The following is a 113,249-nucleotide window of genomic DNA, read 5'->3' on the forward strand; positions in this document are numbered from 1 at the left end:
CGGTCTGCTGGTGGACGACGCGATGATCACCGTGGAAATGATGGTTACGCGCCTGGAAATGGGCGAGAGCAAGGAGCAGGCGGCGACGTTCGCCTACACCTCGACGGCATTCCCGATGCTCACCGGTACGCTGGTGACCGTCGCCGGTTTCGTGCCCATTGGTCTCAACGCCAGTTCGGCGGGTGAATATACGTTCACGCTGTTTGCGGTGATTGCCGTGGCGATGATCGTCTCGTGGGTGGTGGCGGTGTTCTTCGCACCAGTGATTGGCGTGCACATCCTCAGCGACAAGGTGAAGGCCCACGATGCCGAGCCGGGTCGCGTCGGTCGCGCCTTCAACGGTGGTCTGTTGTGGGCCATGCGCAATCGTTGGTGGGCGATCGGCGTCACCGTGCTGTTGTTCGTGCTGGCGGTGTTCTGCATGCGTTTCGTGCAGAACCAGTTCTTCCCCGCTTCCGACCGCCCGGAAATTCTGGTCGACCTGAACCTGCCGCAAAACGCCTCGATCGACGAAACCCGCAAGGCGGTGGACAAGCTCGAAGCGACGCTCAAGGGCGACCCGGACATCGTGCGCTGGAGCACTTACATCGGTCAGGGGGCGATCCGTTTCTACCTGCCGCTGGACCAACAGTTGCAGAACCCGTACTACGCGCAACTGGTGATCGTCAGCAAGGATTTCGAAGCCCGCGAGGCACTCAGCCAGCGCTTGCGTGAGCGCCTGCACAAAGACTTCGTCGGCATCGGCAGCTACGTGCAGGCTCTGGAAATGGGCCCGCCGGTGGGGCGTCCGATTCAGTATCGAGTCAGCGGCAAAGACGTCGATCAGGTGCGCAAACACGCCATCGATCTGGCCACCGAACTGGACAAGAACCCGCACATCGGCGAGATCATTTACGACTGGAACGAGCCCGGCAAAGTCCTGCGCATCGACATCGCCCAAGACAAGGCGCGGCAACTGGGACTGTCGTCAGAAGATGTGGCCAACCTGATGAACAGCATTGTCAGCGGCTCACCGTTGACCCAGGTCGATGACGATATCTACCTGATCAACGTGGTCGGTCGCGCCGTGGATTCCGAGCGCGGTACCCCGGAAACCCTGCAGAACCTGCAGATCGTCACGCCGAGCGGCACCTCGATTCCGCTGCTGGCGTTCGCCACCGTGCGCTATGAACTGGAACAACCGCTGGTCTGGCGTCGCGACCGCTTGCCGACCATTACCATCAAGGCCTCGGTGCGCGACGAGATTCAGCCGACCGATCTGGTGAAACTGCTCAAGCCGTCGATCGATGCTTTTGCCTCGAAAATGCCGGTCGGCTACAAGGTCGCCACCGGTGGCACGGTCGAGGAAAGCGGCAAGGCCCAAGGGCCGATTGCCAAGGTGTTGCCGCTGATGCTGTTCCTCATGGCGACGTTCCTGATGATTCAGTTGCACAGCGTGCAGAAGATGTTCCTGGTCGCCAGTGTGGCGCCGCTGGGGTTGATAGGCGTGGTCCTGGCGCTGGTGCCGACCGGCACGCCGATGGGCTTCGTGGCGATCCTGGGGATTCTCGCGCTGATCGGCATCATCATCCGCAACTCGGTGATTCTGGTGACGCAGATCGATGAGTTCGAGCAGAAAGGCTATGCGCCGTGGGACGCGGTGGTCGAAGCCACCGAACACCGGCGCCGACCGATCCTGCTGACCGCAGCGGCAGCGAGCATGGGCATGATCCCGATCGCCCGCGAAGTTTTCTGGGGACCGATGGCCTACGCAATGATCGGCGGGATTGTCGTGGCGACGCTGCTGACGCTGCTGTTCCTGCCGGCGCTGTATGTGGCCTGGTACAAGATTCGCGAGCCTGAAAAAGAATCTTCCTGAAGCAAAAGCAAAAGATCGCAGCCTTCGGCAGCGCCTACAGGGAAACGCATTCCAACGTAGGAGCTGCCGAAGGCTGCGATCTTTTGATCTTCAATCAACTCGACGCCACACGCTCGCCAGCCACGGCTGCTGTTCGCGCGGCAAGCCCGCAGGCCGGTAATAATGCTCCAGCTCGACAAACCCCGCCGCCGTCAGCAACCCGCGCCAGGCCTCGAGATCGTGATACGAGCCGTAGCGCGGCCCGTTCCAGCCCTCTTGGTTGTCGCCACGCGGATTGGAACTGAACAGCACGCCACCCGGTTTCAAGGTGCCGTGCAGTTGCCGTAGCACTTGCGGCAACACCTGCAGCGGCACATGAAACAGCACGGCGTTGGCGAAAATGCCGTCGAAGCGCTCGGCCGGCAGATCAAGCTTGAGAAAGTCCTGCTGCCAGACTTCGCAACCGCTGTCCTCGCGGGCCATGCGCGCGAATTCCTGTGAGCCATCAAGGCCGATCGCGACGTGGCCCATGCGCGTGAAGGTTTGCAAATCCCGCCCCGGCCCGCAGCCGAAATCGAGAATCGTGAAAGGTGCTTCACCGTGAATGTGGCGCAGCAAGGCCTCGATGTTCTGGCTTACATCGTGGTCACGAGTGCCTTCACGGAAATCCTCGGCCACCGAGTTGTAGTGACCAAGGGTGGTGGCGGTGATCTGTTCGAGGTCGCTGGGCGTTTGCTTCATGATCGATGCTGTATTGGCGGCGTGAGGGCGGACTATAAGCCTTTTCACCGGCAAAAAAACGCCGCCTGCGCTGGGGCCAGTGCAGGCGGCAATGGGTGCCAGGCTTCAGTGCTGCTTCGCTCCCAGACAATCGATCGAGCGGTCCATCATCGCCTTGGCCATTTCCAGCAGATGCCAGACCGAAAACACCATGGCCCGATCCGCGCCCCCGAGCTGGTCACCGCATTGATGGACGGTCACCGAGGCGCAGCGCAGTAGATCGGCAACATACAGTTGGGCGTCCTCCAGCGTCACATCTTCGCTGATGCTGTAGACGCGTTTCTGTCCCGCCAACGTGACCTGATTGCCGGCCAGATGTGAGTCGACGGCGCGGCACAGTGCAGAGCGATCCTTGAGCAAATCCTCGGTGAACCGCTTGCTTGAGGTAAGGCTGAGTGGCGGATCGGCAAGATTTTTTTCCATGGGTAAACTCCTGACTTCAAGTGGGAGCCAACCATTTCGCGACTAAACGAGCAGGACGGCGGCTGCACGCGGATCAGTCGCCGGCCGGACAACTGAATCCAGTCACCGCAAAACAGTGACGACCGGAGATTAGCTACAGGATATTTCGGGTACAAGCGGGCAAAATATTCTAGGAATCGTCCTGCAAACCTCCGTGGTTCGGGCTGGCGAAACTACAAAAGTGGTGTAGGAAGCATCTGATTTTTGCGAAGGGCGTTGCCTAAGATATCGCGATCACAAGGGCCTGATTGATGGCCACCTGCCGCCATCGACCTTAGCGCTTATTCAGTCCTCGCGCCAGCCTGTCTGAATGACCGCATGGGTGCGCAAACCTGAATGCAACTGGTAGTTCTTACAGTATCGGGATGGAGAAAACTGGTTCAGTCTCAGCGTATAGACATCAGGGACTCGCGTAGCCGTGAATACCCGCCATGACACCACCACTCCGACCTTGTCGGTCATTGACCCGCGCGCACTGGTGGTTCGCAGCGTTGCCTATTGCCGACACCCGGATAAAGCCGACATCGAATCGCGCATCACCCGGCAGATCTTTGATGAGGCGGGGCGTCAGGTAGCGTCGTGGGATCCGCGTTTGTACGGCGTTGCGCCCAAGCCGAATCTGGCCACACTCTACGCATTGAGCGGTCAAGACTTACTCGCAGACAGCGTCGACGCCGGTTGGCAGGTGCGGCTGTTGAATGAAGCGGGCTCGATGTGTTCTGGCTGGGATGCGCGGGGCAGTCAGAGTCACCGCCAATACGACGATCTGCTGCGACCGCTAGCCCTCACCGAGCAGGCGCACGACGGGCAGCCTCGCGTGGTCGAGCGCTGGACCTATGCAAAAGCCACCGATGATCACGCACAGCACAACCAGTGCGGTCGACCAATCCGCCACGACGACCCGGCCGGCAATCGGCATTTCGATGGCTACGGCCTCGGTGGCGCAGTGGTGGTGGAGTCGCGACGCTTTTTGATCGAGCTCGAGACGCCTGACTGGCCGCTCGAACCCGACCGGCGGGATGACTATCTCGAGGAAACAACCTACGTCACCCGGCAGACTTTCACTCCAACCGGCGAGTTGCAGCATCACACCGACGCGGTAGGCAACCTTCGGACCCAGCATTACAACATCGCCGGGCAAGCTTGCGCGACCAGGCTGTTGCAGGCCGGCGAGGGCAGGCAGCCGAAGTGCCTGGTCAGCGCGATTCGCTACAACGCGCAGGGTCAGATCGAAAGCGAAACGGCCGGCAATGGCGTCATCGCCCGCGCCGAATACAGTCGCGATGACGGTCGGTTGCTGAGACTGCTCGCCAGTGTCGGCACGCATCCTCCGTTGCAGGATCTGAATTACGTCTACGATCCGGTGGGCAACGTCATCAGCCTGGAAGATAAAACCCAAGCCGTGTCCTGGCTCAACAATCAGCGCATCGATCCGGTCAGTCGGTATCGCTACGACAGCCTTTATCAACTGGTCGAGGCCAGCGGCTGGGAAGTCAGCCAGCCCAGTCATGGCCCGGCCTTGCCGGAGCTGCTGCCAACGCCGCTGGATCCTAATCAACGGCGCAACTACACGCAGAAATTCGACTACGACGCAGCGGGCAACCTGATCACTCGCCAGCATAGCGGTGCGCCGGGTTTTTCGATGTACACCTCCCATCGCAGCAACCGAAGCCTGACGCAGCGCGACGATGGTTCCTTGCCCGGAGAAGCGGAGATAGCGCTGGGATTTGATGCGGCGGGTAATCAGTTGGAGTTGCAACGTGGTCAGGCCATGTGCTGGAACGTACGCAATGAGTTGAGCCGGGTTGTGTTGCTGAAACGTCCGAATGAAAGCGATGACTACGAGTGTTATGGCTACGACGAGCCGGGCCATCGGTTGCGTAAAACGACTGTCAGCCAAGCGTCCGGTCAGAAGCTGACGGTAGAACTTCGTTATCTGCCGGGGCTTGAGATTCATCGCGAAGTCGATGGTGTCGAGCGACATGTCTTCAGTGTCGACACCGGGCGCAATCAGGTACGACTGCTGCACTGGCCAAGCGGGGTGGAAAGCGACCAACTGCGTTACAGCCTCAATGATCATCTTGGTTCCAGCACGCTGGAATTGGATGATGGTGCGGGGATTTTGACTCAGGAGCACTATTACCCGTTTGGTGGCACGGCGTGCTGGGCGGGTAAGAATTCATTGGCGGTGAAAAACAAAACGATTCGCTACTCAGGCAAAGAGCGGGATGCGACCGGTCTTTACTATTATGGATATCGTTATTACGCGCCGTGGTTACAACGCTGGACAAGTCCCGATCCTGGCCGAGATATCGATGGAATCAATCTTTACGCAATGCTAGGAAATAGTCCGCTGATTTTCGTTGATGAACAGGGGACGATCAGAGGTTTGAGTAGCGTTTTGAGCGGCGAAAGTGACGCGGAACATGCGCGCAGGGCCCATTTCAAATTGCATTTGCTCCCCAGCATCATGGCTAGAAAGGACACGGATAAGAGTTCTGCCATTGGCAAAATTAAAAAGCTGGCGCGCATCCAGAGCGATGTGGCTGCGGATGAATTGCTGGAAGCCGCTGTTGATGTCATATCCAGGGCGAAACTGACTTTCAATATCAATCCGGAAAGCATCCCTGATCTAGAAGGTGATGGCCTCATGAATATGTGGCATCAAGGGGTTAAACCGGGTTTTGCAACGGAGATCCGGGATGGTTTCGAAATGGGCATGTTTGACTATGCTCATTCCCCTTCCAGAATAATAAAAGAGTATGGCTCGCTAGATCATCCGAAATTCAATGGGGATTTCAGGCCTGTTTATGGGGCTTTGAAACTCTCTTCCGGTCTGGCCAGCGCGGGTGGCGCTTCAGCCTATGGGGCTGCTGCCTTCCATCTGAAAGATGAGTCACGTAAATATATGACGTTGACCGGAGTCGACAGCTTTGATCTGAAGCCTTCAATCAATAATCTGGCTTCATTTGGAAATCTGTATCCAGTGTTTCACCAAATGCAATCCAAAACGTGGCAAGTATTGACAAGGATTATGTCGGGTGTCGAAACGGGTCTGGCTTCGCCTGATGAGTATGTGGAGTGGCAATCTCATAACAGCGTGAAGTGGAAAGACATGACGAGTCTGATTTTTCAGACAAGAGAAAACATGGAAAACACGCTTGATCAGGGAAATACCCGGGCTTTTCTGAAAAAAAATTCGATTACTCCAGGTTATGTCGGGTGAACACTCACAGTAGCGCCACCAGTTCGCATCCGATGGTGGGCGCTGGCGTCCCAGCCATCGGAAGCAAAGAGTCTGCTTCACCGCTTGTTCAACCCCCGAGCCAACCGATCCCCACCTAACTGAATCACCGCCACCAGCGCCACTAGCAGGACGATCACCGTCAACATGATCTGGCTGTCGAAGCGCTGATAACCGTAGCGGTAAGCGATATCCCCCAGCCCACCAGCACCAATTGCCCCAGCCATGGCCGACGAATTGATCATCGTCACCAGCGTGATGGTGAAACCGCCGACAATCCCCGGCAGCGCCTCGGGCAGCAGCACATGCCAGACGATATGCCAGCGCCGGCAACCCATGGCCTGCGCGGCTTCGATCAGACCATGATCGACCTCGCGCAGACTCACTTCGGCGATCCGTGCGAAGAAGGGCGTTGCGGCGATTGTCAGCGGCACCACAGCGGCCCACACGCCATAGGTGGTGCCGACGATCAGGCGGGTGAACGGAATCAGCGCAACCATCAGAATCAGGAACGGGATCGAGCGGAACAGATTGACGAAGGCGCCCAGCGCACGGTTCAACAGCGGCGCCTCATAGATCCCGCCCTTGTCACTGGTGACCAGAATCACCGCCATGGGAATCCCCGCCAGCAGCGCGATCAGCGACGACACGCCGACCATCAGGAAAGTGTCGATAAAACCCTGCAGCAAGCGATCAAACCACATAGCCCAATACCTCCACTCGTTGCGCCCATTGCCCGGCGCGTTCGCGCAATTGCCCGGCGCTGAACGCCGAGCCGCTGACGGCCAGCAACAGCTGCCCCAGTGCGTGACCCTGAATCCTTTCCACGCCGCCCTGAAGCAGCTTCACTTGGCCACCCAACGCCGCAAACAACGCGGCCAGATCCGGCTCATCAGCGGCACTGCCGGTGAACTGCAAACGCAACACCACCGCTGCATCAGAAGCCGTGGATTGCGCCTGCAAACGGCTTTGCAATTCTTCCGGCAAGGCGTGTTGCAGCGGCGCGAGCAAGGTCTGGCTGACCTCGTGCTGCGGATTGCCGAACACTTGCCACACCGGGCCTTGCTCGACCGCATGGCCATGCTCAAGCACGACGACGCGATCGCAGATGTCGCGGATCACTGCCATTTCGTGAGTGATCAGCACAATGGTCAGGCCGAGGCGTTTGTTGATCTCGCGCAACAGTCCGAGGATAGACTGAGTGGTCTCCGGATCGAGTGCCGATGTCGCTTCATCGCAGAGCAGAATGTCCGGGTCATGCACCAGCGCGCGGGCGATGCCGACACGCTGCTTCTGCCCGCCGGAGAGTTGTGCCGGGTAGGCCTTGTGCTTGCTTTGCAGGCCGACCAGTTCGAGCAGTTCGCGCACCTTGTTGTCGCGCTGTTCCTTCGGCACGCCGGCGACTTTCAGTGGCAACTCGACGTTCTGCCAGACGGTCTTGGCCGACATCAGATTGAAGTGCTGGAAGATCATGCCGATACGCCGGCGCAGAGCGACGAGACGGTCTTCATCGAACTCGCCGATATCGACCTGATCGATCAGCACGCGTCCTGAAGTCGGCTGTTCCAGGCGATTGATCGTGCGGATCAGCGACGACTTGCCGGCGCCGCTGCGGCCGATGATGCCGAACACTTCACCACGCTGAATCGCCAGGTCGATGCCCTGCAAGGCCGCGACCGGTCCTTGCCGGCCGTTGTAGGTTTTGCCCACGCCAATAAAGCGTACGTGGGCGCGATTCAACTCGGGGTGCAGCTCGGTTTTTTCAGCATTGTGTGGCTCTGGAAGCTCCAGTCGCCGTTGGATCGCTGCGGTCATGTTCAGCTTTCCCAGCCGGCCTGATAGAGCTTGCCGTGGGCCTTGTCCAGTGCCGCGCGAACGGCCGGCGAATGCTGATAGATGTCGACGAACTTGATCAGGCGCGGGTCGGTTTTGCTCTTCGGCTGGATGACGAACTGGATCACGTATTCCTTGTGATCGAGACCGTCGAACAGCAGTGCCGAGCCGGCATCGAAGGTCTTCGCCAAGCGGATATAGGCTGGATAACCCTGGACCAGATCGGCGTCGTCATACGCGCGCACCAGTTGCACGGCTTCGACCTGAAGGATCCTGATCTTCTTCGGATTGGCGACGATGTCGTCTTCGGTGGCTTTGTAGCCGACGCCCGGTTTCAGGGTGATCAACCCGGCCTTGGCGAGCAATTGCAAACCGCGTCCGCTGTTGATCGGGTCGTTGGCGATGGCGACGCTGGCGCCTTCGGGCAGCTCATCGAAGCTTTTGTATCGCTTCGAATACAGACCGACGTTGTTAATGATCCCAGGAGCGAATGGCACCAGATCGAAGCCGGACGCGGCTTTGGCGTTTTCCAGGAACGGAATGTGCTGGAAGTAATTCACATCGATGTCGCCAGCGGCGAGGCTGACGTTGGGCGCGATCCAGTCGGTGAATTCCACCAGCTCGACTTTCAGGCCTTGTTTGGAAGCTTCCTCGACGGCGGCTTCCAGCGGGATGGCAAAAGCGGCGGTGGTGCCGATTTTCAGCGGCGCATCCGCAGCGAATACCGCCGAGCTGAACAGGCCGAAGGCCAGAGCCAGTGCTTTGACTGGGTGGGACAGGGTTTTCTTGGTCATGATGAGTTTTCCAGTCAGTGCATAAGATTTGTGGTGCCTGTTGTGGCCTCATCGCTGGCAAGCCAGCTCCCACAGGTTTTGTGTGCGCCGCAGACCCTTGTGGGAGCTGGCTTGCCAGCGATGCTTTTAGCGTCGGTACGAAGAGCCGGCATGTTGCTCAGGCAACTGCGCCTCACCGTGAAACAACTTCTCGCGTAAGGTCCCGCCCTCATACGCAGTCTTGTACGAGCCGCGCCGCTGCAGCTCGGGAATCACCAGTTCGATGAAATCGACATAGCTTTCCGGGGTGACGATGCGGGTCAGGTTGAAGCCGTCCAGACCGGTCTCGGCGATCCACGATTCGAGTTCATCCGCCACCTGCTCGGGCGAGCCGACCACGGTGATGTAACGACCACCGAGGGCGTGCTGGTCGAGCAATTTGCGCCGGGTCCAGTCGTTGTTCTGCAGGTTTTTCGTCGCCGACTGAATCGCGTTGCTCTTCACGTACTGGATCGGCTCGTCGATGTCGTACTGGGCAAAGTCGATGCCGGTGGACGCGGAAAAATGCGCCACGCCGGCCTCGGCGCTGGCGTAGCTCTGATACTCGGCATGCTTGGCCCACGCCGCTTCTTCGGTGGCGCCGACGATCACATTGAGGCCCATGAACACCTTGATGTCTTGAGGATTGCGCCCGGCTTCGACCGCGCTGGCACGGACCTTGTCGACCTGCACTTTGGTCGATGGTTTGTTCTGGCCGCTGATGAATACGCACTCGGCATGACGCCCGGCGAAGAGCAAGCCGCGATCGGAGCTGCCGGCTTGGAACAATACCGGCGTGCGCTGCGGTGACGGCTCGCAGAGGTGATAACCCTCGACCTGATAGAACTCGCCCTTGTGCTCGACCTTGTGCACTTTTTCCGGATTGGCGTAGATACGCTCCTCGCGGTCGTTGAGCACCGCGCCGTTCTCCCAACTGCCTTCCCAGAGCTTGTACAACACCTGCAGATACTCTTCGGCCTGGTCGTAGCGGCGGTCATGTTCGACCTGTTCGCGCAGGCCCATGGCTTTGGCGGCGCTGTCCAGATAACCGGTGACGATGTTCCAGCCGACCCGGCCGCGACTCAAATGATCGAGCGTCGACATGCGTCGGGCGAACAGATATGGCGGCTCGTAAGTGAGATTGGCGGTCAGGCCGAAGCCGAGGTTTCTGGTGACGGCTGTCATCGCTGAAACCAGTAGCAGCGGATCGTTGACCGGCAACTGGATCGACTCTTTCAGCGTGACGTCCACCGAGTTCTGGTAGACGTCGTAGACGCCGACGATGTCAGCGATGAACAAACCATCGAACAATCCACGCTCAAGCAACTGCGCCAGTTCGGTCCAGTATTCGATCGTGTTGTAGCGGGTCGAAGTGTCGCGCGGATGCGTCCACATGCCGTGATTGATATGGCCGACGCAGTTCATGTTGAACGCATTGAGCAGGATCTTCTTTTTCGCGGCGGCCATTAGATGGTCCCCCGCAGCGGCGGCTTTTCATCGTTGAGGTAATAATTGCCTACCGCGTGATACTTCCAGCGCACCGGGTCATGCAGCGTGTGTACGCGCGCGTTGCGCCAGTGGCGGTCGAGGCCGTGTTCGCTGAGGGTCGCCTGGCTGCCAGCCAGTTCGAACAAGGTGCTGCCAGCGGCGAGGGAAATTTCCGTGCTGATCGCCCGCGCTTCGGCAACCGCGATCGATGCGGCGGCTACGGTTTCGGCGTTGGTTTCGGCTTGCGCGGCATCGAGGATTTCGCCGGCACGTTCGAGCAAGGCTTCGGTGGCGTGCAACCGAATGCTCAAGTGGCCGAAGCTCTTCAATGTGAGTGGATCTTCGGTGGCCTTGTCGTTGCCGGAATCGATCCACGGACGGGTCTTGCTGCGCACGAAATGCAAGGCATCTTCGAAAGCGGCGCGGGCGATGCCGGTGTCGATGGCGGCGTGGAGAATCTGCGCCAGCGGGCCGACCGTGGTCGGGCGCTCGAAAGCGCTCTGGAACGGCAGCACATCTTCGGCCGCTACATAGACATCTTCGAACACCACCGAGCCGCTGCCAGTGGTGCGCTGGCCGAAGCCGCTCCAGTCGTCGATCACCGTCAGGCCCTTGCTCTCGCGCGGGACGAAGGCCAGTTGCTGTACGCCGTTTTCATCGACCACCGACGTCGGAATGCGCTGCGCGTAAATCGCCCCGGTCGAGTAGAACTTGCGACCGTTGATGCGATAACCAGCGCCGTCGCGTTCGAGGCTGGTGACGCGGTCGTGAGCGGTTTTGGTGCCCAGTTCTGCCAGCGCATTGCCGAAGCGTTGACCGGCGAGGACCTCGGCGTAAAGACGTTGTTTCTGTTCATCGCTGCCATTCACGCGCAGCACTTCCAGTGCGTAGAAATGGTTCTGCGGAATTTGCCCGAGTGAACCGTCGGCCTGCGCAATCAGGGCGATGACTTTGGCCAGGGTGACGTTGGAAACACCTGCGCCGCCATATTCCTTCGGCACGCTGATGCCCCACAGGCCGGAGCGGGAAAACACTTCCAGTTCTGCCAATGGCAGGCGGCGTTCGCGGTCGCGCAGGGCGCTGTCGCGTTTGAAATCTTCGGCCAGGTCGCTGGCGACGATCAGGGCTTGCTCATCGCTGGTGATGAGCGCGACGTGATGGGAAAGCGTCATAGGGGGTTCTCCAGATGACTGGTCGTCTCAGATCCAGGAATGGCGAGCCGGCAAAGTGCCGTTCAGGCGATAGGCGCCGACTGCGTGATATTTCCAGCGCACCGGGTCGTGCAGGGTGTGCACGCGGGCGTTGCGCCAGTGGCGGTCGAGGTTGAATTCGGCGAGGGTCGCGCGGCTGCCGGCCAGTTCGAAGAGCTTTTCGCTGGCCAGCAGCGAGATCTCGGTGGTCAGTACTTTTGCTTCAGCCACGGCGATCGAAGCGCGAGCAGCGGACTCAGCAGTGAGTGGCGCCGCGTGAACCTGATCAAGCACTTGTCCGGCCTTGCGCAGCAGCGCTTCGGCGGCGTGCAGTTCGATTTTCAGTTTGCCGATATCGGCGATCACGTAGAGGTCATCGCTGGCGCGCTCGACCTTGGCGTCGATCCATGGCCGCGCGCGGCTTTTGACGAAGTCGATGGCGTCGTCGATAGCACCGCGTGCGATGCCGGCGTCGATGGCCGCTTGAATCAGCTGCGACACTGCCCCTTGGGTGTTCGGCTTGTCGTTGATCTTCCAGTTGTCGATGACCAGGCTCGACTCGACGCGCACGTTGTTCAGCAGGATCGTGCCGCTGGCGGTGGTGCGCTGGCCGAAACCCGACCAGTCATCGACGATGCGCAAACCTGGCGTGCCGCGACGGACGAAGGCCAGCACTTGCTTGCCGTCATCGTTGAGCGCTTTCACCGCGACCCAGTGGGCGAACAGGGCGCCGGTGGAGTAGAACTTCTGGCCGTTGATCACGTAGTCGTCGCCATCTGCACTGATTCGCGCCTTCAGTTCCAAGGTATTTTTCGTGCCGCGTTCCGGGCCGGCATTGCCGATGCGCCAACCTTCCAGAACACTCTGGAACAGCTGCTTTTTCTGCGCTTGGGTAGCGGTGCCGAGCACCAGATGGATGATGCCGAACTGGTTTTGCGGAATCTGTCCGAGCGCCGGGTCGGCGGCAGAAATGATCGCGAATACTTCAGCCAATGTGACGAAGGAAACCTGCGGGCCACCGTATTCGCGCGGGATGGCAATGCTGCCCAGACCGCTGCGGGTGAACTGTTCGATTTCCGACCATGGCAGCTTGCGCTGACGGTCGCGTTTGGCCGCCTGCACGCGGGCGGCCTGCGCCAGCTCGTGGGCGGCCTTGATGGCTTGAGCGTCGTTGCGCAGTACTTGCGCGGGCAACAACAGTGGGGCGATGTCCAGATCGGACTGCAGATTCGCATCTGCCAGACTGGACATCAGTGCCGCTCCCTGGCTGCACGCAATGCCCTGGCGATCTGCACTGGGGTGATTGTGTTCCGGACCATACCTACCTCACATTTCATGAAAAACGCCGCGAAGGGCGGCGATTGAAAGAATGTCCGGTGGTCCGGTGCATATACCCTAAGCGTGTATAAAAATTAAATAAACTAACTTTTAGGAATATACATATAAGGGTGGAATGTTCGTGTTGGTTAACGAGGTTCAGGTGAGAGATAACTGACCTCCCACCCCTGAGCAGGTCTCACTTGGTACGTGATTCAGCAGCCTTGAATTCGGGCTTCAGCGGGACTTTCACGTACGGATTCACGCAACCGATTTTCAACGTGCGCGGCGGTGCCCAGCGCGAGTTGTTACCGACCCGGTCGAGGATGCAGTACGTCACGTCCAGTCGCAGGTCTTCGCCCGCTTCGACAATGACCGCCGGTGGCACCCAGACCTGAATCGGCAGCCCGACGTCGGCCGCAGTGAGCGCCGCCAGATCCATGCGCACATCGCCCCAGCGCAATGTGATGGCGTCGTCTTCGGCCATGTTCAGATAAGGCTCGATAGTCAGCGGCACGCCGCGTTTGATCTGGCTGGGGTTGACGCCCTGGCGGCGAATCGCTTCGGGGATGATCACCGGTGCCAGTTGCTGGTTTTCATCTTCGCAGTGCGCAGCGGGCTGGCCACCCGGGCAATCGAGTTTGACCTGTATCCGCGTCGTTGCCGAAAGCGCGGGGCCCTGGCCGACCTGCATCACGCGGTAGTGAATGCGCGCGGTGCCATTGGCAATGAAACTCTCCGGCACCCGCAGGCTGACCGACTCGCCCACATCGGCCGCGCTGAGGACTTTCGAAGCGACATAACATTTGTTCCAGAACAGTTCGATCAGATCGCCATCGTCCATGCCGCAGTAGGGCGGCACGTCGATGAGCAGGTGAGCTGCCGTTGCCAGGTTGATGCCGGTTTTTTGTGCGCATGCCAGCGTTGGCGCTGCAAGTTCGGGTGTGTGCGAAGTGCGGGTCATCGGTTTCTCTCCTTGAAGTCTTGCAGCGAAATCCGTTTCTGGAAAACAAAAAAGGCGCGAATCAACTGGCAATAAAAGCGACAAGTATTTGCTCGGTATTAGTGCGGGTTGTTTGAACTAATGGGCGCCGGTTGCCGACTAGATAAAAGTCTGCGGAGAGGGGTGTCAATAGAGGGGATTAGTTAATGCGTAAATTACAAGTTAATCAGAAAGCTCCTACGTCATCGAGGCACTAAGCCTAGGCGTAAGCGCGAAATCAGCTACAGATAAACAGCGGTTTCGCGGCGTTTTGTGCGGGTTCGTTCACCGGCAAACGTGTGGAAATATGACGAGTCGAGAACGTGCGTCATCGTTGCGCAATGTATATCTGCGCGCACAAGTAATAAATATTTAGAAGAATGAAATGCCGGGGGAGGGATAACTTCCGTCCGTGGAAGTTGAGGGCTGTGGCAGAGAAAGTTCTCAGGCGTGATTCAGAAACTTGCTGAGAAACTGTTTGGTGCGTTCTTCTTTCGGGTTGGCAAACAGTGCCTTGGCTTCACCTTGTTCAACAATTACGCCCTTGTCGAAAAACACCACGCGATTGGCCACGTCACGGGCAAAACCCATTTCATGGGTGACAATCACCATGGTGCGATTTTCTTCGGCAAGACCGCGGATGGTCGCCAGCACTTCGCCGACCAGTTCCGGGTCGAGGGCGGAGGTCGGTTCGTCGAACAGAATGACTTCCGGCTCCATCGCCAGCGCCCGGGCGATTGCCACGCGCTGTTGCTGGCCACCGGAAAGCCGGCGCGGATACGCGTCCTCCTTGCCGGCAAGCCCCACTTTGGTCAGCAGCTTTTTACCCAGAGCAACTGCCTGGTCGCGCGGCATCTTCTTGACCACGATCGGGCCTTCGATGACGTTTTCCAAAGCGGTGCGATGGGGGAACAGGTTGAAGTTCTGGAACACGAAGCCGACGTGCTGGCGCAGGTTGCGCACCAGACTTTGCTGCTGGTTCAGCGGACGGCTGGTATCGATTTCGATATCGCCGACCTTGATCCGGCCGCTGGTGGGTTCTTCGAGGAAATTCAGGCAGCGCAGGAACGTCGTTTTCCCCGAACCACTGGGACCGATGATCGCGACGACTTCGCCTTCCTTTACCTCAAGGTCGATGCCGTTGAGCACGACCTGTCCCTTGAATTGCTTGGTCAGTTTTTCCACGACAATCATCGCGTCAGGACTCCTGGTCGTGCCGATTGACCCGCTCTTCCAACTTGTTCTGCAAGTGCGAAAGCACCGTGGCCAGAATCCAGTAGATCAGCGCGGCGGCAAGATACATGGTGAAGACTTCAAAAGTCCGGGCGGTAATCAGCTGCGCCTGACGGAACAGCTCCGGCACCTGAATGGTCGCGGCCAGCGCCGTGTCCTTGACCAGCGAAATGAAGCTGTTGCCCAGCGGCGGCAATGCCGTGCGCATCGCTTGCGGCAGGATGGCCCGGCGCAGGGTCTGCGCGCGGGTCATGCCGATACTCGCAGCGGCTTCCCACTGACCGCGTTCGATCGAACCGATCGCGGCACGGAGGATTTCACAGGCGTAGGCGGCCATGTTCAGCGAGAAACCGATCAGCGCTGCTGGCAGCGGATCAAGCTCCATGCCCAGTTGCGGCAAGCCGTAATAGATCACGAACAGCTGCACCAGCAACGGCGTGCCGCGAAAGAACGACACGTAGATGCGGGCCAGCCAGCTGACCGATTTGAAGCGCGACAGGCGCATCAGCGCGAGGCCGAAGCCCAGCAGCAGACCGAAGAACATCCCGCCGAGGCTGAGGACTACCGTGTAGTACGCGCCCTTCAACAGAAAGGGCGCGGAATCCAGCGCGAGTTGGAAAGCCTCTTCCATTATTTAGTGACGTCTGCGTTGAAGTATTTCTTCGACAGTTTCTCAAGAGTGCCGTCAGCACGCAGTTCGTCGAGCGCCTTGTTCACCGCAGCCAGCAGTTCAGGCTCGCCTTTGCGCAGGGCGATACCGGATTCCTGACGCGAGAAGGCCTCACCGGCAGCTACGGTTTTCGGGGCTTTCTTGGCGTATTCGAGGGCAGCCAGACGGTCGATCAGGATGGCATCGGTACGACCGTTGTTGAGGTCGGCGAATTTGGTCGGATCATCATCGTATGTGCGCACGTCAGCACCCGGCACGTTGGCGCGAACCCACTGCTCGTAGTTGGTGCCCAGGCCGACACCGACTTTCTTGCCGGACAGGTCAGCGGCGGTCTTGATGTTCAGCGCCGACTCTTTGCTTTTCAGCACGAGGGCCTGGATGCCGGAGACGGTGTAGGGTTCGGAGAAGTCGTACTTCTTCTTGCGCTCGTCGGAGATGGTCACTTGGTTGACCACCAGATCCAGACGCTTGGATTCGAGTGCGGCGAGGATGCCATCCCATTTGGTCGGCTGAATCTTGGCCTTGACGCCGAGCTTTTGCGCCAGCGCTTCGGACAGCTCCACTTCAAAACCCGACAGCTTGCCGTTCTCGTCGACGTAGCTGAACGGTGGGTAAGTGCCTTCCAGGCCGACGTTCAGAACGCCCTTGTCCTTGATCTGTTGCAACTGCTCACCGGCCACTGCCTGACCGATCAGGCCGGCGCTGAGCGCAAGACCCAGCGAACCGACCAGCAGAGTGCGACGTAGTGCGGAAAAATTCATGACAAGCCCCTGTGTTTTCTTATGGAAGACGCTTAAGGAATGTAGGCAAATTGGTGATCTGGACGACAGCGCTATCCTGCCTTAAAGCAGCTTAAGCGTCTCGCCCGAAATTCGCCTGCGGCGAGACTATAAGATGTCTGTTTTAGACTTGAAAATACTTAATACTAAAATTGTTATTCATTTCAGGAATATGCGTGACTGCTTGAAGATCGCAGCCTTCGGCAGCTGCTGCAGGTGATCTCATGTAGATACTCTGTTCACGGTCAAGCTTTTTGGGTGTGTTTATCGCTAAAAAGCTTGGCTGTACTGAAGTCTTCGCCTGCCCGCATGCAGGCCCATAGTCCGGTCAGGTATTTGCGCATGACTGCGACGATAGCCTGCATCTTCCTCTTTCCTCGAGCCACCAAGGCTTCGTAAAACGCTTTAACGTTCGGGTCGCAACGTATGGCGGTCAGCGCAGGCATGTACATCGCTGATCGCAAATAGGCATTGCCGCCCTTACTTATCCGGCCGGGTTTATCAATGCTGGTGCCTGATTGCGTGAGTCGGACATCGAGTCCGGCATGGCGGCTGACCTGCGCTGACTTGAGCGTTACCGGTAAGGTCGTCAGTTCAGCCAGCGCCGCAAATACTGAGATCTCACCCATGCCAGGGGCGGCGATCATGTGGGCGAACTGGGCGCTCAACGTTGGGCAGTTGTCGATCAATGCACGACCCGCTAGTCGGAAACGCTCGATTCGTTTGTCAAAGGCGTTGATGGCTTCTTCTTCGTCTTCAATCAGCATCAGAAGAGTTGTTTGAGTGGCTTTTAGTGCATGCAGCTCGTTTTTGGCGCGGGTGCGATGACCCGTCAAACGATTGATGTGGCGACCGATAGCGCGTAGCTCAAGCTGTATTGAAGTGGGCGGCGTCCACAACCTTGGGCTCATGCGTTCGCCGTACTCAGCTAATAACTGGGCATCGATTGCGTCCGTTTTGCTGTTTTTCAGCATCAGCTTTGCAAAGTTGTGAAAACTCTTCGGATTGATAACCGAGACTGGCAAACCCGCCGCAGCGAGCTCCATGGCCAAGTCCAGGTAGTAGATTCCGGTGGCTTCCATCACCACAGATATAGGCTTGAGCTCAAGTAACTTGCCGACAGCAGCTTTGCGCCCCGCCGGTGTCTGGTCGATATTGCACTGACCTGCAAAACGGCCGCCATTGCGCCAGCCCATCGCTGTAGTGCGAGATCCCACATCCAAACCGACGTGCATGTTCATGCTTTCAACTCCAAGAGAACTGAGTTAAAAATGCTTCCTGGTTCCCCTGACCTCGAACTTCATGCCACTGCAACCTTGTAATGCGAAGTCCGACTCGTCGGCTTCTCGATACTCTTCGTGGTGGGCAATGAGGCGGGGGGACCTCTCTACATACAAGGTCAGGAGCAAGTCCTGCCTTAAGGAGCGATCGGTCTCCCCCAGAAACACATCTTCGTATGTCGCACCAGCGAGCTTAGATCTCATTCATGCTGGTGTGTGGGGAACATACAAGGAGCTGCCGAAGGCTGCGATTTCTTGATCTGCTCTTACAGAAAATCCTTGTAGGCAAACAACGCTGGCGCGCCCCCGGTGTGCAGGAAGATGACCGGGCCGTCATCGAATCGCTGCCGGCCAATCCCGTCTAACAGGCCGGCCATGGCCTTGCCGGTGTACACCGGGTCAAGCAACAGACCTTCCTGAGCCGCTAACAGTTTCACCGCCGCCAAAGTCCCGGCATTCGGTTCGCCATAACGTGGGCCGAAATATTCGTCCCACAGCTCGACCTTGAAGCTGGCCGGCAACTCGACGCCCAGCAGCTCTGCCGTGCGTTCGGCCAACCCCTGCACCTTCGGGCGCTGATCTTCTTCACTGCGCGAAACGGTCACGCCAATCACCGGCAGTTGCGGCAGCGCCTCACTCAGCGCCAGTCCGAGGCCGCTGTGAGTACCGGCGCTGCCCGAAGCCAGCAGCACTGCGGCGAAATCGAGGCCGCTGTCTTTGATCTGCTCAGCCAGCTCCAGCCCGGCGCGCACATAACCCAGAGCACCAAGGGCGTTGGAGCCGCCGATCGGCACCAGATACGGCTTCTTGCCGTTGCTGCGCAGGCGCACGGCGAGGGCGGCCAGTTGTTCGTCGGCATTGTCGAGGTTGTCGACCAGCTCGACTTTGGTGTCGAAAAGATCCAGCAGTAAGCGGTTGCCGTTGCCGGTGTAATTTCCGTCATCAGTGCCGAGCGGGTTTTCCAGCAGCGCCACACAACCGAGGCCGAGTTTCGCGGCCAGCGCGGCGGTCTGGCGCACGTGGTTCGATTGCAACGCACCGGCCGTGATCAGCGTGTCAGCACCTTGCGCGAGCGCGTCGGCGGCCAGGTATTCGAGTTTGCGCAGCTTGTTGCCGCCCATCGCCAGCGGCGTCAGGTCATCGCGCTTGATGTACACCTCGCGACCAAGCCAAGTGGACAGGCGTTCGAGTTTTTCCAGCGGCGTGGGGTGGCTCAGCAGTTCGAGACGGGGGAAGCGTTGCAGCTGTTGTTTGATCATGAGTCCGTACTGGCGCAGAAGAATGAAAGGACTATAGGCACGCGATTTTGCCCGGGCAACCGCCAATCGCTTATAGCCAAATGGACTGAGGCCAGCACTATCGGTTCTTAATTCGTCGGCAAAGGCATGCCGTAAAGTAGGCGCCGTTGACGCGGCCAGACAGTCCGGCCGCCCGTGAGGAGTCTTTACCGTGAGCGAGCGTTCCAGCCATTGGCAATTGCAGACCATCGTCAGCCAGCTGCGCAGCGCGCGGGATCAGTGGCGCGCACAGAATGGCCGGGCTTCAGGGGAGCAGGGCGGCCGCGAATTGCCATCGCGAGCGGCGATGGCGGAAATCCTCGAGGCGCTGTGTGGCGCGCTGTTCCCGATGCGTCTGGGGCCGGTCGATCTGCGTGAAGAAAGTGAAGACTTCTACGTCGGCCACACGCTTGATGTAGCGCTCAATGCATTGCTGGCGCAGACGCGCCTGGAGCTGCGTTACGTTGCCCGCCACAGCGCGCAGGACGACAGTGAAGTCGAGACCCGCGCCATTCAGATCGTGCAGGATTTTGCCCTCGCATTGCCGGGTTTGCGCACGCTGCTCGACACCGACGTGCTGGCGGCCTACCACGGCGACCCGGCGGCGCGCAGCGTTGATGAAGTGCTGCTGTGCTATCCGGGCATTCTTGCGGTGATTCACCATCGCCTGGCGCACCATTTATACCGTGCCGGACTGCCACTGCTGGCGCGGATCAGCGCGGAAATCGCGCACTCGGCGACGGGCATCGATATCCACCCGGGCGCGCAGATCGGCCGCAGTTTCTTTATCGATCACGGCACAGGCGTAGTGATTGGCGAAACCGCGATCATTGGCGAACGGGTGCGCATTTATCAGGCGGTGACTTTGGGTGCCAAGCGCTTTCCGGCGGATGAGGACGGCCAGTTGCAGAAGGGCCACCCGCGCCACCCGATCGTTGAGGATGACGTTGTGATTTATGCCGGGGCGACGATTCTCGGACGGATCACCATCGGCAAGGGCTCGACCATTGGCGGCAACGTCTGGCTGACGCGCAGTGTGCCGGCGGGGGCGAATCTGACGCAGGCAAATCTGCAGCATGATGACGGGACGCAGAAGTAGGCCGTGGAATCCTTTTCCCCTCACCAGCCCTCTCCCGGAGGGAGAGGGGGCCGACCGAGGTGTTTTGCGTCATACATCGACCTGAAATACCGGGTCGATTATGGATTCGGCACGGTTTCCACAGGTTGGCGCACATTCTGAACATCCCCCAATCAGTCCCCTCTCCCTCTGGGAGAGGGTTAGGGTGAGGGGCTTTTGATTCTTGCTTGGCGCAGTGAACGAATCTCACAAAACCCGCGTCATAAACCTCCTCGGGCGCTGTAGGAAACCTACCGCCCAGCCCTGCGATTAGTCCTTACCGCCCCATTCATGTTTAACTTGAACGTTCATTCAAGTTAAACCGGTGGTTCGCTGCCCGCTCACAACAGGAGGCTTGCCTTTGCTGAGTCCGATCATTTCAGCCACGTTTCAACCCTTCGAGGTGCACCTTTCATGAGTGCATCGTCTACCCCCGCCAGCGGTCTGGTGCGCATGAATCCGCCGGTGTTCTACTTCGCCGCGACGGTCATTCTGCTGTTTGGTCTTGTCGTCATCGCCATCCCCGAGCAGGCCGGCGCCTGGTTGCTGGAAGCGCAAAACTGGGCGGCCAACACGGTCGGCTGGTACTACATGCTCGCGATGACCCTGTATCTGGTCTTCGTGGTGGTCACCGCCTTATCCGGCTACGGCAAGATAAAACTCGGTGCCGACCACGACGAACCCGAATTCAGTTACCTGTCCTGGGCCGGCATGCTGTTCGCCGCCGGGATCAGCATCACGCTGTTTTTCTTCTGCGTCTCCGAACCGCTGACCCACATGCTCCAGCCACCGCAAGGCGACGCGGGCACGGCGGATGCGGCACGCCAGGCGATGCAGATCCTGTTCCTGCATTGGGGCCTGCATGGCTGGGGCGTGTTTGCCTTCGTCGGCATGGCACTGGCCTATTTCGCCTATCGGCACAACCTGCCGCTGGCCCTGCGTTCGGCGCTGTATCCGCTGATCGGCAAACGCATCAACGGCCCGATCGGCTATGCGGTGGACGGCTTCGGCATCATCGCCACGGTGTTCGGTCTTGGTGCCGACATGGGCTTCGGCGTGCTGCATCTGAACTCCGGGCTGGACTACCTGTTCGGCATCGCCCACACGCAGTGGATTCAGGTCGGCCTGATCACGCTGATGATGGGTGCGGCGATCATTGTGGCCGTCTCCGGCGTCGACAAAGGCGTGCGGGTGATGTCGGACATCAACATGCTGCTGGCCTGCGGGCTGCTGCTGTTCGTATTGTTTGCCGGGCCGACTCAGCACCTGCTCAACACCCTGATCCAGAACGTCGGCGACTACCTCGGCGCTTTGCCGATGAAGAGCTTTGACCTCTACGCCTACGACAAACCGAGCGACTGGCTGGGCGGCTGGACCGTGTTCTACTGGGCCTGGTGGATCGCATGGTCGCCGTTCGTGGGCCTGTTCATCGCGCGGATTTCCCGTGGCCGCACCATCCGTGAATTCGTCTTCGGCGTGCTGTTGATTCCGCTCGGTTTCACCTTGGCGTGGATGTCGATCTTCGGCAACAGCGCCCTGGATCAAGTGCTCAATCATGGCATGAGTGCGCTGGGCATGTCGGCCATCGACAATCCGTCGATGAGCATTTATCTGCTGCTGGAAACCTATCCGTGGAGCAAGACTGTCATCGCCGTGACGGTGTTCATCAGCTTCGTGTTCTTCGTGACGTCTGCGGATTCCGGCACCGTGGTGCTCTCCACCCTGTCGGCGAAAGGCGGCAACCCGGATGAAGACGGGCCGAAATGGCTGCGGGTGTTCTGGGGTGCGATGACCGCGCTGATCACCAGCGCACTGCTGTTTTCCGGCAGCATCGACGCGTTGAAGTCGGCGGTGGTGCTGACCTCATTGCCGTTCTCGTTGATTCTGCTGCTGATGATGTGGGGCCTGCACAAGGCGTTCTATCTGGAGTCGCAGAAGCAGATCGCGCAGCTGCATTCGCTGGCGCCGGTCTCCGGTTCGCGGCGTGGCACCGGTGGCTGGCGTCAGCGCCTGAGTCAGGCCGTGCACTTCCCGTCCCGCGACGAGGTGTACCGCTTCATGGAAAGCACGGTGCGTCCGGCGATTGAGGAAGTGACCGCCGTGTTCGTCGAAAAAGGCCTGCACGTGGTTACCCAGCCGGATCCGGCGCATGACAACGTCAGCCTGGAAATCGGTCATGGCGAGCAGCATCCGTTCATCTATCAGGTGCAGATGCGCGGCTACTTCACGCCATCGTTCGCGCGCGGCGGCATGGGTTCCAAGCAACTCAACAATCGCCGCTACTACCGCGCCGAAGTGCACTTGAGCGAGGGCAGTCAGGACTACGATCTGGTCGGCTACACCAAAGAGCAGATCATCAACGACATCCTCGACCAGTACGAACGGCACATGCAGTTCCTGCATCTGGTGCGTTGATCCAGCGGCTGAGCGCCGAGAGGTTTTTACGCCTCGGCGCTCAGCACCATGAACAACACCATCGCCGCCACCGGCACGCCAAACACCGCACTGCCCATCGCAATCTTGGGCCCCGCCGTTGATCCGTCCATCTGTAATGATCACGAAACAGACTATTATTTATCCAAGTGTGTATGGTGTGTATCGCTGCGCGCTTTGTGCCCTAGAGTTGTAGCTGTTGCTGTAGATAAGGGCGAAGGACATGCGAAGTCGGGAAATGATCAGGATGATCGAGGACGATGGTTGGTACCTGGTCGCGGTAAAAGGCAGTCACCACCAGTACAAGCATTCGTCCAAGCAGGGAAGGGTGACGATCAAGCACCCTGATTCGGATCTGCCCAAGGGTACGATCAACAGCATTTTGAAACAGGCGGGTTTGAAATGAGGCCCGTATTCGAAGACGAAACGCCCATCACGGACTTGCCAGAGGAAGGGTTCACCTTTATGAAATTCCCGGTCGTTCTGCACAAGGATGCCGACTCGGACTACGGCGTGATCATTCCGGACGTACCGGGGTGTTATTCCGCAGGCGCCACGGTAGCCGAAGCTTTCGAAAACACGCAGGAAGCGCTGGCGCTGCACTACGAGGGGCTGGTCGCCGATGGCGCCCCACTGCCGCAAGTGCGCGACATTGATGCTCATCTTGATAACCCGGATTACGCGGGCGGTATCTGGGGCGTGGTCGACTTTGACATCACGCCTTACTTCGGCAAATCAGTGCGCTTCAATGCCACATTGCCCGAGCAGTTGCTGGAACGTATTGACCAGACCGTCCGGCGAGACCGGCGCTACCGTTCCCGCTCCGGATTTCTGGCGGCGGCTGCGCTGCGCGAATTGTCGGTATGACAGAAATTCTGTGGGAGCGATCCTGCTCACTCTCGCAGTCAGGAGCTTTCGCGCTCGATCACTTGGCATCGCAGCAGGTTCAGCCGTTGCACTGCTTCGTTGGGCAGTACGCCAAGGCTTTCCAGCACTCGCGTTGCCGCCAGCACGCCAATCTCCAGCGCTGGCGGTTTGATCGTGCTCAGACTGGGCAATAACATCTCGGCAAACGGGTAATCACCGAAGCCGAGCACGGCGCAGTCTGCGGGGATTTTGATACCCGCGCGTTGTCCGGCGAGGAGGCCGCCGGCGGCGAGATTGTCGTTGGCGAAGATGATCGCGTCGGGGCGTGGTGAGGCGTTCATCAGGGCGTCCATCGCTTGCTTGCCGGCCTCGAACGGTGCGCGGTCGGCGTCCGGGGCGAAGATCCATGGCTCACGTCCTGCTTCACGCACAGTGGCGGCATAACCATCGCGGCGCTCCAGTGCACTGAAGTCGCCCGGCGCACTGTTCTGTACGAAAGCAATGCGTTGATAGCCTTTGTCCAGCAGATGCCTTGCCGCTGTCACGCCCACTTCGAAATGCGAAAAGCCAATCTGCATCGGCCCGCGTTCCGGCTGGTAATCCCAGGTTTCGATCACTGGAATATCCGCCTCGGCGAGCATTTTCTCGGTGCCTGCGCTGTGAAAGTGGCTGGTCAGCACCAGCGCTGCCGGCGACCAACCGAGAAACGCGCGCACGGCATTTTCTTCCTGCTTGATATCGAAATAACTCGACGCCAGCAACAGTTGATAACCGTGACGGCTAAGGGTGTCGCTGAAGCCCTGGATCGTGTTGGCAAAAATCGGCCCGGAGATGTTCGGAATGACCATGCCGACGATTTTCCCCCGCGCCGAGGCCAGACCACCCGCCACCAGATTCGGCACATAACCGAGCTCGGCAACCACCGCTGCAATACGCTCGCGCCGCTCGGGCGAAACCTGTTCGGGCTGATTGAAATACCGCGACACGGTAATCGCCGACACCCCGGCCGCACGCGCCACGGCATTCAACGTTACACGGCCGGCGCCACGACGTTTACGCGGTTTTTCAACGTTCAAGACTCGATCCTTTCTAAAAACCAAATCGCATATAAAAGTAATTTTTCAGTATTGGACGCTCTATTCGCCGATGGCCAATATTGCCGATGTTAGCGCTAACAAGGCGCGTTGTCTGCTACTCGCTCGAGCGAATGCCCAAGACAGATTCAGGCGCTGTCGTCGCAGAACGGCAGCGGTTCAGGGCCATTTTCGAGCGAACACCTATGCGTAATTTTCCTGGGGCATTACACACACTGACGCAGTCGATACACGCGGCGGGCTGGATTTTCACCGGGCTGGCGGCGCTGCCGCTGCCCATGGCGTTTGCCGCTGACAGCAGCGATCAGGAACCGACGCTGAAATCCGTCACGGTGACCGCGACTCGCCGCGAAGAGTCCCTGCAGAAAGTGCCGGTGGCGGTTTCCGTGCTCGACGGCGAACAGCTCGAACGCGATAACCGCAATAGCTTGGCGAGCATCGTTCAGCAAGTGCCGTCGCTGAATTTCCGTACCGGCGCCTCGAACAAGGACACCTCGTTATTCGTGCGCGGCGTCGGCACGATTTCCACCTCGCCCGGCGTCGAGCCGACCGTGGCGACAGTGATCGACGGCGTGGTGTACGCGCGGCCCGGTCAGGCCACGCTGGATCTGCTCGATCTGGAGCGCGTCGAAGTGTTGCGTGGCCCACAAGGCACGCTGTTCGGCAAGAACGCCTCGGCCGGTGTACTCAACATCTCCAGCAAGGCACCGACCGCCGAAACACACGGCTATATCGATCAGGCGTTCTACAGCGGCAACGAAAGCCGCAGCCGTTTCGGCCTTGGCGGCAGTCTGATTCCGGACACGCTGAAGGGCTCGATCAGCACCTTGTTCGGCACGTACGACGGTAACATCGACAATCAACACAACGGCCACGAGGTCAACGGTTACAACCACCGCGGTGTGCGCGGCAAACTCGAATTCACCCCGAACGACGACATTACTTTCACCCTGATCGCGGACTACATGCAGTCCCACGACGACGCGCCCAATGGTGTCGTCAGCCAAGCGCTGACGCCGGCCTTCGCCAACGCGCTGAGTCCGGTGAGCGCGAGCAGCCACAACCGCGACATCAACACCGACACCCGCTCTCACATCGAGGACATCAACAAAGGCCTGTCCGGCCAGCTCGACTGGCAACTGGGCGATTACACGCTGACATCGATCACCGCATGGCGCGGCTGGGACAATACCCAGTATCAGGATGGTGATCGCCTCGGCACCGTGACGGCGGCGTTCCCCGGCACGGCAGATAAAGGCGATCTGGCCTTCGACCAGTATTCGCAAGAGCTGCGTCTGGCCTCACCGAAGGGCGAGTTTCTCGAGTACGTCGGCGGCCTGTTCTACATGCACGGCAAGGACGACGAGACCTATCAGCGCACCCTCACGACCACCACACGCACCGACCGTGGCGTTGCCGATTACAGCACCACCAGCGACAGCTACGCGGTGTTTGGTGAGAGCACGCTGAACTTCACTTCGAACTTTCGCGGCATCGCCGGTCTGCGCTATACCCACGATGATCTGAAATACGATCACCGTCGCGTTTCAACATCAGCGACCACCGTCAGCGGCATTCAACCGGCGACCAGTAGCTCTGGCTCGGTGGACGAGGACGGCTGGTCCGGTCGCCTCGGTCTGCAATATGACCTGAGCGATACCGTTACCAGTTACCTGACCTATTCGCGCGGTTACAAAGGCCCGGCGTACAACGTGTTTTTCAACATGCAGCCGCGCGACACCGAAGCGCTGAAACCGGAGACCTCCAACACCTGGGAAGTGGGGATCAAAGCCACCTCCTGGAACAACCGCCTGACCACCAACCTGGCGATCTTCCACAGCGAGTACGACAACTATCAGGCGAACTTTTTCGACACCGTCGCCGGGCAGGTGGTGACGCGTTTGATCAACGCCGGCAGCGTCACCAGTGAAGGCATCGAACTCGATTACGCCCTGCAAGCCACCCAGCAACTGAAGTTCTCCGGCTCACTGGCCTACACCCGCGCACGCATCGACGAATTCGCCTGCCCGGCCGGCGCGGCGGCGTCGTGCAACGTCAACGGCAAACCATTGCCGTTCAGCCCGGACTGGAAAAGCTACGTGCGCGCCGACTACACAATTCCGCTGGACAACGGTCTCGATATCGAACTGGGCACTGACTACAGCTGGCAGAGCGAAGTGCAATACGACATCAGCCAGAACCCCGATACCAAACAGGGCGCCTACGGGCTGTGGAACGCCAGCGTCGCCTTGGCCGATTACAGCAATGGCTGGCGTGTCGCCCTGCTCGGCAAGAACCTCGCCGACAAATCCTATTCGTCATTGCTGGCCAGTGGCGGCAGCTACATCTATCGCGCCGTGCCACGGGATGACGAGCGCTATTTCGGCGTGCAACTGCGCAAGGATTTCTGAGATGAGCAGACAGATGAAACTCGGTGCGTTTTTCATGGCCACCGGGCATCACGTAGCGGCCTGGCGGCACCCGGACGTGCCGGCGGATGCTGGGCTGGATTTCGCCCATTACAAACGTCTGGCGCAGATCGCCGAAGCGGCAAAGTTCGATGCGCTGTTTGTCGCCGACAGCGTCGCCGCACCGACCGAAAACATCGCCAGCCGCATGGCGCGCTCCGATCACTTCGAGCCGCTGACCTTGCTCTCGGCACTGAGCGCGGTGACCGAGCACATCGGCCTGATCGCCACGGCCACCACCAGTTACAACGAGCCATACCACGTCGCGCGCAAGTTCGCTTCGCTCGATCATTTGTCGGGCGGACGGGCGGGATGGAATCTGGTGACTTCGGACAATGCGGCCGAGGCGCTGAATTTCGGCCGCGACGCACACATCGGCCACGCCGAACGCTACAGCCGCGCCCGTGAGTTTCATCAGGTGGTCACCGGGCTCTGGGACAGTTGGGAAGACGATGCCTTCCACCGCGACAAGGCCAGCGGCGCCTATTACCACCCGCAGAAGCTGCACGTGCTCGATCATGTCGGTGAACATTTCCGGGTCAAAGGCCCGCTGAACGTCGCGCGCTCGCCGCAGGGGCAACCGGTGATCGTCCAGGCCGGTTCTTCCGAAGCCGGGCGCGAACTGGCGGCGCAAACGGCGGAAGTGGTGTTCACCGCGCAGACTTCGCTGGCCGCCGCACAGGCGTTTTACACTGATATCAAGGGACGCTTGGCCAAGTTCGGGCGCAGCACCGATTCGCTGAAAATCATGCCCGGTGTGTTCGTGGTGGTCGCTGCTACCGAAGCTGAAGCGCAGGAAAAGTTTGAAACGTTTCAGCAATTGGTCGAACCGGAGGTGGGCGTCGCGCTGCTTGGGCGTATGCTGGGCAACTTCGATTTATCGAAGTACCCGCTGGACGGGCCGCTGCCGCCATTGCCGCTGACTGACAGCGGTCAGCAGAGCCGACAGAAATTGCTGACCGAGCTGGCCGGGCGGGAGAGCCTGACCCTCGCCGAGCTTGGTCGCAGGATCGCTGGCGGGCGGGGGCATCACAGCCTGGTCGGCACGCCGGCACAGATTGCCGATTGCCTGCAGGAGTGGTTCGAACAAGGCGCGGCGGACGGCTTCAATGTGCTGGTGCCGCACCTGCCGGGCGGGCTGGAAGATTTCGCCAATGGCGTGGTGCCGGAACTGCAACGGCGTGGCTTGTTCAGAACTGAATATGAAGGCCGCACGCTGCGGCAGAACCTGGGGCTGGTTCGACCTGCAAATCGCTTTGCATGATTGATGGGGCTTTTGTGGCGAGGGGATTCATCCCCGTTCGGCTGCGAAGCAGTCGTAAAACCAGCGCATTCGGTACACCAGATTCGCCGAGGTTTCAGGTTTTGGGGCGGCTTCGCCATCCATCGGGGATAAATCCCCTCGCCACAAAGGTGTCCGGTTGCAGATGACTAAAAGACAGACAAGAGAGGATTCGATGACTTACACCGCTGCCGAAAATCGCTACGACTCCATTCCCTACCGCCGCGTCGGCCGCAGCGGTCTGGTGCTGCCGGCCTTGTCGCTGGGCCTGTGGCACAACTTTGGCGACAGCACGCCGATCGAGACCCAGCGCGCCTTGCTGCGCACAGCGTTCGATCTGGGCATCAACCATTTCGATCTGGCCAACAACTACGGCCCGCCATACGGCAGCGCCGAGATCAATTTCGGTCGCCTGCTGCGCGAAGACTTCAAGCAGTATCGCGACGAGCTGATCATCTCGAGCAAGGCCGGTTGGGACATGTGGCCCGGCCCGTATGGTCAGGGCGGCGGTTCGCGCAAATACGTGCTGGCGAGCCTCGACCAGAGCCTGCAACGCCTCGGTCTGGACTATGTGGACATCTTCTATTCGCACCGCTTCGACCCGGACACCCCGCTGGAAGAAACCGCCAGCGCCCTTGCCACCGCCGTGCAGCAGGGCAAGGCGCTTTACATCGGCATCTCGTCCTACTCAGGGGTGAAGACCCGAGAAATGGCCGCGCTGCTGAAAGAGTGGAAAGTGCCGCTGCTGATTCATCAGCCGGCGTACAACCTGCTCAATCGCTGGGTGGAAAAGGATCTGCTCGATACCACCGATGAACTCGGTACGGGCGTCATCGCCTTCACGCCGCTGGCGCAGGGCTTGCTCACCGACAAATACCTCAACGGCGTGCCGGCCGATGCGCGAGTCAATCGCCCGGGCGGCGGCTCGCTGCAGGCTTCGCACTTGTCCGAGGCCAACATCGCTCACGTGCGAGCGTTGAACGAGATCGCCCAGCGTCGCGGCCAGAGCCTGGCGCAACTGGCACTGGCGTGGACCCTGCGTGATCCACGAGTGACCTCGGCACTGATCGGCGCGAGCCGGCCGGAGCAGATTGTCGAGAACGTTGGGGCGTTGAAGAATCTGAGCTTCAGTGCAGAAGAGCTGGCGGAGATTGACCGGTTTGCCCAGGAGGGCGGGATCAATCTTTGGGAGAAGCCTTCGACAGCCGAATAAGCCGCTGAGAGGATCGTTCCCACGCTCTGCGTGGGAATGCCGCCCGGGACGCTCTGCGTCCCATCTAAAGCCGAACGCGGAGCGTCCGTTGATGCATTCCCACGCGGAGCGAGGGAACGATCATCAGCTATCACTTGAAGAACGGCACATCCCCCAACACCGTCGCCCGCTGCATCACCCGCCGCGCCGGGCGGTAATCATCCACCGCGTAATGCTGCGTCACGCGGTTGTCCCAGAAGGCGATGTCGTCCTTCTGCCAGCGCCAGCGAATGGTGAATTCCGGCCGTGTCGCGTGGGCGAACAGAAACTTCAGAATCGCCTCGCTCTCGGTTTCCGACAATTCGTTGATCTTTGAGGTAAATCCTTCATTGACGAATAGCGAGCGCCGCCCGCTCACTGGGTGGGTGCGAATCACCGGGTGCGACAGCGGCGGATTCTTGCGCCGCGCTTCTTCCCACTGCGCCAGCGCCTCAGGCGTGTTGCCGTAGCGCTCGAGCGGAAACGAACGAGTGAAATCGTGGGTGGCGGTCAGACCTTCGAGCAGGGACTTCATTGGCTCCGACAACGCTTCATACGCAGCAATGCCGCTGGCCCACAATGTGTCGCCACCGAACTCCGGCAGCAACTTGGCGCTGAGCACTGCGCCCATCGCGGGCGTTGGCAGGAAGGTCACGTCGGTGTGCCAGATCGCGTTATCGCGCACGTCGGTGACGGCGGTGTCGAGGATCAGCACTTCCGGTTGTTCCGGCACGTTCGGGTAGATCGGATGAATGTGCAGGTCGCCGAAATAATGCGCGAAACGTGCCTGCTGTGCCGGCTCGATCGGCTGGTTGCGGAAGAACAGCACCTGATATTTGAGCAGCGCCTGTTCGATGACGTCGCGGTGTTCCAGGCTCAGCGGCTGGCTGATGTCGACGCCGTTGATCTGCGCACCGAGGGCCGAGCTTAACGGGGTGATGTTGAGGGTGCTCATGGTCGTTCTCTTCGAATTCGGAGTGTCATGCTTTTGTGGGAGCGAGCCTGCTCGCGAATGCAGAGTGTCAGGCGACAGTGCAGTGAATGATCTGACGCTTTCGCGAGCAGGCTCGCTCCCACAGGGGAATTTTCACAAGGCGATTTAGTGCGCCTGGCCGTGCCATGGCACCAGTCTGCGCTGCAATGCGCGCAGGCCCATTTCCATGGCGAAGGCGATCAGGGCGATGACCAGAATCCCCAGCACCACGACATCGGTGACCAGGAATTGCGCAGCCGACTGCACCATGAAGCCCAGGCCACTGGTGGCCGCGATCAGTTCAGCGGCGACCAGGGTCGACCAGCCAACCCCCAGGCCAATGCGCACGCCGGTGAGAATGTCCGGCAGTGCGCTGGGCAGAATCACATGGCGAATCAACTGCACGCGCGTTGCGCCCAACGACTGCGCCGCGCGCAGTTTTGCTGGATCAACCGTGCGCACACCCGTCGCGGTGGCAATGGCAATCGGCGCAAAAATCGCCAAGTAGATCAGCAGCACTTTCGACAACTCGCCAATGCCGCACCAGATCACGATCAGCGGCAGATACGCCAGCGGCGGGATCGGGCGGTAGAACTCGATCAGTGGATCGAGCACACCGCGAGCGATGCGGTTTGCACCAATGGCAATACCCACCGGCACGGCGGTGAGAATCGCAAAAGCGAGACCCAGGCCGATGCGGCTCAGGCTCGCGCCCAGGTGCTGCCACAGCGTCGAATCCATATATCCCGAGGTCGCCAGCAGCCAGCCTTTTTGCAGCACGGCAGAGGGCGGTGGCAAGAACAGCGGTTCGATCAACTCGGTAGCGGTCACCGCCCACCAGACCGCCAACAGGCCGAACAGGGTCAGCAGGCTGATCCAGCGAGTGCTGAGGCTGCGGCGCAGCGGGATGCTCACCGAAGGTGTTTTCACCGCCGCAGCGGAAACGTCGTAACTGCTCATGCGCGCTCCTGCCGGGGTACGGCGCTGCGTTGCGAGAAGACTTTGCTCAGTACATGCTCGCGGGTTTCGATAAAACGCGGATCGGATTTGATCGCGCGGGCCGACTCGCCAGCGGCGTAACGCTGACCGAAATCCAGCTGCAGGCGCTCGACGATCTGCCCCGGATTCGGTGCCAGCAGAATCAGGTCCGTGGCGAGGAACACCGCTTCTTCAATGTCGTGGGTAATCAGGAAAACCGGTTTGGCAGTGCGCTGCCAGACTTGCAGCAACAGCTCCTGCATCTGCTCGCGAGTGAACGCATCAAGCGCACCGAACGGCTCATCCATCAGCAGCACGCGCGGGTCGGCGGCGAGGGCGCGGGCGAGGCCGACGCGTTGTTTCTGGCCACCGGACAATTGCCAGATGCGCCGGTCTTCGAAGCCGGCAAGATCGACCAGCGCGAGCATTTCACGGGCGATTTTTTCCCGCTTGTCCTTGCCGACACCGGCCAGTTCGAGGCCGAAGGCGACGTTGGCCAGTACGTCCTGCCAAGGCAATAAAGCGTCGTCCTGAAACACCACGCCACGTTCGGCACTCGGGCCTTTGACCGGCACGCCGTCAAGGGTGATGCGCCCGGCACTCGGCTCGACGAAGCCGGCAATCAGGTTCAACAGCGAAGTCTTGCCACTGCCGGACGGGCCGAGGGCGACCAGCAATTGCTGCGGCCCCAGGGTCAGAGAAATATCCGCCAGCACCGGCTCCGGGCTGCCCGGGTACTGTGCGCTGATGCGCTCCAGCTGTAGCAAGGCCATCGCTGTACCTCCCGATCAGTTGGTGATGTATTTGGCGCTGACGTACGGCGCGTAGTCCGGCAGGACGGCTTCGACCTTGCCTTGCTCCTTGAGGAACGCGGCGGTGTCGGTGATGGCTTTGGTGGTCGGCGCGCCGAGGTCACTGACCTGATCCGCCGCCAATGGGTAGACGTTGCCCTGCAGCAGCAATGGGATGTCGCTGGCCTTGGCGCCGGAGAGTTTGACCAGTTTGTCGACGTTGCTCTGGTTGGCCAGCCAGGCCTGCGGATCCTTGCGGTAAGCGGCGTAGGCGTCGAGGGTGACCTTGGCGAATGCGGTGACGATTTCCGGGTGCTTCTCGGCGAAGTCCTTGCGCACGATCCACGCGTCGAAGGTCGGCGCGCCGAACTTGGCCAGTTCGCCGGAGGTGATCAGCACTGTGCCGTTTTCCTTGGCGACGCCCAGTGCCGGATCCCACACGTAAGTGGCGTCGATATCGCCGCGTTTCCACGCCGCGATGATGGCTGGCGGCGCGAGGTTGAGCACGGTGACTTTCGACGGGTCGATGTTCCAGTGCTTGAGCGCGGCGAGCAGGCTGTAGTGCCCGGTGGACACAAACGGCACGGCGATTTTCTTGCCGATCAGATCCTGCGGAGTCTTGATGCCGGAACCATCACGCGCGACCAGTGCTTCAGCGGCGCCGATCTGCGTGGCAATCAGGAAGGTTTCGACCGGCACTTTGCGGGTGATCGCGGCGGTCAACGGGCTCGAACCGAGATAGCCGATCTGCACATCGCCGGACGCGATGGCGGCAATGATGTCGGCACCGTTATCGAATTTGCGCCAGCTGATATCGGCCTTGGTGGCTTTCTCGTAGGCGCCGTCGGCCTGAGCGACCTTGGCCGGGTCGACGGTAGTCTGGTAGGCGACGGTGAGATCGGCCGCCTGGGCCAGGAAGCTTGCAGCGGCCAGCGAGGCGGCGGCGAGCAGGCGAAGCGGGAAATTCAGTTTCAAGTGAGAGCTCCAGATCAGGCGACCGAATGTCGGCATGAGTGGAGACTAAATGATCTAAGAATCGCGAAATAAATAACTTTTTCGAATGAGCTTATGAGCGGAAAAATCTAAGGATAGGAGAGGGTGTGGGGATTTCGGATGATTCGTTCGACGTCAGAACTTTGCCCCCTCACCCCAGCCCTCTCCCCCAAGGGGGCGAGGGGGAAAGGGAGCTGATCTTCATGCTTTTCAAGGCCTGAGTTCGGCCCGGTATTTCAGGTCGGTGTAGCTCGCAAGAACAACGCGGTCAGTCCCCTCTCCCTTTGGGAGAGGGTTAGGGTGAGGGGCTTTTAATTGCTGATGGCGAGGATGCTCGCCTGATACGCGCCAACAAACACATCGAAATCGCCAACCTCGTTCTGTTCAAGCTCGGTCTGCTGCGCCAGCGATGCGCGCGCCAGTTCTTCAAACTTCGCTTGCTCGTCAGCCGCCAAAGGCTCGCTGCGGAAGAACTCGGCGTGGGTCTGGCTCTGGCGCAGGGAGAACTGCGCAAAGCTTTCCTTGTGCTCAGCCATGGCCGCCAGCACCTGCGCCGATGGGGTCAGGGACGGGTCGTTGACCTTGGCCAGTTGCGCATCCAGCGCCTTGCTGTGGGCATCGCCGCCGACGCTCTGGTCGAGCATCGCCGCCAGCGGAGCAATCTGTTCCAGCAGTTCGGCCGCCCATTGCTTCATCTCGACCGGTTGACCGTCACGCTGCAATTGCAGGCCCGGACGGCGACCTTCCTTGACCACGCTGAGGAAGTTCGAGGTGGCGTTGCCGCACGAAGTGTTGGTCAGCAGCGGGCTGTCGTTCAGCGCGCAGTACAGCAGGAAGGCGTCGATGAAGCGCGATTCGGTGAGGTCGATGCCCATCGGCAGAAACGGGTTGATGTCCAGGCAGCGCACTTCGACGTACTGGATGCCGCGCGCCATCAGCGCCTGGATCGGCCGCTCGCCGGTGTAGGTCACGCGTTTCGGGCGGATGTTGGAGTAGTACTCGTTTTCGATCTGCAGGATGTTGGTGTTGAGCTGCACCCACTCGCCATCCTTGTGCGTGCCGACTTCCACGTATGGCGCGTAGGGCGTGGCCACGGCTTCGCGCAGGCTGTCGGTGTAGCTCGCCAGGTCGTTGTAGCACGGTGTCAGGCCGGCCTGGGCATTGCTCTGATAACCGAGATCGCTCATGCGCAGGCTGGTGGCGTACGGCAGATACAGCGTGTCCGGATCGAGCTGCTCGAGCTGATGCGAACGCCCGCGCAGGAAGCCGGCGTCCAGCGCCGGCGAGGCACCGAACAGGTACATCAGCAGCCAGCTGTAGCGACGGAAGTTGCGAATCAACGCGATGTAGGAAACCGATTGGAAATCGCGGTCGGTGCCGACGAAACCTTCGGCCTCGCGCAGCAATGGCCAGAGCTGTTCCGGCAGGGAAAAGTTGTAGTGAATCCCGGCGATGCATTGCATGGTCTTGCCGTAACGCAGGGCCAGGCCCTTGCGATAAACGTACTTGAGCTGACCGATGTTGGAGGTGCCGTAATAGGCGATCGGAATATCTTCCTCGGCCGGCAACGGGCACGGCATCGATGGACTCCACAGGTACTCGTTGCCGAGTTTGCTGTAGGCAAAACGATGAATCTTGTCCAGGCTCGCCAGCGTGTCGGCAGGATCCGGCAGGGCAGGCGTAATGAATTCCAGCAGCGACTCGGAGTAGTCGGTGGTGATCTGTTCGTTGGTCAGCGCGGAACCCAGGGCTTCGGGGTGCGGCGTTTGCGCCAGGCGACCTTCACTGGTCACGCGCAGGCATTCACGTTCGATACCGTGCAGGCACTGCTTGAGCAGAGAGAGGTTAGCGCGCTCGCCGAGCAGAGCCAGGCGGCGGTTGAGAAGTTCGCTCAATTTGGATTCCTTCACGCGTCAGTCGCCCCAATATGGGGGTGGGCAAGACGGTCTACAAGGGTGAAGTTGAAACTGGCGTTATCGCCTGGTTTTCTAGCCTGTCAGCCGCACACATGAACCCGTAGAAGCTGCCGAAGGCTGCGATCTTTTGATCTTGCTGTTGAAAAACAAAATCAAAAGATCGCAGCCTTCGGCAGCTCCCACAGGATTCGTTGCGCCGAAATTAACTCAAAATGATGAGCAACATCTACAGGACAGCGAAGGTGCCTTGCGCTTTTGCGACCAGTTTGTCGCCCTGCATCACCTCGGCTTCGACCACCAGCGTGCGCCGGCCCGGGTGGATCACCCGCGCCGTGCACAGCACCTCGCCGTCGGAAACGGCGCGGATGTAGTTGATCTTGCATTCGATGGTCGCACTCTGCTGATCGAAGCCATGGCTGCTGGAACAAGCCAGGCCCATGGCGATGTCGACCAGACTGAACAGCGCGCCGCCGTGCAGTTTGCCGCCGCGGTTGCGCAGATCGGGCTCAAGCGCCAGGGCGACTTGCGCTACCCCGGTTTCGAGACTGTGCAGGCGACAGCCCAACAGCTTGAAAAACGCGCTTTCGACGAGCCCGGCCGGCATTTCCATCAGCGTTTCTTCAACTGCTTGGCGTTGGCGAACAGCGAGGCCATCGCATTGTTCACCGGCGCGGCGGTGGCGGTTTCCTTGCGCGGCGCGTTGCCCGAAGACTGGCGCGGTGCCGAGCCCGGACGCGAGCCACGGGCGCCATCGATTTTCTCGCCGGGAGTGTCGCTCATGCGCATCGACAGACCGACGCGTTTGCGCGGGATATCGACTTCCATGACCTTCACTTTCACCACGTCACCGGCCTTGACCGCTTCGCGCGGGTCCTTGATGAACTTCTCCGACAGCGCCGAGATGTGCACCAGACCATCCTGATGCACGCCGATGTCGACGAATGCACCAAACGCCGTCACGTTGGTCACCACGCCTTCAAGGATCATCCCCAGTTGCAGATCCTTGAGGTCTTCGACGCCTTCCTGGAACTCGGCAGTCTTGAACTCCGGACGTGGATCGCGACCGGGTTTTTCCAGTTCTTGCAGGATGTCGGTGACGGTCGGCAGACCGAAGGTTTCGTCGGTGAATTTCTTCGGGTCCAGACGCTTGAGGAACGCGGCATCGCCGATCAGCGAGCGAATGTCGCGGTCGGTTTCAGCGGCAATGCGCTGCACCAGTGGATAGGCTTCCGGGTGCACCGCCGACGAATCCAGCGGGTTGTCGCCGTTCATCACGCGCAAGAAACCGGCGGCCTGTTCGAAGGTTTTCTCGCCCAGTCGCGCGACTTTCTTCAGCGCTGCACGGGTCTTGAACGCGCCGTGTTCGTCACGGTGAGCAACGATGTTCTGCGCCAGCGTCGCATTGAGGCCGGAAATCCGTGCCAGCAAGGCCACGGAGGCGGTGTTCACATCCACGCCCACGGCGTTCACGCAGTCCTCGACCACGGCGTCCAGACCGCGCGCCAGTTTCAGCTGCGAGACGTCGTGCTGGTACTGGCCGACGCCAATGGATTTCGGATCGATTTTCACCAGCTCGGCCAACGGATCCTGCAGGCGACGGGCGATCGACACGGCGCCACGGATCGACACATCGAGGTCCGGGAATTCCTTGGCCGCCAGTTCCGACGCCGAGTACACCGAGGCGCCGGCTTCGGAAACCATGACCTTGGTCATTTTCATAGCTGGATATTTTTTGATCAGCTCGATCGCCAGCTTGTCGGTCTCGCGGCTGGCAGTGCCGTTGCCGATGGCGATCAGGTCCACCGAATGCTTGGCGCATAGCGCGGCGAGGATGGCGATGGTCTGATCCCATTTGTTGTGCGGCACGTGCGGGTAAACCGTGGCGTGGTCGAGCAGCTTGCCGGTCGAATCGACCACGGCCACCTTGCAGCCGGTACGCAGGCCCGGGTCGAGGCCCAGCGTCGCGCGAGGGCCGGCCGGAGCGGCCAACAGCAGGTCGTGCAGATTGTGCGCGAAAACGTTGATCGCCTCGGTTTCGGCGCCATCGCGCAACTCGCCGAGCAGGTCGGTTTCCAGGTGGGTGTAGAGCTTGACCTTCCAGGTCCAGCGCACCACTTCACCGAGCCATTTGTCCGCCGGGCGGTTCTGGTTCTGGATGCCGAACTGCTGGCCGATCATGCCTTCGCACGGGTGCATCGTGCCGGGCAGCTCATCGCCGACTTTCAGCGCGGAGCTGAGAATGCCTTCGTTGCGGCCACGGAAAATCGCCAGGGCACGGTGCGATGGCATGCTCTTCAGAGGCTCGTCGTGTTCGAAGTAATCACGGAACTTGGCGCCTTCCTCTTCCTTGCCGGCGATGACGCGGGCACTGAGGATCGCTTCCTGTTTGAGGAAATTACGCAGCTTTTCCAGCAGGCTGGCGTCTTCGGCGAAGCGCTCCATGAGGATGTACTTGGCGCCTTCCAGCGCAGCCTTGACGTCGGCCACACCTTTTTCGGCATCGACGAAGCGTGCGGCTTCGGTTTCCGGCGACAGGTTCGGGTCGTTGAACAAGCCGTCGGCCAGTTCGCCGAGGCCGGCTTCGAGGGCGATCTGGCCCTTGGTGCGGCGCTTCTGCTTGTACGGCAGGTACAAGTCTTCGAGACGGGTTTTGGTGTCGGCGAGCTTGATGTCGCGTTCCAGGGCAGGGGTGAGCTTGCCTTGCTCTTCGATGCTGGCGAGGATGCTGATGCGCCGTTCGTCGAGTTCTCGCAGGTAGCGCAGGCGCTCTTCCAGATGACGCAACTGGGTGTCATCGAGGCTGCCGGTGACTTCTTTCCGGTAACGGGCGATGAAGGGGACGGTAGAACCTTCATCGAGTAGCGCGACGGCCGCTTCGACCTGTTGTGGGCGTACGCCGAGTTCCTCGGCGATGCGGCTGTTGATGCTGTCCATAAAACCACCTGACATAGTATGAAAGCAGGCTCGCAGGCACGCAGATAATGGCCTGGAGGCTGATTGAGCGGCTGGAAAATTGCCGCTGCCTGGATCAAGAAGCTGCCCATTGACCCGTGAAATCGAACAGTTACTGCACAGGGCCGGAAAAAATACCGGCCACTTACGGTAACGATTCAGACGTTGCCTGGCGCAAAACGCCGCGCATTATAACCAGCGTTCTGTCATTCGGGGGCGTTGCAGGCTGTAGGCATAAACCCCGGTTTTCTGGCAGTGAAGGAAAAATCTGCTAACAATGCACACGGTGCGTATAACGGCAGCTACGCCATAATGCGCGCCGAGCTAAAAGGAGCATCCAATGAGCAGCACTGCACAAACGGCTGAAGGCGAAAAAATTCTTATCGTTGATGACGATCCGGGGCTGAGCAGCCTGCTGGAGCGTTTCTTCGTCAGCAAGGGCTACCGTGCCCGTACCGTTCCGAACACCGAGCAGATGGATCGTCTGCTGGCGCGTGAAGTGTTCAATCTGGTCGTTCTCGACCTGATGCTGCCGGGCGAAGACGGCCTGACCGCGTGCCGCCGTCTGCGCAGCGCGAACAACCAGATTCCGATCATCATGCTCACCGCCAAGGGCGATGAGCTGAGCCGTATCAAGGGCCTTGAACTGGGCGCCGACGATTACCTGGCCAAGCCGTTCAACCCCGACGAGCTGATGGCTCGGGTCAAAGCGGTATTGCGCCGTCAGGCCGCACCGGTGCCGGGCGCACCGGGCAGTGAGGACGAAAACGTCACCTTCGGTGATTACGTGTTGTCGCTGGCGACCCGCGAGCTCAAGCGTGGCGATGAAGTGCACATGCTCACCACCGGTGAGTTCGCGGTACTCAAGGCGCTGGTGATGAACGCCCGTCAGCCGCTGACCCGCGACAAGCTGATGAACCTCGCCCGTGGCCGTGAATGGGATGCGCTGGAGCGTTCCATCGACGTGCAGATCTCGCGTCTGCGCCGCATGATCGAACCCGATCCGTCGAAACCGCGCTACATCCAGACTGTCTGGGGCGTGGGTTACGTGTTCGTACCGGATGGCACCGCCACCAAGTGATCGGTGATTTGTAGGAGCGGGTCTGCAAGGCTCTGGTCGCACGGCCATTGCCACAGACTCGCAATCCGCAATATGCGAGCATTGCTCGCTCCTGCAAGTGTGTAGCGGTTAAAGATGAAAACCCCCGTCTGGTTCCCCCAAAGTTTTTTCTCCCGCACCCTATGGCTGGTGCTGATCGTCGTGCTGTTTTCCAAGGCGCTGACCCTGGTTTATCTGTTGATGAACGAGGACGTGCTGGTGGATCGCCAATACAGCCATGGTGTCGCTCTGACGCTACGCGCCTATTGGGCCGCCGACGAAGAGAACCGCGCAAAAATTGCCGATGCCGCGACCCTGATTCGGGTGGTCGGCGCCGGTGTGCCGGAAGGCGAACAGCACTGGCCGTACAGCGAAATCTACCAACGTCAGATGCAGGCGGAACTGGGTGCCGACACCGAGGTGCGTTTGCGCATGCACTCGCCGCCGGCATTGTGGGTGAGGGCACCGAGCCTGGGCGATGGCTGGCTGAAAGTGCCGTTGTATCCGCACCCGCTGCGCGGCCAGAAGATCTGGAACGTGCTCGGCTGGTTCCTCGCCATCGGTCTGTTGTCGACAGCCTCCGCATGGATTTTCGTCAGCCAGCTCAACCAGCCGTTGAAGCGCCTGGTGTATGCCGCGCGGCAACTCGGCCAGGGTCGCAGCGTACGTCTGCCGATCAGTGATACGCCGAGCGAAATGACCGAGGTTTATCGCGCCTTCAACCAGATGGCCGAGGACGTCGAACAGGCCGGGCGTGAGCGCGAGCTGATGCTGGCGGGGGTTTCCCACGACTTGCGGACACCGCTGACGCGCTTGCGCCTGTCGCTGGAACTGATGGGCGATCACACCGACCTCACCGACGACATGGTCCGCGACATCGAAGACATGGACGCGATTCTCGACCAGTTCCTCGCGTTCATTCGCGACGGTCGTGACGAGTCGGTGGAAGAGGTCGACCTCAGCGATCTGGTGCGCGAAGTCGCCGCGCCGTATAACCAGAACGAAGAAAAAGTGCGTTTGCGCCTGGAACCGATCCAGCCATTCCCGCTGCGTCGCGTGTCGATGAAACGCCTGCTCAACAACCTGATCGGCAATGCGTTGAACCATGCCGGCACGGGTGTTGAAGTCGCGGCTTATGTGTCGGGAGATACCAGCGCGCCGTATGTGGTCCTTAGCGTTATGGACCGTGGCGCGGGTATTGACCCGTCCGAGCTTGAGGCGATCTTCAACCCGTTTACCCGAGGTGATCGGGCTCGCGGTGGTAAAGGCACCGGGCTGGGGCTGGCGATCGTGAAAAGGATTGCGGCGATGCATGGCGGCAATGTCGAATTGCGCAACCGGTCCGGGGGGGGGCTGGAAGCGCGGGTGAGATTGCCGTTGGGATTGATGTTGCCCCGAGATGCGGTGTAACGGCGGAAAAAAGATCGCAGCCTGCGGCAGCTCCTACACGAAATGCATTCCCCTGTAGGAGCTGCCGAAGGCTGCGATCTTTTGCTTTAGCCCTTGCCCTTGGTGCGGGTCATATTCGGCCCGCCATTCTTTTCCAGATGCTCGATGATGATTCCGGCGACATTCTTGCCAGTGGTGGTTTCGATGCCTTCCAGTCCCGGCGACGAGTTCACTTCCATCACCAGCGGACCGTGATTGGAGCGCAGGATATCCACGCCCGCCACCGCCAGGCCCATCACCTTGGCGGCGCGTAACGCGGTCATGCGTTCTTCCGGGGTGATCTTGATCAGGCTGGCGCTGCCGCCGCGATGCAGGTTGGAACGGAACTCGCCCGGTTTGGCCTGGCGCTTCATCGCCGCGATCACCTTGTCGCCGACCACGAAGCAGCGGATATCCGCGCCGCCGGCTTCCTTGATGTATTCCTGGACCATGATGTTCTGCTTGAGACCCATGAACGCTTCGATCACCGACTCTGCCGCCGTGGCTGTTTCGCACAGCACCACGCCGATGCCCTGGGTGCCTTCCAGTACCTTGATCACCAGCGGTGCACCGTTGACCATGGCGATCAGGTCGGGAATGTCGTCAGGCGAGTGGGCAAAACCGGTGACCGGCAAACCGATGCCGCGCCGCGACAGCAGCTGCAGCGAACGCAATTTGTCCCGCGAGCGGGCAATTGCCACCGACTCGTTGAGCGGGAATACGCCCATCATTTCGAACTGACGCAACACCGCGCAGCCGTAGAACGTCACCGATGCGCCGATCCGCGGGATCACCGCGTCAAAACCTTCCAGCGGTTTGCCGCGGTAATGGATCTGCGGCTTGTGGCTGGCAATGTTCATGTAGGCGCGCAAGGTGTCGATCACTACCATTTCATGCCCGCGCTCGATTCCGGCTTCGACCAGACGGCGGGTGGAATACAGACGCGGATTACGCGACAGCACAGCGATCTTCATGCAACACCTGTGGAGGAGGTAGATACCGGGAACACCGGCTTGTCTTGTACATATTTGATGCCCGGATTGACCACCAACTGGCCATCGATCAGGGCTTTGGAACCGAGCAGCAGGCGATAGCGCATGGACTTGCGGCAGGCCAGAGTGAACTCCACCGGCCAGACCCGATCACCCAAGGCCAGCGTGGTGCTGATCACATAGCGCACCTGCGCATGGCCGTTGGAGCTCTTGATGGTTTTGCGCGTGACCAGCGGCGCTTCGCAGCGCCGGTGACGCAACTGCACCACCGTGCCGAGATGCGCAGTGAAGCGCACCCATTTCTCGCCGTCGCGTTCGAACGGTTCGATATCGGTGGCGTGCAGGCTGGAGGTGCTGGCGCCGGTGTCGATTTTTGCGCGCAGGCCCGCAACTCCCAAACCCGGGAGCGCCACCCACTCGCGCAGACCGACAACGGTCAAATGATCAAATGTCTTCAAAGAAAAAACCAAGGGTTAACGCTTCCAGGCCCCGTCCGGCACCTGGGCCAACGCTTTGAATGCAGGTCTGGCGAACCAGTAGCCCTGCATCAGGAAAATTCCACAGTCCGCGAGGAAATCCCGTTCCCCGGCGCTTTCTATGCCTTCGGCAATGACTGTAACGTCCAACTCCGCACACATTGTGACAATCCCCCGAACGATCACCTGACGGACACGATCCTGGTCAACATCGCGGATCAGCGCCATGTCGAGTTTGATCAGGTCCGGTTGGAAATCAGCCAGCAGGTTGAGCCCCGAATAGCCGGCACCGAAATCGTCGATGGCGGTCTTGAAGCCGAATTCGCGGTATTCACGCAGAATATTGGTCAAATGGCGATAATTATCTACGTGCTCGATTTCCAGAGTTTCGAAAATCAGCCGATCGATCGGAAAGTTGTGTTTGCGTGCGGCCTCCAGTGTGCTGCGAATGCATAGCTCTGGACGGTAGACGGCGTTGGGTAAAAAGTTGATCGACAAGTGTGTCTGCATATTAAGGCTCGCTGCGCCTTCGATGGCGCGGGTCCGGCAGAGCTGGTCGAAACGGTAGCGGTTGTCTTCTGTAACCTGATTTAACACCGACAGTGCACCTTCCCCTGACACGCTTCGGACCAGCGCTTCGTGGGCAAATACCGATTGATCGCGCAGGTCGACAATCGGCTGGTAGGCGAAGGCAAAATCGAAATCCAGCGGTTCGCTTTGCTGGCAGCCCTGGCAACCGCCCCTGGGTGAGGTCAACGAAGTTGGAAATTTAGTCACGCGGTCACTCCAGGCCGGTCGGGCGGCGAAGATCACAGTCAATCTGGAGGGCCGAGTTCTTGCGCCCGACAGAAACGGTAGTACAGTTCCGACTACTGGCTGAGCGAGGAATTCATATGGGACAGAAGCAGGAGGAGGACGACAAGGTCCGTCTCGATAAATGGCTATGGGCGGCGCGCTTCTACAAGACCCGCGCCTTGGCCAAAGCAGCAATCGAAAGCGGCAAGGTGCATTGTCGTGGCGAGCGCTGCAAACCGGGCAAGGAGCCGCGCATTGGTGATGAGTTCGAGATTCGCACTGGCTTCGAAGTGCGCACGGTGAGGGTCGAGGCATTGTCGATCGTGCGGCGTGGCGCGCCCGAGGCGCAGACCTTGTATGCCGAGACCGAAGCGAGTATTGCCAAGCGTGAAGCAGCTGCGGCGATGCGCAAGGCGGGCTCGTTGGGCGTGAGCACCGATGGCAAGCCGAGCAAGAAACAGCGGCGGGATCTGTTCAAGTTTCGCGGTAGCAGCAACGAAGATTGAAACGTTGTGCCGGCCTCTTCGCGAGCAGGCTCGCTGCCACATTCGATCGAGTCGTCTGTGGCAGCGAGCCTGCTCGCGAATCGAGTACGACGCGGTATCAGGCGCTACGCACCACACTCATCCGCGACAGCATCGGCAGCTTGCCCAGCAACGCGAAAATCGGCGCGGTCAGCTTCAACCAGAGGTTCGACGCGTGATAGGCAAACGGCGTGTAGTAACCCCAGCCCAACGCCCACACCGCCAGCAGCACACCGCCGATGTAGTCGTCCTGACCCCAATGCGCGCCGGCCACCAGGCGCGGCAACATGAACAACACGGCCAGACCCCAGACCGTTAGAAATTGTCCGACGGTGCGGCTGAACACGCCCATGAACAACGCCCAGATCAACAACACCGAGGCATGATCACCGGGAAAACTCTGGCCCGAACGGTCCTTCAGCTCCCAGGTTTTTTCCAGATGCGGAAAGTAATCGCTGATGTGCACGGCGCCCTCAAGCACCATTGACGGGCTGCTGTGCTGCCAGCCCATGTGATCGGCGAATTTGGAAAACAGCGCGCGGATCACCACCATCAGCAGCAGGATCGAGAAAAAACCGAAGAACGCGCGACGCACGTCGATCGCCCTGAAAACCCAATCGCCCTTGATCAGCAGCGTCAGCAGAATCAGTCCGACGACGATGTCGAACGGGCGCAGACTTGCAATTGCCCAGATGTGGAGCCATATCGGGTTGCTGGCCAGCGGCGCATTCAACGAGCGGAACAGCCACTCGTCGAAAATCACACACAGCATCTGACCGGTAGGCCATAACCAGAAAGCCAGTAGCGCCAGCGGCACTACGTTACACAGAACCAGCCGGCCGAGGTTCCACCTTGATTGGAACAAACCCGGATTGTTCATAAAATGCCTCCCATGGCGAAAAAGCGCCGGCACCAAAAAAAGTGCCAGCAAGCGCAAATTTTCACGTTTTGTAACCATTTTGTCATCACATTCAGATACCCAGACCTATGACCGATCTAGCGGATACCGATTTCACTCAACGCTTCATCTTCGATGACAGCGACACTCGCGGCGAACTGGTAGCGCTGGAGCGCAGCTACGCCGAAGTCCTCGCCAAACACCCGTACCCGGAGCCGGTCGCGCAGTTGCTCGGCGAACTGATGGCGGCCGCGTCGTTACTGGTCGGCACGCTCAAGTTCGATGGCTTGCTGATTTTGCAGGCGCGTTCGGAAGGGCCGATTCCGCTGCTGATGATCGAGTGCTCCAGCGAGCGCGAAATCCGTGGCCTGGCGCGTTACGACGCCGAGCAGATCGCGGTTGACGCGACCCTTGCCGACTTGATGCCGAACGGCGTTCTGGCCCTGACCGTCGACCCGACTGTTGGCCAGCGCTATCAGGGCATTGTTGATCTTGACGGCGAGACACTGTCGGACTGTTTCACCAACTATTTCGTCATGTCGCAGCAGGTCGGCACCCGCTTCAAGCTCTTCGCCGACGGTCGTCGTGCCCGTGGCATGTTGCTGCAACAACTCCCCGCCGATCGCTTGAAAGACGAAGAGGACCGCGCCGCCAGCTGGCAGCATCTCACCGCGTTGGCCAGCACTCTGAGCGCCGATGAATTGCTCAGTCTCGACAACGAAACCGTGCTGCATCGCCTGTACCACGAAGAGCAGGTACGTCTGTTTGATGTGCAGCATCTGCGCTTCAGTTGCAGCTGCTCGCGGGAACGCTCCGGCAATGCGCTGGTCAGTCTTGGGCTGGAAGATGCGCTGGCGCTGGCCGCCGAGCAGGGCGGCAAAGTCGAGATCGATTGCCAGTTCTGCAATCAGCAGTACCTGTTTGACGCAGCCGATATTGCTCAATTGTTCGCTGGCGCGGGCGTCGATACGCCGTCAGATACCCGTCACTAAAACGGTTCAGCGCAGGTAAATTCACTGCGGAATGACGGAATATCGCCGTTACGACGGGAGGACCCTACTCTTTTTGGGCTTTTCTGGCATAATCCGGCCCACTTTTTTCGCGGTAGTAGTGCACGACTTTCTACTACAAAACGTTTGGAGCACACTCGGCCACTGGCCGACGGGGAACCTCATGACGCAAGCCAATAACGCCGTGTACACCGATCTGAGTGTTGATGATCTGGTAAAAGAAGCCCTGAATCGCGGTGAAGGCGAGCTTGCCGATACCGGCGCTCTGGTTGTTCGCACCGGTCACCGCACCGGCCGCTCGCCAGTCGACCGTTTCATCGTTGAAGAGCCTTCCACCCAGGCCGCTATTGCCTGGGGCCCGATCAACCGCAAGTTCCCGGCCGACAAGTTCGATGCCCTGTGGGCTCGCGTCGAGGCCTTCAACAACGCGCAAGAGCACTTCGTTTCCCACGTGCATGTAGGCGCGGCGGAAGATCACTACCTGGCCGTGAAAATGACCACACAGACTGCCTGGCAGAACCTGTTCGGTCGTTGCCTGTTCATCAACCCGGCCCAGTACAACCCGGCTGGCCGTGAAGAATGGCAAGTGCTCAACGTTGCCAACTTCGAGTGCGTGCCTGAGCGTGACGGCACCAACTCCGACGGTTGCGTGATCATCAATTTCGCGCAGAAGAAAGTGCTGATCGCTGGCATGCGTTACGCCGGCGAGATGAAGAAAGCCATGTTCTCGGTGCAGAACTTCCTGCTGCCGGCCGCTGACGTGCTGCCAATGCACTGCGCTGCCAACATCGGCGAAGACGGTGACGTGACCCTGTTCTTCGGTCTGTCGGGCACCGGTAAAACCACCCTGTCGGCCGACGAAAGCCGTTACCTGATCGGTGACGACGAACACGGCTGGGGCGAAGGCGTGGTGTTCAACATCGAAGGCGGTTGCTATGCCAAGTGCATCGACCTCTCCGAGAAGAACGAGCCGGTTATCTGGAAAGCCATCAAGCACGGCGCGGTGCTGGAAAACGTCGTCATCGACGATGCCAAGCACGCCGATTATGCCGATGTCAGCCTGACCCAGAACAGCCGCGCGGCGTATCCGCTGGAGCACGTTGCCAAGCGTTCCGAGAAGAACCTGGGTGGCGAGCCAAACGCGGTGATCTTCCTGACCTGCGACCTGACCGGCGTACTGCCGCCAGTGTCGATCCTCAACGAAGAGCAAGCGGCCTACCACTTCCTGTCCGGCTACACCGCACTGGTGGGTTCGACTGAAATGGGTTCGGGCAGCGGCATCAAGTCGACCTTCTCCACCTGCTTCGGCGCACCGTTCTTCCCGCGTCCGGCTGGCGAATACGCAGAACTGCTGATCAAGCGCATCCGCGGCTTCGGCTCCAAGGTCTACCTGGTCAACACCGGCTGGACCGGCGGCGGCTACGGCGTCGGCCAACGCTTCAACATCCCGACCACCCGCGCGGTGATCGCAGCGATCCAGAGCGGCGCTCTGATCGGTGCTGCCACCGAGCACCTGGACACCATCAACCTCGACGTGCCTCTGGCCGTACCAGGCGTCGACACCAACCTGCTCAACCCACGCAACACCTGGGCTGACAAGGCGGCGTACGACGAGGCAGCGAAAGCACTGGCCGGTCTGTTCATCGAGAACTTCAAGAAGTTCGAAGTGAGCGACGCGATCAAGGCGGCTGGGCCGAAGTTGTAAGTAGTAGTTTGCAGTGAATAAAAAACCGCCCTTTGGGGCGGTTTTTTCATGGGCGAAGATTTGGGTAAGCTCATCTCAACGGCGGTTCGTCACTTGCCATGTAGCAGTATTCATTCATTTTTGGCCTGATACGGCCAGAGTAATGCCACTCAACAGTACTGCAACATGATCCTCTAATTAAGGCCATTGCTGCCGTGCATGCATGACACGCAGCACTTCCACCCGGTCTTTTTTGATTGCGTAGACGATGACGTAGTTGGCGGCCGCAACGATTTCACGTGTTCCGAGGACCCTGCCCTTTCGGTACAAGGTTGGGCGCTGTCTTGCTATTTCCCCTTTTGATTCGAACATTTCATCGAGATCCGCAGCAGCGTCTGGGTTGTCCTGACCGATTCGGTCCATTATCCGGTCTCGGTCAGCAAGCGCTTCCGGGCGCCAGACCAACCTCATCAGCGCCCTCGTTGACGCAGGGCATCACGCTTGGCGGCGAATATTCGGCGAGCATCTTCATCGCTGATACTTGGCCTTGGATCATCGATGCTGATCTGCACCTGTCGCTTGAACCATTCCTCATAAGCGGCCGCTTCATGGGCTTGTTTCAACGCTTCAGAGCGATCAGGCCTGGCGTAGGTTTTCAGTTGCAGCGGGTCATAGCCGGAGGCATCCACGTTGAATTGGCTGATGCCCAAACCCTGCAGATAGGTCACAAGCGTCTCCAGCCTCTTGAACAGGCGCACCTGACCACTGCGTTGTGCTGTCAGCGCGCATTTGCGGCTGCCTTGCCGAATCTCGACCGACCAGCCTCCTGGTTTCGCGACGATAATTGTGCCGCTCACAGAACCGTTTTCGACCAAGCGAACGAGGGCGCTGTGATCGATGATTTCAGTGCTGGCCATAAATGCGAGCCCTTCGCTGAGTAATGGCTCCCATCGTACGCAATCAATAGTAGTTTGCAAATTTTGACTCCTGGTGCTGGACACGGCGTGTGCAGCGATGATGTTTCGTTTGTTACTTGGCCGGGGGCATCTGACTTGCAGCAGGTCCCAGCCGTCCTGTGTCAGTAGGTACAGGGCGTGGGTGATGTGGGTGTCGCTGCCAAAGCAGCGACACCCACGACTATAGGTTCGCACCACCCGCTCGCGATAGCCGACAGGGCATTGCGTGAAGTAGGAACGGGACGAACAATTCGCCAGACGTTGCTACCGATTTTTAAACGCTTTTCAACGCAAATGTTGGTAGCCAGAAATATCCAGCAGGCTTGTGGTCAGTCCTGTTGCCGGCCGGTAGATCGTGCCTTTGACTGCCGAGAACGGCACGCCTTTGCTGCCCAGCGAGACATAGCGCTCGCCTTTGTCCTGTTCGGTGAAATAGGTGTAGGACTGGCTGTGCATTTTCTTGTAGCGGGCTTCGTCGCTGACGATGGTGCCGGTGAAGCGCAGCAGGTCGGCATCGCTCAGGTTGAGCGTTTTGCTCAGTGGCACGCCCCAACGCTTGAGGCAGGTTTCCGCCAGATGGCGAACGATGCGGCCGGGCTCGATCAGCGCATTGAGGTCGCTGCTGTTGGTGGGATCGCCGCCGAGGGCCGTGGCGTTGCCGGCGAGGGTGGCGTGGCGACCGGCTATTGGATAGATCGAGGTTTTGGTGCCGGTAGCGGTTTGCGGGATCACGCAGCTGAAGCCTTTTGAGCGCTCGTCGCGGGCATAGAAGGCGATGTATTCCTTGACGTTGGATTGAAGTTTGACGCGGTTTTCCTGGAAGTTGCCGATGCCCGGGACTGGATCAATCGCAAATATATTCACCGGAATATGTTTGAGTGCAGCGTCCTGGAACATCGCATTGGCGAGCATGTGGCAACTGATACCGCCACGGCTCCAGCCGACCAGATTGACTCGCGCAGGAATAACGCCGTCCTTGCGGAAAGTCTTGATGATTTGTTCCTGCAACTTCTGTTGCGTGATACTGCGATCGCCATAGTTATACTGGCGCCAGAACCAGGAGCCCTCCACTTTTACATCTTCAATAGGAATGCCTGCGGCTTTCAGACGGTTATATTCTAACTCGGTCAGTTGTTTACGCTGCCAGTCGCATTTGCCTTTGATAATGTTCACAGCGTGCTGCACGTTTTCATCCCAGCCTTTGCCGAACAGGGTGCCGGAAAGGCCGTATTCAGAGGTCTTGGTGAACAGGTCGTCGGCTTGCAGATTGCCGCTGCCAGGGCCATCGACGACGATCCACTCGGCAAATTCGCGTCCGCTGTGGTGTGCAGCGAGCGTAGAAACGATTTCGCCGTCCCAGAAGCTTTTATGTTTGTCATCAAATTTGTTGGAGCCGGTGCCGCAGAAAAATATTGTTAAAGTTGTCATTTCGTTGCTCTTGCATATGTATAAGAGCAGTCAAGTTAGTTTTAGGTGGTGTAAAAAATAAAGGGCGCTGTTGTATCTGTGTTTGTAATGTGAAGTTTGTTATATATATGTAGCTGAGCTTTTCGAAAGTATGTCGAGGCGCTTCGATTGTTAAACGCTTGGTTTTCGCTTCCCATGTATCATTCAGTATTGATTCAACCCCGACCTTTTCTCGACTCGCTGCAATCGCCCGCTAGGCTTTGGGCATGGCAGCAGTCAAAGGAGTGACAGCAAATGCACCACACCCTGGAACAGGTTTTTGGTTATCCACAGTTTCGCCCCGGTCAGGAGGCCGCTGTCAGCGCGGTGCTGGCGGGGCGATCCGCGGCGGCGATCTTTCCCACCGGCTCCGGCAAATCGCTTTGCTACCAACTGCCGGCACTTTTACTGCCACACCTGACATTGGTGGTCTCGCCGTTGCTGGCGTTGATGCAGGATCAACTGGCGTTTCTCAAGTCCCGCGGCATCTCGGCAGGCAGTATCGATTCGGCGCAGAGCCGCGAGGATGCCAACGACGTCATGGCCCGTGCGCGTTCGGGCGAGCTGAAAATTCTGATGATCTCCGTCGAGCGCTTGAAGAACGAGCGCTTCCGCAATTTCCTGCAGCAGGTGCCGATCTCGTTGCTGGTGGTCGACGAGGCGCACTGCATTTCCGAATGGGGCCACAACTTTCGGCCGGACTATCTGAAACTGCCCGACTACCAGCGTCAGTTCAACATTCCGCAGGCTTTGCTGCTCACCGCCACGGCGACACCAAAAGTCATCGCCGACATGCAGGCCAAATTCGCCATCGCTCCGGACGATGTAGTGACCACTGGTTTCTATCGGCCCAACCTCAATTTGCTGGTCGAGCCTGTACGCGGTCAGGACAAACGCCGGCGTCTGGTCGAATGGATGACCGAGCGTCCTGGGCAACCGAGCATTGTCTATGTGACGTTGCAGAAGACCGCCGAGCACATCGCCGAGCATCTTCAACGCAACGGAATCCAGGCCGAGGCTTACCACGCCGGTTTGCCCCACGATCAGCGTGAAGACATTCAACGCCGCTTCATGGCCGGGCAGTCCAATTGCATTGTCGCCACCATTGCCTTCGGCATGGGCATCGACAAGAGCGACATCCGTAACGTCGTGCATTTCGATCTGCCCAAATCCATCGAAAACTACAGCCAGGAAATCGGCCGCGCCGGACGCGACGGACAGCCCTCCGACTGCCTGGTACTGGCCAACCGCGACAGCCTCAATGTGCTGGAAAACTTCGTCTACGGTGATACGCCCGAACGCGACGGGATTCATTATGTGCTCGAAGAGCTCAAAGCCTCAGTGCCGGACGGACAATGGGAGTTTCTGCTTGGGCCATTGGCGGATCAGAGCAATATTCGCTCGTTGCCATTGAAGACGTTGTTGGTGCAGCTGGAACTGCGCGGTCTGATCGCGCCGCGTTATGCCTATTACGCCGAGTATCGCTTCAAATATCTGCTCGAGCCGGAGGCATTGCTCCAGCGCTTCGAAGGCGAGCGCAGGGATTTCGTTGCGGCGATCATCAGGACGTCCACACGAGCACGCACCTGGGCCACAGTAGATTTCGAGGCGATGTTTTCGCAGTATTCCGCCGAGCGCAATCGCGTGGTGACAGCACTTGATTACTTCCAGGAAAAAGGCTGGGTCGAGCTTGAAAGCAAGCAAATGACCGAGGTTTACAGCCTGCTGCAAAGTGATTTTGCCAGCGACGCCCTGAGCGCTGAGCTGCACGAGTACTTCACTCGTCACGAAGAGACTGAAGTGGCGCGAATTCACGCCATGCTTGAGGTGTTCGCCACCGAACGCTGCCTGGGTTATCGCCTGGCCGAGTATTTCGGTGATCACAATGCCCCCGAGCGTTGTGGCCATTGTTCGGTATGTCACGGCCAGATCGCGCGGTTGCCGGAGCCGCCGCCATTGCCGCCGCTTGTGGATAAAAACTTCGCGCAGTTGTGTGGTGAATTTATCCACAGGCATGAGCAGCAAACAGGGCGTATTCCATCGGCCGAACGTCTGACGCGGTTTCTGTGCGGAATCAGCGTGCCGTTGTTCACCAAACTCAAGGCGCGGGCGATACCGGGTTTTGCTGCGTTGGAAGAATACCCCTACGCGCAGGTCCGCGAGTGGGCGCAAGAGCACCTTTGACCCCTGTAGGAGCTGCCGAAGGCCGCGATCTTTTGATGTTGATTTTTTCAAGATCAAAAGATCGCAGCCTTCGGCAGCTCCTACTTCAAGTGTCATCAAGGCAGAGCCTCCATCCATCCGCTGAATGTCGATCATCACGCTAATAAACTTCAAAAACCGCCGTTGCCTGACTAAGGTTGGAATCTGTCTTCGGGCCACCCACAAGAGAACAACATGAGCCAGACATCCTTCGAAATCCAGCAAGCTGCGGTGATCGGTGCGGGCACCATGGGCCGTGGCATCGTCATGTGCTTGGCCAATGCTGGCGTGAGCGTGCAGTGGGTGGACAACAATCCACAGATGCTTGAGCAGGCGCTGACGACGGTCGCCGAAACTTATGCACACAACGTGCGTCAGGGCCGCATCGATCAGGCCGAAGCGGATGCGCGAATGGCTCGCGTATCAGCAGCGGCGGATTACGCATCGATTCGCAATGTCGATCTGGTGATCGAAGCGGTGTACGAAAACCTTGAACTGAAGCAGAAGATCTTTCGCGAGCTGGATGGCTTGCTCAAGCCCGAGGCTTTGCTGGCGAGCAACACCTCGGCGCTGGACATCGACGCCATCGCGGCTGCGACCCGGCGCCCGGAACAGGTGCTGGGTCTGCATTTCTTCAGCCCCGCGCACATCATGAAATTGCTGGAAATCGTGCGCGGTGCGCAGACCTCGCCAGCGGCACTCGAGGCAGCGTTGTCGCTTGGCAAGCGCATGGGCAAGGTCAGTGTGGTGTCGGGCAACTGCCACGGTTTTATCGGCAACCGCATGCTGCATCCGTATGTACTGGAAGCGCGCAAGATGCTTCTCGAAGGCGCTTATCCACAGCAGGTGGATACCGCGCTGCAAGGCTTCGGCTTCGCCATGGGGCCGTTTCGCATGTACGACGTGGTTGGCATCGATCTGGAATGGCGTGCTCGGGAGCTAGCTGGCAAGGGGCAGGATGCGCCCGAAGTTCAGGTGGATAACCGCCTGTGTGAGATGGGCCGGTTCGGGCAAAAGTCCGGTAACGGTTATTACCATTATGAGCCGGGCAGTCGCCAGGCCGAGCATGATCCCGAGGTCGATGCATTGGTACTGCGGGTCAGCGAAGATCTGGGTTTCCAGCGTCGCGACATCGGTCCCGAAGAAATCGTTGAGCGCTGTTTGCTGGCTCTGGTCAACGAAGGCGCGAAGATTTTGCAGGAAGGCATTGCCGGCTCGGCCCATGACATCGATCTGGTGTACTTGAACGGCTATGGTTTTCCAGCGGATAAGGGTGGGCCTATGGCCTGGGCGGATCAGCAGGGGCTGGCGGATATTCATCAGCGCTTGCTGGCGCTGGAGACACGCCAGGGCGATCAGTGGAAGCCGGCGCGGTTGATTGGCGAACTGGCGGCGCAGGGGAAGGGGTTTGCTGATCGTTGACACCAGTCGGCTGTGCTGACGCCTTCGCGAGCGGGCTCGCTCCCACAGGTAAAGTGTTCGTCATCACGATCAAATTCAATTAAGAGAATGCGAGAACCCTGCATGAATCAACGCTGCGACTACCCCCACTTCCAGCCCATCACCACACGCTGGCACGACAACGACGCCTACGGTCACGTCAACAACGTTACCTACTACAGCTTCTTCGACACGGCGGTGAATACCTACCTGATTCAGGTCGGTGGCCTGGATATTCATGACGGCGAAGTGGTGGGATTCGTGGTCAGTTCCGCCTGCGATTACTTTGCCTCGATCGCTTTCCCCGATCTGATCGAGATCGGACTGCGGGTCGGCAAGCTGGGCAACAGTTCGGTGCAATATGAATTGGCTGTGTTCAAGGTCGGCGAAAGCGAGGCGTGTGCGGCGGGACGGTTCGTGCATGTGTTTGTCGATCGGGCGAGCAATCAGCCGGTGCCGATTCCTGCCGGTTTGCGCGGGGCGCTGGAGCGGCTGGTGGTCTAGACGCGCAAAAAAAATCGCAGCCCAAAAGCTGCGATTTTTTGTTCAAGCCTTCGCCTTAGTGGTGGCGATAGTACTTGTGATGCTTGCGGTGGCCGTAGGCATGGCCGCGACCTGGATGACCACGGTCGCGGTAGTAGCGACGGTCATCATGGCGACGGTCGTAACGACGATCATCGTCGTCACTCTTGTTGCCCATGTAGTTACCCAGCGCGCCACCTGCGCCGCCACCAGCGGCGGAGCCGATCAGGCTGCCGGTGGTGCCGCCGAGACTACGGCCAACCACGTTACCGCCGGCTGCACCCAGTGCACCGCCGATGGCCGCTTCGCCACGGCTGCGCTTGTCTGCACCGACCGCACTACCACCCGCGCCGCCCAGGGCTGCGCCGATGGTGGAACCTGTATTGCCGCCTAACGATTGACCGACGACCGAGCCAAGAACCCCGCCCAATGCGCCGCCCACACCTGCTTCGGTGGTGCCTCCGGCAGAAGCGAAGCCACTGACCAGGCCAAGGGACAACAAGAGAATCGAGGAGAACTTCATAGAGGATGAGCCTCAAAGGGATGACGGCGCCGATCCTGAAGCTCTGCAGTGGGCGTGACAATCAAAATCCGACGAATAACACGACTTGTATACAATAATGCAAGTTACTGTTTTTTCACCGGAACTTAACCGATTTTCGCCGGTCTTTAGCTACTTCGGACAGGCCGTTTTCATGCAGAAACGGCCTTTTTTGTGGGCGGTCGAAAATCTTCGCCACGGCAGATCTGTTGACAGGTCGATCGCATTCGCGAGCAGGCTCGCTCCCACCTTTGAAATGCATTCCAAGTGTGGGAGCGAGCCTGCTCGCGAAGGGGCCGGATCTGGCTCCGCGGTTAAGCGGATTTAGCCATGATCAACCCAGTTTCACTCGCCGCTTCCAGCCGGATCGCAATGAACTTCGACGTCGGCGTGTGGCTGCCATCCCCCGTACTTTCCAGCGGCACCAGCGGATTGACCTCCGGATAGTACGCCGCCGCCTGCCCCGCAGGAATATCGAACGCCAACAATGTAAAACCTTTCACCCGACGCTCGCGACCGTCGTCCCAGATCGACACGATGTCGGCCTTCTGCCCCGGACGGAAGCCCAGGCGAATGATGTCGGCCTCGTTAGCGAACAGCACGTCACGCTGGCCCTTCACGCCGCGATAACGGTCGTCGAGACCATAGATCGTCGTGTTGTACTGATCGTGGGAACGCATCGATTGCAGGATCAGATCCGGCACCTGGCCGGTGGCGCGGGTGCGTTCGTGAACCAGATCTTTCGGCAACTGGTTGGCGCGGAAATTGGCACGGCCCGATGGCGTGTTCCACTTGCGGGCGCCAGCCGAGTTGCCCAGATAGAAGCCGCCCGGGTTTTTGATCTTGTCGTTGAAGTCTTTGAAACTCGGGATGGTGTCGGCGATCAGTTCGCGAATGCGCCCGTAATCGGCCACCAGCCAGTTCCAGTCCACCGGTTGGCTGCCCAACGTCGCGGCAGCGATGCCGGCGATGATCGACGGCTCCGAGCGCATCTGGTTCGACAGCGGCTGCAACTGGCCGTTGGAAGCGTGGACCATGCTGAACGAGTCTTCCACAGTCACCGCTTGCGGGCCTTCGGTCTGGATGTCGATGTCGGTACGGCCCAGGCACGGCAGGATCAGCGCGTCTTTACCGTGAGCGAGGTGGCTGCGGTTGAGTTTGGTGCTGATCTGCACAGTCAGGTCACAGTTGCTCAGCGCTTCGAAGGTGCGTGAGCTGTCCGGCGTGGCTTGGGCGAAGTTGCCGCCCAAGCCGATGAACACCTTGGCGCGACCTTCGGCCATCGCATGGATTGCCTCGACCACGTTGTGACCGTTATGACGCGGCACCTTGAACTGGAAGCGACGCTCCAGCGAATCGAGGAACGCCACCGGTGGACGCTCGTTGATGCCCATGGTGCGGTCGCCCTGCACGTTGCTGTGACCACGCACCGGGCACAGACCGGCGCCAGGTTTGCCGATATTGCCGCGCAGCAGCATCAGATTGGCGATTTCCTGAATGGTCGGCACCGAATGACGGTGCTGGGTGATGCCCATGGCCCAGCACATGATCACGTTCTTGCCTTTGGCGTACATGCGCGCTGCTTGCTCGATCTCGACCAGGGTCAGGCCCGATTGCTCGACGATCTGCTCCCACGAGGTATCGTCGACCGTGGCGAGGTACTCCAGCACGTTGGCGCTGTGGGCATTGAGGAAATCATGGTCGAACACCGCCGGCTCGCCCGCCTTCTGCGCATCGCGTTCCCATTGCAGGAGGAACTTGGCCATGCCGCGCAGCACCGCCATGTCGCCGCCGAGTGCCGGGCGGAAGTACGCAGTGTTGGTCGGCTTGTCGCCGTTGGTGAGCATTTCGATCGGGTGCTGGGGATGCTGAAAACGCTCCAGACCGCGCTCTTTCAGCGGATTGATGCACACCACCTGAGCGCCGCGTTTCACCGCTTCCCGCAACGGTTCGAGCATGCGCGGATGGTTGGTGCCGGGGTTCTGGCCCCAGACGAAAATCGCGTCGGCGTGTTCGAAGTCGTCGAAGGTCACCGTGCCTTTGCCGACCCCGACACTCTGCGCCAACGCTACGCCGCTGGCCTCGTGGCACATGTTCGAACAGTCAGGGAAATTGTTGGTGCCGTAAGCCCGCACGAACAGTTGATACAGATACGCCGCTTCGTTGCTGGCACGCCCCGAGGTGTAGAACTCTGCCTGATCCGGGCTCGGCAGATTGCGCAGGTGCTTGCCGATCAGAGCGAAGGCATCTTCCCAACTGATCGGCTTGTAGCGATCGGACTCGGCGTCGTAGACCATCGGCTCTGTCAGGCGACCCTGATATTCCAGCCAGTAATCGCTCTGCTCCAGCAGCGAAGTGACGCTGTGCTTGGCGAAGAATTTGGCATCGACGCGACGCTTGGTCGCTTCCCAGTTCACCGCTTTGGCGCCGTTCTCGCAGAACTTGACCATGCCGCTCTCCGGCGAATCACCCCAGGCGCAACCCGGGCAGTCGAAGCCGCCGTTCTGGTTGGTCTTGAGCATCATGCGCAGGTTTTTCAGGGCGTTGTCGCTGGTCAGCCACGCCTGGGCCACACTGATCAGGGCGCCCCAGCCGCCGGCGGCACCTTTGTAAGGCTTGTAGCGCGGGACAGGTTTCTGGTCGGCTTGATGATGTTGGCTCACGCTTGATTCTCCATCGCGGGGCTGTACACCCGCGGCGCACTTTTCTGCGGCAGGTGGATGAGATTGAGGTTGTGGCGCCGGGCCCATTGCACGGCAAGGCCGGTAGGCGCCGACAGGCTGACCAGGGTCTGGATGCCGGCACGCAAGACTTTCTGGATCAATTCGAGGCTGCAACGGCTGGTGACAATCGCCAGCCCGCCCTCTGTGGATATCTTCTGGCGGATCAGTCCGCCGATCAGCTTGTCCAGCGCGTTATGCCGACCGATGTCTTCACGACCGAGCAGCAGTTCACCACTGGCGTTCATGAACACCGCCGCGTGCACCGCGCCGCAATGCTGGCCGAGCGGCTGGAAGGCGCCGATGCGCTGGCGCAAACCGTCGAGCCATTCGATCGGTGGCAAGGCTGCGCCCGGCAACACCTTGAGCTCAGGCAGCGCCTGTTCGACGGCTTCGACGCCGCACAGTCCGCAGCCGCTGGTGCCGGCCAACTGCCGACGCTGCTGTTTGAGGTTCCAGAATGCGCGATTGGCGATGGTCACTTGCGCGTATTGCGCCGAGCCTGCGCCTGTCAGTTGCAGATCGTAGATATCGCTGGCGTCTTCGATGATGCCGCTACCGAGGCTGAAACCGACGATGAAATCTTCAAGGTCGGTCGGGGTCACCAGCATCACCGCCTGGCTGATGCCGTTGTAGGCGATCGCCAACGCGACTTCCTCGGCCAGCGCGGTGCTGGCCGATGCCTCAAAGGGTAAATCGCTGTAGCTGTAGGTCTGGCTGGCGGCTGGCGCGGGCGTTTCGATTGCTGGCGCCGCGCAGGCTGGACGCTTGGCGTTCATGGCATCACCGACGGTTTGATCTAGGTCAAGACTAGGCGCGGCAAGTTGTCGCGTCTAATCGCTATTACCGATCTACCGATAGATGCCGTCGATCAAGCGTCTTTTGACGATTTCTGATAAAGCGCGAAACAGGCTTCCGCCAGCGCTGAACGCGGCGCGCCACGGCGCATGATCAGGCCCAGCGGGGCGAGGGTGTGGGCATTTTCGATCGGTTGCAGGCGCAGGTGATCGGCGAGGGTTTCCGCGCCGCCGTCGAGGGGCATGATTGCGCAGCAAAAACCGCCGTGGACTGCTTGCAGCAGTTGATGCACGGCGTCGGTTTGCAACAGCGGTTGCGGCGTCAGGCCACGGCTGTGGAAGTTGTGGTCGATGGACTGGCGAAAATGCATGCCGCTGGTGAGCATGCACAGCGGCAGTTCGATCAGCGATTCCCAGCTCAGGGGTTCATCGCCGAAACTGAACGAGCGCTCGTCATAGAGCAGGCCCATGCGCGTCTCGTTGAAGGCCAGCGAATCGAAGCGCTCGCTGTCCAGACGCTCCAGATACGACACGCCAATGTCGATGCGGTTGTTCGCCAGGTGTTCGAGCACCTGCTCGGAGCTCAGCGAAGACAGCTCGAAACGCAGGTCCGGGTGCGCCGCGTGCAGTCGTTGCATCAGCGGTAACGGATCGAAACTCGACAGCGGCACCACGCCCAGGCGCAGCGTACCGATCAGGTTGCCGCGACAGGCCGCCGCTTCCGCCTGCAAGCCGTCATAGGCTGCCAGCACCGTACGCGCCCACGCCAGCACGCGTTCGCCCGGTGCGGTGAAGCCTTCGAAGCGCTGGCCGCGATTGACCAATGGCAGGTCGAGTTCTTCCTCGAGGCTGCGCAAGCGCATCGACAGGGTCGGCTGGGTGATGTGGCAGCGCGCGGCGGCCTGGCCGAAATGGCGGGTTTCGTCGAGGGCGATGAGGAATTTCAGTTGCTTGATGTCCATCTTCGCTCCGGGCGGTTGGCGGGGTGTGGCGATTCTACCGCCTGCGGCGCGGCAGCGTCATTGGTCGGACTGGAACCGGGTTTGGCCGGGGTGGTCTAGGCTTGGACGACTGGAACCCAAATCAAGGAGTGTGCGCTATGAGTCTGTTGAGCTTTGTGAAAGAGGCCGGTGAGAAGCTGATTGATCTGTTGACCCCAGGCAATGCCAATGCGAGTGAGCAGTTGAAGGAACATATCAGCAAGGTCGGGTTGGGCAATCCCAACGTGCAGGCGACCGTGGATGGCGACAAGGTGACGGTGACCGGTGAAGTGGCGAGCCAGGAAGAGAAGGAAAAGATTCTGCTCGCGGTGGGCAACATTGCGGGCGTAGGCAGTGTCGATGATCAGATCACGGTGACCGGACCGGTCGTCGTGGCTGCCGAGTTTGTCGAGGTCAAGGCAGGTGACACGCTCAGTGCGATCTCCCTGCGCGTCTATGGCAATGCCAACCAGTACCAGAAAATCTTCGATGCCAACAAACCGATGCTCAAGGATGTGAACAAGATCTATCCGGGACAAAAACTGCGCATTCCGAAATAACGCAATCATGTAGGAGCTGCCGAAGGCTGCGATCTTTTGACTTGGACTTTAAAAAAAGCAGATCAAAAGATCGCAGCCTGCGGCAGCTCCTACAGGGGTCAAAGCCCTGCAATCAAATCGCGGTAATCCTCGACTGCGGCAAACTCCGCTGTGTCCTTCGGCCCTTTGCGGCTGTCCGGTTCTTTCACCGCCAGCAAGTGCGCCACGCCAAAATCCCGCGCACTGCGCAGGATCGGCAAGGTGTCGTCGATAAACAGGCTGCGCGCCGGATCAAAACCTATGTCCGCCTGCAAGGCATCCCAGAACTGCGGGTTCTCCTTGGGATAACCATAGTCATGCGAACTGATCAGCCGCTCGAAGTACGCTGCCAGTTCAATCCGTTCCAGTTTCAACGACAGCGAGTCGCGGTGCGCGTTGGTGATCATGATCACCCGTTTGCCGGCGCGTTTGATTGCGCCGAGAAAGGTATCGGCATCGGCGCGCAGAGCGATCAAGTGGGCAGTTTCCTGTTTCAGTTCACGCACCGACAATTTCAGTTCTGCGCTCCAGAAATCCAGGCAGTACCACTGCAACTGGCCAGCGTGGCGCTCGAACAACGGCTGCAATTCCAGCTCGGCCATGGCCCGGCTGATGCCGTGCAGTTCGGCGTAGCGTTGGGGCAGGTGTTCGAGCCAGAAATGGTTGTCGAAGTGCAGATCCAGCAGCGTGCCGTCCATGTCGAGCAGAACGGTATCGATGTCGGACCACGGTAAAGAAGGCATGGCAACGTCTCGAACGGTGAAAAGATATCCGACGCAAACAATCGGGAAAGCCGCGTTATAGTAGCGCGTTCACGCCAAGGAGCTTTGCATGCGCCAGAAACCCACCGTACTCGCCCGCGAGATCGTCGCCACCAGTCGCCTGTTTCGCGTCGAAGAACTCAAGCTGCGATTTTCCAATGGCGTGGAGCGCACTTACGAGCGTCTGGTCGGCAAGGGTGCGGGCTACGGCGCGGTGATGATCGTCGCGATGCTTGATGCCGAACACGCAGTATTGATCGAGGAATACTGCGGCGGCACCGACGAATACGAACTGTCTCTGCCCAAAGGCCTGATCGAGCCGGGCGAAGACGTGCTGGCAGCGGCCGAGCGGGAGCTCAAGGAAGAGGCCGGTTACGGCGCGCGTCAACTGGAGCATCTGACCGAGCTGTCGCTGTCGCCCGGTTACATGAGCCAGAAAATCCAAGTGGTGCTGGCCACCGACCTGTATGAAGAGCGGCTGGAAGGTGATGAGCCGGAGCCGATGCGGGTCGACAAGGTCAACCTGCGCGAACTGTCGGCGCTGGCGCAGAATCCGCAATTTTCCGAGGGCCGCGCCTTGGCTGCGCTGTATCTGACCCGCGACCTGCTGAGCCAGCGCGGGGTGTTCAGCTATGAGTGAGACGTCGATGAATTTTCCCCATCCGCTGATGGCACCTGTGGTTGCGCTGGCTTTACAGGCTGGCGAGGCGATTCTGCCGTTCTGGCGCGCCGGCGTTGAAGTCACGGCCAAGTCCGATGATTCGCCGGTCACGGCCGCCGACCTGGCCGCCCATCACCTTATCGTTGCCGGGCTGACGGCGCTGGATCCGAGCATTCCGGTGCTGTCCGAAGAGGACGCCGACATCCCGCAAAGTGTTCGCGCCGGTTGGCAGCGCTGGTGGCTGGTGGATCCGCTGGACGGTACCAAGGAGTTCATCAGCGGTAGCGAGGAATTCACTGTCAACATCGCGCTGATCGAAAATGGCCGGGTGGTGTTTGGTGTGGTGACGATGCCGACCAACGGTCGTTTTTATGTCGGCGGCGCCGGATTTGGAGCCTGGCGTGGCGACGAGGGCGGTACGCCGACGGCGATTCAGGTGCGCGATGTGCCTGCGCCGGGCGAGGCGTTTACCGTGGTCGCCAGCCGTCGACATTCCAGTCCCGAGCAAGAGCGTTTGCTGGCCGGGTTGAGCGCCAGTCTTGGTGAGTTGCAACTGGCCAATATCGGCAGTTCCTTGAAGTTCTGTCTGTTGGCCGAAGGTGCTGCTGATTGCTATCCGCGACTGGCGCCGACTTCGCAGTGGGACACGGCGGCAGCGCAGGGCGTGCTGGAAGGGGCGGGGGGCGAGGTGCTGGATTTGAAGGGTGAAGCGTTCAGTTATCCGCCGCGAGAATCGCTGTTGAACGAGTTCTTTCTGGCGCTGCCGGCGAAGGCTGCGTGGCGCGGACGGTTGTTGGAGTTGGCCCGAGGCTAACTGCCTGATCCGCAATTCCCCTCACCCCAGCCCTCTCCCCCAGGAGAGGGAGCCGACCGAGTTGTCTGGCGCTATGCATCGACCTGGGGAATCGAGTCGATTGTGGATTCGGCGAAGCAGTTTCAGGTCGACTAAAATCTGCAGCATCTTCGTATCGGTTCCCTCTCCCTCGGGAGAGGGCTAGGGTGAGGGGCTGTTGATCTTCAACGGTGCAAAACGTACTGCCCGGTAAATCTCACCGCATCGTCTTCACTTCCCGCATTCAGGATCCGCGTATCCAGCGTCAGCCGCGCCCGTCCATATCGCCGATACATCGCCACGAACCGTTTCCAGACTGCCGCATCCGGCGCCGGGCAAATGGCCATGGCGTCTCCCGTCACCGGCAGCGGATAACTGATCTGCCCTTCCTGAATGACGATATGTCCGTCGGCAATCCCTTCTTCCTTCAAACGTAAATGCAACCAGCCCCAACCGGCCAGCACCGCTGCGCAATACAGGCTGCCGCCAAACATGGTGCTCTTGTGATTGACGTTGGGCGCGAGCGGCAGGTGCAGGCTCAGTTGCTGCTCGCGCCACTCAAGCACCTCGAGGCCCATTTCGGCGGTCAGCGGAATGTCGTGATGCAGCACCGTTTGCAGGTATTCGCTTTCGCTGCTCATTCGTTGTCTTCCCCGTGGCTGCTGTCGCCGAAATTCAGACCGTGTTTGCGCAGCTTGTCATGCAGGGTCTTGCGCGGAATACCCAGAGCTTCGGCGAGGCTGCGCACCGAGCTGTGCGAGCGCGCCAGTTCGGCGGCTATCAACGATTTTTCGAAGTTTTCGACTTGCTCGCTGAGGCCGCCGCTGACCACTTCTACAGGCGCGCCGCCGCTGCCATCAGCGCTGTTGTCCAGTGCCAGTTCAAGGCCGAGGGCGAAGCGTTCGGCGGCATTTTGCAGTTCACGTACATTGCCTGGCCAAGTGTGGCGCAGCAGCAGGGCGCGGTGTGCCGGTTGCAGCTCGTGGGGCGGCAAGCCGTGACGGGCGCTGGCTTCATCGGCGTAATGCTGGAACAACACCAGTGCGTCTTCGCCGCGTTCGCGCAACGGCGGGATGCGCAGCGGCGCGACGTTGAGGCGGTAATACAAGTCGGCGCGGAAGCGGCCCTGATCCGCCGCCTGGCGCAGGTCTTCCTTGGTCGCGGCGATGACGCGGATGTCCAGCGGGATCAACTGATTGCCGCCCAGGCGCTCGACGACCCGCTCCTGGAGCATGCGCAGCAGTTTCACTTGCACGTCCATGCTCATGCTTTCGATTTCGTCGAGAAACAGCGTGCCGCCGTTGGCGAATTCGAATTTGCCGATGCGACGCTTCTGCGCGCCGGTGAAGGCGCCGGGCTCGTGGCCGAACAGCTCGCTTTCCACCACCGATTCGGCCAGGGCGCCGGCGTTGATCGCCACGAACGGGCCGTTGCGGCGGCTCGACAAATCGTGCAGCGCGCGGGCCACCACCTCTTTGCCGGCACCGGTTTCGCCGAGGATCAGCACGTCGGCCTTGGTCGCCGCCAGCGCGCCGATCTGTTCACGCAGGCGCAGCATTGGCGTCGAATGGCCGACCAGCCGAGCGCTCAATTCGTTGCGGTCGCTCAAGGCCAGACGCAGGCTGCGGTTGTCCAGCACCAGCCGCCGTAGCGCGAGGGCGCGACGGACGCTGTCGAGCAGTGCATCGCTGGCAAAGGGCTTTTCCAGAAAATCGTAAGCACCGGCGCGCATCGCTTGCACTGCCAGCGGTACGTCGCCATGGCCGGTGATCAGCAGCACCGGCAACTCGGGATCCTGTGCATGCAACTCGCTCAACAGTTCGAGGCCGTCCATGCCCGGCATACGGATGTCGCTGACCACCACCCCCGGCCAGTCTCGCTCAAGTTGCGCGGCCAGCCCTTTGGCTTCGGACAGCGGCAGAATTTTCAGGCCGGCCAGGTCCAGGGTCTGGCCGAGAGCCTGGCGCAAGTGCGGATCGTCGTCGATCAACACTACCTGGATGCGATTGTCGATGGTCATGCACTTCGATCCTCGGACGGTTGCAGGCTGACTCCGGGCGCGCCGGCGCGCAGGCGCAGGGTAATCAGGGCACCGCCTTGTTTGTGGTTGGCGAACGACAGCTCGCCACCAAAGGCGCGCATCAGCGTTTCACAAATGGCCAGTCCCAGACCCAGACCCTGTGTGCGGGTCTTGGTGGTGTAAAAGGGCTCGCTGGCGCGGCCAAGAGCTTCCATGCAGAACCCGGGGCCATTGTCGCGAATGTACAGATTGACGCCGTCGGCGGTGGCTTCGGCACTCAGCCACAACTTGCGCGGCGGGCCTTTTTCGGTGAGCGCATCGAGGGCGTTGGCCAGCAGATTGCCGAGCACCTGGCGCAGTCGGGTTTCGCCGGCCTCGACCCACAGCGTCGCGGCGGGCAGGTCGCGGATCAGTTCGACTTCCATGCTGCGCCGACGTTTGGCCAGCAATGCCAGCGCATCGTCCAGCGCCGGTTGCAGAGCGACGCTTTCCGGTGCGTGGCGATCGCGCCGAGCGAAGGCACGCAAATGGGCGATGATCGAGGCCATGCGCCCGGTCAGTTCGCTGATCAGCTTGAGGTTGCCGCGCGCGTCCTCGGTGCGCTGATGATCGAGCAGCACTTCGGCGTTTTCCGCATAGCTCCGAATCGCCGCCAGCGGCTGATTGAGTTCGTGACTGATGCTCGCCGACATGGTCCCCAGCGCTGACAGTTTGCCGGCCTGGACCAGATCGTCCTGGGCGCGCACCAGCTCCTGCTGCGCCTGCTCACGCTCGAGCACTTCCTGCTTCAAACGCCGGTTGAGGCCCTCCAGATCGCTGGTACGTTCAGCCACCCGGCCTTCCAGTTCGCGGCGGGCCTTGGCCTCGAAGGCGATGCGCTCCAGATAGTGCCGGCGACGCTGCATCATCAAACCCACCAGCAGCATCACCACCAACAGTGTGGCGCCGCCGATCGCGACCACCGTGCGCACCGGACGATCGATCAGCGTGCGCGGGGCGAGGATGCTCACGCTCCAGCCGGTCTCGGCGATGTCGTGGGTCTGCGTCAGCCAGGCGTCGGGGCTCAGGTTCAGCGGCCGGGGTTCACGGGTCGGATAGGGCTGGATCGCAGTGATCGCGGCGCGCTCGGCATCGCTCAACTCGCGAGTGGAGCGGAAACGCCATTCCGGGCGCGACGTCAGGATGACCACGCCGTTATGGTCGGTCACCAGCAGTTGTTCCGGGGTTTTGCCCCACAGGCTTTCGGTATGGTCGAGGTCGACCTTGATCACCAGCACGCCGATGATTTTCTCGCCGTTGCGCACAGCAGCGGCGAAGAAATAGCCGCGTTTGGCCGAGGTGGTGCCGAGGCCGAAGAAGCGCCCGAGGCGCCCGGCCATGGCTTCACTGAAATACGGGCGGAAGGCGAAGTTGCGGCCGACGAAGCTGTCGCGTTTGTCCCAGTTCGACGCCGCCAGTGTCTGGCCGGACGTGTCCATCAGGTACATCACTTCAGCGCCGGTCTGCGCGGCGATGTTTTTCAGCAGGCGATTGGCGTTGCCTTGGGTCACGCCGTCGTCCGGCGCACCGAGCACCGCGCGCAGGGCCGGCAGATCGCCGAGAATCTGCGGCAACACTTCATAGCGATGCAGGGTGCCGAGCAGGTTGGCGACGTAGAGATCGAGGGTCTGGCGATTCTGCCCGGCGAGTTCGCTGCGGTAATAGCGCTCGGCAAGATGTTCCAGCGGCCACAGCAGCGGCGCCAGGCACAGGGCCAACAGCGCGAGGCTACGCCAGCGGGGTCTGCGGGGAAGCGGTGGTTTCATGTGCCGGATACGCCTGTAGGGACAGGCGCATTATGCCCGGCCTCAGGCGAAGACGTCAGCGTCCTTGAGCAGCGCAGCCGCCTGGTCCTTGGCCGACAGCTTCGGCGCTTCGTCCAGTTGCCAGTCGATGCCCAGCGCCGGGTCGTCCCAGCGAATGCTGCGCTCGGAGGACGGGTCGTAATAGTTGGTGGTCTTGTAGAGGAATTCGGCGAACTCGCTCAGCACCACGAAGCCGTGAGCGAAACCTTCCGGTACCCACAGTTGGCGATGGTTTTCCGCCGACAGGCGCACCGCCACCGACTTGCCGAAATGCGGCGAACTGCGACGGATGTCCACCGCCACATCAAGCACTTCACCCGCGGTCACGCGAACCAGTTTGCCCTGGGTGTTCTGCAACTGGTAATGCAGGCCACGCAGCACGCCTTTTTGCGAGCGCGAATGGTTGTCCTGCACAAATTGCGTATCCAGACCGGTGGCGTCCTGAAACGCTTTGGCATTGAAACTCTCGTAGAAAAAACCGCGCTCGTCGCCGAACACCTTGGGTTCGATGATCAGAACACCGGGCAGATCGGTGGTGATGACATTCATGAGGATTTCCATAGACAGGTGTGAATGGCCGACATTCTTGCGCAAAGTGCTGCAGGGCGCGAGCGTTCGGTTTGAATTGGGCCGTTCAGTCACGCTGGGGGTTGCGTAACCGCCAAGGCAATGGCGATATAAGCGCCTAATAAAATTTCAGGGGTCGTTTCATGCCGCTCGCCACGTTGATTCATCGCGCCAGTTTGCCCGGTCCGCAGGTTTCAGAGGCGCAGGCGCTGCAATGGCTGGCCGAACATTACGGGCTCAGCGGCACGTTGCAGGCGCTGGGCAGCCAGCAGGATCTGAATTACCGCGTCGACAGCGCAAATGGGCGCTTCGTGTTGAAAGTCTGTCGTGGCGACTACGCTCTTGTGGAACTGCAAGCCCAGCACGCAGGCCTCAATTATCTGGCCGAGCACTCGGCGATCAAGGTGCCGCGCGTCATCGCAGCCAATAACGGTGCGGATCTGTTGTCGTTGCAAGCCAATGGCGAAACGGTGCATGTGCGGTTGTTGGAGTACATCGACGGGCAGCCGTTGACCGATTTCGATCATCTTGGCCAGGACGTGGTTGCCGGGTTTGGCCGACTCTGTGGCGAGATGGATCTGGCGCTCGCAGGCTTCGATCACCCGGGCCTTGAACGCACCTTGCAGTGGGACGCGCGTCACGCCAACGCTTTGATCAGTCATCTGTTGCCGGTGATCTCGGACGTGCAGCAGCGTGCGGTGATCAGCGCTGCCGCCGAGCAGGCCGAGCGCTGTTTGCAGCCGCTGCTGGACAAGCTGCCGGTGCAGGCGATTCACATGGATATCACCGATGACAACGTCGTCTGGGCGCGTGATGCCCAGCGGCATTGGCAGTTGCAGGGTGTGATCGATTTCGGTGATCTGGTGCGCACCTGGCGCATCACTGATTTGTCCGTGACCTGTGCGGCTTTGCTGCATCACGCCGATGGCGATCCGTTTGTCATCCTGCCGGCGGTCAAGGCTTATCACGCGGTCAATCCGTTGCAGTACGCTGAGCTGCAAGCGCTGTGGCCATTGATCGTGGCGCGGGCGGCGGTGCTGGTGCTCAGTGGCGAGCAACAGGTGAGCATCGATCCCGCCAATACTTATAGCCGCGACAATCTCAGCCACGAGTGGGAAATCTTCCGCGTCGCGACCTCGGTGCCACAGGCGCTGATGGAAGCGGCGATTCTCACAGCCGTGGGACTGACTGTGCCAGAGGCCGAAAACACAGAATTTGCACCGTTGTTGCCAGGGCTGGTCGGGCGTGAATTTGCGCTGATCGATCTGGGCGTGTTGAGTCCGCATTTCGAAGCGGGCAATTGGGAGCAACCGGGCATTGATCAGCGTTTGCTGACAGAGGCCGCAGCGGTGCATGGGCTGGCGGCGACGCGTTATGGCCAGTACCGCTTGTCACGCACCCGCCCGGACAGTGCGACTGAACCGGATACGTTCCCGTTGCATGTCGAATTGCGTGTGCCGACCGGAACCGAAGTTCAAGCACCGTTCGCTGGCGTTCTGAATCAAGCGGCAAACGGTGCGCTGCAACTCGATGGCCCACAGTTCAGTGTTCGCCTGTGGGGCGTGACGCCTGTTCTTGAACATGGGGTGGCAGTGGATAGAGGCCAGAAACTCGGTGCGGTCACGGGTTCGCTGCTAGTGCAGATGTGCCGGGGAGCGGAACTCGACGCGCCGCTGTTCTGCACGCCGTCCCGTGCATCCGCGTGGCAGGCGTCGTGCCCGTCGCCGGCGACGTTGCTCGGGCTGGCCTGCGACGCCGAGCCTGAGCTGGACGCGCAAACCCTGCTTGAACGCCGCGATGCCAGTTTCGCCCGCACGCAAAAACACTATTACGTTGACCCGCCACGTATTGAACGCGGCTGGCGCAATCACCTGATTGATATGCACGGCCGCTCCTATCTGGACATGCTCAACAACGTCGCGGTTCTCGGCCATGGTCACCCTCGGATGGCGGCGGTCGCGGCGCGGCAGTGGTCGTTGCTCAATACCAATTCGCGCTTCAACTATGCGGCGGTCGCCGAGTTCTCCGAGCGCTTGCTCAAGCTGGCGCCGAAGGGCATGGATCGCGTGTTTCTGGTCAACAGCGGCAGCGAGGCCAATGACCTGGCGATTCGTTTGGCCTGGGCCTACAGCGGCGGGCGCGACATGATCAGCGTGCTCGAGGCGTATCACGGCTGGACGATCGGTGCCGATGCGGTATCGACGTCGATTGCCGACAACCCCAAGGCGCTGGAAAGTCGCCCGGACTGGGTTCACCCAGTGCCAGCGCCGAACACGTATCGCGGCGAGTTCCGTGGCGCCGATTCGGCGCCTGATTACGTGCGCAGCGTCGAGCATCATCTGCAAAAACTGGCCGAGCAGAAGCGGCAACTGGCCGGTTTCATCTGCGAGCCGGTCTACGGCAATGCCGGAGGTATTTCTTTACCGCCGGGCTATTTGCCGCAGGTGTATGAAAAGGTCCGCGCGCAGGGCGGGGTGTGCATCGCTGACGAAGTGCAGGTCGGTTACGGGCGCATGGGCCACTTTTTCTGGGGCTTCGAAGAGCAGGGCGTGGTGCCGGACATCATCACCATGGCCAAAGGCATGGGTAACGGCCAGCCACTTGGCGCGGTGATCACCCGCCGGGAAATCGCCGAGGCGCTGGAGGCCGAAGGTTATTTCTTTTCCTCGGCGGGCGGCAGTCCGGTCAGTTGCCAGATCGGCATGGCGGTGCTCGATGTGATGGAGGAGGAAAAGCTCTGGGAAAACGCCCAGGTCGTCGGCGGTTACTTCAAGGCGCGCCTGGAAGCGTTAATCGATAAACATCCGCTGGTCGGCGCGGTGCACGGCTCCGGGTTTTATCTGGGGCTGGAGCTGATCCGCAATCGGCAGACGCTGGAACCGGCAACCGCCGAGACTGCGTTGCTGTGTGACCGCCTGCGCGAGTTGGGGATCTTCATGCAGCCGACGGGCGATGACTTGAACATCCTCAAGATCAAGCCACCGATGGTGACGTCGCGCCAGAGCGTGGATTTCTTTGTCGACATGCTGGATCGGGTGTTGAGCGAAGGCCTGTAAGCAAGGCACATCCCCTGTGGGAGCGAGCCTGCTCGCGAAAGCTGTGTATCAGTCGCCACATGCGGTGACTGACACAGCGCATTCGCGAGCAGGCTCGCTCCCACATTTTTTTTCGCTCTTAAGTTCGATTTGTATCGATTTAATTAGCGTTCAAACGAAGAGATTACTGATTTATAGCTTTTAAAGCCGATATTTATCGGTTATAAATTCGCCATTGCTCCGGCATGACGATTTTTTGTCCGGTGCACGCGTTTTCTTTCGGTCGAATTCTTCGACCGTCAAAGCACTAGTCCGGAGATGATTCATGAGCCGTATCGTTACCGTCGCCGCCACGCAGATGGCCTGTTCGTGGGACCTGGAAGCCAACCTCGAAACCGCTGAAAGACTGGTCCGTGAAGCCGCCGGCAAAGGCGCGCAGATCATCCTCATCCAGGAACTGTTCGAGGCGCCGTACTTCTGCCAGAAGCCCAATCCGGATTACCTGCAACTGGCAACGACGGTTGAAGAAAACGTCGCCATCAAGCATTTCCGGAAAATTGCCAAAGAGCTGCAAGTGGTGCTGCCGATCAGCTTCTACGAACTGGCCGGGCGTGCACGCTTCAACAGCATCGCGATCATCGACGCCGACGGCAGCAACCTCGGAATTTATCGTAAAAGCCACATTCCGGACGGCCCGGGCTATCACGAGAAGTATTACTTCAACCCGGGCGACACCGGCTTCAAGGTGTGGAATACCCGTTACGCGAAAATCGGCGTCGGCATCTGCTGGGACCAGTGGTTCCCGGAAGCGGCGCGCAGCATGGCCCTGCAAGGCGCGGAAATTCTCTTTTATCCAACCGCGATCGGCAGCGAGCCGCACGACAAGACCATTTCTTCGCGCGACCACTGGCAGCGAGTGCAGCAGGGCCATGCCGGCGCCAACCTGATGCCGCTGGTTGCCAGCAACCGCATCGGCAATGAAGAGCAGGACGGCTACGACATCACCTTCTATGGCTCTTCGTTCATCGCCAACCAGTTCGGCGAAAAAGTGCAGGAGCTGAATAAAACCGAAGAAGGTATTCTTGTGCACACGTTCAACCTCGACGAGCTGGAACATATTCGCAGCGCGTGGGGTTCATTCCGCGACCGCCGGCCGAATCTGTACGGCGCGTTGAAAACCCTCGACGGTTCCCTGGAGTCCTGATGACCACATTGAAAAGTACCCCGCGCGCCGACGGCTTCTACATGCCGGCCGAGTGGGCGCCACAAACCCAGACCTGGATGATCTGGCCCGAGCGCCCGGACAACTGGCGTCTGGGTGGCAAACCGGCGCAGGCCGCGCACGCCACAGTGGCCAAAGCCATCGCCCGCTTCGAGCCGGTGACCGTTGCCGTCTCCGCCGGCCAATACGAAAACGCCCGCGCGCGCCTCGACGTGCCGAATATCCGCGTGGTGGAAATGTCCAGCGACGATGCCTGGGTTCGTGACAGCGGCCCGACCTTCGTTATCAATAACCATGGCGAAGTGCGCGGTGTGAACTGGGATTTCAACGCCTGGGGCGGTTTCGATGGCGGCCTGTATGCACCGTGGAACCGTGATTCGCAGGTCGGCGGCAAGATCCTCGAGATCGAACGCAGTCCACGTTACCGCACCGAAGGTTTCGTGCTCGAAGGCGGTTCGATTCATGTCGACGGCGAAGGCACGCTGATCACCACCGAAGAATGCTTGCTCAACCGCAATCGCAACCCGCACCTGAGCCGCGAAGAAATCGAAGCCGTACTCAGCGACAACCTGTCTGTGGACAAGATCATCTGGTTGCCGGATGGCTTGTTCAACGATGAAACCGACGGCCATGTGGATAACTTCTGCTGCTACGTGCGTCCGGGCGAAGTGCTGCTGGCGTGGACCGATGATCCGCAGGATCCGAACTACCCGCGCTGCCAGGCCGCGATGCAAGTGCTGCAAAGCAGCACCGACGCCAAGGGCCGCCCGTTCACGGTGCACAAAATGCCGATTCCGGGGCCGCTGTACGCGACCGAAGAAGAGTGTGCCGGCGTCGATGCGGTGGACGGTTCGCAGGAGCGCAACCCTTCCGTGCGCCTGGCCGGCTCCTACGTGAACTTCCTGATCGTCAACGGTGGCATCATCGCGCCGAGCTTCGACGACCCGATGGATGCCCCGGCCAGGGAAATCCTGCAGAAGCTGTTCCCGCAGCACGAAGTGGTGATGGTGCCGGGCCGTGAACTGTTACTGGGTGGCGGCAATATTCACTGCCTTACCCAACAGCAGCCAGCGCCGCACAAAGAGTGAGTTGAGTCGTAACAGCTTGAGTTGATTAACAAATCAGCCAGGCAATGATTAGCTCGCTCAGCATGAAAGCAAGCCCGCGGCCCGTCAGGACCGCGGGCTTGTTTGTATCCGCCGGTCGACATTCGAGTCGCCTTGGCATAGCTCTTGTATTGCTCCTGATGCACTAGGGAGGGAGGGGAACTTCAACAGTTCTGTCACAAACCTTGGATAACGTAGCCGCTCACGAACGGGGAGAGAGCGCTGAAATGAACGCCGAAGTGAACGTAATCAGCGAGCGGACTGTGCATCCCATGGCCGTCAACGGCGAATCGCTCCAGCTTGTCGCGCACTGGTTGAAGTCCAATGGAACGCGTCAGATCAGAGAACCTGATCCGCGCCGGATGATGATCGAGCGCTACCCCGCTGGCCTGTTCAGCGAGGCCGAGCTGGAAGCCTTGTGGGATGTGATGGAAGGATAGGAACAACAGGGATTGGTCAAAAAGCGCTGCCGGGATGGCGGCGCTTTTTTTGGCCTGATTTTTATCCACAGGTATTCAAAAGTGGGAGCGAGCCTGCTCGCGAAGGCGTCAGCACTGCCAATGACTTTGTTAACTGATCCAGCGCTTCCAGAGCAGGCTTGCTCCCACAGTTCAGAACTCCCTGTTTAATCCGTTTTTTCTGCAACAGCCCAGCAAAAAAAATACGTTTCTTAGACGTTTTTCGCCTATTTAAAGACGATTCTTGAAATTGACACACAGTTCAGGGCGCGGCTACGATTCGGCCCAACGCCTGTGGCTAACCGCCATGACTCAAAATAAGGAGCAGGCCCGCCATGACGTTAACGTCGGCGGGCTTTTTTGTTTCGGGGTGAATACAAGAGTGCAGAAAGCGCCGTTTCAGCCGTTCGACACAGCGCGTTTCAACCCGTAATAAGGAAAACAAAATGTTGAACAAGCGAATCAGTCTGATCGCACTGGGGATGTTGAGTGCTACACAGGCCATGGCTAACGACCAGGCCGAATCCAAGGGTTTCGTTGAAGACAGCAGCCTGAAAGTGCTGCTGCGCAACGCCTACATCAATCGTGATTACAAAGACGGTAACAAGGACAAGGCCGAATGGGGCCAAGCGGCCATCGGTACGTTCTCGTCGGGCTTCACCCAAGGCACCGTAGGTGTCGGTGTGGACGCTTTCGGTCTGTACGCATTGCGCCTGGACGGCGGCAAGGGCCGTAGCGGCGCCGGCGGCATCGACTTCTTCAAACAGGAAAATGATGGTCGCGCGAACCACGACATCGCCAAGGGCGGTGCTGCGGTCAAGTTCCGTGTGTCCAACACTGTACTGACCTACGGCGACCAGATGCCGGCCCTGCCGGTGCTGAGCTACGACAACGTGCGTCTGCTGCCGGAAAGCTATACCGGTACTTTGATCACCTCCCGTGAGATCAAAGGCCTGGAATTAAACGCCGGGCGTTTCACTGCCGAGTCGCGCAAAAGCGATGAAGGCCGTGACAGCGGCGGTCTGAAGTCGATCAACGTGTTGGGCGGCAGCTATCAGTTCACCGAAAACTTCAAAGGCGCGCTGTACGCCTCCGACGTTGAGGACGTCTTGAAGAAACAGTACGTGAATGCCAACTATGTGATTCCGTTCAACAAGGATCAGTCGCTGACCCTGGATTTCAACGGTTATCGCACCAAGCTGGACAGCTCGTACGTACGCGAAAACACCGTGCCGGGCGAAAGCATCGTCACCGGTCGCGACAACAAGATCTGGAGCCTGGCAGCCACCTTCGCCACCGGCCCGCACTCGTTCACCATGGCGCATCAGCGTTCCACCGGCGACAGCAACCTCGGTTATGCCTACGGCGGCTACCAGAAAGATCAGGGCCGTGTCGGCGACGGTGGTAACTCCATCTATCTGGCCAACTCCTACTGGTCTGACTTCAACGCCGAAGACGAACGCAGCTGGCAGCTGGGTTACGGTCTGGACTTTGGTTCGTTCGGCGTTCCGGGTCTGAGCTACAACTTCGCTTACGTGCGCGGCGACAACATCACCACGTCCACCAGCGAAGGCGGCACCGAGCGCGAAATCTTCAACCAGTTCAAGTACGTCGTGCAGAGTGGCCCGGCCAAAGACCTGAGCGTGAAGTTGCGCAGCTCGATCCTGCGCGTGTCGCAGAAATCCAGCGAGTACAACGTCAGCGGTAACGAGCTGCGTGTATTCGTGGACTATCCGATCAACATCTTCTGATGATCGATCCGCTGTAAGAGAAATGAGAAAACCTCGATTCGATCGGGGTTTTTTTTCGCCGGTTCTTCAGCGAAAACCGCAAATAACCGGTGTTTTTGTCATGTAAAACTCGTTTTTCAAGCGCTGCAGATTCCGTTTCAAGCAGTGCTTCAAATGCCTGAAATTCTTTCTCATGGACGCAAATTCTCCACCCAATAGATTAGGGCGTTCAACGCAGCGGAGAATTTGGTAATGATCGTTTTGAACAGAGAAGTGGGCGAATCGCTACGGCGCGACAAGTTTGTCAACGTCCAGGGTGGTGACTTCAATCTCTACGGTCATTTTGCCGACTTCGTCAGACTGACCAAAAGTTGGGAAAACATGGAGCCAGACAGCTACTACGGTCAGGCCGAAGCCGGCATGCGTTATCGTCGTTACAGCGACTTTGAATACAACCCGAAAACCCGCGAGCTCAAGCAACTTGAGCATCGCGCTTATGTGCAATCGAAAGAGAACAACGCTTACGTCGGTGGCGTGGTGCGCCACTTCCAGGACTTTTCCGAGGAAGTGATCTCCTCGCCGGTGATGCGCAGCCTGATCGACACCGATTTCGAAGTGTACAAAAGTGTCCTGCCGGAAGAGTTGCACGATGAAATCTGGCAGTGCCAGATCCATCAGATCCGCATCGAGATCAAACCCGGCAAACAGCTGGAAATCACTCCTGAAGGTATTCATTGCGACGGCTATCCGTTCAGCGGTGTGCACTTCTGGGGCCGCAGTAACGTAGAGGGTGCCGAGAGTCGACTGTACGACATCCACGAGCATCAGCTGGCGGCGACCACCTACGAGGAAATTCTCGATACCACCTTCTTCCTCGATCGCGACATGCGCCACTACGTGACCCCGGCGCGCAATACCCACACCCATGCCATGGCGTACCGGCAGATTCTGGCGATTTCCTTCTCGCGGCCCGGGACCGCTTTCGACATTGTTCGCTAATCAGATCACCCCAATCGACGGCGTCGAGTGCTCGACGCCAGTGGTACTGCGCCGCGCCACCGCCAAGGATGCGCAACGCATGGAGCGCTTCTTCCGCCAGTTCGACGAAGTGTCGTTCTGCGAATGGCAGGACGCCAAATGCCTGCGCGGCGTGTTGATCCAGAAAACCACCACGGCGTATCTGGCGTTCGATGTGGCTGGCGAGATCGTCGGCGCGGTGCTCGGCGGCATGCTCGGCAGTCGCGGCACGATCAATCATCTGGCCGTGAGCCCGCGCTACCGCAGCCAGGGCGTGGGCCAGCGTCTGGTTGAAGCAGCGTCGTCCGACATGAAACGGGTCGGGGTGCTGCGGATGTTTCTGTTCGTCGACGATGCTAACCTCGCGGGCAAGCGATTCTGGACTGCCCAGGGTTTTTGCGAGCCTCACGGCGAACGAACATTTGAGAGGGATCTATGAATGAAAGGTCCGGCAGCGCGCCGCTGATGGCGACTCATCAGCCGTCGCGCACGTTTGCCGAAGCCAGCCCGGTGGTCGCCGGGTATTTCACCGTGTCGTTTGTCTTCGGGCTGATGGCGGTCAACGCCGGTCTGCCGATGTGGCTGCCAGTAGCGATGTGCTTGTTTGTCTATGCCGGCGCCTCGCAGTTCGCCGCGCTGGCGCTGATCTCCAGCGGCGCCTCGCTGACCACCATTGTGCTGACCACTTTCCTGATCAATGCGCGGCACATGCTGATGTCGGTGTACATGGCCAAGGCGCTGCGCGCCCTTGGTTTGAGCCGCATGGAGCGTTGGGCTTACGCCGGTGGCCTGACGGATGAATCCTTCGCCTTTCACAGCGTCAAGCTTGGCACGGGCGCACCGGTCAATGTGCGTTACCTGATCGGCTTCAACCTGTTCTGTCACACCTCGTGGGTGCTCGGCGGTCTGCTCGGTGCGGTCTGCGCGCAGTACGCGGCGCACTTGATCAAGTATCAGCTCGACTACGCGCTGACGGCGATGATGCTCTACGTGCTGGTCTCGCTGTGCAACACGCGCAACAAACTGATTGCCGCCGCTGCCGCCGTGGTCTGCATGGGTGCGCTGAGCCTGATCGGCAGTTCGCCCTTCAACGTATTTATCGCCACGTTCGTGGGCTGCGGAGTGGGTGTATGCCTGACCAAACGTTCCTGATTCTGGTGGTGGTGCTGATGATGGCGGTGACATTCCTGCCGCGCGCCTTGCCACTGCAGATCAACACCGAACACTGGCCGCCCTTCGTGGCGCGGGCGCTGGAATATCTGCCGGTGGCGATCGTCGCTGCGATCAGCCTCACACCCCTGTTGGTCAAGGATCGGCAGATCCAGCTCGATCGCCCGGAATTCTATGCTGCGATTCCGACGTTGCTATGTGCGTATTTCAGCAAAAACCTCTTTCTCAGTGTGGCGGTGGGGACGGCTGCGTACATTGCGCTCGGCTCGTTCATGTAGCGGCAGATCAACGACGTCGTTCAGCGCCTGGTGCGACAGCTCCGGATTGTTTACCGCCAGGCGCACTTCGAGGAAATCCTCGAAACCGGGAAAAATCGTCAGACCGTTCTTCTGCGCCGCTTCACGCGAGACCATGCCGACCGCATCCATCTGCGTGATCAACGACAGCGTCAGGGTTTCGCTGCAGGAATAGACCATGCGCTGGCCGTTCTCGTGATTGCCTAGCCCGGCGTCGAGAAACCGCAAGAAGCTGTGGGAATACGGACAATCTTCCGCAGGACGCACCTGAAACTTGTTGCCCAGCAAGGTCAGCGGATCGTTTTCCTGACCGCAATGCGCACCGACCACCTGCACCTGCACCTCTGGCAGCACGATGCTCGGCAGCCCCGGCCGCTGCGGGCCGATCAGCACGGCAAGGTCAAAATCTTCGTTCTTCAGCTTGCTGAGGTTTTCCATCGACTCGGCGTAGCTGAATTCCATCTGGTAATCGGGAAACACCTCAATCAGGCGTCCGATCATGCGTCGGTTGAAATCAGGCGACAGGGTGTTGTTCAACGCCACCTTCAACGTGCGCTGCCCGGGCACCTTCAGCGCCTCGACCTTTTCTTCCATCTGTCGCGTGGCGATCAACACTTTGTCGATGTAAGGCGTGAGCTCCGTACCTTGCGGCGTCAGCGTCAGGCCCTTGTTGGAGCGGCGAAACAAGCGGAAACCGAACTGCTCTTCGACCTTGTTCAACTGTGCGGCCAACGCCTGCACGGTCAGGCACGAATGCTCGGCTGCGGCCGACAACGAGCCGGTCTGCACGATGCGCATGAGGTTGCGTAAGGTTCTGCTATCCATGGGTAATGCCCTCTGAAGTGGGCTGGGTATTGTTGTTTACGAAACGACCGAAACGGCGCCATATGCCGGCTATATTCCTGCACCTGAGCATAGTTGTCGCGGATTTAGTAGCGAATTGATTTCCCCGCCGATGGCTGGAGGCTGACAGAGGATCGGGGTTTTTGGTGAAGTGGGGGTGATGAAGGTCAAAAAAGTGCGTGGTTTTGGTGCGCGGGGAGATTTTTTTCGAAGAGAAACAGCTTACATCTTCCTAGCTTTTTGCCTGCGTCATACGCAGATAGGTCTCAGGTAAAGTAACGATTCAGCTGATAGCGCCCAACAGTCAAAGGAGTTGAAATGGATGTCTGGCATGCGAGCCATGGTGGTAGATAACCACCTATCAACTTCGCATTGACCCACAAAGATCACTCCGAACACAATGCAGAGGTAGCGCTGATGTAGCTACAAAACCACGATGAGGTAATTGAAATGGCTGCACTACTGAAAACTACCGATGTGCGCTGCCGCATTGATGAGGATTTGAAAGCGCGTGCCACTGAAGTCTTGAACGCTTGCGGGCTGAGCATTAGCGACGCCATGCGACTTTTTCTGCGACAGGTTGTTGCTACTCAGGGGCTTCCCTTCGAGGTGCGAGTTCCATCGGAGAAGACGGCCCGCGCAATGATGGAAGCACGAGAAATCCGTCAGCGTTTCGACTCGATAGACGACATGCTAAGGAATGCTGATGGCGAAACAGGAGAAAACGCAAAAACGCGCTGATCGGCCTAAACAGTGTGCACAGACTTCTGAATTCAAGAAGTCTTGGGATCGTTTAGGGAGTCATTCAGAACTGTTTAAATAGCGCAGAAAAACATAAGCCGACTTAACTCCGGCTTCTGTGCGTGTGATTGTTACGATTCGTTCATTTGTGTATCAAAACGCTAAAAAATTACAGTTATGTACTAGTCTTCAGCTAAGACAAAAAATCAGGAGGCGTCTATGCCTACCTCATCCCCAGCTCTCACCCCACGCGAACAACTCGACGCCCCCGAAGCCGGTCGCGTCGCGCTGAAGTTCTTCTTTAACCTCATGGAGCGCTGGGGCTGCAGCGCTGAGCAGCAACGCACATTGCTGGGCGGTGTCGGTAACACCACCTTCTATAAATACAAACACCTGCCGAACGTACGTCTGCCTAACGATACCCTTGAGCGCATCTCTTATCTGATGGGCATTCACAAGGCGCTGAGCATCATCTTCAGCAATAGCCGTGAGCGCGCCTACAAGTGGGTCAGCAGCCCGAACACTGCGGCACCGTTCAATGGCAAAACCGCCCTGGATTACATGCTGGCGGGCCGAGTGGTCGATATCGCCGATGTGCGCCGCTACCTCGACGGAGTGCGCGGTTGAAAGCGCCGGCGCCGGTGGATGTGCCATGGCCGCGGGCGTATCGCATCGTCAACAGCAGCTTCCCGCCGATTGCGCTGTTCGAAGATGTCCTCGATCCCGAGGACCTCGAAGTTGCCTACGCCATCGAAGCGCTGACCAATGATCGCCTGATCGAACAGGCCGGCGTACTCGCCCGCGTACGTCCCGAAGATCGCCTGTCCGGCCCCGGTTCCAGCCCGGTGATGGCTGCGTTCACTCACGTCGGCAAACGCAGCCGTTTCAGTGACGGCACCTTCGGCGTCTATTACGCCGCCAGCAGCCAGGCTGCGGCCATCGCCGAAACCTGTTTTCACCAAGAACGCTTTCTTGCCGCGACCCGGGAAGCCGATCTCGAATTGACCATGCGTACCTATATCAATCAGGTGACCAAACCGCTGCATGATGTCCGCCATGGCTTTGATCACTTGCATCAGCCTGATCCTGAAGCCTATGGCCCATCACAGCTGTTCGCGCGGCAACTGCGCGACGCCGAGTCGTGGGGCTTGCTCTATAACAGCGTGCGGTTGCCTGGGCATGAATGCGTTGCGGCGTTCCGTCCGCCTGCGGTTTCGATTCCGAAGCAGGGCAAGCATTTGCGCTATGTCTGGAGCGCAAGTGAGGGCAGGATTTCGTTTGTGTTCGAGGTCAGTCAGGTCTGAATTATCGCTTTGACTTTGTCGAGCGTTGTGACAGGAATGACGCTGGATGGAATTCGCGAAGAGGGCGACAAGTTGTAAACGGCAAACTCTTTGCCGACGACTTTGTCGGACATGAGTTTCAGAGATGGAAGTATTCTGGAATGAAAATGCTGATCCAGACCGCACGGCGAGATAGAGCTTCCATCAGTCTCGTAAAAGCGCCCCGCGGACTGGTTCATATCCGCTCCCACCAAAATCACCTTTGAAAAGCCTGCGTGATAGGCAAGTTGGAGTGCGAGATACAAGACTGTGCGGGCATCAAAAAAACCATGGGCTAGGTTTTTGCTGAATCCGATACTGCGGTTTCGGCTACCCCAAACAGCGCGACTACGTACCAGATCCTGGTTGTCGCGCAGTAGCCATTCAGTCAAGGTTGGTTTGGGCGCTTTCTTGAGCAAATAGAGATCACCTGTCGGTTCAACAATCAGTTCCTGAGCCTGGTTAGCCCACACAGCTACACGCTGACTAGTGCGCATCGCATAGGCAAACAGTTCAGGTTGTTGTAGCGAAAAACTGGTATCGGTGCATGCGTAGAAGAACGGCTTTATGCCTGTTCCCATGAACATGGATATCGCGCCGTTCACCGTGATCATCGGGATGTCGGCAAACTGTTCAATGGGAAAGTCCTTCGCGGAGTTGCCCGACGCGATAATGAATACAGCGCCTTGAGCAATGTTTCGACAGTCAGAAAAGTCCCTGATTTGCGAACGTGCGGAGCCGTTTGGCGTTTCTGATGTTGAGTTCATCGATGGTCTCTTGGTCCATGTCATGCATTCAGCCCGTTGTGCTGACGTGATGAAGCGGGATGACTCTTCCACAGCGCCGCGCTTTGTAAGGGAGTGTTGCGCTCGGCGTTAGTTCCCAATTGGCTGCGGGGCGGCCGATGCGTTGGCCAAGAACGCTCCAGTGGCTGGCGGGTTGTCTGGATAGATGCAGGAGGGAAGTCGGATATGTCCCCGCACCAAGGGACCTTGAGGAAGGCCGGCATGTTTTCGGCAGGCCTGAAATGCAAAAAGCCCTCGCATCAACGAGGGCTTCGAATGGCGGTTTGCATCAATGCCTTTCTGGTGGCGAATCCATTACTTTCACCACATCATCGATCAGTGCCTTGCTTGGCTCGTGCAGATACTGCGAGGCATAAGCGCGGACTTTGCAGGATTGGGAACAGGGGCACAGGCAGCCGACGGGTGCAGCGCAGACTCTCTTGCGGGTGGCAAGTCAGCATCCTGAGGCGTTGCGGGATCTGCATATTGCTTGATACCACTAAAACCTTTCGCCTGGCGTCTGCTACTGAATACAACGAAGCCCCTGCATTTCTGCAGGGGCTTCGTTTTGTATGGCGTCAGCACCAAAATCGTAAAAAAGAATTCAGGTTGCGACTCTGTCACTAATTGAAAAGCGTGGTCTGTCCCCAATTCTGTTTCTCCGGGCGCAATGGCGAAAGAACAAGACCTCTGGCTTCCCTTACTCCAAACACCATTGCGATTGCCGTTTCCAGTCATCTGGAAATCCCATAAGTTTCAAATCACCCGGTTCCCTCTTGTCCATTATTTCGGCCAAGTGAAATTTCCACTGGCTGTCTGGACTGATCAAATCGGTTAAATACGCCAGCATCGTTAGTACTATAAATAGCCGCTGCTTGGGTTGAGGCCGATTGCCAGGCGCATTTTGGATGACCCATTCTTTTGGTAAGGATGGTCGAATCGAGAGCTCTCTGTTCCATAGTCGTGAGTGGTGGGCGCAGCAGTTTCGAATGAAGGTCAGAGTGTGGAGCCAGGAGGCCAGTACTTCGAAGGGGAGATTAAATCTGCTCGCGATCGCTTTCTTGTCGACGCTTTTGCCTATGGCATTGAACATCGTGGATACCGTCCCAAGGCTGAGCTCTTCCAGAACAGCCCAAGCGGGCGGCAACTCGGGATGGGCATAGGTTGATCCGTAGAATCGAAAATAGTTATCGCGCATGCGATTTTCAATTCGCTGGTGCTGGACCTGATCAACTCGGCTGCTCTTTTTTATACGATCAATCTCACGTCCCAGTTTGTTGCGCTCCTTGCCCAGTTGATCTCGCAGGGGCCGCAATAAATCGCCATGTGAATATGAAGAAGAGAAGATTGACGCGTCAGCTATCCAGTCAGGCCCGTACTTAGGGCACATGTGATTGCTGATAGTCGCTCGTATGGCGACTTCGACACGTTCGATAGCATCCATGGTTATGCGTCGCAACGAGCCATCGAAGCGGTAGATGTCGACGACTGCTTTCAGAGTGCTACCAGGTTTGAAGGTGTGTTCAGGGTTTGTTTCCTGAAAAGGGCGCATGTATGGACTCAAGCGAAACAGCGTGACCACTTCCAGGAAACGCATGGCGCGCTCGTCATTTGCGACTTGCAGGCCTCGTTGCTTTAGCAGTTCCAATTGCTGTTCTACGCTGAGGGCCGGCTTGTCGAAGGGCCTCATGTAGTTTTCTCCAGGCAAAAAAAACCCGCACGATTTGAGCTTGCTGACTGGGTCAACCTAGGCTTGGCGGGTGTATTGGGGTGCATTATAGGTAGGTGCAAGAGCCCGTCAATGTTGGGCTGATGTGAAATTGTAACGGGTCCAGGCACGCGGGCAGAGTAGGGGGCTGCTGGTTGAGATAAGGCGTCGTTTGTTTTGTCGCAGCGATGCGGACCTCCTGGTGAGCTCCAAGCGCCAGAAACAACAAAGCCCCTGCATTTCTGCAGGGGCTTTGTTTTGTATGGTGCCGGCACCAGGAGTCGAACCCGGGACCTACTGATTACAAGTCAGTTGCTCTACCAACTGAGCTATACCGGCGTGTGGGCGACGATTATAGCGATTGGGTAGATCCTGTAAACCCCTGAATTCAGACTATTTTTGCATTCCGGAAAAATCAGGCCCAGCGCAAATTTATGCGCTGCTTTTATACCTCGCGCGTAGTAAGACATTTATACAGGGCGTACGGGTCAGCTTCGGCTTTCATGACCCCACAATTATTCACTCGGCTAGCCCAATATTCGTCGGTTATGTCGTTTTGATTGGCAGCTTATGCACAACTGAGGGGCGCGGATACTGGCTTATGCGAGGTGTTGTGAACCCATTCTCATCTTGTTCGCAAATCCCTGTTTTACAGGTTTTTTATTCATGTGAACAAAAAATGACCAGTGTTGTTAAAGCGACGAAACAGGCGCAGATATTGGATCCACAGCAAATCCATCAACAGAGTTATCCACAGGTTGTAACGTTTTAGGCGCGCTCGGCGAGCAGCAGTAAGTTACGCGGTGTGAGTGAGGCGTCGCAAAAGGTGCCGAGGCGTACGACGTATCCCTGTTCTGCGAGGAAAAGCGCCCGATCCAGATTCAGCCAGAGCTCAAGCGGTCGGCGGAACAAACCGCAAAGCAATTCGAGATTGCGAACTTCGGCCAACCGCTGCCAACCGGTTGCTTCGAGTGCGGGCCAATCTGCCTCACCGATTGTGGATAACTCTTTGAGCACAGCCAGATCGCGACAGTAATCGGCGAACGGTTTGTCCAGCCAGGCGCTGGGCAGGGAGGGCGTTGGCAGGTATTCATCGACGCCGCGCACTTGCCGTTGCAGCAGGTCAAAAGCCAGGCGACGAGCCATCGATGTGTCACGCTGGCGCCGGACGCGCGCACCGGCGGTGACGGTTTCGTTCATCGGCAGCGCCAGATCTTCCAGCGAGAGCTGTAGAAGCGATGCCGATCCTGCGCAGGACAAGGCCTGGTATTCGTTACGACTGATGCGGTTGTAACAGCACGGTGCGATCGCCATTTGATGGCAGCCGGCAGCACTGGCCAAATGCATCAAGCGCACGTGCAGATCACCGCAGGCGTGGAGGGCGACGGGGGTGTGGGCGGCGTTCAATACGGCCGGGGCGTCTGCCGCGAGTACATCCTGTTCGACATGCAGGGCGTGCAAGTGATGACGCTGACTCAGTGCCTGACCGCTGGCGACCAATAAAGGATCGTATTCAACGCAAGTCAGTTGCTGCCCCGACCCCAGTAAGCGCCGTCCCAAATGCCCTTTGCCTGAACACCAATCCAACCAATGCGTCGGTGGCGAAGCGAAAGACAATCGACGGGCAAACGCTTCAATCTGCTGCCACTTGCGTCCGGGCACATCGACATTCAAGCGATGCCCGGCAGCCTCAAGCGCATGCCCCGGCAACTCACCGACCGCACTCAACTCTGCCGACAACTTCGCCAATGAAGCGAACGGCTCAGGCGCATCCACGAGTTCAGCAGGATGGTGATGCGCGCGTTCTGCATCTTCCAGCGACCGCCCGCGTAGCCACGCAGACAACTCCGGGTAGGACGCTTCCCATGGAAGTTGTAGGTGAGTGAACGGTCGAGGTTTCCACAGCGCCTGATGCTCAATCAAATAAGCATCCAGCGCGGTGAAGCGGGCGAGTAGGGCCTCGCCCGTCAGCACGTGGGAAGTATCAGCGGCCTTGGCAGGCATCGACGCGCAGCCAGCGTTCCAGCAGCTTGAAGCCGCGAACCAGCACGTAAGCCATGACCAGATAGAACACACCGGCGGCGAAGAAGATCTCCACCGGCAGATAAGTGCGGGCAATGATCGTGCGGGCCATGCCGGTGAGTTCCAGCAGGGTCACGGTGCTGGCCAGGGCGCTGGCCTTGAGCATCAGGATCACTTCGTTGCTGTAGGCCGGCAGGCCGATGCGCGCAGCACGCGGGAGGATGATGTAGAACATCGCTTTCGGTCTGGACATGCCCAACGCTCGCGCGGCTTCAATTTCGCCCGGTGGAATCGCCTGAATGGCACCGCGCAGAATCTCGGCGATGTACGCCGCCGTGTGCAACGTCATGGTCACGGTCGCGCACCAGAACGGATCGCGCAGGTAGGGCCACAACGCGCTTTCACGCACCGCGTCGAACTGCGCCAGGCCGTAATAGACCAGGAACAGCTGCACCAGCAGCGGCGTGCCACGGAAAAAGAAGATGTAGGCGTAAGGCAGCGAGCGCACGTACCACAGCTTCGAAGAGCGGGCGATGCCCAGCGGAATGGCGAGCAGCAGGCCGGCAATGACCGCGATGGCGACCAGTTCCAGCGTCAGGGTCGCGCCCTGTGCCAGTTTTGGCAGCCACTTGATGATGACTTCCCAGTTCATTGCGCGCTCCTCGCAAAGCCGCGGGCGGCGCGTTTTTCCAGGAAGTGCATGCCGGTCATCGCCAGCACTGTCAGGCCGAGGTACATGATCGCCGCGACCATATAGAAGGTGAACGGTTGTTTTGACACGGTCACACCGATCTGCGCGTGACGCATGATTTCTTCCAGACCGATGACCGATACCAGCGCGGTGTCTTTCATCAGGATCATGAACAGGTTGCCCAGGCCCGGCAGGGCGATGCGCCACATCTGCGGCATGATCAGCCGGGTGAAAATCCGCCATTTCGACAGGCCCAGGGCCTGGCCGGCTTCACGGTGGCCCTTGGGAATGGCCAGCAGGGCGCCACGAAACACTTCCGTGGCGTACGCGCCGAAGCACAGACCCAGTGCGATGACACCGGCGGCAAAGGCGTTGAGTTGCAGGTCGGGGTTGCCGAAGTACTCACCGAGGGCGCGCATCAGGTTGACCGTACCGAAGTAGATCAACAGCACCCAAAGCAATTCCGGGACGCCGCGCACCAGTGTCGAGTAGGTACCGCCAAGCCATTGCAGCGGCTTGTACGGGGAAGTCTTGGCCAAGGCGCCGAGCAGGCCGAGCACCAGGCCCAGGCACAGGGCGGTGAGGGCCAGTTGGACGGTCATCAGCGCACCAGCGGCGAGCGCCGGGCCGAATCCGTAGAGGTCGATAATCATGGGTTTCTGTTCAAATTGCGGCAGGCAAAGTCGGGAGCCGGCGCCGCTTCATCGCGGCGCCGGTCCCACAGGTCAGATCAATAGATGCTGAACGGGAAGTACTTGTCGTTGATTTTCTTGTAGGTACCGTCAGCGACGATTTCCTTCAGGGCGGCGTTCAGCTTGTTGCGCAGTTCGTTGTCACCCTTGCGCACGGCGATACCGATCTTGTCGCTTTCCTCTACCGGGTCGCCCTTGAACTCGTAGTTCTTGCCAGCGTCGGTTTTCAGCCAGTCGTAGTTGGCGTACTTGTCGGCGAGGATTGCGTCGACACGGCCGGAGGTCAGATCGAGGTAGGCGTTTTCCTGGGTGTCGTAGAGGCTGACCTTGATATCGTCACCGTAGGTGTCTTCCAGCCAGGTGCCGGCCAGCGTTGCGCGCTGGGTGCCGATGGTTTTGCCCTTGAGCGAGTCCTTGTCGGTCTTGAAGTCGACGTTTTTCGGCGCGATGAACTGCAATTTGTTCGAGTAGTACGGGTCGGTAAAGTCCACCGCGGCTTTGCGCTCTTCGGTGATCGACAGCGAGGAAATCAGGAAATCGAACTTCTTCGCGTTCAGCGCCGGAATGATGCCGTCCCAGTCGGAAGTGACGACGGAACATTCGGCTTTCATCTTCGCGCACAGGGCGTCGCCGATTTCCTTGTCGAAGCCGACCACCTGGCCGCTGGCGTCTTTATTGTTGAACGGCGGGTAGGCCGCTTCGATGCCCATCTTCAGGGTTTCAGCCATGGCACCGGCGCTGAACGCGAGGGTGACGGCGGCGGCCAGGAAGACCTTTTTGAAATTCTGCATGCATGTTGCTCCGTTAGCGGTTGCTGGACATGAATTGTTTGCAGCGCGCCGAAAGCGGGTTGTCGAACACCTGCTGTGGCGATCCTTGCTCTTCTATAAGGCCCTGATGAAGGAACACCACTTCGCTGGAAACCTGGCGGGCGAAGCCCATTTCGTGGGTCACGAGCAGCATGGTGCGGCCTTCTTCGGCCAATGCGCGGATGACACTAAGTACTTCCTGAACCATTTCCGGGTCAAGCGCGGAGGTCGGTTCGTCGAACAGGATCACCTTCGGCTGCATCGCCAGCGTGCGGGCAATCGCTGCGCGTTGTTGCTGACCACCGGACAATTGCGCCGGGTAGGCGTGGCGCTTGTCGGCGATGCCGACCTTGGCCAGCAACGCTTCGGCGACTTCGATGGCCTCGGCCTTGCTCTGGCCGAGCACGCGGCGCGGGGCTTCGATGACGTTGTCGAGCACGCTCATGTGCGGCCACAGATTAAAGTTTTGAAATACAAAACCAATCTCCGAGCGCAGGCGGTTGATCTGTTTGCCGTCAGCGGCGACCAGTTCGCCGTTCTTCGCGGCTTTGAGCTTGAGTTCTTCACCGGCCACCAGGATCTGGCCCTGGTGCGGGTTTTCCAACAGGTTGATGCAGCGCAGGAACGTGGACTTGCCGGAACCGGAAGAGCCGAGGATCGATATCACGTCGCCGTCGCGGGCGGTCAGCGAGATGCCTTTGAGCACCTCCAGCTGTCCGTAGCGTTTGTGCAAGTTGCGGATTTCCAGCGCGGGCGTGGCCTCAGCCATGTGCGTTCCTCATATATGTTGCGCTCCTGCTGTTGGCGGGCCTTCCTGGCGAGGCGGCCAAGCTAGCATAGCGTTTCAATGGCAGCCAACAGCGCTACGAGCGGTAAACGGGTGGCATGTGGCGGGTTGTCGCATCGGCGCAGCAGACTGTCGCCCCATCAACAACCGAACGGGTGTTTGATCGTGCAAACCCGTGGGTGCCGCGTAAAAAAAGGCGCGATGTTGCCAGCTTTGGCGGGGTGTTGGAAGCGCTATCCGGCCGAACGTTCCTTATTCGCCCTTTTTCTGTGCGCCGCACACTTTTTCTGTGTGTTTCTGGTGCGCGGATTCGTCTTGAAAGTGAGTCGCCGGGTAACGTTCTGGCGAATAGCCATTAAACTCAAGGACTTGCATCGGATGCCGGAGCCCCCGGCCCTCAAGGACTTGAAACATTTTGGCGCAAATATTGCGTGCAGAATAAGGAACAGGCCGTTGGATTCTTTTTACGAGAAAGAATTTTCAGACGCGCCGGACGCACTCGCTTTCCTTGCAAAGGTAGTCTCTATGAGCAGTACCCCAAGCTCCACTGGCCTCGAACAGGGGCTCAAACCGCGTCATGTGACCATGTTGTCGATCGCCGGTGTGATCGGCGCCGGTCTGTTCGTCGGCTCCGGCCACGCCATTGCTGCCGCCGGCCCGGCCGTGCTGCTGGCCTACGCCGCTGCCGGTACTCTGGTGGTGCTGGTGATGCGCATGCTCGGCGAGATGGCCGTGGCTTCGCCGGACACCGGTTCGTTCTCGACTTACGCTGATCGCGCGATCGGTCACTGGGCCGGATTCACCATCGGCTGGCTGTACTGGTGGTTCTGGGTGTTGGTGATTCCGCTGGAAGCCAACGCCGCCGCGACCATCCTGCATGCGTGGTTCCCGGGTGTCGACATTTGGGCTTTCGCGCTGGTGATCACCATGCTGCTGACCGTGACCAACCTGTTCAGCGTGAAGAATTACGGTGAGTTCGAGTTCTGGTTCGCCCTGATCAAGGTGCTTGCGATCATCGGCTTCATCGGCCTCGGCCTTGCAGCGATTTTCGGCTTCCTGCCGACCAGCCAGGTCAGTGGCGTTTCGCACCTGTTCGACAGCGGCGGCTTTCTGCCCAATGGCATGGGTGCTGTGCTGGGCGCGATCCTGACCACCATGTTCTCGTTCATGGGGACCGAAATCGTCACCATCGCGGCGGCGGAATCGAAAGACCCGGGCAAGCAGATTTCCAAGGCGACCAATTCGGTGATCTGGCGGATCGGCCTGTTCTATCTGGTGTCGATTTTCATCGTGGTTGCGCTGGTGCCGTGGAACGATTCTACCTTGGCCAACCTCGGTTCCTACCAGACCGTACTTGAGCGCATGGGCATTCCCAACGCCAAGATGATCGTCGACATCGTCGTACTGGTCGCAGTGACCAGTTGCCTGAACTCGGCGCTGTACACCTCGTCGCGCATGCTGTTCTCCCTCGGCAAGCGCGGTGACGCCCCGGCCATGTCGACCCGCACCAACAAGAGCGGTACGCCTTACTGGGCGGTGATGTTGTCGACCGGCGCAGCGTTCCTCTGCACCTTCGCCAACTATGTGGCTCCGGCCGCGGTGTTTGAATTCCTCCTGGCCAGCTCCGGCGCCATCGCCCTGCTGGTGTACCTGGTGATCGCCTTCTCGCAACTGCGCATGCGGAAACAGCGCATGGCGCGCGGCGAGAAAATCGTCTTCAGCATGTGGCTGTTCCCGGGGCTGACCTGGGCGGTGATCATCTTCATTGTCGCCGCGCTGACCATCATGCTGTTCCAGGAAGCCCACCGCGTGGAAATCCTTGCCACGGGCCTGCTGAGTCTGATGGTGGTGGCTGCCGGTCTGCTGGTGTCGCGCCGGCGCAAGCTGGAGAAACGTGGTGCGGTGGTGTTGAACTGAGTCGTAACGCGTGATGTAAAAACGGCCGCTGTCAGGGATGACTAGCGGCCGTTTTTGTTTCTGAGCTTTCCAGTCAGGTTAAACCCAGTCCTCGATTCGCAAACCGGAAACGCGTTCAAACTCCCGTACGTTGTTCGTCACTACAATGAGTCCAAGTGAGCGTGCGTGGCCAGCGATCATTTGGTCGTATGGCCCGATCGGCGTTCCAGCCTTCGCGAGTTCAGATCGAACCATCCCGGCCTGTGCGGCTGCGTCGTTATCGAAAGGCAAGACATCCAGTCGCGCGACAAATCCTTCAACAATTGCCAGATTTTTCTCCGGGGCCGCCGACTTTTCAGCACCGTAAATAAGCTCCATAAGCGTGATAGCGCTGATGCACAACTGCCCGGAATGTCGATTGAAGGCTTCCCGGACAATTTGTGGTTTGTTCTTGATGGTGAAGATGCAGATATTTGTATCCAGCATGTACTTGATCATCAGAACGACTCGCGCTCCTGTTCAGTGGATTGCTCACGGTTAGCCATGAAATCAGGGCTGACGCTGTCGCCATCAAACCAGCTATCCCAGCTTTCTCCAGCAGGCGTAATGACGCGTGTTCTGCCAATCGCGATGACTTCCACTCGTTTAACGTCGCCGGGCATCGCAACTGCCTTTGGCAGTCGGACTGCCTGACTTCTGTTGCTCATGAAAATTGTGGTCTGCTCCATATTCGAGCTCCCGGGTCTGTTCCTGTGATTAGCTCAGGATAGATCGTGCTGGGGATATGTCAATGGGATATACATCGTCACCGGACAAAGAGTAGCTAGGCCATCCAAACAAAAACGGCCGCTGTCAGGGATGACTAGCGGCCGTTTTTTGTTTCTGAGAAGCGCTTATTCGCTCTTGTCTTCCTGGGGCTCTACCGACTTGCCATAAGCATCCAGCGCCACGCCGAAATCCGTAATGAACTGCGGCTCGCTCAGCCAGGCCTGGGCCTGTTCGATGGTCATGCCGTCGGCCCACATGCGGTAGTCGATGAGCATATCGGCGGCCAGGTGGGTGGCGGCCATGCCTTCGTTGTCGGCGTTTTCCATGTCGAGCAGTTCAGGATGGTCGACGATGATGAAGGCCAGTTCGCGCAGCAGGGTCAGCAGCATTTCGTTGCGGCTGACGGCTTCGGCGTCGCGCATTTTGCTGAACATCGCCAGGGTGTATTCCGGGATCGGCTCGGCGAGGTGGCCGAGCTCTTCGTCCTGATCCAGCGGTTTGCGCCCGACCATACGGATCTGCTTGGCTTTGGCCTTGGCGCGTTTGGCGCGTTTCTGTTGCTTGTTCAGGGATGCCATGGGAGCTCAGTTCTTCTGTTGGGTTTGTGCCGCGATCGCGTCGGATGCCGCTACATAGTCAGCTTGGAATGCCGGAGATTCGATCCACGCCAGCGCGCCGGCCTCGTCGGTTTCCTGCGACCATTGGCGATACTCGATCAGCGCGGCGAGGATGAAATCCATCGCGCCTTCTTCGCCTTCCTGCTCGTACACCAGTTCCAGCAGCGGATCTTCGAGGAACGCGCTGCACATGGCCTGTTGGCTGATCTTTTCGGCGTCGATCATTGTCTTGAACAGCTCGGTCAAGTCCACCGATTCGAAGTCGATGCGGTCGTCGTTCGGGTCCAGCTCGACCGGCGCTTCGGCGCGCTTGGTGCGGTTCTGCTTGGCCTTGGCTTTGGCCCGGGTGGCGCGTTTTTGCTGCTTGTTGGCGGAGGCCATGATGTGTTCCGTCGTGCGTTGAGAGGGGCTCAGCTGCGTGGCACTTGTCGGCCGGGTGTATCGGCGGCCAGTGCGCCGGTCTGCAGCCAGGTCAGAGCAATGGGCCATAGTGTGGCTTGGTATGCGCTGCGAAAAAAGCCGAAATGTCCGACTTGTCGTTCGCCGATGTCCTGCGGCGCAATGCGCAGATGGGTTTTTGCCGCGTTGCTGAAGTAGCCGAGCAGGCGTTCGATCGCCGGGATCGTTCCGTAAGGATCATCGCTGAGGCTGATGGCGAGGGTCTGCGCGCGGACGCCATCGAAGGGCAGGGCGCCCGCCTTTTTCATCAGCACCCGACCGCTTGGACGATCCTCGTACCGTGCAGTGGGTGTGCTCCAGTCGCAGACTACGCCGGTTGGCGTGTCCTCCAGCCAGCCGATCCGCTTGCCTGGAAAATAGCCGCAGAGCAGCGTCATCAAAGGCATGATCACATGCCACTTGCCGAACATCCGCCAGCGCTGTTCAGGGGCGTAATCACGCCAATAAGCGAACTGCGCACCGACGGTTACCAACCGTCGGATCACCTTGCCCGACTCCGCCAAGCCCGCCGCGCAACCGCCGAAACTATGGGCGACCACATCGATTGGCTGACCGGGAAACTCCCGCTGCGCGCGTTTGAGCATCGCTTCGAAATCCAGAGCGCCCCAGTCAGTCCACGAAGCGCACAGCCCTTTGATCGATTCGCTGCGTGATTCGCCAATGCCCCGGTAATCGTAGGTCATCACATCGCAGCCATGGCTGAACAGGTAGGCCGCGAACCGTGAATAGTGCCGACAGCGCACCGAGGTGGCGGCGTTGATGATGACCACCGGACGCTGTGGATCGGGCGAGCTGTGGCGCCAGGTGAAGCCGCCGAGTGCGTAGCCGTCGACTGCGGTTTCCTTGAAGGGCGTAGCTTTAGTTACAGTCAAAGCAGCTTGGCTCAACTCTGGGTCGCCCACATCGGATGTCTGCTGACAGCTCATGGTGCTTGACCTCGGCGGTTAGGTGCCAACCATAGTCGCCGCGCTGATCAAGAACAATCCGGCCGGTTCATTCACTGGATTGAATGAGCATGCGTTCTTCGATCAACGCCTGTTCGCGGTTGAGTTCAGCACGTAACTCTTCTTCGCTCGGCAGTATCGTCTTGTAGCTGCTGGCGAACAGTTGCTCATTGCCTTTGAGCATGGAATAGCGCGCCACCGAGTCATTGCTTTCCGCGCTCAGAATGATACCGACGGTTGGCTTGTCACCTTCGCTGCGCTTGAGCTCGTCGTACATGCGCACATACATGTCCATCTGCCCGACATCGCGGGCGCTGAGCTTGCCGCGTTTCAGGTCGATGATCACGAAGCACTTGAGCAGGTAGTTGTAGAACACCAGATCGATATAGAGGTCGACGCCGTCAGTGCTGATGCGTTGTTGGCGGGCGACAAAGGAAAAGCCTTTGCCAAGTTCAAGCAGAAAGCTTTGCAAGTGATCGATGAGGGCTTGTTCGAGTCCGCTTTCCCTGACTTTGCCTGCCGAGGGCAGGCCGAGGAATTCGAGCATGACCGGATCGCGAATGAATTCCCGCGGATTGCATTTCATCGCGTCGATGTTGGTCGTGGCTTCCTCCACCACCTCGGCTTTGTCCTGACTCATCAGCAGGCGCTCGTAGTAGAGCGTCAGGATCTGACGATCAAGGGCGCGGCTTGACCAGTTGAGGTCGGCGCATTCGTTCATGTACCACAGGCGCGCTTTCTCGTTCTCGACGCGTAGCAGGCGGCGGTAGTGGGTCCAGCTCAATTCGGAACGCACTGCGTTCCAAATTGGAAAAGACTGATAAAAGCTACGCATATATCGCAGATTGCGCTCATCAAATCCCTTCCCGAATTGCCCCGTTAGATCCTTCGCCAGCAGCGCGAGCAACTGCTGGCCATAACCCGCACGCTGAGCGCCTTTCTGTTCGAAATCGACGATATGCCGGCCGATTTGCCAACAGGTCTGCACCTGAATCGTATCGACCGCGCGTAGCACTTTTTGCCGCGCCTGGCGAATCAGCTCGCCCAGCAGTGAATCGATTTTATGGTCTTGCGTATCAGCAGGTTTGAGCTGGCTCATCGGGTCTTCCGCATTCTGGAAACAGAGACGCAAGCATGCCGGGGAAGGCGGCGCAGGTATGTCGGGCGAACCTGCGAGTTCGGAAGGAAGGGTGGGACAGGCGTTGCAGGACATTGCCACCGGAAGGCGCGTAACAGGGTAAATGTCCGTAGTCCATTTCGTGCTTTTGCCCAGTCAATCGCCGCAGAGTTGGCAGCGCTGCGGTGAGCGATCTGGTGTTGCGCTGGAATGAAAGAACAGGCAGGTAAGAGGCTGCTTCAAAAAAGCGCCCCAGTTGCATCATCGCGAGCGCTTGCCCTTCGGCCTCTGCTCACGCACCCGCCCTTTGCGATAAATCCACAGCCCGAACACACCGATGGCCAACATGAACGCGGTCCAGAAGCTCTGCCACATGAACTCGAACCAGTATCGCCGAGGTTGCAGTGCCAAGGTGTAGGTGCTGCGCGGTCCGCGATTGTTGGTGGTGATGGAACCGCTGATCCAGCTTTCGATAAGCATGTAGATAGAAAGACACACGGCTAAGGCAATCAGCACCCCAGCGAGCACCGTCAGCCAGAATGTCCAGCGGCTCGGGCGATACGGCGGGGGATGCGGCAAGCGAATACGGGATCTTTTCTGATTCATAAGCGAGGCTCGCGCAAGTCGGTCAGGAAACTGCCAGCTCTTGCAGCTGTTCAGTCGGCATCTGCCGCGGGCTCGTCGGGCGTGCGGCAAGGTGGGCGCATTCGGCGATCACCTTGAGAATGCCGATCACCGCCGGGGTCAGCATAGTGCCGAGGCAAATGCGCACGCCTGTGGAAGCCTGGCCATCGGCGAAAAATATGCCGCTGCCAGCCACGTGGCAACCACGCTCCGTGGCCAGTTGCTGCAGCGCAGACATGTCGGTGTGTGCCGGCATTTCGACCCAGTGGATGAAGCCGCCGCGCGGTGGCACATAGACGGTCCCGAGCGGGAAATCCGTGCGCACCAGTGCTTCGACAAAACTCGCCAGCGAGGACAGTTGCGACCTCAATCTGGCGCAGTGCTCGTCCATGTAGCCACGGCCGATGAATTCATTGAGAACATTTTGCGCCAGGCTGGAAACGGCCAGGTTGCGCGAAAACATCTGCGCGAGGATGGCATTGCGGTATTTGCCGGCCAGACACCAGCCGACGCGATAACCCGGCGCGATGGTTTTGGAAAAGGACGAGCAGTAGATCGTCTGGCCGCTGCTGTCGTAGCTCTTGAGGGCGCGCGGTCGATCAGCTTCGGGCACCAGGTCGAAGAAGATGTCGTCTTCGATGATCGGCACATCCGCTTCCCGGGCGATCCTTGAAAGTCGCGCGCGCGCTTCGTCGGGCATGATGAAGCCACGCGGATTCTGCAGCGTCGGGTTGAGAAAAATCACCGCGACCTTTTTTTGCTTCAGGGCTTCTTCCAGATGATCGACATCCAGGCCCGTGCGGCCGTCGGTGCGGATCGGCAAGGCGCGCATGCCCAGGCGTTCGATGGTCTGCAGAATGCCGTAATAGGTCGGGGTTTCGATGGCGACTGTAGCGCCTTTCGACGCGACGGCTCCGAGGGCCAGTTCCAGAGCGATGGTGTCGCCCGAGGTCACCAGAATGTCGTCCGGCCCGCATACCACTCCGCGAGTCAGCATCAGGCCGGCAATACGCCTTCGCAGCGCGGGAAGGCCGGGTGGCGCGACCAGGCCGCTCAGCGTGTTGTCAGTCTTGGCGGCCAGCACCGAGAGGCATTTGTTGAGCAACACGTTGGGCGTGAGATCGCTGTGCAGGACGGCCGAATTCAGCGATGCGGTGGTGCGCGAGGCCGCCTCGGAGAGCATCGCAACCACCGCATGATTGACGTTGACGGTGACACTGGAAAAGTCGAAAGCGCCGGACGGTTTTGCCCGCCCTGATGCCGAGACGAAGTAGCCGACGCGCGGCACCGTCGAGACGTAGGCGTCGGCCTCGAGATCGGCCAGCGCCCGCTGCACCGTGGTGATGCTGGTCTCGAACATCCGCGCCAGAACGCGGATTGACGGCAGTTTCGCTTCGGCCGCCAGGTCACCGCTGTCGATCTGGCGAATAATCCAGTCCTTGACTATCCGCCAGCGCTTGTCCGGCAAATCAAACCTGTCCATAAGTTCTCTGTGATGATTCGAAACAATTCACAGAAAGTAGAGCAAAACGATCCCCGTTGCAGCAACTATGACGATGTTCAGCGCCACCAGACCGAAGGCGAAGCGGATCAGGCTGTTTTCTTCCTGGCGGTTGGCCCCGGCAAGTCCGGTGATCAATGACAGGATCGACAGCGAGCCAAGTGCGCCATGGCCGGCGGCGCTGTTGACCATTGCCGCCAGCCACGCCCCGTGTTCGCTGCTCAGCGCGGCAATGGACGGCATCACCAGCGTGTTGCCGCCGACGTTGGAGCCGGTGACATAGCCGGCAATCCCTGCCAGCAGGGCGATCGTCGGTGCCAGCGAAATACCCGACATGGATTGCAACGCGCTTTGCGCCTCGACGAGGAATCCAGCGTTGACCATCACCTGAGACAGCAGCAGGAACAGGAAGATTGTCGTGACCGGAAACTTCGCCCGGTTGAACAGCGCTGGCCACGGGAAACCCGCGCTCGCGGTTTGCCTGAACGCCATCAGCACGGTCACGATCAGCAGCGCCAGCCCTGGAGACGCCAGCGGCTTCCATGAAACGTGTTCGCCCCTGACAACCCACAGGCCATCCCAGCCCGACAGCACGAACAGTCCGCGCGACGCCACAATCACTCCCAGCAAGGCCAGATAAGGCCATGCCGCGCTCGGCCAGCGCACCAGTTTTTTCCGTTGCGCCCAGGAGATGCCCAGGCCGACGCAAGCCACGGCCAGCCCGGCCAGCACACCGGAAACTTCCGGGCCGACCCACAGGTTGACGCAATACAGCACGGCAACGAACAGGGCGGTCACGACGATCAGCCCCAGCCACGGAGTAATCCTGCGGATGCCGGCCTGCCACAAGGCCAGCGACGCCAGGCAGAGGAACACCGGCGCGCTGATCAGCGCCGAATGGCTACCGAGGGTTTGCGCCGGCAGGTGCGCCAGCAGGGCGCCGATTACCGTCGCCAGACCCAGCGTGCCCCACGGCATGATCACCATGCCGGCGAGGGCGATTTTCATCCCCGACTGGCGAGTGAAAAGCCCCATCAGCAGCGGCACCGTGGCGATCAGCGAAACGCCGAAGCCGGTCATCGCTTCCAGCAGCGGCGCCAGGCCCAGCACGATGAAAATCACCTGCGCCGGGGGTGTCCAGCCGAGTTCCTTGACCCACGCGCCGATGGCCTGTGGCGCGCCGCCGCGCTCGACCAGAATGACGAAGGCCAGCCCCGGGACGATGACGCACGCGGTGCTGAGAAACAGGATCGTGGTGTCCTGAAAAATCGCCGAGGAGATGGCCGCCGACACCGGCCCGGCAGCGCCCAGTGCCCACAGCACCAGCACCAGCACCACACCGGCCAGCGCGGCCTGTACCGGCGGACGCCGGAGGATCAGGATCAGCGCGATCACCAGCGCGATCGGTGACATTTGCAGCAAGAGAGAGCTCATAGCGGTTTCCTTGGCTTAATCGTGCGTCTGTCCGCTGTACTCGGTCGCCCGCATGGACGCGCGCTGGCAGAACGTCTGATACCACTCGCTCAGGCGTGCTTGCGCCGAGAAGTCCGAGAGTTGACGGAAAGCGATCCAGTCCAGCGCGGTCGCCAAGGCGAGGTGGCCAACGGTGATCGGGCCATTGAGGTCGACGTGTTCTTCGATGAAGCGATACGCCTCCTTGAGTTTGTAGGCCTGGCCGTCCGCGTACGCCGGATAGCGCAAAGCCTCGGGGCGCCGCTCGACTTCCCAGCGCAGCTTGATGCCGACGTCGCACATGCCCTGCGCCAATGCCTGCAGGCGCAGCGCCTTGTAGCGCTCGGGGCCGCTTGCCGGGATGAATTTACGGCCGTTGCTCAGGTCATCGAGGTATTCGCAAATCACGATGGAATCGAACAGTGCGGTGTCGTCGGGCAGCATCAGCATCGGCACTTTACCCAAGGGGTTGGCCTGGTAAATGGTCGCGTTCGGTGAAGTCGGGCTGGTCTCGTGATGTATCACCTCAAGGCTCGATGCGATGCCAAGTTCGTGAGCCAGCACCAACACCTTGCGGGCGTACGGCGAATGCGTCTGATAGTAGAGTTTCATGCGCGAGTTCCTGTCTCAAGGATGGCGGTGGCGACTCGATGGGCGTCCATGAACAGCCGCGAAGGTGCGCCCGCCGAGGTGACGTAGTAGTTGTAATAACAGGAGCCTTCAGCGAGCGGACCCAGCACCCAGATGTCACGCACCGTTTCGCCGCTGTTCGACTTGGGGTTGGACGCCGCGTCGACATCGATGCCGTCGATGCCCGGCACATCGGTGCGTGGACGCACAAGGCCCAGGCGCGCGAGGTCGCGCACAGGTGCGCAGTCGCTGTGGGTGACGCCGCTGCTCTGCACGTAACCGGCGACTCGCTTGAAGTGATCGATCGCGGGGCGTGAGCCGGGCTTGAGGAAGGTCAGCAGGCCGGCATCACACAGCGCGAGCAGATCGGCGTGGCGCTCCTTCTGCGGGCCGGCGACCAGACGGTTGATCGCCTTGTGCCAGCGGCCATAGAACTGCCGATGCGAATCTTCGGTGAGCCCATCGAAATCGACCGCCTCACGCAGCCGGTCGCGCAAGTCGCGCCAGACTTCGATGGCGGCTTTGATCGGCGACGCGCCGCGTCCCAGACGTGCTTCATGCAAGTCGGCTTCGAGGGTGTCGTAAATCCATGCGTGATAGTTGTAAGGCGTCACGCTGTCGGGCAGTGCGTGGCAGATCAGCTCCAGCGGACTGATTGCGCCGGCAATCGCTTCGAACTCGCGCAGCAAGGCTTCACAAGCGGCCACACCGGCAGGGCCGACAACGCTGACGGTTCTGAGCTGCTCAAGCAGCTGTTGCGGCGCTGAGGGTTTATGCAGGACGGCGACCGCAGCGGCACGCATCTCCAGCAGCATCAGCGGCAGAATGTCCCGTTCGAAATCCAGTCGGCGGTTGTGCGCGTTGACCCGCAACGATTCGATACGCTCGCTCGTGAGCAGCACGGCGCTATGGCGGGGGCAGCCGATCAAGCCATTGGGACGCGTGCGAAACGGCAGCCCGTCCCGCGACTGAATGAAGATCACCGGCTCCTGACCCGAAGGCTGGTAAGTGTGACTGCCATCAGCCATGGGTTTGTAGATCCCGCCTCTGCCAGCCGTCAGCGCCGCCAGGGTGTCCATGGCGCCCAGGCCCAACCCTTCGATCAACACCGTTTCGCCGGGCTCGACGGTGGTGAGGCTGCCCGGCAGCGGGTAAACGTTGTCGACCCGGTTCTGCCCCGCCAGGCGCAGGCGTCCGGTGTGGCCAACGGTCAGCACCAGACGATCCACCGTCACCGCAGCGCCTTCGGCGGTCAGCAGAATGTATTGATGATTCTCGTTGCGCTCGACCGCCGTGACCTGATGCCGATTCAGATTGACCGTGACCCAAGCGGGTGCGGTCGCGAGGATCCGCGAGAAGGCGTCGGCCAGATAAGCGCCGAGCAGGTGCCGTGGCAGAAAATCCTCCGGCTCGACGTCGCGACCGTCGGCGGCGAGCAGGCCGCTGTCGGGGTCAACCTTGACGCGCTGTGCTCGGCACCACGCGAGAAAGTCCGGCCCTGGTCGTTCCCGGGCGTCGGTCAGATCACCGAACGCTGCTGCGTCGGGAAATACCCCGAGCTGACCGGCGACGGTGTTGAGCAACAGGTAGTCCGGTTGATCGGGCCAGTGCGCGCCGCTGCCGAGCACGTTGGGCTCGAAGATGTCGATGACGACCGGTTGTTGCGGACGTTCCTCGGCGCGGCTCAACAGGCGCTCGAATACCGACAATCCGCGCGAACCGCAGCCGATCAGGCCGATGTGCACAGGCGCGTTCACCATCTGCGCTCCTCGCCAAAAAATGACGGGATGGCAATTGCCGTCCCGGCTGCCACCGCAATGTCGTGGATCATCCGGCCAATCGCGAGATCGAGAATGCCCATGCCGAATGGCGAATAGATCAGCGGTTTGTCCTGGGGGAGGTGCAGGTCACCGCGAATCAGCTGCGCCACTGTGCCGGTGACAAAGTCGCGATGGCCGTATTGCTGCTCGGCCAGATGCGGTGAGGTATTGGCCTTCAGGCAATGGGTGATGTCGTCGAAGTAGTTGTAACTTTCCTCGATGATTTCGGCGCCGATATCCCGCAGCGAGATGTTCAGAACAATCTGCCCCGGGCGGAACGTGCCCTGGCCTTTTACGTAGGGCTCGCCCGCGCTGGTGGCGAACACCACGATGTCGGCTGTCAGTGCGTCTTCGAGCGACAGCAGACGCACATCCGGCAGGCCCAGTTGTTCGCCAAATTCCGCGAGGGCTTGCGCCGATTCGGCGTTGAGATCGTGAATGCCCACGCTGTCGAAGGACCAGTCGTCCGCGACGAAAGTCTCGAGGATATTTCTTGAGATTACCCCGCCACCAATGATCGAAAGTGTCGCCGCGTGGCGGTTCTGGCCATTCAGCCACCAGGCACCCAATACCGCCGACGCCGCCGTGCGCACGGCACTGATCAGCGCACCTTCGAGCAGGGCGTAGGGATAACCGGTCTGCGGGTCGTTGAGAATCAGCACGGCAGATGCGCGCGGAATGCCTGACTTGATGTTGTCGGGATAACTGGCAATCCACTTGATCCCGGAGACGGATTGATCGCCCTCGCTGTCGACGATGGCCGCCGGCAGCGCAATGATCCGGTTCGCCGGTTGCGCAGGGAAACGCAGAAAATAACTGTCGGGGTTAACGGTTTCGCCACGCTCGTGGGTCAGGTAGGTCTGCGCCACCATGTCGATGGTTGCATGCCGCAGCCCGTTGAGGATGTCTTTGACGACAGCGCCGGGGATGACGTGGAACGGCTGGATCGGATTCTGTGTGGTCATGAGGATTACGCCGAGAGTGCCAGAGCGATTTCAGGGAAAAGGGGCTGCAGTGCGGTTGCGCCGATCCGCTGGGTGACCCAGTCGTCGGAGTAGATGGTTTCGAGATAGCGCTCACCCATGTCGGGGGAGATCGCCACCACGACATCGTCGGGCCGGATATGCGGCGCCCACTGGCGGATGCCGGCGAGCACAGTGCCGGTGGAGCCGCCGAAGAGCAGGCCGTAGCGTTGCGCCAGCCAACGGCAGACCTTGATCGTCTGTTCCTCGGGAATCGACAGGAAGTCGTGAATGCCCGACGACTCGAATATCTCCGGCAGGCGGCTGGTGCCGAGCCCCGGGATATGGCGCGTGCCGCCCGGCAGGCCGAACGTCACCGAGCCGACGGTATCGACGGCAATGACTTTGGTCTGCGGATGATGTTCGGCGAAGTAGTTCTTGCAGCCCATCAGCGTGCCGGTGGTTCCCGCGCCGACGAACAGGTAATCCACCTGGGGAAACTTGCGCGCGATGGACCTGGCAGTCGCTTGATAGTGGGCGAGGGGGTTGGTCGGATTCTTGTACTGGTTGAGCCAGATGTAGTCGGCGTTGTCAGCGACCAGTTGTTCGATCAGGCGAATCCGCGAATTCAGGTAACCGCCGTTCTCGTCACGCTGATCGACCATGAGCATTTGCGCGCCAAGGGCTTGAATCAGCTTGCGGTTCGGCGCGGAAATATTCGGGTCGATTACGCAAACGAACTTGTAGCCCTTGGCCGCGCAGACCATGGCCAGCGCAACGCCCAGATTCCCCGATGAGGATTCGATAAGGCGTGTCTTGTGGTTGATCAGTCCGCGGACTTCAAGATCAGTGATCAGCGCGTGCGCGGTCTTCAGCTTGATGGAGCCGGCGGGATTCAGTCCTTCGATTTTCAGCTGGATCGTTGCGCTGCAAAGATCGCCGATCTGCACATAACTGTCTTCATTGATGAGTTGCTTGATCATACGTCGTCCGTTTCGCTCTTTTGCCGGGCGCACGGGGGCGCCAGCATTCATCCTGGAATGTTTGAAAAGCACTAACTGCAGTTCGCCTGTGGGTTGGGTTCAGATTTTTTTGCTGGACAGGAAGTGACCTTGCGGGCGACGCCGATCGATTCAAAAAATCAGGGTTTGCGCTCTGAGGGCTACAGGAGTCCAGAGTGTTGCGGGGCGCAAAGTAGAGCCAGTCATTGGCTCGCCAAGGCTTGCTTGAAGTATTGGCGAAACGCCATCTACACGGAGAGATACAGATTTCGGGTTTTTTCCAGTACAGCTGGAATCCGGGTGTATCGAAGGGGACGAGGGGAGGGGAATCAAATCGCAGGCATAAAAAAACCCTGAATCTTGCGATTCAGGGTTTTCGGTATTTGGTGCCCAGAGACGGAATCGAACCGCCGACACGGGGATTTTCAATCCCCTGCTCTACCGACTGAGCTATCTGGGCAACGGGGCGCATTAAAAGGGTTTTTCGGATTTACGTCAACGACTTTTTGAAAATTTCTTAAATTAATTCCGTCGCTTACGAAATATACCGGTTATTCGGCTGGCGGCACGTAGCCTTCGGCCTTGGCGTATTCCTCGCCGGAGAAGTACTTGTCCATTTCGCCCTGCAGGTATTTGCGATCGTCGGCGTTCATCATGTTCAGGCGCTTTTCGTTGATCAGCAGGGTCTGGTGTTTCTGCCAGTCGGCCCAGGCCTTGGCCGAGACGTGGTCAAAAATATCCTGGCCCTTGGCGCCCGGGAAAGGGGCGCGCTCCAGCGCGGGCAGTTCTTCTTTGTACTTGCGGCACATTACGGTGCGGGTCATGGCGACTCTCCTGCATTCAATACGGCGGCCGCGCGTTCGAGCAAGGTCTTGACCGGGGCAGCAAGGCCCAGGCGCGGCGGGGTGGCGAGGTTATACCAGAGCCAGTCGGCCTCGGCCACGTGATGGCTGGCTTCCTGCACCTGAACCAGCCACGGTTCGATGGACAACTGGAAGTGGCTGAAGGTGTGAATCAGGCTCGGCAGCGCCTGCTGCTGACCCATGGTCAGCGAGTGCTGATCGGCCAGATGCTGCAGATCTTCCAGATCATCCAGTTCCGGCAGGCTCCACAAACCGCCCCACAGTCCCGTCGACGGGCGGCGGTAAAGCAGAATCGCGCCTTCGCCGTTGGCGAGCATCGGCATCAGCGTGCGTTTCTGCGGGATGGCCTTGCGTGGCTTGGGAATCGGATAACGTGTTTCCAGACCAAGCATGTGCGCTTCACAGCCACGCTTGAGCGGGCACAGCAGACAGCTCGGCTTGCTGCGCGTGCAGAGTGTGGCGCCAAGATCCATCATCGCCTGGGTGTAAGCGTTGACCCGATCGTGCGGGGTGAAGCGCTCGGCGTTGGCCCACAGCTGTTTGGCGACTTTCGGTTCGCCGGGGTAGCCCTCTTGCGCCGTGAAGCGCGCCAGCACGCGTTTGACGTTGCCGTCGAGGATCGGCGCGCGCAGGCCCATGCTGATGCTGGCGATCGCCCCCGCGGTGGACAGGCCGATGCCCGGCAGCTCGGTGAGTTTTTCCACGTCGCGCGGGAATTCGCCAGCGTACTGGCTGACGACGATCTTCGCGGTCTTCTGCAGATTGCGTGCGCGAGTGTAGTAACCCAGCCCGGTCCACAGGTGCAGCACCTCGTCTTCCGGCGCTTCGGCCAGCGCTTCGACTGTTGGCAGCGCCGCCATGAAACGCTCGAAATAGTTGAGCACGGTGCTGACCTGAGTCTGCTGCAACATGATCTCGGACACCCAGACCCGGTACGGATTGATGTCCTGCTGCCACGGCAAATCGTGGCGGCCATGGCGGTCGAACCATTCCAGCACCGCCGTGGAAAACTGCTCCGCTGTCATCGCTTGAACAGCCCCTTCAATGCGTTTTTCAGTTCCGGACTGACTTTGTCGCCCAATTTCTCGTCGATCTTTTCGCTGAGTTTGTTGCCGGCCATTTTGCTGGCGACCTGACCAAGGCGGTCATTGTCGACGCGACAGGCCTTGGCCCCCAGTTCCAGCGGGCCACGGCAGCGCAGCGGCCACTCGATGCCGACGAACTTCTCGCCGACCTGACAGGCCGGGTCAGGCATGGCGCTGGTGTCGCCCTCGACGATGATGCCGACGCGGTAATCCATGCCGAGCACGCGCAGGTCGATGTCGCCGTCACCGTTGACGGTCATGCCAGGGATACGCACTTTCAGGTCGGGGTTGCTGGCGACGCCGTTGCGCACGGTCAGGTTGCCCTTGAGCTCCTCGAACGGCGTGTCCTTGCCTCGTGGCTCGCCGCTCAGGGTCTTGCGGTTGAGGGTGGCGATGCCTTTGCACAATTGCTGTTCAAGATTGGCGTTGAGCAGCACGCCGTTGTTGATGACGAAACTGGCGTTGCCGTTGAGCGTGTCGATCAGCGCCTGCTGGCTGTTGCCGCTGCCGGTGAGGCTGCTGGTCAGCGTTACCAGACCTTTGACCGGCGGAGTCTTGCCTTGGCTTTCGATGATTTTTTCAGCCGGCACACGGTTGAGCCGGGTCTGCAGGTTGAGCACCGGCGCGCTTGGGCGTACGTCGAGTGTGCCGTTGGCGACGAAGCCGCCGTTGTACAGATCACCGCTCAGGTTAGTCAGCGTCAGCAAGCCGCCCTGGCCGGTGGCTTTGAGCGCGGCGTTCTGGATCGGCAGCTTGTCGAGGGTCAGTTGGCCGAAGGTCAGGTCGGCATCGACGTCGAGTTTGGCCAGGCGTTCGACCGGCAGCAGACGCTCGGTGCTCCAGGCGGTTTTGCTCGGTTTGTCCGGCAGCGGCGTGGTGCCTGCGACGGCGCCAGCCTCGGTGCTGGCGACTTCGGCCTGACGGGTTTGCGTGGCGTTGTTGGCCTGGGCCGATTTCGGTGGCAGGTAACGGTCGACGTTGAACGTGTCGGCCTTGAGAATCGCGCGCAGCGATTGTTTGGCGAAGTCCTCGATGGCGATGCGGCCGCTGAAGCTGCTGTCATCGAGTTTCAGGTTGATATTGTCGAACGACAGACTGGTCGGGGTGGCCGCAACGCGGCTGACCAGTTCGACCTTGCTCAGGCTGCCTTCGCCCATCGCCGGCAGTGTCTGGCCGATGCTGTCGACGAATTTCGCCAGATCGAACTGGGCGATGGAAATGCCGCCGCTGATCTGTGGCGTCTTGTCGAGGTCGTTGGCTTTCAACTCGCCCAGGGCGCGCAACTGGTTGGCGGAAATTTTGATGCCGGTCCATTCGGCGACGTTCGCCGCTTTATCCAGCAATAACTGGCCTTGAGCAGAGAAGGTCATGGTCTTGCCTTGCAGCGGATCGCCAGCGAGCTCGCCGGTCAGCTTCAGATCTTCGAACTTGTAGCGCTGCAGGGCGCGCTCGAAGCGCAGCTCGCCGTTGAGCTCGGTGCGCACGCGCAGCACCGGTTGATTGGTGCCGAGGAACGCGGTGGCTTTCACCGGGATATTGGTCGAATCGTGTACCGGGCCGGTGCTCAACTGAATGCTTTCGGCACTGAACTGCTTGCCGGTCAGCTCATCGGTGTATTCAACGCGGGCGTTGTTGACGGTCAGGCTGTCGATGTCGAGGCGGATCGGTTGCGCCGGTTTTTCCACGGCGACGGTCGGCTCGCTGGCGGTCGTGCCCGTTGTGGCGGGTGGCGTCGAGCCGGGTGCCACTGGCACCTTGCCGATGTCTTCCCAGTTGCCGTGGCCGTTCTTGTCGCGGTTCAGGCGCAGGTTGAGGCCTTCGACGCGCACGTCGCTCATCTGCACTTCGCGGCGCAACAACGGCAGCACGCGCACGGACAGGCCGAGCATCTGCAAGTCGGCAAACGGTTCGGCAGGCTTGGCCAGGGTGGCGACGCTGGCTTCGTGCAGTTCCAGACCAAGCCACGGGAACAGGCTCCAGCCGATATCGCCATTGAGCGTCAGCTCGATGTGGGCCTTGTCGCGGGCAATCTGGCGGATCTCGTCTTTATAGTCGTTGGGATCGAAGAGGTGGGTCAGGGCAAAGCCTGCCGCCACAATGATCAGCAACAGCCCGAGAAGTACCAGACCCAGGATTTTGCCGAACGCTTTCATGGGCGAGTCCTTGTAGTTAGTCGAATTGGTCATATGGCCGGGGAGTATAGCGCTGCCGGCGCCCGGTTCGGTGTGGCGTCATCTGCCGAGGGTCGGCGGCGGCACCTGCAACTTCGCCACAGGGCCTGCGCTTGAGGATGCCCGGCGGGCGCCAGAGGGCGCAATCCGGCCCCCGCTTGCGACGCCATTTTTTGCGCTTGGTTCACCCGTCGTTCAGTCACGCCCAGACGACGGGTAACTTTTCGCACGCATAAATGGGACAAGTAGCAAGCGGCGTGGTGCCTTTGCAGACGCGGGGTTGGCGGCTTCCCGAGTCGTACGAGAACAGATGACTTGAAAAAAGGTGATATCAGTTTGGTTTTTCTGTCACCTGAGAATGGTAACCTTCGCCAGTTCGTCCGCCCGTCTGCGACTTAACGTCGCGCCTTCAAGGAGCTTCACCTAAAAAAACGGTCATGCCTGCGTGCATAAGGCCGAGGGTGAGCAGTGGCTGGCGAACCATACTAACAATTGGGGGATACACAATGAGCACGAGCATCACGGCGGACGGCCTCAAAGCCGACCAGCCTGCGTTCCTGTCCAAGGAACGCATCATCGCCAAGCCCGGTTTCAACCGCTGGCTGGTTCCACCGGCCGCTTTGGCCATTCACCTGTGCATCGGCATGGCCTACGGCTTCTCGGTGTTCTGGTTGCCGCTGTCCAAGGCACTCGGCGTTACCGCGCCGGTGGCTTGCGCGCCGGACATGAGCTTCATCGCACAGGTATTTTCGTCGAACTGCGACTGGCCGATCTCCATGCTCGGCTGGATCTACACGCTGTTCTTCATCTTCCTCGGCTGCTCGGCAGCGATCTGGGGTGGCTGGCTGGAACACGCCGGGCCTCGTAAAGCGGGCGTGGTCTCGGCCTTGTGCTGGTGCGGCGGTCTGCTGATTTCCGCGCTGGGTATCTATACCCACCAGATCTGGCTGATGTGGATCGGCTCCGGCGTGATCGGCGGTATCGGTCTGGGCCTGGGCTATATCTCGCCGGTGTCGACCCTGATCAAGTGGTTCCCGGACAAGCGCGGCATGGCAACCGGCATGGCGATCATGGGCTTCGGTGGCGGCGCGATGGTCGGTGCACCGTTGGCGACTGCGCTGATGAGCCACTTCGCATCGCCAGAAGGCGTGGGCGTATGGCAGAGCTTCGTGGCCATGGCGGCCATTTACTTCGTGTTCATGATCGGTGGCGCATTGTCCTACCGCGTGCCGCCAACCGGCTGGAAGCCTGAAGGCTGGACCGCTCCGGCGAAGAAAGCTTCCAACGCGATGATCACCAACCGTCACGTCCACGTGAATGTAGCGTGGAAAACTCCGCAATTCCGTCTGGTCTGGCTGGTGCTGTGCCTGAACGTGTCGGCGGGTATCGGTATCCTCGGCATGGCTTCGCCACTGTTGCAGGAAGTGTTCGGCGGCAAACTGCTGGGCGTCGATGTGCCGTTCGGCCAACTCGACGCGGGCCAACTGGCCTCGATCGCAGCGATCGCGGCGGGCTTCACCGGTCTGCTGAGCCTGTTCAACATCGGTGGCCGCTTCTTCTGGGCTTCGTTCTCCGACTACCTGGGGCGCAAGAACACTTACTTCGTGTTCTTCGCGCTGGGTTTTGCCCTGTACGCGCTGATTCCGAACATGGGCCATCTGGGCAACGTTGCGCTGTTCGTGGCGGCTTTCTGCATCATCCTGTCGATGTACGGCGGTGGTTTTGCCACGGTTCCGGCATATCTGGCCGACCTGTTCGGTACGCAGATGGTCGGTGCGATCCACGGTCGTCTGCTGACTGCCTGGGCCGCTGCCGGTGTGCTCGGTCCGGTGCTGGTGAACTACCTGCGTGAATATCAGTTGAGCATCGGCGTGGAACGCGCTGCCGCTTACGACATCACCCTGTACATCCTCGCCGGCCTGCTGGTTCTGGGCTTTCTGTGCAATCTGATGGTGCGCCCGGTGGCCGACAAGTACTTCATGACCGACGCGGAACTGGCCGCCGAACAGGCGCTGGGCCACGACAAAGGTGCTGACGCCAGCACCGTTCTGGAGTGGAAAGCCGCGCCGGGCACCAAGCCTCTGGCGATCGCGGCATGGCTGGTGGTGGGTATTCCGTTGGCGTGGGGTGTGTGGGTGACCCTGCAGAAGACGGCGGTACTGTTTCACTAAGGTGTTAGCTGAATAAACGCCGAACCTGTGGGAGCGAGCCTGCTCGCGAAGACGGAGCACCGGTCGACATCAATGTTGGCTGGCCTGCCGCATTCGCGAGCAGGCTCGCTCCCACATTTGTTTATGGCATGCCTGTACTGGCTTGTATGGACATGTCTACCCGCGACAGCCGGGCGTTCTATCCGTCAGGCATCTCACCTCTCGTGTTTCTGTTTGCCTCCTGCGTGCCTATAATGGCTGCCTTTTTCGCCCAATGATTTTGCGGAGCTGGTGATGGCCGAACGTAAGGCGTCTGTCGAGCGCGACACTCTGGAAACCCAGATCAAAGCCTCGATCAACCTTGATGGCACCGGAAAGGCCCGATTCGATATCGGTGTACCTTTTCTTGAGCACATGCTGGATCAGATTGCCCGTCACGGGTTGATCGACCTGGATATCGAATGCAAGGGCGATCTGCATATCGACGACCACCATACGGTGGAAGACGTCGGTATCACCCTCGGCCAGGCGTTCGCCAAAGCCATCGGCGACAAGAAAGGCATCCGTCGCTACGGCCATGCCTACGTGCCGCTCGATGAAGCGCTGTCGCGCGTGGTGATCGATTTCTCCGGTCGCCCGGGCCTGCAGATGCACGTGCCGTACACCCGCGCCACCGTCGGCGGTTTCGACGTTGACCTGTTCCAGGAGTTTTTCCAGGGCTTCGTCAACCACGCGCTGGTCAGCGTGCACATCGATAACCTGCGCGGCACCAACACTCACCACCAGATCGAAACCGTGTTCAAGGCTTTCGGCCGCGCGCTGCGCATGGCCGTCGAGCTTGACGAGCGCATGGCCGGGCAAATGCCGTCGACCAAAGGCGTTCTGTAATGCAGACGGTTGCAGTTATCGACTACGGCATGGGCAATCTGCACTCGGTGGCCAAAGCGCTCGAGCACGTCGGCGCCGGCAAGGTGCTGATTACCAGCGACGCGAACGTGATTCGAGAAGCCGACCGTGTGGTATTCCCGGGCGTTGGCGCGATTCGCGATTGCATGGCGGAGATCCGTCGCCTCGGCTTCGACTCGCTGGTCCGTGAGGTCAGCCAGGATCGGCCGTTCCTCGGCATCTGCGTCGGCATGCAAGCCTTGCTCGATACCAGCGAAGAGAACGCCGGCGTCGACTGCATCGGCCTGTTTCCGGGCGCGGTGAAATTCTTCGGCAAGGATCTGCACGAAGACGGCGAGCACCTCAAAGTCCCGCACATGGGCTGGAACGAGGTAAAGCAGAAGATCAGTCACCCGCTGTGGCATGACATCCCGGATCTGGCGCGTTTCTACTTCGTGCACAGCTACTACATCGCCGCCGCCAATGCGCGGCAGGTGGTGGGCAGCGGTCATTACGGTGTCGATTTCGCCGCAGCGCTGGCCGACGGTTCGCGTTTCGCCGTGCAGTTCCACCCGGAGAAAAGCCATACCCACGGCCTGCAACTGCTGCAGAACTTCGCTGCGTGGGACGGTCGCTGGTAAATGGCTGTCAAGAAGTCCAGACCGCCGATCCTGACCCTCACTCCCGAGCAGGAGAGCGAGGCCAATCGCAAGATCCAGCGGTTCATGGAAGACCGTTTCGAACTGGACCTGGGTTCGTTCGAAGCGGCGGAAATTCTTGAGCTGTTTACCCGCGAGATTGCTCCGCACTATTACAACAGGGCGATTTTCGATGTGCAGACCCACCTCAAGGAACGGTTTGAAAGCATCGAAAGCGACCTGTGGGCGCTCGAGAAAAACTGATTCCCGAGCCAAGCTGAACATTCCAATTTTAAGGTTTGCCAGATGCTGATTATTCCCGCTATCGATCTCAAAGACGGTGCCTGCGTACGTCTGCGCCAGGGCCGCATGGAAGATTCCACGGTGTTCTCCGATGACCCGGTGAGCATGGCTGCCAAGTGGGTGGAGGGCGGTTGCCGCCGTCTGCATCTGGTCGACCTGAACGGCGCGTTCGAAGGCCAGCCGGTCAACGGCGAAGTGGTTACCGCAATCGCCAAGCGTTACCCGACCCTGCCGATCCAGATCGGTGGCGGCATTCGTTCGCTGGAAACCATCGAGCACTACGTCAAGGCGGGCGTGAGCTACGTGATCATCGGTACCAAAGCCGTAAAAGATCCGGCGTTCGTTGCTGAAGCCTGCCGTGCGTTTCCGGGCAAGATCATTGTCGGTCTGGATGCGAAAGACGGTTTCGTCGCCACCGACGGCTGGGCTGAGATCAGCACCGTGCAGGTCATTGACCTGGCCAAGCAGTTCGAAGCCGACGGCGTATCCTCGATCGTTTATACCGACATTGCCAAAGACGGCATGATGCAGGGCTGCAACGTACCGTTCACCGCCGCGCTGGCCGCTGCCACCAGGATTCCGGTGATCGCTTCCGGCGGCATCCATAACCTGGGTGACATCAAGTCGCTGCTCGACGCCAAGGCACCGGGCATCATCGGCGCGATTACCGGCCGGGCGATCTATGAGGGCACTCTCGATGTCGCCGAAGCGCAAGCTTTCTGCGATTCGTACCAAGGCTGAGGACTGACCATGGCGCTGGCCAAACGCATCATCCCTTGCCTGGACGTGGACAACGGCCGGGTCGTCAAAGGCGTGAAGTTCGAGAACATCCGCGACGCCGGTGACCCGGTGGAAATTGCTCGTCGCTACGACGAGCAGGGCGCCGACGAGATTACCTTTCTCGACATCACCGCCAGCGTCGATGGCCGTGACACCACGCTGCATACCGTCGAGCGCATGGCCAGCCAGGTATTCATCCCGCTGACCGTCGGCGGTGGCGTGCGTACCGTGCAAGACATCCGCAATCTGCTCAATGCCGGCGCGGACAAGGTGTCGATCAACACCGCCGCCGTGTTCAACCCCGAGTTCGTCGGCGAGGCCGCGCAGCATTTCGGCTCGCAGTGCATCGTCGTTGCCATCGACGCCAAGAAAGTTTCCGGTCCCGGCGAAACCCCGCGCTGGGAAATCTTCACCCACGGCGGGCGCAAGCCGACCGGTCTCGACGCAGTCGAGTGGGCGAAGAAAATGGAAGGCCTCGGTGCCGGCGAGATCCTCCTGACCAGCATGGATCAGGACGGCATGAAAAACGGTTTCGACCTCGGCGTGACCCGCGCCATCAGCGACGCGCTGGGCATTCCGGTGATCGCTTCCGGTGGTGTCGGCAATCTGCAGCATCTGGCCGATGGCATTCTCGAAGGTCATGCCAGTGCGGTGCTGGCGGCGAGTATTTTCCACTTCGGCGAATACACTGTGCAGGAAGCCAAGGCCTACATGTCGCATCGCGGCATCGTCATGCGCTAAAGCGTACAGGCCAGTGGACAGCATGGCGCGCCCAAGGCACTCTTGGGCACGCCATGGATTCCGGTAGCCCGACATGATCAAACGCCTGCTTGTTGTTCTCGCCAGCGCCTCGTTGTTGCTCATCAGCAATGCCCGGGCCGAAACCAGTCCCGACACCGATCTGGTACTGCTCACCGAGAACTTCCCGCCGTACAACATGGCGAAGAACGGCAAGAATTTCGCCCAGGGCGACAACATCAACGGCATTGCCACGGACATCGTTCGCGAGATGTTCCAGCGCGCCGGCCTCACTTACAGCCTGACCCTGCGTTTCCCCTGGGAGCGTGTCTACAAACTCGCCCTGGAGAATCCCGGCTACGGGGCCTTCGTCATGGCGCGCCTGCCCGATCGCGAAAGACTGTTCAAATGGGTCGGCCCAATCGGCCCGGACGACTGGATCCTGCTGGCCAAGGCTGACAGCAAGATCACCCTCGAAACCCTCAATGATGCGCGCAAATACAAGATCGGCGCCTACAAGGGCGATGCGATTGCCGAGACACTCACCAAGCAAGGCCTCAAACCGGTGGTGGTGCTGCGCGATCAGGACAACGCAAAAAAACTGCTCAATGGCCAGATCGATCTGTGGGCCACGGGTGATCCTGCCGGCCGTTATCTGGCGCGGCAGGATGGCGTGACCGGCCTGAAGACCGTGCTGCGCTTCAACAGCGCCGAGTTGTATCTGGCGCTGAACAAGGACGTCTCCGATGAGGTGGTCAACAGGCTACAGACCGCGCTGGATCAGTTGCGCAAGGAAGGCGTGGTCGATGAAATCATGGCGCGCTATCTGTAACGGCTGACTCCTCGGGCTCTGGCAGGGAGGTGCTGATTTCGCCCTCGGTCGCAGGCGCAAGCACAGTCTGATCTTCGACCGCCTCTGGCTCCGAAGCGACGATGATTGCAGGCTCGGTAGGTGCGTACTGGCTGATGTGCAGGCTATTGCCATCGGTGTAGCTGAAACCTTCCGTCACTGCCGTGCCGTCCGCGCGCACCAGTCTGTATTCGCTCTGGGCCAGGTAGGCGGCCACTGAGCGGTTTTTGTCCACCACCGCAACCACTTCGATGGTCGCTGTATTGATCCATTCATTCGAATGCAGTTCGCATTGGGTGAAATCGTGGCCCAGCCGTGCGGAAAACATCAACGCGCCGTGCTGACGGGTTTGCCATTGCGCGCCGAATTCGATGCAAGTGGTTTGAGTGAAAGTACGCAAGCCGCCAGTACGCTGGGCGCGCTGCGCATTCCACCTGAATATCTGGCTGTCGTTGCCACTGTTGCGTGCGTGACCGACGAGGATGTAGCGATCCTTGCGTTCAAGCAGATAGAAGGGCGAGTGACGCCATTGCTCAGCGGCGGTGTAACGCGGATCGTTGACCGTGAACCAGGGGAGGCTGGCGGTGTAAGTCGCATCGTCCGTTGGCTCTACAGGTGTTGGCGTCTCGCCGCAGAGCACCGGTGGCGATGGGCGTGTAGACATCTGCAGGCCGATCTGCAAGCGCAAGCAGTAGACCGGGAAACTGGCCGGTCGGGTGTAGTCACTCAAGCTGAAAAAACTGCCCGATGCCAAGTAGACTTCGCCCGGCAAAGCGGCTGGAGGAACGGCGCTCCAGGTGCTGACGCGCTGTCGGGCCTTGCTGCCCTTGTCGTCCCAGATCAGATCGGTGGTATTCGACGCGATCACCAGGTCTTCGCGAACGCAGCGCACCGCGTTGAGCGAAGGTTTTTCATGATCGTTCGAGCACACCGACCCCAGCGCTACGTAGCCTGCGGGAGCTAGCGGTCGCCAGATCGACAGATCTCGTTTCGAGCCTGATCCGGAGTCCTTCCAGACCAGCTCGTAATCATCGGGACGTCGCAGTGCCCTGCCTTTGGTGGGGTCAGTGCTGGCAATGTCTGCCTCACAAACAACCGCGACCACGCGTTCGCCGTTGATGTTGCCAACGCCTCTGGTGACGAAGTCGCCCAAGGGGAAATAACCGGGCAGCGCGTCGGGAGCCGGAGTCGGGCGCCAGAACGACGCGGGTCTGGCCGACAAACCGTTGGTATCCCAGATGCGCAGAAATTCTGTTGTGAAGTTGATCAGCAGGTTATCGATGCGGATCGGTTCAGTCCGCCCAACGGGCGGGATAATCGGGGCGTTGTTTGTCATGGGCACTCCTGATAGTTGCAAGCGACTCAAAGGAGTCGCGACCTGTTGCAGGTCTCACTATCCGGAAGGGGGAGGGGCGTTCGGTGGTAACTATGTATTGCAACGTGACCGGGTGTTACCGGTAAATGCCATCCTTGCCATGGCCAGCCATGGCGCGGTTGCTGCGCACGCTGATCATCTGCCTGATATCGATCCAGTCGATGCCCTGCGCTTTGAGCTTGGGTAATTCGCGCTCGAGCACCGCCAGGGTCTGCGGATACGGATGGCCGATCATCACCGCTGAACCCTGTTTGTGCGCCAGGGCGATCGCGGTCTGCAACTGAGTGGCAATGGCCGCTTCGGTGCGCTCATCATCAAGAAACACATCACGGGAAACGCTGCCCAGGTCGATTTTCTGCGCCTGCTGCGCAGCGACCGTTTGAGCGCTGGTGCGGCTGTCGACGAAGAACTTGTGCCGACGCTGCAATTCGCCCATCAACCACGCCATCGCCGCAGGCTGCGCGGTCATGCGGCTGCCCATGTGATTGTTGATGCCGGCAGTGAACGGGACTTTTTCAAACGCGGCATTCAGGCGTTTCTGCAGCTCTTCAATGGGCAGTTCGGGGTGCCAGGCGTACGGCCCGGTGGCCGGGTCCATGGGCATGTGCAGGATGACGATCTTGCCGGCGCGATGGGCTTCGCGGGCAAACTCGGTGGCGTGGGGGGTATCGGGCATGATCGCCGCCGTGACCGGGCCGGGCAGGGCGAGCACGCGACGATCCCGGGGCAGGTTCTGCCCCAGGTCATCGATGATCAGTGTCAGGTAGGCCTTGTGCGGCGAGGAACTGGCGGGCTCTGCTTGGGCAAGACCCGCCAGACAGCACAACAGAACGCAGAGGGAACGCAACAACATCCTCAGCGGCCGGACGTGATGCTCAGGCCTTTGAGCAGGCTCAGGGCCTGGGCCAACTGGTAATCGTCATCCTGCGGCATCGCTTTGGCCTTGCCGCCGGAGCCGCTCGGTTTGTCGGCGCCGCCGTTGCCGTTGCCCAAGTGACCTTGCAGATCGGCTTCCTTGAAGTATTCGCTGTCCGCTTCGTTGGTGATCTTCGCGCGGCGCACTTCGATGTCCGGCACGATGCCCTGAGCCTGGATCGAGCGGCCGTTCGGCGTGAAATACAGCGCGGTGGTGAT

The 113,249-nt window shown here is 59.7% G+C and carries 106 protein-coding genes, 2 tRNA genes and 2 pseudogenes (2 of these 110 only partly in view); 41 read left to right on the forward strand and 69 right to left on the reverse strand.

The window, feature by feature from the left end; all coding sequences use genetic code 11:
* Window positions 1-1,858: the 3' portion of an efflux RND transporter permease subunit gene (locus AB9L16_RS00745; RefSeq protein WP_375122973.1), read on the forward strand. 1,196 nt of this gene lie to the left of the window's left edge; the window shows 1,858 of its 3,054 coding nt (coding positions 1,197-3,054); its start codon lies beyond the left edge, outside the window; its stop codon occupies window positions 1,856-1,858.
* A gap of 90 nt (window positions 1,859-1,948) precedes the next feature.
* Here AB9L16_RS00745 and AB9L16_RS00750 read toward each other — a convergent pair whose 3' ends face one another.
* Both AB9L16_RS00750 and AB9L16_RS00755 read right to left on the reverse strand, forming a co-directional pair.
* The gene (locus tag AB9L16_RS00750) at window positions 1,949-2,578 is read right to left on the reverse strand and encodes a bifunctional 2-polyprenyl-6-hydroxyphenol methylase/3-demethylubiquinol 3-O-methyltransferase UbiG (protein WP_056787053.1); all 630 of its coding nucleotides are present in this window, start codon (window positions 2,576-2,578) and stop codon (window positions 1,949-1,951) included.
* Window positions 2,579-2,683: 105 nt separating this feature from the next.
* Window positions 2,684-3,040, reverse strand: a complete 357-nt coding sequence (locus AB9L16_RS00755) for a DUF6124 family protein (protein WP_041477463.1) — start codon at window positions 3,038-3,040, stop codon at window positions 2,684-2,686.
* 457 nt (window positions 3,041-3,497) lie between these two features.
* On the opposite strand from AB9L16_RS00755, the gene AB9L16_RS00760 reads away from it, so the two are divergent.
* Window positions 3,498-6,305, forward strand: a complete 2,808-nt coding sequence (locus AB9L16_RS00760; RefSeq protein WP_375122974.1) for an RHS repeat domain-containing protein — start codon at window positions 3,498-3,500, stop codon at window positions 6,303-6,305.
* 77 nt (window positions 6,306-6,382) lie between these two features.
* On the opposite strand, the gene AB9L16_RS00765 is transcribed toward AB9L16_RS00760, so the two are convergent.
* From AB9L16_RS00765 to AB9L16_RS00820, 12 genes are all read right to left on the reverse strand, one after another.
* Window positions 6,383-7,027: a methionine ABC transporter permease gene (locus AB9L16_RS00765; RefSeq protein ID WP_016772208.1), complete on the reverse strand. Its 645-nt coding sequence runs from the start codon at window positions 7,025-7,027 to the stop codon at window positions 6,383-6,385.
* Window positions 7,017-8,138 (reverse strand): methionine ABC transporter ATP-binding protein, encoded by a 1,122-nt coding sequence (locus AB9L16_RS00770; RefSeq protein ID WP_252879230.1) that lies wholly within the window; start codon window positions 8,136-8,138, stop codon window positions 7,017-7,019. The genes AB9L16_RS00765 and AB9L16_RS00770 overlap by 11 nt, the downstream gene beginning before the upstream one ends.
* A 2-nt stretch (window positions 8,139-8,140) precedes the next feature.
* A complete protein-coding gene (locus AB9L16_RS00775; RefSeq protein WP_375122975.1) occupies window positions 8,141-8,950 on the reverse strand; it encodes a MetQ/NlpA family ABC transporter substrate-binding protein in 810 nt (269 codons plus the stop codon).
* Between the two features lie 126 nt (window positions 8,951-9,076).
* Window positions 9,077-10,435, reverse strand: a complete 1,359-nt coding sequence (locus AB9L16_RS00780; protein ID WP_375122976.1) for an LLM class flavin-dependent oxidoreductase — start codon at window positions 10,433-10,435, stop codon at window positions 9,077-9,079.
* A complete protein-coding gene (locus AB9L16_RS00785; protein WP_375122977.1) occupies window positions 10,435-11,628 on the reverse strand; it encodes an SfnB family sulfur acquisition oxidoreductase in 1,194 nt (397 codons plus the stop codon). Before AB9L16_RS00785 ends, AB9L16_RS00780 begins: the two co-directional genes overlap by 1 nt.
* A gap of 27 nt (window positions 11,629-11,655) precedes the next feature.
* Complete coding sequence (locus AB9L16_RS00790; RefSeq protein WP_150637903.1) at window positions 11,656-12,897, reverse strand: SfnB family sulfur acquisition oxidoreductase; 1,242 nt, start codon at window positions 12,895-12,897, stop codon at window positions 11,656-11,658.
* A 265-nt stretch (window positions 12,898-13,162) separates the two neighbouring features.
* Window positions 13,163-13,927, reverse strand: coding sequence for a hypothetical protein (locus AB9L16_RS00795; RefSeq protein WP_236168232.1), 765 nt, complete (start codon window positions 13,925-13,927; stop codon window positions 13,163-13,165).
* A 462-nt stretch (window positions 13,928-14,389) separates the two neighbouring features.
* Complete coding sequence (gene tcyN / locus AB9L16_RS00800) at window positions 14,390-15,139, reverse strand: L-cystine ABC transporter ATP-binding protein TcyN (RefSeq protein ID WP_076565047.1); 750 nt, start codon at window positions 15,137-15,139, stop codon at window positions 14,390-14,392.
* Between the two features lie 4 nt (window positions 15,140-15,143).
* Entirely contained in the window at window positions 15,144-15,809 is a 666-nt protein-coding gene (gene tcyL, locus AB9L16_RS00805) for a cystine ABC transporter permease (protein WP_016772200.1), read from the reverse strand.
* The gene (gene tcyJ, locus AB9L16_RS00810) at window positions 15,809-16,609 is read right to left on the reverse strand and encodes a cystine ABC transporter substrate-binding protein (protein WP_016772199.1); all 801 of its coding nucleotides are present in this window, start codon (window positions 16,607-16,609) and stop codon (window positions 15,809-15,811) included. Before tcyJ ends, tcyL begins: the two co-directional genes overlap by 1 nt.
* Window positions 16,610-16,872: 263 nt before the next feature.
* Window positions 16,873-17,868 carry an IS110 family transposase gene (locus AB9L16_RS00815; RefSeq protein WP_150638880.1) on the reverse strand — a complete coding sequence of 332 codons (996 nt, stop codon included), beginning with the start codon at window positions 17,866-17,868 and terminating at the stop codon, window positions 16,873-16,875.
* A gap of 305 nt (window positions 17,869-18,173) precedes the next feature.
* Window positions 18,174-19,166, reverse strand: a complete 993-nt coding sequence (locus tag AB9L16_RS00820; protein ID WP_252879233.1) for a D-cysteine desulfhydrase — start codon at window positions 19,164-19,166, stop codon at window positions 18,174-18,176.
* 190 nt (window positions 19,167-19,356) lie between these two features.
* Between AB9L16_RS00820 and epsC the strand changes: the two genes are divergently transcribed.
* From epsC to AB9L16_RS00840, 4 genes are all read left to right on the forward strand, one after another.
* Window positions 19,357-20,283 carry a serine O-acetyltransferase EpsC gene (gene epsC, locus AB9L16_RS00825; RefSeq protein WP_024011175.1) on the forward strand — a complete coding sequence of 309 codons (927 nt, stop codon included), beginning with the start codon at window positions 19,357-19,359 and terminating at the stop codon, window positions 20,281-20,283.
* Window positions 20,284-20,754: 471 nt separating this feature from the next.
* Window positions 20,755-22,716 carry a choline transporter BetT gene (gene betT / locus AB9L16_RS00830; protein ID WP_167333564.1) on the forward strand — a complete coding sequence of 654 codons (1,962 nt, stop codon included), beginning with the start codon at window positions 20,755-20,757 and terminating at the stop codon, window positions 22,714-22,716.
* A gap of 241 nt (window positions 22,717-22,957) precedes the next feature.
* Window positions 22,958-23,140: a type II toxin-antitoxin system HicA family toxin gene (locus AB9L16_RS00835; protein WP_125925828.1), complete on the forward strand. Its 183-nt coding sequence runs from the start codon at window positions 22,958-22,960 to the stop codon at window positions 23,138-23,140.
* A 59-nt stretch (window positions 23,141-23,199) separates the two neighbouring features.
* Window positions 23,200-23,601 carry a type II toxin-antitoxin system HicB family antitoxin gene (locus AB9L16_RS00840; protein ID WP_039756416.1) on the forward strand — a complete coding sequence of 134 codons (402 nt, stop codon included), beginning with the start codon at window positions 23,200-23,202 and terminating at the stop codon, window positions 23,599-23,601.
* 38 nt (window positions 23,602-23,639) lie between these two features.
* Here the strand turns inward: AB9L16_RS00840 and AB9L16_RS00845 are convergent, their stop codons facing one another.
* On the reverse strand, window positions 23,640-24,677 hold the full coding sequence (locus AB9L16_RS00845; protein ID WP_252879235.1) for a LacI family DNA-binding transcriptional regulator: 1,038 nt from the start codon (window positions 24,675-24,677) through the stop codon (window positions 23,640-23,642).
* A gap of 203 nt (window positions 24,678-24,880) precedes the next feature.
* Here AB9L16_RS00845 and AB9L16_RS00850 point away from each other — a divergent pair, with 203 nt between their 5' ends.
* The 3 genes from AB9L16_RS00850 (at window position 24,881) to mgrA (ending at window position 29,658) form a co-directional block, all read left to right on the forward strand.
* Entirely contained in the window at window positions 24,881-27,106 is a 2,226-nt protein-coding gene (locus tag AB9L16_RS00850; protein ID WP_056787072.1) for a TonB-dependent receptor, read from the forward strand.
* A 1-nt stretch (window position 27,107) separates the two neighbouring features.
* Window positions 27,108-28,427 (forward strand): LLM class flavin-dependent oxidoreductase, encoded by a 1,320-nt coding sequence (locus tag AB9L16_RS00855; protein WP_056787075.1) that lies wholly within the window; start codon window positions 27,108-27,110, stop codon window positions 28,425-28,427.
* Between the two features lie 193 nt (window positions 28,428-28,620).
* Complete coding sequence (gene mgrA / locus AB9L16_RS00860) at window positions 28,621-29,658, forward strand: L-glyceraldehyde 3-phosphate reductase (RefSeq protein WP_056787077.1); 1,038 nt, start codon at window positions 28,621-28,623, stop codon at window positions 29,656-29,658.
* Window positions 29,659-29,788: 130 nt separating this feature from the next.
* Here the strand turns inward: mgrA and tauD are convergent, their stop codons facing one another.
* From tauD to AB9L16_RS00895, 7 genes are all read right to left on the reverse strand, one after another.
* Window positions 29,789-30,631, reverse strand: a complete 843-nt coding sequence (tauD, locus tag AB9L16_RS00865; RefSeq protein WP_375122978.1) for a taurine dioxygenase — start codon at window positions 30,629-30,631, stop codon at window positions 29,789-29,791.
* A gap of 144 nt (window positions 30,632-30,775) precedes the next feature.
* The gene (gene tauC / locus AB9L16_RS00870; protein WP_150637913.1) at window positions 30,776-31,609 is read right to left on the reverse strand and encodes a taurine ABC transporter permease TauC; all 834 of its coding nucleotides are present in this window, start codon (window positions 31,607-31,609) and stop codon (window positions 30,776-30,778) included.
* Complete coding sequence (gene tauB, locus AB9L16_RS00875) at window positions 31,606-32,400, reverse strand: taurine ABC transporter ATP-binding subunit (protein ID WP_041477476.1); 795 nt, start codon at window positions 32,398-32,400, stop codon at window positions 31,606-31,608. The genes tauC and tauB overlap by 4 nt, the downstream gene beginning before the upstream one ends.
* Before the next feature lie 15 nt (window positions 32,401-32,415).
* Window positions 32,416-33,393, reverse strand: a complete 978-nt coding sequence (gene tauA, locus AB9L16_RS00880; protein WP_160768537.1) for a taurine ABC transporter substrate-binding protein — start codon at window positions 33,391-33,393, stop codon at window positions 32,416-32,418.
* A gap of 329 nt (window positions 33,394-33,722) precedes the next feature.
* Entirely contained in the window at window positions 33,723-35,306 is a 1,584-nt protein-coding gene (gshA, locus tag AB9L16_RS00885) for a glutamate--cysteine ligase (protein ID WP_041477477.1), read from the reverse strand.
* A 247-nt stretch (window positions 35,307-35,553) separates the two neighbouring features.
* Window positions 35,554-35,937: a PaaI family thioesterase gene (locus AB9L16_RS00890; RefSeq protein WP_095181100.1), complete on the reverse strand. Its 384-nt coding sequence runs from the start codon at window positions 35,935-35,937 to the stop codon at window positions 35,554-35,556.
* Window positions 35,937-38,261 (reverse strand): Tex family protein, encoded by a 2,325-nt coding sequence (locus AB9L16_RS00895; RefSeq protein WP_110644785.1) that lies wholly within the window; start codon window positions 38,259-38,261, stop codon window positions 35,937-35,939. The genes AB9L16_RS00890 and AB9L16_RS00895 overlap by 1 nt, the downstream gene beginning before the upstream one ends.
* Before the next feature lie 358 nt (window positions 38,262-38,619).
* Here AB9L16_RS00895 and ompR point away from each other — a divergent pair, with 358 nt between their 5' ends.
* Together ompR and AB9L16_RS00905 are read left to right on the forward strand one after the other, a co-directional pair.
* Window positions 38,620-39,360 carry a two-component system response regulator OmpR gene (ompR, locus tag AB9L16_RS00900; RefSeq protein WP_016772186.1) on the forward strand — a complete coding sequence of 247 codons (741 nt, stop codon included), beginning with the start codon at window positions 38,620-38,622 and terminating at the stop codon, window positions 39,358-39,360.
* A 114-nt stretch (window positions 39,361-39,474) separates the two neighbouring features.
* Window positions 39,475-40,788: an ATP-binding protein gene (locus AB9L16_RS00905; RefSeq protein ID WP_016770645.1), complete on the forward strand. Its 1,314-nt coding sequence runs from the start codon at window positions 39,475-39,477 to the stop codon at window positions 40,786-40,788.
* A gap of 86 nt (window positions 40,789-40,874) precedes the next feature.
* Here AB9L16_RS00905 and rimK read toward each other — a convergent pair whose 3' ends face one another.
* From rimK to AB9L16_RS00920, 3 genes are read right to left on the reverse strand one after another with little or no spacing between them, the layout of a single operon-like run.
* Entirely contained in the window at window positions 40,875-41,780 is a 906-nt protein-coding gene (gene rimK, locus AB9L16_RS00910) for a 30S ribosomal protein S6--L-glutamate ligase (RefSeq protein WP_024011184.1), read from the reverse strand.
* Window positions 41,777-42,238, reverse strand: coding sequence for an ATP-dependent zinc protease (locus AB9L16_RS00915; RefSeq protein ID WP_172667902.1), 462 nt, complete (start codon window positions 42,236-42,238; stop codon window positions 41,777-41,779). Before AB9L16_RS00915 ends, rimK begins: the two co-directional genes overlap by 4 nt.
* A gap of 33 nt (window positions 42,239-42,271) precedes the next feature.
* The gene (locus tag AB9L16_RS00920; RefSeq protein ID WP_375123748.1) at window positions 42,272-43,051 is read right to left on the reverse strand and encodes an EAL domain-containing protein; all 780 of its coding nucleotides are present in this window, start codon (window positions 43,049-43,051) and stop codon (window positions 42,272-42,274) included.
* Between the two features lie 116 nt (window positions 43,052-43,167).
* Between AB9L16_RS00920 and AB9L16_RS00925 the strand changes: the two genes are divergently transcribed.
* Window positions 43,168-43,575 (forward strand): RNA-binding S4 domain-containing protein, encoded by a 408-nt coding sequence (locus tag AB9L16_RS00925; RefSeq protein ID WP_039756436.1) that lies wholly within the window; start codon window positions 43,168-43,170, stop codon window positions 43,573-43,575.
* 97 nt (window positions 43,576-43,672) lie between these two features.
* Here the strand turns inward: AB9L16_RS00925 and AB9L16_RS00930 are convergent, their stop codons facing one another.
* On the reverse strand, window positions 43,673-44,473 hold the full coding sequence (locus tag AB9L16_RS00930) for a phosphatase PAP2 family protein (RefSeq protein ID WP_252877245.1): 801 nt from the start codon (window positions 44,471-44,473) through the stop codon (window positions 43,673-43,675).
* A 107-nt stretch (window positions 44,474-44,580) separates the two neighbouring features.
* Here AB9L16_RS00930 and hslO point away from each other — a divergent pair, with 107 nt between their 5' ends.
* Both hslO and AB9L16_RS00940 read left to right on the forward strand, forming a co-directional pair.
* Window positions 44,581-45,483, forward strand: a complete 903-nt coding sequence (gene hslO / locus AB9L16_RS00935) for an Hsp33 family molecular chaperone HslO (protein WP_150637920.1) — start codon at window positions 44,581-44,583, stop codon at window positions 45,481-45,483.
* Between the two features lie 181 nt (window positions 45,484-45,664).
* On the forward strand, window positions 45,665-47,206 hold the full coding sequence (locus AB9L16_RS00940; RefSeq protein WP_016772179.1) for a phosphoenolpyruvate carboxykinase: 1,542 nt from the start codon (window positions 45,665-45,667) through the stop codon (window positions 47,204-47,206).
* Window positions 47,207-47,383: 177 nt separating this feature from the next.
* Here the strand turns inward: AB9L16_RS00940 and AB9L16_RS00945 are convergent, their stop codons facing one another.
* From AB9L16_RS00945 to AB9L16_RS00955, 3 genes are all read right to left on the reverse strand, one after another.
* On the reverse strand, window positions 47,384-47,656 hold the full coding sequence (locus AB9L16_RS00945; protein WP_056787114.1) for a type II toxin-antitoxin system mRNA interferase toxin, RelE/StbE family: 273 nt from the start codon (window positions 47,654-47,656) through the stop codon (window positions 47,384-47,386).
* Window positions 47,656-48,102 carry a hypothetical protein gene (locus AB9L16_RS00950; RefSeq protein WP_056787116.1) on the reverse strand — a complete coding sequence of 149 codons (447 nt, stop codon included), beginning with the start codon at window positions 48,100-48,102 and terminating at the stop codon, window positions 47,656-47,658. Before AB9L16_RS00950 ends, AB9L16_RS00945 begins: the two co-directional genes overlap by 1 nt.
* Before the next feature lie 324 nt (window positions 48,103-48,426).
* Window positions 48,427-49,569 (reverse strand): hypothetical protein, encoded by a 1,143-nt coding sequence (locus tag AB9L16_RS00955; RefSeq protein WP_375122979.1) that lies wholly within the window; start codon window positions 49,567-49,569, stop codon window positions 48,427-48,429.
* A 273-nt stretch (window positions 49,570-49,842) separates the two neighbouring features.
* Here AB9L16_RS00955 and AB9L16_RS00960 point away from each other — a divergent pair, with 273 nt between their 5' ends.
* The 3 genes from AB9L16_RS00960 to AB9L16_RS00970 all read left to right on the forward strand — a co-directional run bounded on the left by AB9L16_RS00960 (window position 49,843) and on the right by AB9L16_RS00970 (window position 53,733).
* The gene (locus AB9L16_RS00960; protein ID WP_150741776.1) at window positions 49,843-51,771 is read left to right on the forward strand and encodes an ATP-dependent DNA helicase RecQ; all 1,929 of its coding nucleotides are present in this window, start codon (window positions 49,843-49,845) and stop codon (window positions 51,769-51,771) included.
* A 213-nt stretch (window positions 51,772-51,984) separates the two neighbouring features.
* The gene (locus AB9L16_RS00965) at window positions 51,985-53,211 is read left to right on the forward strand and encodes a 3-hydroxyacyl-CoA dehydrogenase NAD-binding domain-containing protein (RefSeq protein WP_375122980.1); all 1,227 of its coding nucleotides are present in this window, start codon (window positions 51,985-51,987) and stop codon (window positions 53,209-53,211) included.
* Window positions 53,212-53,313: 102 nt separating this feature from the next.
* Window positions 53,314-53,733 carry a thioesterase family protein gene (locus tag AB9L16_RS00970; RefSeq protein ID WP_071174077.1) on the forward strand — a complete coding sequence of 140 codons (420 nt, stop codon included), beginning with the start codon at window positions 53,314-53,316 and terminating at the stop codon, window positions 53,731-53,733.
* 55 nt (window positions 53,734-53,788) lie between these two features.
* On the opposite strand, the gene AB9L16_RS00975 is transcribed toward AB9L16_RS00970, so the two are convergent.
* From AB9L16_RS00975 to AB9L16_RS00990, 4 genes are all read right to left on the reverse strand, one after another.
* Window positions 53,789-54,274 carry a glycine zipper domain-containing protein gene (locus AB9L16_RS00975; RefSeq protein ID WP_039756448.1) on the reverse strand — a complete coding sequence of 162 codons (486 nt, stop codon included), beginning with the start codon at window positions 54,272-54,274 and terminating at the stop codon, window positions 53,789-53,791.
* 332 nt (window positions 54,275-54,606) lie between these two features.
* Window positions 54,607-56,955, reverse strand: coding sequence for an FdhF/YdeP family oxidoreductase (locus tag AB9L16_RS00980; RefSeq protein ID WP_056787127.1), 2,349 nt, complete (start codon window positions 56,953-56,955; stop codon window positions 54,607-54,609).
* Window positions 56,952-57,791, reverse strand: coding sequence for a formate dehydrogenase accessory sulfurtransferase FdhD (fdhD, locus tag AB9L16_RS00985; RefSeq protein WP_071174078.1), 840 nt, complete (start codon window positions 57,789-57,791; stop codon window positions 56,952-56,954). Before fdhD ends, AB9L16_RS00980 begins: the two co-directional genes overlap by 4 nt.
* A gap of 92 nt (window positions 57,792-57,883) precedes the next feature.
* Window positions 57,884-58,771 carry a LysR family transcriptional regulator gene (locus AB9L16_RS00990; RefSeq protein WP_252868618.1) on the reverse strand — a complete coding sequence of 296 codons (888 nt, stop codon included), beginning with the start codon at window positions 58,769-58,771 and terminating at the stop codon, window positions 57,884-57,886.
* Window positions 58,772-58,908: 137 nt separating this feature from the next.
* Here AB9L16_RS00990 and lysM point away from each other — a divergent pair, with 137 nt between their 5' ends.
* Window positions 58,909-59,349: a peptidoglycan-binding protein LysM gene (gene lysM / locus AB9L16_RS00995; RefSeq protein WP_123585632.1), complete on the forward strand. Its 441-nt coding sequence runs from the start codon at window positions 58,909-58,911 to the stop codon at window positions 59,347-59,349.
* A gap of 98 nt (window positions 59,350-59,447) precedes the next feature.
* Here lysM and yrfG read toward each other — a convergent pair whose 3' ends face one another.
* A complete protein-coding gene (gene yrfG, locus AB9L16_RS01000) occupies window positions 59,448-60,110 on the reverse strand; it encodes a GMP/IMP nucleotidase (RefSeq protein ID WP_310219380.1) in 663 nt (220 codons plus the stop codon).
* An 88-nt stretch (window positions 60,111-60,198) separates the two neighbouring features.
* On the opposite strand from yrfG, the gene nudE reads away from it, so the two are divergent.
* Together nudE and cysQ are read left to right on the forward strand one after the other, a co-directional pair.
* On the forward strand, window positions 60,199-60,768 hold the full coding sequence (nudE, locus tag AB9L16_RS01005; RefSeq protein WP_016772166.1) for an ADP compounds hydrolase NudE: 570 nt from the start codon (window positions 60,199-60,201) through the stop codon (window positions 60,766-60,768).
* 7 nt (window positions 60,769-60,775) lie between these two features.
* On the forward strand, window positions 60,776-61,603 hold the full coding sequence (gene cysQ / locus AB9L16_RS01010) for a 3'(2'),5'-bisphosphate nucleotidase CysQ (protein WP_095181090.1): 828 nt from the start codon (window positions 60,776-60,778) through the stop codon (window positions 61,601-61,603).
* Window positions 61,604-61,806: 203 nt separating this feature from the next.
* On the opposite strand, the gene AB9L16_RS01015 is transcribed toward cysQ, so the two are convergent.
* From AB9L16_RS01015 to rfbC, 4 genes are read right to left on the reverse strand one after another with little or no spacing between them, the layout of a single operon-like run.
* The gene (locus AB9L16_RS01015) at window positions 61,807-62,262 is read right to left on the reverse strand and encodes a thioesterase domain-containing protein (protein ID WP_375122981.1); all 456 of its coding nucleotides are present in this window, start codon (window positions 62,260-62,262) and stop codon (window positions 61,807-61,809) included.
* Window positions 62,259-63,641: a sigma-54 dependent transcriptional regulator gene (locus AB9L16_RS01020; RefSeq protein ID WP_041477494.1), complete on the reverse strand. Its 1,383-nt coding sequence runs from the start codon at window positions 63,639-63,641 to the stop codon at window positions 62,259-62,261. The genes AB9L16_RS01015 and AB9L16_RS01020 overlap by 4 nt, the downstream gene beginning before the upstream one ends.
* Entirely contained in the window at window positions 63,638-65,446 is a 1,809-nt protein-coding gene (locus AB9L16_RS01025) for an ATP-binding protein (RefSeq protein ID WP_130902949.1), read from the reverse strand. The genes AB9L16_RS01020 and AB9L16_RS01025 overlap by 4 nt, the downstream gene beginning before the upstream one ends.
* Window positions 65,447-65,488: 42 nt before the next feature.
* The gene (rfbC, locus tag AB9L16_RS01030; protein ID WP_056787145.1) at window positions 65,489-66,034 is read right to left on the reverse strand and encodes a dTDP-4-dehydrorhamnose 3,5-epimerase; all 546 of its coding nucleotides are present in this window, start codon (window positions 66,032-66,034) and stop codon (window positions 65,489-65,491) included.
* 161 nt (window positions 66,035-66,195) lie between these two features.
* On the opposite strand from rfbC, the gene AB9L16_RS01035 reads away from it, so the two are divergent.
* From AB9L16_RS01035 to AB9L16_RS01075, 9 genes are all read left to right on the forward strand, one after another.
* Entirely contained in the window at window positions 66,196-69,108 is a 2,913-nt protein-coding gene (locus AB9L16_RS01035) for an aminotransferase (protein ID WP_375122982.1), read from the forward strand.
* Between the two features lie 304 nt (window positions 69,109-69,412).
* A complete protein-coding gene (gene aguB / locus AB9L16_RS01040) occupies window positions 69,413-70,291 on the forward strand; it encodes an N-carbamoylputrescine amidase (protein ID WP_041477498.1) in 879 nt (292 codons plus the stop codon).
* Window positions 70,291-71,397 (forward strand): agmatine deiminase, encoded by a 1,107-nt coding sequence (aguA, locus tag AB9L16_RS01045; RefSeq protein ID WP_150741769.1) that lies wholly within the window; start codon window positions 70,291-70,293, stop codon window positions 71,395-71,397. The genes aguB and aguA overlap by 1 nt, the downstream gene beginning before the upstream one ends.
* Window positions 71,398-71,642: 245 nt before the next feature.
* Window positions 71,643-71,855 carry a hypothetical protein gene (locus tag AB9L16_RS01050; RefSeq protein WP_056787152.1) on the forward strand — a complete coding sequence of 71 codons (213 nt, stop codon included), beginning with the start codon at window positions 71,643-71,645 and terminating at the stop codon, window positions 71,853-71,855.
* Window positions 71,856-72,319: 464 nt separating this feature from the next.
* A complete protein-coding gene (locus tag AB9L16_RS01055; protein ID WP_375122983.1) occupies window positions 72,320-73,624 on the forward strand; it encodes an OprD family porin in 1,305 nt (434 codons plus the stop codon).
* Between the two features lie 231 nt (window positions 73,625-73,855).
* On the forward strand, window positions 73,856-74,602 hold the full coding sequence (locus AB9L16_RS01060; protein WP_041477502.1) for a 2OG-Fe dioxygenase family protein: 747 nt from the start codon (window positions 73,856-73,858) through the stop codon (window positions 74,600-74,602).
* A 79-nt stretch (window positions 74,603-74,681) separates the two neighbouring features.
* Complete coding sequence (locus AB9L16_RS01065) at window positions 74,682-75,059, forward strand: GNAT family N-acetyltransferase (protein WP_008080517.1); 378 nt, start codon at window positions 74,682-74,684, stop codon at window positions 75,057-75,059.
* Window positions 75,056-75,772: an AzlC family ABC transporter permease gene (locus tag AB9L16_RS01070; RefSeq protein ID WP_016772152.1), complete on the forward strand. Its 717-nt coding sequence runs from the start codon at window positions 75,056-75,058 to the stop codon at window positions 75,770-75,772. Before AB9L16_RS01065 ends, AB9L16_RS01070 begins: the two co-directional genes overlap by 4 nt.
* Window positions 75,751-76,068: an AzlD domain-containing protein gene (locus AB9L16_RS01075; RefSeq protein WP_150637942.1), complete on the forward strand. Its 318-nt coding sequence runs from the start codon at window positions 75,751-75,753 to the stop codon at window positions 76,066-76,068. The genes AB9L16_RS01070 and AB9L16_RS01075 overlap by 22 nt, the downstream gene beginning before the upstream one ends.
* Here AB9L16_RS01075 and AB9L16_RS01080 read toward each other — a convergent pair.
* On the reverse strand, window positions 75,985-76,911 hold the full coding sequence (locus AB9L16_RS01080; RefSeq protein ID WP_122611119.1) for a LysR family transcriptional regulator: 927 nt from the start codon (window positions 76,909-76,911) through the stop codon (window positions 75,985-75,987). The two genes, AB9L16_RS01075 and AB9L16_RS01080, sit on opposite strands and share 84 nt — an antisense overlap.
* Window positions 76,912-77,379: 468 nt before the next feature.
* Between AB9L16_RS01080 and AB9L16_RS01085 the strand changes: the two genes are divergently transcribed.
* The 3 genes from AB9L16_RS01085 (at window position 77,380) to AB9L16_RS01095 (ending at window position 78,974) form a co-directional block, all read left to right on the forward strand.
* The gene (locus AB9L16_RS01085; protein ID WP_056787159.1) at window positions 77,380-77,670 is read left to right on the forward strand and encodes a type II toxin-antitoxin system RelB/DinJ family antitoxin; all 291 of its coding nucleotides are present in this window, start codon (window positions 77,380-77,382) and stop codon (window positions 77,668-77,670) included.
* A 219-nt stretch (window positions 77,671-77,889) separates the two neighbouring features.
* Window positions 77,890-78,297, forward strand: coding sequence for an MbcA/ParS/Xre antitoxin family protein (locus tag AB9L16_RS01090; RefSeq protein WP_150637943.1), 408 nt, complete (start codon window positions 77,890-77,892; stop codon window positions 78,295-78,297).
* A complete protein-coding gene (locus tag AB9L16_RS01095) occupies window positions 78,294-78,974 on the forward strand; it encodes an RES family NAD+ phosphorylase (protein WP_353188688.1) in 681 nt (226 codons plus the stop codon). The genes AB9L16_RS01090 and AB9L16_RS01095 overlap by 4 nt, the downstream gene beginning before the upstream one ends.
* Here the strand turns inward: AB9L16_RS01095 and AB9L16_RS01100 are convergent.
* Together AB9L16_RS01100 and AB9L16_RS01105 are read right to left on the reverse strand one after the other, a co-directional pair.
* Window positions 78,965-79,759 (reverse strand): lipopolysaccharide biosynthesis protein, encoded by a 795-nt coding sequence (locus AB9L16_RS01100; protein ID WP_252877255.1) that lies wholly within the window; start codon window positions 79,757-79,759, stop codon window positions 78,965-78,967. The two genes, AB9L16_RS01095 and AB9L16_RS01100, sit on opposite strands and share 10 nt — an antisense overlap.
* Window positions 79,760-80,066: 307 nt before the next feature.
* The gene (locus AB9L16_RS01105) at window positions 80,067-80,189 is read right to left on the reverse strand and encodes a DUF3077 domain-containing protein (RefSeq protein ID WP_353956569.1); all 123 of its coding nucleotides are present in this window, start codon (window positions 80,187-80,189) and stop codon (window positions 80,067-80,069) included.
* Between AB9L16_RS01105 and AB9L16_RS01110 the strand changes: the two are divergent.
* Window positions 80,158-80,271: pseudogene (locus tag AB9L16_RS01110) on the forward strand (helix-turn-helix domain-containing protein); the annotation flags it as partial. The gene AB9L16_RS01105 and the pseudogene AB9L16_RS01110 overlap by 32 nt on opposite strands.
* Before the next feature lie 206 nt (window positions 80,272-80,477).
* Here the strand turns inward: AB9L16_RS01110 and AB9L16_RS01115 are convergent.
* The 7 genes from AB9L16_RS01115 to AB9L16_RS01145 form a co-directional block, all read right to left on the reverse strand.
* Entirely contained in the window at window positions 80,478-81,467 is a 990-nt protein-coding gene (locus tag AB9L16_RS01115; RefSeq protein ID WP_375122984.1) for an Abi family protein, read from the reverse strand.
* Window positions 81,468-81,748: 281 nt separating this feature from the next.
* Window positions 81,749-81,824: transfer RNA gene (locus AB9L16_RS01120), tRNA-Thr, on the reverse strand.
* 429 nt (window positions 81,825-82,253) lie between these two features.
* Entirely contained in the window at window positions 82,254-83,489 is a 1,236-nt protein-coding gene (locus AB9L16_RS01125; RefSeq protein ID WP_375122985.1) for a methyltransferase, read from the reverse strand.
* Complete coding sequence (locus tag AB9L16_RS01130; RefSeq protein WP_056787188.1) at window positions 83,470-84,159, reverse strand: ABC transporter permease; 690 nt, start codon at window positions 84,157-84,159, stop codon at window positions 83,470-83,472. The genes AB9L16_RS01125 and AB9L16_RS01130 overlap by 20 nt, the downstream gene beginning before the upstream one ends.
* On the reverse strand, window positions 84,156-84,851 hold the full coding sequence (locus AB9L16_RS01135; RefSeq protein WP_041477511.1) for an ABC transporter permease: 696 nt from the start codon (window positions 84,849-84,851) through the stop codon (window positions 84,156-84,158). Before AB9L16_RS01135 ends, AB9L16_RS01130 begins: the two co-directional genes overlap by 4 nt.
* Before the next feature lie 77 nt (window positions 84,852-84,928).
* A complete protein-coding gene (locus AB9L16_RS01140) occupies window positions 84,929-85,681 on the reverse strand; it encodes an ABC transporter substrate-binding protein (RefSeq protein ID WP_150741763.1) in 753 nt (250 codons plus the stop codon).
* A gap of 13 nt (window positions 85,682-85,694) precedes the next feature.
* Entirely contained in the window at window positions 85,695-86,468 is a 774-nt protein-coding gene (locus tag AB9L16_RS01145) for an ABC transporter ATP-binding protein (protein ID WP_024011209.1), read from the reverse strand.
* 543 nt (window positions 86,469-87,011) lie between these two features.
* Between AB9L16_RS01145 and gabP the strand changes: the two genes are divergently transcribed.
* Window positions 87,012-88,403 (forward strand): GABA permease, encoded by a 1,392-nt coding sequence (gene gabP, locus AB9L16_RS01150; protein WP_150637946.1) that lies wholly within the window; start codon window positions 87,012-87,014, stop codon window positions 88,401-88,403.
* A 78-nt stretch (window positions 88,404-88,481) separates the two neighbouring features.
* On the opposite strand, the gene vapC is transcribed toward gabP, so the two are convergent.
* The 18 genes and pseudogenes from vapC to AB9L16_RS01240 form a co-directional block, all read right to left on the reverse strand.
* Window positions 88,482-88,880 carry a tRNA(fMet)-specific endonuclease VapC gene (gene vapC / locus AB9L16_RS01155; RefSeq protein WP_150637947.1) on the reverse strand — a complete coding sequence of 133 codons (399 nt, stop codon included), beginning with the start codon at window positions 88,878-88,880 and terminating at the stop codon, window positions 88,482-88,484.
* Complete coding sequence (gene vapB / locus AB9L16_RS01160; RefSeq protein ID WP_375122986.1) at window positions 88,880-89,110, reverse strand: type II toxin-antitoxin system VapB family antitoxin; 231 nt, start codon at window positions 89,108-89,110, stop codon at window positions 88,880-88,882. Before vapB ends, vapC begins: the two co-directional genes overlap by 1 nt.
* A gap of 165 nt (window positions 89,111-89,275) precedes the next feature.
* Complete coding sequence (locus tag AB9L16_RS01165; protein WP_056787197.1) at window positions 89,276-89,728, reverse strand: hypothetical protein; 453 nt, start codon at window positions 89,726-89,728, stop codon at window positions 89,276-89,278.
* Window positions 89,729-89,734: 6 nt separating this feature from the next.
* Complete coding sequence (locus AB9L16_RS01170) at window positions 89,735-90,148, reverse strand: hypothetical protein (RefSeq protein ID WP_150637948.1); 414 nt, start codon at window positions 90,146-90,148, stop codon at window positions 89,735-89,737.
* Window positions 90,149-90,177: 29 nt separating this feature from the next.
* Complete coding sequence (locus AB9L16_RS01175) at window positions 90,178-91,152, reverse strand: alpha/beta fold hydrolase (RefSeq protein WP_375122987.1); 975 nt, start codon at window positions 91,150-91,152, stop codon at window positions 90,178-90,180.
* Window positions 91,153-91,219: 67 nt separating this feature from the next.
* Entirely contained in the window at window positions 91,220-92,269 is a 1,050-nt protein-coding gene (locus AB9L16_RS01180) for a YhcG family protein (RefSeq protein WP_236168216.1), read from the reverse strand.
* A gap of 279 nt (window positions 92,270-92,548) precedes the next feature.
* Complete coding sequence (locus tag AB9L16_RS01185) at window positions 92,549-92,893, reverse strand: hypothetical protein (RefSeq protein WP_150637951.1); 345 nt, start codon at window positions 92,891-92,893, stop codon at window positions 92,549-92,551.
* A 22-nt stretch (window positions 92,894-92,915) separates the two neighbouring features.
* On the reverse strand, window positions 92,916-94,394 hold the full coding sequence (locus tag AB9L16_RS01190) for a PLP-dependent aminotransferase family protein (protein ID WP_375122988.1): 1,479 nt from the start codon (window positions 94,392-94,394) through the stop codon (window positions 92,916-92,918).
* A gap of 27 nt (window positions 94,395-94,421) precedes the next feature.
* Window positions 94,422-95,846, reverse strand: coding sequence for an L-lactate permease (locus tag AB9L16_RS01195; protein ID WP_353188692.1), 1,425 nt, complete (start codon window positions 95,844-95,846; stop codon window positions 94,422-94,424).
* A 15-nt stretch (window positions 95,847-95,861) separates the two neighbouring features.
* Window positions 95,862-96,476: a glutathione S-transferase family protein gene (locus AB9L16_RS01200; protein WP_375122989.1), complete on the reverse strand. Its 615-nt coding sequence runs from the start codon at window positions 96,474-96,476 to the stop codon at window positions 95,862-95,864.
* Window positions 96,473-98,254 (reverse strand): FAD/NAD(P)-binding protein, encoded by a 1,782-nt coding sequence (locus AB9L16_RS01205; protein ID WP_375122990.1) that lies wholly within the window; start codon window positions 98,252-98,254, stop codon window positions 96,473-96,475. The genes AB9L16_RS01200 and AB9L16_RS01205 overlap by 4 nt, the downstream gene beginning before the upstream one ends.
* Window positions 98,248-99,279, reverse strand: coding sequence for a 2,3-diaminopropionate biosynthesis protein SbnB (sbnB, locus tag AB9L16_RS01210; RefSeq protein WP_375122991.1), 1,032 nt, complete (start codon window positions 99,277-99,279; stop codon window positions 98,248-98,250). Before sbnB ends, AB9L16_RS01205 begins: the two co-directional genes overlap by 7 nt.
* Before the next feature lie 5 nt (window positions 99,280-99,284).
* Window positions 99,285-100,259, reverse strand: a complete 975-nt coding sequence (sbnA, locus tag AB9L16_RS01215; RefSeq protein ID WP_082530294.1) for a 2,3-diaminopropionate biosynthesis protein SbnA — start codon at window positions 100,257-100,259, stop codon at window positions 99,285-99,287.
* A gap of 402 nt (window positions 100,260-100,661) precedes the next feature.
* Window positions 100,662-100,737: transfer RNA gene (locus AB9L16_RS01220), tRNA-Phe, on the reverse strand.
* Window positions 100,738-100,828: 91 nt separating this feature from the next.
* Window positions 100,829-101,101 (reverse strand): oxidative damage protection protein, encoded by a 273-nt coding sequence (locus AB9L16_RS01225; RefSeq protein ID WP_041477523.1) that lies wholly within the window; start codon window positions 101,099-101,101, stop codon window positions 100,829-100,831.
* On the reverse strand, window positions 101,098-102,165 hold the full coding sequence (gene mutY / locus AB9L16_RS01230) for an A/G-specific adenine glycosylase (protein ID WP_041477524.1): 1,068 nt from the start codon (window positions 102,163-102,165) through the stop codon (window positions 101,098-101,100). The genes AB9L16_RS01225 and mutY overlap by 4 nt, the downstream gene beginning before the upstream one ends.
* On the reverse strand, window positions 102,162-104,378 hold the full coding sequence (locus tag AB9L16_RS01235; RefSeq protein WP_353188638.1) for an AsmA family protein: 2,217 nt from the start codon (window positions 104,376-104,378) through the stop codon (window positions 102,162-102,164). The genes mutY and AB9L16_RS01235 overlap by 4 nt, the downstream gene beginning before the upstream one ends.
* 78 nt (window positions 104,379-104,456) lie before the next feature.
* Window positions 104,457-104,674 (reverse strand): annotated as a pseudogene (locus tag AB9L16_RS01240) (acetyl-CoA sensor PanZ family protein); the annotation flags it as partial.
* Window positions 104,675-104,902: 228 nt separating this feature from the next.
* Here AB9L16_RS01240 and AB9L16_RS01245 point away from each other — a divergent pair.
* The 7 genes from AB9L16_RS01245 (at window position 104,903) to AB9L16_RS01275 (ending at window position 110,722) form a co-directional block, all read left to right on the forward strand.
* Window positions 104,903-106,567 carry an OFA family MFS transporter gene (locus tag AB9L16_RS01245; protein ID WP_016772126.1) on the forward strand — a complete coding sequence of 555 codons (1,665 nt, stop codon included), beginning with the start codon at window positions 104,903-104,905 and terminating at the stop codon, window positions 106,565-106,567.
* Between the two features lie 273 nt (window positions 106,568-106,840).
* Window positions 106,841-107,434, forward strand: a complete 594-nt coding sequence (gene hisB / locus AB9L16_RS01250) for an imidazoleglycerol-phosphate dehydratase HisB (protein ID WP_016772125.1) — start codon at window positions 106,841-106,843, stop codon at window positions 107,432-107,434.
* Window positions 107,434-108,072, forward strand: a complete 639-nt coding sequence (gene hisH / locus AB9L16_RS01255) for an imidazole glycerol phosphate synthase subunit HisH (protein ID WP_056787225.1) — start codon at window positions 107,434-107,436, stop codon at window positions 108,070-108,072. Before hisB ends, hisH begins: the two co-directional genes overlap by 1 nt.
* Window positions 108,073-108,333, forward strand: coding sequence for a DUF2164 domain-containing protein (locus tag AB9L16_RS01260; protein WP_056787227.1), 261 nt, complete (start codon window positions 108,073-108,075; stop codon window positions 108,331-108,333).
* Window positions 108,334-108,375: 42 nt separating this feature from the next.
* Window positions 108,376-109,113 (forward strand): 1-(5-phosphoribosyl)-5-[(5-phosphoribosylamino)methylideneamino]imidazole-4-carboxamide isomerase, encoded by a 738-nt coding sequence (hisA, locus tag AB9L16_RS01265; protein ID WP_056787231.1) that lies wholly within the window; start codon window positions 108,376-108,378, stop codon window positions 109,111-109,113.
* 9 nt (window positions 109,114-109,122) lie between these two features.
* Window positions 109,123-109,893, forward strand: coding sequence for an imidazole glycerol phosphate synthase subunit HisF (hisF, locus tag AB9L16_RS01270; RefSeq protein WP_016772122.1), 771 nt, complete (start codon window positions 109,123-109,125; stop codon window positions 109,891-109,893).
* Between the two features lie 73 nt (window positions 109,894-109,966).
* Entirely contained in the window at window positions 109,967-110,722 is a 756-nt protein-coding gene (locus AB9L16_RS01275; RefSeq protein WP_252879264.1) for an ABC transporter substrate-binding protein, read from the forward strand.
* On the opposite strand, the gene AB9L16_RS01280 is transcribed toward AB9L16_RS01275, so the two are convergent.
* From AB9L16_RS01280 to AB9L16_RS01290, 3 genes are all read right to left on the reverse strand, one after another.
* Window positions 110,703-112,076, reverse strand: coding sequence for a Vps62-related protein (locus tag AB9L16_RS01280; protein ID WP_375122992.1), 1,374 nt, complete (start codon window positions 112,074-112,076; stop codon window positions 110,703-110,705). The genes AB9L16_RS01275 and AB9L16_RS01280 overlap by 20 nt on opposite strands.
* Window positions 112,077-112,191: 115 nt before the next feature.
* Complete coding sequence (locus AB9L16_RS01285; RefSeq protein WP_375122993.1) at window positions 112,192-112,968, reverse strand: divergent polysaccharide deacetylase family protein; 777 nt, start codon at window positions 112,966-112,968, stop codon at window positions 112,192-112,194.
* Window positions 112,969-112,970: 2 nt separating this feature from the next.
* Window positions 112,971-113,249: the end of a S41 family peptidase gene (locus AB9L16_RS01290; RefSeq protein ID WP_039756590.1), read on the reverse strand. It continues 1,041 nt past the right edge of the window; 279 of the gene's 1,320 nt are visible here — the last part of the coding sequence; its start codon lies beyond the right edge, outside the window; it ends in the stop codon at window positions 112,971-112,973.

This window comes from Pseudomonas sp. LW8, from assembly GCF_041956865.1.
GTDB classification, from domain to species: Bacteria; Pseudomonadota; Gammaproteobacteria; order Pseudomonadales; family Pseudomonadaceae; genus Aquipseudomonas; species Aquipseudomonas siliginis.

Coding starts and splice junctions, on each gene's coding strand:
- hisF (WP_016772122.1), top strand. CDS start 109,123: ATGGCGCTGGCCAAACGCATCATCCCTTGCCTGGACGTGGACAACGGC.
- AB9L16_RS01140 (WP_150741763.1), bottom strand. CDS start 85,681: ATGCAGAATTTCAAAAAGGTCTTCCTGGCCGCCGCCGTCACCCTCGCG.
- AB9L16_RS00975 (WP_039756448.1), bottom strand. CDS start 54,274: ATGAAGTTCTCCTCGATTCTCTTGTTGTCCCTTGGCCTGGTCAGTGGC.
- AB9L16_RS01035 (WP_375122982.1), top strand. CDS start 66,196: ATGCCGCTCGCCACGTTGATTCATCGCGCCAGTTTGCCCGGTCCGCAG.
- yrfG (WP_310219380.1), bottom strand. CDS start 60,110: ATGCCTTCTTTACCGTGGTCCGACATCGATACCGTTCTGCTCGACATG.
- AB9L16_RS01190 (WP_375122988.1), bottom strand. CDS start 94,394: ATGGACAGGTTTGATTTGCCGGACAAGCGCTGGCGGATAGTCAAGGAC.
- sbnA (WP_082530294.1), bottom strand. CDS start 100,259: ATGATCAAGCAACTCATCAATGAAGACAGTTATGTGCAGATCGGCGAT.
- AB9L16_RS00945 (WP_056787114.1), bottom strand. CDS start 47,656: ATGAGGTTGGTCTGGCGCCCGGAAGCGCTTGCTGACCGAGACCGGATA.
- aguB (WP_041477498.1), top strand. CDS start 69,413: ATGAGCCGTATCGTTACCGTCGCCGCCACGCAGATGGCCTGTTCGTGG.
- AB9L16_RS01015 (WP_375122981.1), bottom strand. CDS start 62,262: ATGAGCAGCGAAAGCGAATACCTGCAAACGGTGCTGCATCACGACATT.
- betT (WP_167333564.1), top strand. CDS start 20,755: ATGAATCCGCCGGTGTTCTACTTCGCCGCGACGGTCATTCTGCTGTTT.
- AB9L16_RS01125 (WP_375122985.1), bottom strand. CDS start 83,489: ATGCCTGCCAAGGCCGCTGATACTTCCCACGTGCTGACGGGCGAGGCC.
- AB9L16_RS01225 (WP_041477523.1), bottom strand. CDS start 101,101: ATGACCCGCACCGTAATGTGCCGCAAGTACAAAGAAGAACTGCCCGCG.
- AB9L16_RS01280 (WP_375122992.1), bottom strand. CDS start 112,076: ATGACAAACAACGCCCCGATTATCCCGCCCGTTGGGCGGACTGAACCG.
- AB9L16_RS01285 (WP_375122993.1), bottom strand. CDS start 112,968: ATGTTGTTGCGTTCCCTCTGCGTTCTGTTGTGCTGTCTGGCGGGTCTT.
- AB9L16_RS00780 (WP_375122976.1), bottom strand. CDS start 10,435: ATGGCCGCCGCGAAAAAGAAGATCCTGCTCAATGCGTTCAACATGAAC.
- AB9L16_RS01175 (WP_375122987.1), bottom strand. CDS start 91,152: ATGAGCTGTCAGCAGACATCCGATGTGGGCGACCCAGAGTTGAGCCAA.
- mgrA (WP_056787077.1), top strand. CDS start 28,621: ATGACTTACACCGCTGCCGAAAATCGCTACGACTCCATTCCCTACCGC.
- AB9L16_RS00835 (WP_125925828.1), top strand. CDS start 22,958: ATGCGAAGTCGGGAAATGATCAGGATGATCGAGGACGATGGTTGGTAC.
- tauD (WP_375122978.1), bottom strand. CDS start 30,631: ATGAGCACCCTCAACATCACCCCGTTAAGCTCGGCCCTCGGTGCGCAG.
- AB9L16_RS00990 (WP_252868618.1), bottom strand. CDS start 58,771: ATGGACATCAAGCAACTGAAATTCCTCATCGCCCTCGACGAAACCCGC.
- tauB (WP_041477476.1), bottom strand. CDS start 32,400: ATGGCCTTGCTACAGCTGGAGCGCATCAGCGCACAGTACCCGGGCAGC.
- tcyJ (WP_016772199.1), bottom strand. CDS start 16,609: ATGAATTTTTCCGCACTACGTCGCACTCTGCTGGTCGGTTCGCTGGGT.
- sbnB (WP_375122991.1), bottom strand. CDS start 99,279: ATGACCACACAGAATCCGATCCAGCCGTTCCACGTCATCCCCGGCGCT.
- tcyL (WP_016772200.1), bottom strand. CDS start 15,809: ATGGAAGAGGCTTTCCAACTCGCGCTGGATTCCGCGCCCTTTCTGTTG.
- AB9L16_RS00970 (WP_071174077.1), top strand. CDS start 53,314: ATGAATCAACGCTGCGACTACCCCCACTTCCAGCCCATCACCACACGC.
- AB9L16_RS01195 (WP_353188692.1), bottom strand. CDS start 95,846: ATGAGCTCTCTCTTGCTGCAAATGTCACCGATCGCGCTGGTGATCGCG.
- tcyN (WP_076565047.1), bottom strand. CDS start 15,139: ATGATTGTCGTGGAAAAACTGACCAAGCAATTCAAGGGACAGGTCGTG.
- vapC (WP_150637947.1), bottom strand. CDS start 88,880: ATGATCAAGTACATGCTGGATACAAATATCTGCATCTTCACCATCAAG.
- AB9L16_RS00965 (WP_375122980.1), top strand. CDS start 51,985: ATGAGCCAGACATCCTTCGAAATCCAGCAAGCTGCGGTGATCGGTGCG.
- AB9L16_RS00940 (WP_016772179.1), top strand. CDS start 45,665: ATGACGCAAGCCAATAACGCCGTGTACACCGATCTGAGTGTTGATGAT.
- rfbC (WP_056787145.1), bottom strand. CDS start 66,034: ATGAATGTCATCACCACCGATCTGCCCGGTGTTCTGATCATCGAACCC.
- hslO (WP_150637920.1), top strand. CDS start 44,581: ATGACCGATCTAGCGGATACCGATTTCACTCAACGCTTCATCTTCGAT.
- fdhD (WP_071174078.1), bottom strand. CDS start 57,791: ATGAACGCCAAGCGTCCAGCCTGCGCGGCGCCAGCAATCGAAACGCCC.
- AB9L16_RS00925 (WP_039756436.1), top strand. CDS start 43,168: ATGGGACAGAAGCAGGAGGAGGACGACAAGGTCCGTCTCGATAAATGG.
- AB9L16_RS01115 (WP_375122984.1), bottom strand. CDS start 81,467: ATGAGGCCCTTCGACAAGCCGGCCCTCAGCGTAGAACAGCAATTGGAA.
- vapB (WP_375122986.1), bottom strand. CDS start 89,110: ATGGAGCAGACCACAATTTTCATGAGCAACAGAAGTCAGGCAGTCCGA.
- AB9L16_RS01200 (WP_375122989.1), bottom strand. CDS start 96,476: ATGAAACTCTACTATCAGACGCATTCGCCGTACGCCCGCAAGGTGTTG.
- AB9L16_RS00795 (WP_236168232.1), bottom strand. CDS start 13,927: ATGACCCGCACTTCGCACACACCCGAACTTGCAGCGCCAACGCTGGCA.
- AB9L16_RS00855 (WP_056787075.1), top strand. CDS start 27,108: ATGAGCAGACAGATGAAACTCGGTGCGTTTTTCATGGCCACCGGGCAT.
- hisH (WP_056787225.1), top strand. CDS start 107,434: ATGCAGACGGTTGCAGTTATCGACTACGGCATGGGCAATCTGCACTCG.
- nudE (WP_016772166.1), top strand. CDS start 60,199: ATGCGCCAGAAACCCACCGTACTCGCCCGCGAGATCGTCGCCACCAGT.
- ompR (WP_016772186.1), top strand. CDS start 38,620: ATGAGCAGCACTGCACAAACGGCTGAAGGCGAAAAAATTCTTATCGTT.
- hisA (WP_056787231.1), top strand. CDS start 108,376: ATGCTGATTATTCCCGCTATCGATCTCAAAGACGGTGCCTGCGTACGT.
- AB9L16_RS00930 (WP_252877245.1), bottom strand. CDS start 44,473: ATGAACAATCCGGGTTTGTTCCAATCAAGGTGGAACCTCGGCCGGCTG.
- AB9L16_RS00820 (WP_252879233.1), bottom strand. CDS start 19,166: ATGATCAAACAACAGCTGCAACGCTTCCCCCGTCTCGAACTGCTGAGC.
- aguA (WP_150741769.1), top strand. CDS start 70,291: ATGACCACATTGAAAAGTACCCCGCGCGCCGACGGCTTCTACATGCCG.
- AB9L16_RS01180 (WP_236168216.1), bottom strand. CDS start 92,269: ATGAGCCAGCTCAAACCTGCTGATACGCAAGACCATAAAATCGATTCA.
- AB9L16_RS00785 (WP_375122977.1), bottom strand. CDS start 11,628: ATGACGCTTTCCCATCACGTCGCGCTCATCACCAGCGATGAGCAAGCC.
- AB9L16_RS01050 (WP_056787152.1), top strand. CDS start 71,643: ATGAACGCCGAAGTGAACGTAATCAGCGAGCGGACTGTGCATCCCATG.
- AB9L16_RS00955 (WP_375122979.1), bottom strand. CDS start 49,569: ATGACAACTTTAACAATATTTTTCTGCGGCACCGGCTCCAACAAATTT.
- AB9L16_RS00755 (WP_041477463.1), bottom strand. CDS start 3,040: ATGGAAAAAAATCTTGCCGATCCGCCACTCAGCCTTACCTCAAGCAAG.
- AB9L16_RS00890 (WP_095181100.1), bottom strand. CDS start 35,937: ATGGAAATGCCGGCCGGGCTCGTCGAAAGCGCGTTTTTCAAGCTGTTG.
- lysM (WP_123585632.1), top strand. CDS start 58,909: ATGAGTCTGTTGAGCTTTGTGAAAGAGGCCGGTGAGAAGCTGATTGAT.
- AB9L16_RS01260 (WP_056787227.1), top strand. CDS start 108,073: ATGGCTGTCAAGAAGTCCAGACCGCCGATCCTGACCCTCACTCCCGAG.
- AB9L16_RS01070 (WP_016772152.1), top strand. CDS start 75,056: ATGAATGAAAGGTCCGGCAGCGCGCCGCTGATGGCGACTCATCAGCCG.
- AB9L16_RS01245 (WP_016772126.1), top strand. CDS start 104,903: ATGAGCACGAGCATCACGGCGGACGGCCTCAAAGCCGACCAGCCTGCG.
- AB9L16_RS01020 (WP_041477494.1), bottom strand. CDS start 63,641: ATGACCATCGACAATCGCATCCAGGTAGTGTTGATCGACGACGATCCG.
- AB9L16_RS00960 (WP_150741776.1), top strand. CDS start 49,843: ATGCACCACACCCTGGAACAGGTTTTTGGTTATCCACAGTTTCGCCCC.
- rimK (WP_024011184.1), bottom strand. CDS start 41,780: ATGAAGATCGCTGTGCTGTCGCGTAATCCGCGTCTGTATTCCACCCGC.
- AB9L16_RS01130 (WP_056787188.1), bottom strand. CDS start 84,159: ATGAACTGGGAAGTCATCATCAAGTGGCTGCCAAAACTGGCACAGGGC.
- AB9L16_RS01275 (WP_252879264.1), top strand. CDS start 109,967: ATGATCAAACGCCTGCTTGTTGTTCTCGCCAGCGCCTCGTTGTTGCTC.
- cysQ (WP_095181090.1), top strand. CDS start 60,776: ATGAATTTTCCCCATCCGCTGATGGCACCTGTGGTTGCGCTGGCTTTA.
- AB9L16_RS00850 (WP_056787072.1), top strand. CDS start 24,881: ATGCGTAATTTTCCTGGGGCATTACACACACTGACGCAGTCGATACAC.
- AB9L16_RS01065 (WP_008080517.1), top strand. CDS start 74,682: ATGGAGCGCTTCTTCCGCCAGTTCGACGAAGTGTCGTTCTGCGAATGG.
- AB9L16_RS01055 (WP_375122983.1), top strand. CDS start 72,320: ATGTTGAACAAGCGAATCAGTCTGATCGCACTGGGGATGTTGAGTGCT.
- gabP (WP_150637946.1), top strand. CDS start 87,012: ATGAGCAGTACCCCAAGCTCCACTGGCCTCGAACAGGGGCTCAAACCG.
- AB9L16_RS00840 (WP_039756416.1), top strand. CDS start 23,200: ATGAAATTCCCGGTCGTTCTGCACAAGGATGCCGACTCGGACTACGGC.
- AB9L16_RS01080 (WP_122611119.1), bottom strand. CDS start 76,911: ATGGATAGCAGAACCTTACGCAACCTCATGCGCATCGTGCAGACCGGC.
- AB9L16_RS00775 (WP_375122975.1), bottom strand. CDS start 8,950: ATGACCAAGAAAACCCTGTCCCACCCAGTCAAAGCACTGGCTCTGGCC.
- AB9L16_RS01060 (WP_041477502.1), top strand. CDS start 73,856: ATGATCGTTTTGAACAGAGAAGTGGGCGAATCGCTACGGCGCGACAAG.
- tauC (WP_150637913.1), bottom strand. CDS start 31,609: ATGAGCAGTTACGACGTTTCCGCTGCGGCGGTGAAAACACCTTCGGTG.
- AB9L16_RS00905 (WP_016770645.1), top strand. CDS start 39,475: ATGAAAACCCCCGTCTGGTTCCCCCAAAGTTTTTTCTCCCGCACCCTA.
- AB9L16_RS01090 (WP_150637943.1), top strand. CDS start 77,890: ATGCCTACCTCATCCCCAGCTCTCACCCCACGCGAACAACTCGACGCC.
- AB9L16_RS00815 (WP_150638880.1), bottom strand. CDS start 17,868: ATGAACATGCACGTCGGTTTGGATGTGGGATCTCGCACTACAGCGATG.
- AB9L16_RS01085 (WP_056787159.1), top strand. CDS start 77,380: ATGGCTGCACTACTGAAAACTACCGATGTGCGCTGCCGCATTGATGAG.
- AB9L16_RS00790 (WP_150637903.1), bottom strand. CDS start 12,897: ATGTCCAGTCTGGCAGATGCGAATCTGCAGTCCGATCTGGACATCGCC.
- AB9L16_RS00950 (WP_056787116.1), bottom strand. CDS start 48,102: ATGGCCAGCACTGAAATCATCGATCACAGCGCCCTCGTTCGCTTGGTC.
- AB9L16_RS01025 (WP_130902949.1), bottom strand. CDS start 65,446: ATGAAACCACCGCTTCCCCGCAGACCCCGCTGGCGTAGCCTCGCGCTG.
- AB9L16_RS00765 (WP_016772208.1), bottom strand. CDS start 7,027: ATGTGGTTTGATCGCTTGCTGCAGGGTTTTATCGACACTTTCCTGATG.
- hisB (WP_016772125.1), top strand. CDS start 106,841: ATGGCCGAACGTAAGGCGTCTGTCGAGCGCGACACTCTGGAAACCCAG.
- AB9L16_RS01100 (WP_252877255.1), bottom strand. CDS start 79,759: ATGAACTCAACATCAGAAACGCCAAACGGCTCCGCACGTTCGCAAATC.
- AB9L16_RS00770 (WP_252879230.1), bottom strand. CDS start 8,138: ATGACCGCAGCGATCCAACGGCGACTGGAGCTTCCAGAGCCACACAAT.
- AB9L16_RS01235 (WP_353188638.1), bottom strand. CDS start 104,378: ATGAAAGCGTTCGGCAAAATCCTGGGTCTGGTACTTCTCGGGCTGTTG.
- AB9L16_RS01135 (WP_041477511.1), bottom strand. CDS start 84,851: ATGATTATCGACCTCTACGGATTCGGCCCGGCGCTCGCCGCTGGTGCG.
- AB9L16_RS01185 (WP_150637951.1), bottom strand. CDS start 92,893: ATGAATCAGAAAAGATCCCGTATTCGCTTGCCGCATCCCCCGCCGTAT.
- AB9L16_RS00895 (WP_110644785.1), bottom strand. CDS start 38,261: ATGGACAGCATCAACAGCCGCATCGCCGAGGAACTCGGCGTACGCCCA.
- AB9L16_RS01170 (WP_150637948.1), bottom strand. CDS start 90,148: ATGGCCTCCGCCAACAAGCAGCAAAAACGCGCCACCCGGGCCAAAGCC.
- AB9L16_RS01075 (WP_150637942.1), top strand. CDS start 75,751: ATGCCTGACCAAACGTTCCTGATTCTGGTGGTGGTGCTGATGATGGCG.
- AB9L16_RS01165 (WP_056787197.1), bottom strand. CDS start 89,728: ATGGCATCCCTGAACAAGCAACAGAAACGCGCCAAACGCGCCAAGGCC.
- mutY (WP_041477524.1), bottom strand. CDS start 102,165: ATGACAGCGGAGCAGTTTTCCACGGCGGTGCTGGAATGGTTCGACCGC.
- AB9L16_RS01145 (WP_024011209.1), bottom strand. CDS start 86,468: ATGGCTGAGGCCACGCCCGCGCTGGAAATCCGCAACTTGCACAAACGC.
- AB9L16_RS01205 (WP_375122990.1), bottom strand. CDS start 98,254: ATGGTGAACGCGCCTGTGCACATCGGCCTGATCGGCTGCGGTTCGCGC.
- AB9L16_RS00750 (WP_056787053.1), bottom strand. CDS start 2,578: ATGAAGCAAACGCCCAGCGACCTCGAACAGATCACCGCCACCACCCTT.